This is a genomic window from Roseibium sp. (genome assembly GCF_965233565.1).
GTDB lineage: Bacteria > Pseudomonadota > Alphaproteobacteria > Rhizobiales > Stappiaceae > Roseibium.
Map to the genome: position 1 here is coordinate 398538 of NZ_OZ247494.1, position 112811 is coordinate 511348.

The following is a 112811-nucleotide window of genomic DNA, read 5'->3' on the forward strand; positions in this document are numbered from 1 at the left end:
GTGCACTGACCGCTGTCATGACCGGCGTTGCCTACGCCACCTCCGCCGAAATGGCCGGTGAACTCGGCTCTTTCCCGGGCTACAAGAAAAACGCCAAGCACATGCTGCGCGTCATGCGCAACCACCGCCGCGCCGCCCATGGCGAGACGGAGGGCTATGAGGGCCTCAACACCAACCCGGTGGCGCTCGACCACGCCTCCTGCCCGGATCCGATCATCGTGGAACGGGCGAAGAAGGCCTGGGACCGTGCCCTGGAGCTCGGTGAAAAGAACGGCTACCGCAACGCCCAGTCCACCGTGATCGCGCCGACAGGCACGATCGGTCTGGTGATGGACTGCGACACGACCGGCATCGAGCCGGACTTCGCCCTGGTGAAGTTCAAGAAGCTGGCCGGCGGCGGTTACTTCAAGATCATCAACCGCGCCGTTCCCGAAGCCCTGCGTGTGCTTGGCTATGCGGAAAGCGAGATCGGCGAGATCGAGGCTTATGCGGTCGGCCACGGCTCGATCGACCAGGCACCGGGCATCAACCCGTCTGCCCTGAAAGCCAAGGGCTTCACCGACGAGAGCCTTACCAAGCTCAAGGACGGCATGAAGTCGGCCTTCGACATCAAGTTCGTCTTCAATCGCTGGACCCTCGGCGACGAGCAGATGAAGGCACTTGGCGTCTCCGACGAACAGCTGGAAGACACGGAATTCGACCTCCTGACCTTCCTGGGCTATTCCAAGGCCGAGATCGAAGCCGCCAACACCCATGTCTGTGGTGCCATGACCCTGGAAGGCGCGCCCTTCCTGAAGGAAGAACACTACCCGGTCTTCGACTGCGCCAACCCGTGTGGCCGTATCGGCAAGCGCTTCCTTTCTGTGGAAAGCCACATCCGCATGATGGCCGCGGCCCAGCCGTTCATCTCCGGCGCGATCTCCAAGACGATCAACATGCCGAACGATGCGACCGTCGAGGACTGTAAGGAAGCCTACATGCTGTCCTGGAAGCTGGCGCTCAAGGCCAATGCGCTTTATCGCGACGGCTCCAAGCTCAGCCAGCCGCTCAACGCCCAGCTCTTGGCAGATGAGGACGAAGACGAGGATGATCTCGTCGAAGACATCGCCGCCAAGCCGCAGGCCGCCAAGGCCGAGGTTGTCGCCGAACGCATCGTCGAGCGCATTGTTGAACGTGTCGTTCGCGAACAGGAGAAACTTCCCGGTCGCCGCAAGGGTTACACCCAGAAGGCCAAGATCGGCGGTCACACCGTGTTCCTCAGAACAGGCGAATATGACGACGGCCGCCTCGGCGAGATCTTCCTGGACATGAACAAGGAAGGCTCCGCCCTGCGTGCCTTCATCAACAACTTCGCCATCTCCGTCTCGCTCGGCCTGCAATATGGCGTGCCGCTGGAGGAATATGTCGACGCCTTCACCTTCACCAAGTTCGAGCCGGCCGGCATGGTCCAGGGCAACGATGCGATCAAGAACGCGACGTCGATCCTCGACTATGTCTTCCGCGAGCTGGCGGTGTCCTATCTCGGCCGCCACGACCTTGCCCACGTACCGCCGGAAGCCTTCAACGGCCCGGTCGACGCCGGCGCGGTCAAGCACATGGAAAAGGGTGCCTCCGGCGGTGTCGTCTCGCATGGTCTCGTGCGCGGCCAGACCGAGCGCTTCCGTCTCGTCTCCGGCACCGAACCGGCGGGCGAAATCACCGAAGCGGTAACCATGGAACTGGCAGGATCGGTGTCGGCGCAGACATCCGCTGTCGCCACGGCTTTTGCCCGCGGCGGCGAAGCAGCCGCCGCGGCGGTCGAAGTCACCACGGCTCCGGCCCCCGCCAAGACAGCTGCCCAGCAGATCGCCCAGGCCCGCATGAAGGGTTATGAAGGCGAAAGCTGCGCGGAATGCGGCAACTTCACCATGGTCCGCAACGGCACCTGCCTGAAATGCGACACCTGCGGCTCCACGAGCGGCTGCAGCTAAGGCTTAGTCGGGAGTTCGCCAAGGCGGGTCCCCACCCGCCACAGCGCGGCTCCCGGCGCCCAGACATGAAGAAACCCGCCCATCGGAGACGATCAGGCGGGTTCTTTTTTGAGGCCCCACCGGTATGAGCCTACGCCCTTCTCCCAAGTTGAGGGAAGAAAATCAGAACCTTACACTTGGCCAGAACGGAATGCCTGGAGGGCGAAAAATGATCACCAAGTCAATCGGAGATATCCTGGCGGGACGTCGTCTGTTCAGCATTTCCAAGGACACCTCGATCCGCGAAGCCGCCCGTGTGATGTTGGAAAACGGTGTCGGTGCCGTGGCTGTGATCGATGAAGGCAGGCTTGCCGGGATCCTGACAGAGCGGGACATCGTGTTCCGAGGCGTCGCGAAGCACCTCTCGATGGATGACGGGACTGCCGGCGACATCATGACCCCGGACCCGCTGACCGTTGACAGCGCAGACGCGGTTTCAGACGCGCCGGCTGCCAAACTGGGCGACCGTTTCCGGCATTTGCCGGTGATCGAAAGTGACAAGGTCGTCGGCATCATCTCCTTCAGGGACATCCCGGCGGAATATGTCATGATGTTTGAACGGTTTCGCGAAATGTCGGCGGCGCACTAGACCCGGAATTCTGCCTCAGGACGTCAGCACGGTATCACCAGACAAAGACCAATATGCATCGGCCTCCGCAAGGTTGGCCGGCATCCAAGCTCTGCTACCGACGGCGATCCTGTCTGCAAGCTGCCCGGGACGGCCCTTAGTCTTACGATCAGCTCAAGTCTCCTTGCGTTGACACTCAGTCGTCGGCAAGGTTTCTGACAGGGCTTTTCACGCGCCTGAAATGCGGATCAAAACACTTCCAACAATTTCAATCGATTAGTCTTCAAACTGCTTATGGACATTGCGTTTGCACAGGAGCTAAAAGCCCTGCGCGGGCCCGAAAACCTGCCGATCGCTGCGCTGGAAAGACCATAAGGGAGTTGTTGAATATGGCGGCACTGGATAATCACTTCGAAAACTGGAAGGAACAGCAATCCGCCGCCGAGCAGATGATCCCGCTGGTCGGTCACCTTTACAGGGACTACGGTATCAACATCCGGATCTTTGGCCGGCGCCTGTTGAACAACTCCGCCATCGAGATCATCAAGGCCCACCGCTACGCCCTGCAGATCACCGGCCAGGAGCTGGACGTCTCCAAGAGCCTCGACATCGTCAAGGCGATGCTTCAGATGGATCTGGCCGCGTCCCGCGTGGATCTCGGCAAGCTGTGCCACCGCTACATGGAACAGGGCGGTGACGTGTCGAGCTTCCTGGAAGAGCAGCTGGCCAGCATCAACACCGGCAAGACCTCCATTCTGCAGGAACCGCAGGACGTCGTTCTCTACGGCTTCGGCCGCATCGGCCGTCTGCTCGCCCGCATGCTGATCGAACGTGTCGGTGCCGGCAACAAAATGCGCCTGCGCGCCATTGTCGTGCGTGGTGGCAAGGATGGCGACCTCAAGAAGCGCTCCAGCCTGCTGCGGCGGGATTCCGTCCACGGCGCGTTCAGAGGCTCAATCACGGTTGACGAAGAAAAGAACGCCATCATTGCCAACGGCAACTACATCCAGGTGATCTACGCCAACTCGCCCGCCGAGGTGGATTACACCCAATACGGCATCCAGAATGCGCTGGTGGTCGACAACACGGGCATCTGGCGCGATGAAGCCGGACTTGGCCAGCACCTGAAATGCCCGGGCGCATCGAAGGTCATCCTGACCGCGCCGGGCAAGGGCGACATCAAGAACGTCGTTTATGGCGTCAATCATGGTGACATCACCGAGAGTGACGACCTCCTGAGTGCGGCCTCCTGCACCACCAACGCCATCACGCCCGTCTTGAAGGTGATCAACGACGAGTTCGGGATCGAAAACGGTCATGTGGAAACCATCCACGCCTTCACCAATGACCAGAACCTGATCGACAACTACCACAAGGGTGATCGCCGGGGCCGGTCGGCACCGTTGAACATGGTGTTGACGAGCACGGGGGCTGCCAGTGCCGTTGCCAAATGCCTGCCGGAAATGAAGGGCAAACTGACCGGCAACGCCGTGCGGGTGCCGATCCCCAATGTCTCCATGGCGATCCTGAACCTGAACCTGAAGCGCGAAACGACCGCCGAGGAAATGAACGACTACCTGCGGGGTGTGTCCGTCCGGTCCCCGATGCAGGACCAGATCGACTACACGGCCTCGACCGAGCTGGTCTCCTCCGACCTGGTCGGTTCCACCCATGCCGGTGTAGTCGACAGCCAGGCCACGATCGTCGATGGCGACCGGCTGGTTCTCTACGTCTGGTATGACAACGAGGCGGGCTACAGCACCCAGGTGATCCGCCTGATGCAGGAAGTCGCCGGCATGAAGTATCCCTCCGTTCCGGAGTGATTTTGGATCTCGGGCCGGACACACTTCTATAAAATGTGCGGCCACGTGAAGCTGTCCATGCTTCCGGTGTTCCCCAATGCAAACCCGTCCACCGGTAACGGTTGGGCGGGTTTTCTTTTGCTGCCCCTTTTCTTTCTCAAAGGCCAAGGACAAACAGCTTGCCTCCCCTAGATGTTTGGCCATATTTCCCGGATACGAAAAAACTGGTGCATCGTTTCGATTCGCGCCCCACTGACCTAGACGAACTGGAAACCCATTGAGCCGAACGTGGTTCAAAAAACGGTTGTTTTCGCAAAGGCTGCTTGCAGCGCTCCTTTGCTGTTGCCTGTTCGTCTGGACAACAGTGCCGGCGGCTTCACACACTCCCAGGTTTCTGGATACCGTTCAGGATCATCTTCAGATGATCGAAGACCACGGCCATTCGCATGGTGTTGAAATCGATCTGCTTTGGGCAATGCACGGGCACCAACATGACCTTGCGGACCACGATCACAACGCCGCCGTTCTGGTGAAGCCCGGTCCAAAACCCCTTCCTGATTTCGACAGATCTACGTGGCGGGTTCCGGTTAACAACGCCTCCTCCATTATCGCCAACCCACCGGAACGACCTCCAAGGACATGACAGAAGCCCGTTTGGGCTAAAGCAAATCTGTCAATCACTTGGAAGGATCAAATGAAACCTTTGTTCTTCGACGGGCGCAGCCGGGCGTTTGGAGCCCTGACTGTCGTGGCGTCGCTATGCCTGCTCGCATTGTCCGGCGGGCTGCAATCTGCCCTGGCTCACAATGTCACAGCGGGCGATGCAGGATACATTCAGGAAATCTGGGGGGTGCACATCATCCCGTTCATGTATCTCGGAGCCAAACACATGGTGACCGGTTACGACCACATCCTGTTTTTGCTGGGCGTTGTGTTTTTCCTCTACCGGATGAAACACGTCGCCATCTATGTGAGCATCTTTGCTGTTGGCCATTCGGTCACCATGCTGGCGGGCGTCTATTTCGGATGGAACGTCAATCCCTACATCATCGATGCCCTGATCGGGTTGTCCGTGGTTTACAAGGCCCTCGACAATCTGGGCGCCTATCAGCGCTGGTTCGGTGTCCAGCCCGACACCAAGGCTGCAACGCTTATATTCGGCCTCATCCACGGCATCGGGCTGGCCACCAAGATCCAGGACTACGAGATCGCACGTGACGGTCTCATCCCCAATCTCCTCGCCTTCAACATCGGCGTTGAAATCGGTCAGCTGCTCGCTTTGGCAGTCATACTGATCGTCATGGGGTACTGGCGCAAAACTCACAGCTTCTGGAAACACGCCTACACCGCGAATGTGGTGATGATGTCGATGGGCTTTGTGCTCATGGGTTACCAAATCACCGGATACTTCGTAACAACCTGAATTTGAAAGACAATTATCATGTACAATGCGAACAAGCCCGATCCGGACCAATTGCCGAGCTCCGCGCAACTGCTCCGTTCAACTATCCTTGCCCTTATCGCGGCAATCGTCATCCTCGTGACGGTCGTTCTCCCGGCTGAATACAATATCGATCCAACTGGGATCGGTAAGGCTATCGGCCTTGCCGAAATGGGCGAAATCAAGCAGGAACTTGCAAGAGAAGCGGAGGAAGACCGGAAAAAACATGGAGACAAGTCGAGTCTACTAAACGGGCTTCTCGGTTTCTTTGTCGGTACAGCGCACGCCCAGGAGGCCTGGCGGGACGAAATCACCTTCACGCTTGCACCGGGCGAGTACACGGAAATCAAACTCGTGATGGTGGAAGGCAACAGCGCCGAGTACGAATGGTCTACCGATGGCGGCAGGATCAACTACGACCTTCATGCGCATGGTGGCGGAAAGTCCGTTGACTACAAGAAGGGCCGCGGTGAGACTTCGGGTGAAGGCAACTTCGAAGCGCCATTTGCCGGTGACCATGGCTGGTTCTGGCGCAATCGCGACAAGGTGGATGTCACAGTGACCTTGAAGACACGCGGTGATTACAGCGAACTGAAACAAGGTCAGTAAGATCGAAGCCGGGGCCATGGCAATTTCGCCTGCGGCCCCGGCGACTCAAGGGAATTTGACGTTCGTACTCAGGCAGATTGTTAAGAAAAAAGAGACGTGTATTTTTATCCGCTTCAGCTTAGGGAAGCGAACACCCGATATCGGGCCCGATGAGGTCAGGGTTTTATCATTATCCGCCGATCTTCTGCACTTCCACGGTCGTATGTGAAACGTGATCGATCTGGTCAAGCTTCGCCTTGTATTCGGCTGCCTCCTTGGGTGCCTTTGAAGCGATCGACACGATGACGGCGTAGTGCCCGGGCCCGATCTGCCAGATGTGCAAATCGGTGATTTTTTCCGAACCGGTTTCGATCGCTTGACGCACATGTGTCTCTACATGGCCATCCTCTGGAACCCGGTCCAGCAGGACGCCGCCCGTGTCCCGGATGAGTCCCCACGACCAGCGCGAGATCACGATTGCACCAACAATCCCCATGACCGGGTCCGCCCAATACCATCCATAGGTGCGGCCTAAAAGCAAAGCGGCAATCGCAAGAACGGACGTAAGTGCATCCGCCAGGACATGCAGGTAGGCGGCCCGCAAATTGTTGTCTTGCCCATGCCCATGTCCATGATCATGGTGGTGATGGTGATGGTGATGGTGATGGTGATCGTCCCGCAGCAGCCACGCGCTCGCCAGGTTGACGATCAGGCCGACGACGGCAACCATGATGGCTTGATTGAAACTGATCGGCACCGGCTCCACGAGCCGCAACAGACTTTCCCAGCCAATCAGAAGCGCTATGAGCACCAGTACGACCGCGCTCGCAAACCCGGCGAGATCGCCAACCTTGCCCGTTCCGAAGCTGTATTGCCGGTTCTGCGCATTCTTACTTGCATAGCGATACGCCAGCACGGCAATCAACATGGCTGCTGCGTGCGTGGACATGTGCCACCCGTCCGCGATCAGCGCCATGGAGCCGAACCAGTGGCCTGCCGTGATTTCCACGACCATCATGGTCGCGGTCGGGGCAATGACAAGCCAGACCTTTCGTTCATTCCGTGCCTGGTTCGCTCCCAGGAAGACGTGATCATGCCCCAGATCTGTTGCAACACCCTCGCCCATTGCTAACTCTTTCTGCATTGTCTCGCCGGTCACTTGAGGTAAGACTTCAGGATCTGGATCATTTCTTCCGCACCCTTTTCACGAGCCGCATCATCGGCAGCGTCAACAACATGGACGCGCAGGTGTTCCTCCAGGACTTCGTTGGTGAGGCCTGTCACGGCTCCGCGAATGGACGCGATCTGCCTGAGCACTTCGGCGCATTCCACCTCCGCCTCCAGCGCTCGTTCAACGCCTTCGACCTGGCCCTTGATCCGCCTGAGACGGGCAAGCAACTTCGTTCTGTTGCGATTAATATGAGACATAAGGCACTCCGTATATAGTATAGGGGACTATACTATTTGCGATCATGTTGGCAACTATGTTGGTGTAGAAACACGCACTGTACGACATGGGGCAGTCGCGCCTCAGACCTATTCGGCATGCAGCCAAGACATGCTTAAAAACGCCGAGGAATTCGGGGCTTAGTTTTTCAAAGCCCAGAGGCCACGATGCAACTATCGAAAGAGAATATTGGACTCGTTGGCAACGGCCCTCGGCATGCGGGCGCGCGTCAGGATTTGAGAAGACCGCGTGCTCAGGTCTTCGCCTTGCGCCCCAGATAGACCGATTGCACAAACTCCCGTCCGTCCTGCAACGGGTTGGCAAAGACAACCGGTTCGGCCCAGGCGTCGGCAAAGGCGGTCTTGAGCAGGTCGGTAATCGCGGCCTCAGGCGCCTCGTCCGACCAGAGGCCGACAACACCGCCCGGTTTCAGGAAACGCTGGATCTTCGTCAGGCCACTTGTGGTGTAGAACCCGGCCGAGCCACCATGCAACAACCGGTCCGGCGTGTGGTCGATGTCGATCAGAATGGCATCGAACTGGCGTTCTGGTTCCTGCGCATCGAAACCTTCCGTCGAACCGGCCAGCGCAAAAAAATCTCCCTGAACCAGCTGGCATCTCGGGTCGTCGGCGAGCGCGGTCTTCATCGGCACGAGACCTTCCCTGTGCCAGCGGATCACCGGTTCCAGAAGATCGACCACGGTCAGCGTTGCGACCGTCTGGTGGGCCAACACAGCCTCTGCCGTGTAACCAAGGCCCAATCCCCCGACCAGGATATCCAGTTTCCCGCCGTCAAGAGCGGCCAGTCCAAGATCGGCCAGTGCCACTTCCGAGGCGGTGAACAGGCTCGACATGAGATGTTCTTCGCCCAGCAGGATTTCATAGACATCGGTCCCGAGCGACAGAATATGCCGCCGGCGCAGAGACACCGCGCCAATCGGGGTCGGGGCGTAATCGAGTTCTTCAAACATTGCACTCATAAGCGCACCATGAGGGGTTTGGAGCATTTTGCCAACTAAATGGTCCAGCGCTCCACCGAAACGACTGGCCATGGCAGGCATGTGTCGCTCAGAATATGTCTCAACCTCGACAGACAGCTTCCGAACCTTCCTGCACTGCGCAAAACTATGCCGCCTCTCACACCAAACGACTTAAGCGCTCGACACGGCAAACGCCCGTAAACCGGATCCAAATCTTCCGCCGAAAGTCTCATATGGCTCAGGCGTTTATTTGTCGCTGCCAATTGCCTCCGGGCACAAGGCAGCGATACCCTGTCTGCAGACCCGATTGCAGATGAAACGGATCGAACCGGACCGAGATGACCCCAGACAGTCTTTATGTGTTTGCCCTTATCGGCGTCGCCGGTGTGCTGATGGCCAGCAACCGGGTCCGTTACGATCTGGTGGCCCTCATGGTTGTCGTGGCCCTGGTGCTTGGTAATATCCTGACGGTCGGCGAAGCGCTCTCCGGCTTCGGCAGTTCCGTCGTCATCCTGGTTGCCTGCCTTCTGGTCGTTGGCGAAATGCTGGAGCGCACCGGTGTTGCCCGTTTTGTCGGCGACCTGATCCTGAAAAAGGGCGGCAGCAACGAAACCCGCCTGTTGGTGCTGCTGATGGTCAGCTCCGGCATTCTCGGCAGTGTCATGAGTTCAACGGCGGTGGTCGCCATCTTCATTCCGATCGTTCTGAAGATTGCGGCCGATACAGGCCTCAACAAGTCGCGCCTGTTGCTGCCGATGTCCTACGCCGCCCTGATCAGCGGCATGCTGACCCTGATTGCAACAACGCCAAACCTCGTGGTCAGCGACGAGCTGGTGGCCCAGGGCTATCAGGCGCTCGGCTTTTTCTCCTTCTTCCCGATCGGGCTTCTGATCCTGGCCGTCACGATCGTCTACATGCTGTTCTGGGGTCAGGCCCTGCTCGGATCCCGTGCACCGCAAGCCCCAACGAAAAAACGTCGCCCTGCCCGCACGGCCGCCGACATGTGGCAGGCGTTCCAGCTGCAGGGTGAGGTCAACGACTTCTGGATCGGTGGCCCGGTATCCCTGGAAGAAATCCGCGACTTGAAAGCCAGAGGTGTGAAGTTCGTGGCGCGGCGCCGCCGCGACCGTAACCGCCAACGGGAGACGGTTCTGTTCAAGGATGGCATGGAGCTTCAGCGCGACGATCTTATCCTGGTCAATGGACCGCTCGAAATTCTTGACGACATGGCCTCCCGTCCCGATTTCACCCGCCGGTCGGCCACCGGCGTCCGCGCCGAAGACTGGCGCGATGCCCTCGGGCTTGCCGATGTCATGGTCCACCCGGAAGCCTCGGTGATCGGTAATGCGGGCAGCGACGCGCTCGGCCCGGACTATCAGGAACTGCAGACACTCGCCATTTTGCGCAGTGGTGCCCCCGTGGAAGACCTTGCGGATGTGCGCCTGCAGGCGAGCGACCGGCTGCTGGTGCTCGGGCCCTGGGACGAACTCGACGACCTCATCAGCCAGCAGGACGATTTTGTGCTCCTTTCCTATCCCAAGGAACGCGAGGACACGGTGCCGATGCTGTCGAAATTCTCCGTCGCCATTGCCATTCTTGTCGGCATGGTGGTGCTCAGCGCATTCAACATCGTTCCGGTGACCATTGCGGTGCTGTTGGCAGCCCTTGCCGCCGTCCTGTTCCGGACCATGCCCACGGAAACGGCTTACCGGTCCATCAGCCTGTCGACCCTGGTTCTGATTGCCGGCATGCTGCCTCTGGCCAATGCCCTGGAACAGACCGGCGGTTCGGCGCTGATCGTCGAGCAATTGCTCCATCTGGTCGGCGGAGCCAATCCGCGTGTCATGATGGGAGCCCTATTCCTCTTGACCGCCGCGCTCGGCCTGGTTCTGTCCAACACGGCCTCGGCCGTTCTCGTGGCGCCGATTGCCATCACGGCGGCCGAAGCCCTCGGTGTCTCGCCCTACCCGCTGGCCATCACCGTCCTGATCGCCGCTTCTGCAGCTTTTTCAACGCCGGTCTCAACGCCCGTTGTCACACTGGTGGTGACACCGGGCAATTATGTCTTCTCCGACTTCCTGAAACTAGGTGTCCCGCTGACGCTGCTGGTGGGGCTGACGACGGTTCTGGTGACGCCGCTGCTGTTTCCGTTTTGACGGGCTGCAGCACTGCGAGGAACGGCAGTTCGATGCTAAAGCGCGATCCGACCCCTGACTGAGAACACCCCAAGCACATCGCTGGTCGGGTCCGCCGCCGGATCAAGGATCACTTGCACATCCGGCGACAGGGCGAATTGCGGCGTCAGCTGCATCCGGTAGAAGGCTTCAAAGGCGTATTGATTGTCGAGCGCGGAATTCCACGGATCCCCCCAGCTCAAGCTGGCGCCGATGACATCGTCGTCATATCCAAAGACACCTTCGAACCCGGCCCCGATGCTGGCGAATTGTTTCAGCGTGGTGGCGCCGCCATTGGAATAGCCATAGCGGGCAAAGGGCACGATGGTGCCGAACCCTTTCTGGGCGGAGGCGGTAAAGCCCCAGCCTTCCGGACGGCCGATCTTCGCGCGGGCGTCGGAATGCCAGAGCGTTAGGTGATAATCATCATTGCCGGGACGAAAGTCCTTTCCCGGCTCCAGGCCCAAGACGAAGTCAGGCGCCCAGCCGACCTCGCCGATGGAAAAAAGCTCACCATCCTCGAACAGCGTGTCGAAGCCGGGCCGGATCGGCGATCCGTTGGCATCGAACACACCGGCTGCCAGATAACCGCCATTGGTCAGGCGGGCGCCGCCGCCCAGCCCGAGGGCGGATGGAGGGAACGGGATCGTGGGATTGAAGTTTTGCGGCTGACCAAGGAAGGCCACGCGCGGGCTTTTGTATTTGTAATAGTCGAACACGGTGAAGGGCGCGATCTTGCCGAACCGCAGCAGCACCCGGTCTCTTATCAGATGCTGCTCGTACCAGAGCTGCGACAGGGATGGATCCTGCTCACCATAGCCGATCGCACCCGACCAGATCGATCCGGCGACCGGAGCCGTCGATTGCGGCACTCTGGAGTTCAACACCTTGAACCGGCTTTCGAACTTGCCGCCGATCAGGCCTTTTGGGCCGGTGCCGTTTCGTCCGAACAGTTCCCAGGTAAAATCGAATTCCGCTTGAGCGCCCGAGCCGGTTTTCCACTGGTTGGCGCTCGAGGCGGCCTGGAGAACCTGCGTGTAAGCAATGGAAAACTTGAACCCGGCGGCATCTTCGAGGCTCTTCTTGAAAGCCCCCCACCGCTCCATGAAGGATTGTGAGACCGGCGGATCAAGCCGGCTTTCCTTAGGTGCGTTGGCGCGTTCAATGATGTTCGGGATGTCGTCGGCACTGCGAAAGCCGTTTTCGTCAAGACTGGCGTCACCGGCAAAAACGGTCCCGTTGCCAATCCTTGCAAGACTTCCGAACAGCAGAAGCAACACCGCAAGTGCGCACATGCGGCAATGACGACCTGAAACATGGCCAGGCGTCCTCATAGGCTCAATTGGCCGCAAAGACGCCGGCAAGCGTGACCTCTTCGCCACCATCGGCACTCCAGGCCAGGTCCTGTTCCAGCATCTCGCTGTAGCTCAACCCATCGCGCCAGACGCTTTTCAGAGCGTTGATGCTGGTGATGAGATCATAGCGCTCAATCGCGCGCAGGCCGGCCGCCGGAACGAATTCGACACCCGCTTCATGGGAAAAACGAAGAGCGGCGACTTCATCGGCAAGCAGGATTGTCAGGTCCTCCCCCGGGGCAAGCATGCCAGTGACCGTGGTCTGCATTTCCGCGCCAAGATCCAGGAGCCAGGCCCTGGACCATTGATGATAGGGCTGACCGGGTTTTGCATCATAGACCCTGGCCGTGATCAGGCCGTCTGCGCGGGCAGCCAGCTCTGCCTCGAATACCATCTTGGCTTCCGGCACTTTCTTGAACAGCATGGCCCAGAGCAAAGGATTACCGCAGGCCTGGGCAGGTAATGATCCGATCAGCAGAAAGAGTGACACGAACAGAATGCGCATGCTTATCCTCCCTTCCCAAAGTGAGCCTTCTCAGCGACTGACCGATCCGGCTCCTGTTGCCTATTCTTCGGTGCTGTCATGGGTGACCTCACCGCCCATCAGGGTATAGATCACGTCAACCTCGTGGATCCTGCTCGGAGCGATGTCGTAAAGGTTCTCAGACAACACGACGAGATCGGCCTTTTTGCCGACTTCCAGGCTGCCAACTTCGTGATCGCGTCCCATGCCGTAAGCGGCATTGATCGTGTTGGCCCGGATCGCTGTGTCAACGGAGACGCGCGCCTCTTCACCACCTAAAGGCGGGACATCATCGCGACCCGGCAATTGCCGCATGACGGCCGTCCGGATCGAGACCAGCGGACGCATTTCTGAAATGTAGCCAGCAGCGGGCCAATCACTGCCAAGAGAAACATTACCGCCCGCATCAGCGATCGCTTTCATGGGATACATGCTGTGCGCGCGGTCCTCGCCGAGGCGTGTAACACTGACGTTTTGCAGAACTGGATCAAAGCTCATCCATGCGCCGCTCGAATCCCAGGTTACCCCCAATTCCCCAAATCGAGAATGGTCATCCGGGTGCACTAGCGTGGCATGGCTGATCACATTGCGTCGCTCTCGCGGAGGATTTTCTGCGATTGCGAGCTCAACAGCATCAAGCACGCGGCGCACTGCCATATCCCCGAAACAGTGGCAAATGACATTGAACCCGGCAGCATCCGCCCGTTTGACCGCGTCGTTTAATATGTCGAACGGTATGATCGGGTCGGGATCGGCGTCAGGGTTGTCAGCGTAAGGAGAGGTATAAAGAGCACTGTAACCGTCGTCGTCACCATCCATATTGATCTTTAAACTCCGGGCCGTCACCAATTCGGTGTCGAATTGATCGTTGAGCGCCTGAAGCGCTGCAACTGGGTCGACGTCCGGATCGTTCCAGTAAAATGCCCCTTGCAACCGCAACGGCATTTTCCCGGCCTTTTCGAGATCAACAAATATCTTAAAGCCTTCTTCAGCCCCGAGTCCCTGGACACCATAGTCATGGACCGTCGTAATACCGGCCTCAGAGAATTTGGGCAGCCACTCGGCAACCCCCTCTGCTGCATAGTCGTAGTTCAGATCAATGAGCTTGGACAGGACCTGCAACTGCGCTGGCACTTCAACGATCCAGCCTTTCGGATTGCCATCTTCATCGCGATCGAAATACGAAAAACCAGGTACTGTTTCGGGTGTGTCCGCATCGATCCCTGCAACTTCCAATGCCATTGTATTGGCCCAGGCGGCGTGGCCGGTCACGGCCCACAGGTAGATTGGCCTGTCGGCATCGATTGCGTCGAGCATTGCTGCTGTTGGAAAGTCATCTCCCCAAATGTGGGTGCGAACTCCGTAGCCATGAATCAGGGGCAAGTCGGGATTGGCCTCTACATGGGCTCGAAGACGCTCCAGGAGCTCGTTCGGATCATCCGTCTGAAGATCGATGCCGCGCATGATCAGGGCACCAGCAGTCGGATGAATATGCCCCTCGACGAAGCCAGGCAAAACCATTTTGCCCTCAAGATCAATCACCTCCGTGCCCAGACCGATCACGTCACCAAGTCCGGCCGCATCACCGACATAGACGATCTCGTCGCCTTCAATTGCAATGGCCTCGGCGACCGTTCCGTTTTCATCCATCGTGTGGATCTGGCCGTTGATCAGGGCCAGGTCGGTCGAAGGATTGGCACGGGGGTTTTGAGCAAAGGCTGCTGTCGACACTCCCAACAACAGTACACTTGTGAGCGCAACCAATTTTCCAACACGCATGCCCTGCCCTCCCAGACCGACTTCGAACCGCGCAACGTTACTAAATAACGTTGCGTCCATAGACACTTAAGGACTGAGAAGGTTCCACATAAACGTGTCGCTGTCAGCGCGTAAATTTAACTAAGTCAATCGTCGCTCTTTCCAGAACGCAGGCCAGGACCGGTTACTGCGCGGCTTTTTTCTGCGTGTCGTAGGCGTGGATCCGCGAAAAGACGACGTAGTAGATATAGATGTTCTTGACGTATTTGACCGGCTCGGCCCCCGCCGCCTTCAGCACCTGCCACTCGACTTCCCCGAACCAGCTGTTCGGGTCCTTTGCCAGCTTGCGCACACGGGCGACCCGGTTCGGACCAGCGTTGTAGGAGGCCAGCACGAACAGAATACGATTGAGTTCGGAAATCGCGGGATCGTCGAAATAGGTGTCCGCGACATAGCGGTTGTATTTGGCCCCTGCCTCGATGTTGCCCTCCAGCTGCCGGTAATTCCTGATGCCGACACTTTTGTCGGTTGCCGTTGACGGCAGGAGCTGCATGATGCCGACCGCGCCAACGCGGCTCTTGGCGTTGTTGTCGAATCGCGATTCCTGAAACGCCTGCGCCGCCAGCAGCATCGGGTCGATTTCGTATTTGGTGCCGATCTTTTCGAACAGCGTGACCAGCTCGTCCAGCCTGGCCTGGTAGGCGTCCGCCTTGGCGTTGACGATCCTGGTAGCGTCCCTGGAATAGCGATTGGCCAGAATATTGCCGAGCGTGGTGCCGATGCGTGTCTCGGCCACAAAGGCATTGAGTGTTTTGGCAAGCTCAGGGCTGTCCTTCCGGAACGCCCAGGCAAGCTGCCCGTCTTCCCGCAAGGCAACGTCGCGCTGAATGTTCAGATCCTTGAAAACCGGCAGCCAGAGATCTGCCTTGTATTCATCAACGACTGTTGCCGGAATGACCCCGGCGGCAACCATTTCCAGCAGGTCCTCGTCTTCGAATATCTCGTTGGCAGGCAGAATGCTGACCGGCGTCAGCCCTTGTTCTTCAAGGCGCGCATTCAGCGCTGTCAAACTCTCGAAATAGCTGGACGACGCCCGCGCCTGGATCTCAAGTCCTGCAAGGTCCTTCTCTGTGGCGAGACTGTCGGTTTGCGGGCCGGTCACAACGACTTCGCGAACGTTGCCGCGTATGGGCATGCTGAAGTCGACCAGGCTTGCGCGCTGTTCGGTTATCGTGAGGTCAGCCGCCGCAATGTCTCCAATTCCCTCAATCAGTCCGCTCAGCAAGGCATCGCGCCGCGTCGGCAGCAACACCACGCGAACCTTGTCCGCTTCCTTGGTGACACCCTTGTTGAGATGGTTTTCGAACAGCCGCAGATACTCTGCAGCCAGCCCTTTCTCCTGCCCCTTTTCAAGATAGTAGTCCGTGACCGAATACGGGATCAGAACGCGCACGATCTTATCGCGCTTCATCTCATCGTAATCGCCCAAAAAGGGTTCGATGACGGCGCGCTCCAAAGAGCTCGCGTTTTCCTGCGCAGCAAGGGGCAGACAGGACGTTAAAACGGCACACAGGACAATCAGGAACCGCTTCATCTTCAGGTGTTCTCCCTTTCCCTCGTGACGGCGAAACCGGCGGTCCGATCCTCGATCATTTTGGTTTTGTATTCTTGGGCAAGCGGCAGGGTTTTGCGTCCTCATCGATGGCGCGCGAGCCTGTGAAGATGTGACCGATCAGGTTGAGCGGTGTTGCCAGCACTTCTCCGACAGCACGGCCAGGCCCTGCGTCATGGACAGTCAGTTTCGGAGCCTTCAATGTTCCACCAAGGTCAAAGGGCGATACGATTTCGACAAGCTGCTTGCGCTTGGCGCGGGGCACGAAGGAAAGGTTGAGCGCCCCCGACCTGAAATTGACACTGCCTGCCCCGACCACCTGCACATTCGGCGTTTCCACGATCAGGGACTTGCCGGAGGCGGACCCGTTCCTGAAGTGTAGCGGCAGCACTGCGCAGACAAGTTTTGTGGTTCCATCCGCATTTCCGGTGACCAGCCAGGTGAAGACGCTGAGACCTGCAAGATCGAGCATTCTGTTGGGCAAGGTTCCGCCCCAGAGCGATGCCGTCAGGTTGCCGGAGAGCGACTTCAAGAACGCCGTCTCCGACGACGCTGTGCCGGTGACATCGAAACTTGCGTAGACCGTGCTGGAAATCGGTGATGACAGACCGAGTTCGGCCATCAGGCTCTTCAGCGGAAACTTTTCCATGCGGCCATGGGCCGTGGCAATCTCCGGCGAACTGCCCAGATCAACGCCAAAGTCACCCCGAACAGTCCCGCCCAGGAAGGTCATCCTGAGCTTGTTTACCTTCAGATTGTCCTGCTCATAAGTCACATGGCCGGTGAGGTTTCCGGCCTTCTTGCGCCCCGCAACGATTTCCTTGACCGCAACCTCAAGGTCCGCCGTCAGTACCGATTGCAGCTCGTCTCGCAGCTCTAATGTGGTGTCGTCCGGTCCTAGGACCTCTCGCGTGAACTCGACAACCTTTGCAACATCGGTCAGGTCCATTTTGGCAGACGAAATGCCGCCGCCAAGCGCCAGCGAACGGGTGCCCGGCGGCGCCGAAAGGGTCAACGCGGCCTCGATCTCCGTCGCGCCGGATGTCAAGGCACCGTCAAGTCTGGCTCCCTCGGCCGTAACGGCAACACTTCCGAGGAAGGCCATGGTTGGGAACGAGCCATGCGGGGCACCAAGAGCCTCAAGGACATCCGCCGGATTTGGCATGGTCAGGTCCGTTGAAAACCGAAGTTCGTCGATGACGCGAAATTCCGGAATGGCAAGCTGAAAGCCGAGCGTCAGAAGATCGCTCGCCTCGACGGCCCCCGTCAGCTCCTCCAGGCCGAAGGTCCCGGAGGCGTTGTTGAGCGCAACATTGCCGGCGACAAAGCCCAGTTCAGGCACTGAGGCAGCCGGGCGCCCGAGAAGCAGTGCGGTTGGAAACCGGTAGCTGCCTTTCAGGTCGAGGCCAGAAAAGGCAATCAGGTCGCTCATCTGACCGCGCAGCGTCATATAGGGTGCGTCCAGCGGACCGTCCCGGATCACGAGGTCTTCCAGGCCCACGGTATTGTCCGGGTGTTTCACGACACGGCCGACCGAAATCGGCCCGATCTCGTCAAAATCAAGCAGGACCGCATCCGTCCGGATCAGCACATCATCCACCGTCAACGCGTTCAACGGCCCACTGACGCTGCCCTCAAGGGCCTCGATATTGACGGCAAAACGATTGTCCGATGTCACGACGGGGGGAGACAGGGCGGAATTGAAATGCAAATCGACTTCAGGGGTCGTCAGACTTCGGCTGACCGCCCCGGTGATCTTCACCCGGTCCCTGATTTCGTTTTCAAAATCCATCTCGATCCCGGAAAGGCTGAGCTGATCAAGGGGACCAGCAAAATCAGCAGTCAAGGTGCCATGACCGGCAAGGTCGCTTTCAAGGCCAAGTGAAGCCAGGAGGGTCTTGATCGATGCGGAACTGGACGCAAGTTCTCCGTCCAAACCTGCTATTTCCGATGACGTGTCCACAGCCCCCGAGATCCTGCTTTCCAGGCCTGGTATCGTCAGGGTCAGGTCGAAAGGGCCGCGATAGGCCTCTTGTGCGATTTTTGAACTGGGAAAACTGCCTGACACCTGAAAGGGCGTTCCGTTGTAACTGGCATCCAGAACCAGATCGACCTGTTTGCTTTCAGGATCTCCGACTGACCGGAGCGTGTTGATCACCAGGGTCTCGTTCCATCCATCTTCATCATCCACAAGGCTGACGGTGACATCACTCAGGTCAAAATTGTCCAGGACGGCGCTGTTGATGATCTGGGAGGGCAACCTGGCATAGGAAGGTGTCCCGGCAGAATCCGCGCGCATTGCCCCTGCCCGAATGACAAGATCCGCGCCACTCATTTCGTAGTTGGATATGCTGGAGAAGTTTCCGGTCAAAAGGCGGTAGCCCGCATCGAAACGGACCTTTTCGAACACCCGGGCCTTGCCGCCCTCTGATCCGGACGATCGCTCCACATAGGCGTCTTCGATCTGAACCTTGATCTGGTGTCCAAGTGTTATTTCGACCGGACCACGAACCTCGACCTGCCGTGACAGGACCGTTCCGACGGCCTGTGCCGCAAGAGATTGTCTGAGCGACAGAAAAGCACCTGAATAAAGGACAGCATAAAGAAACGAACCACCTGTCAGGCCAGCGACCGCACACACCAGCAGTGCAATCCGGAGCCTGTTCCAGATACGGCGCGGTTTCTGCGCTGGTGATCGGGGCATGGATCGATCCCTTTGCCTGTGGGAGCTGACAGGATCATAACCTCAGGCCGGCACGATCCACCAAGGCAAAGTCTCAGACAATATGCCGAACGAGTTGAATAGCGGCAGTCAGCTACAGTCGATAGACGTCTATTTCCTGGCTTCGACCGCGCAGCTTGATCTGACCGACATGTCCCAGGACAGACAACACGTCCTTGTTTTCCCGTTCGTTTTCGGCTGCCGCTGCCGCAATCAGCGCCGAGCTTGCAAGCAGGCGGCATCCCACCTTCCGCGTCGCACCTTCCAGTCGGCTTGCCACGTTCACCGTATCGCCCAGAACCGAGAATTCCAGCCGGGTCTTGCTGCCGACATTGCCGACGACAACCGGTCCATAATGCGCACCGATTGCAAGATCCAGATCTCTGGCCTGCTCCGGGGCGTCACTCTCTTTCCAGCGCTCGAAAGCTTTTACCATCTCGGTGATCGCAGCCAGCGCGTTGGAGGCATCCCGGCCGGACGGCTCCGGTGTACCGAAGGTCGCCATGAGGCCATCGCCGATAAACTTGTCCAGTGTGCCATTGTGACGGAAGACGATATCGGCCAGAAGCCCGTGAACGTCGCGCAGCAGCTCGATGGTCTCCCCTGGAGAGTGCTTCTCCGACCAGGTCGTGAAAGCTACCAGATCGGCAAAGACAACTGCGGCGTTCTGTTCGCTCGGCCGGGAGAACGGATCGGTCCTTTCTGCCAGCATCTGTGCCGTTTTTCTCGGGAAATATCGCGCAAGATTTTCTCGTTCGCGCGCCAGTGTTGCCTGGCGCTGTGCGATCCTTCTCGATCGCCGCACAGCCAGCGCCAGAAGACAGGCGACAATCAGGAGAACGGCAATTTCCTGGGCCCGTTCGCCCAGATCGATGAAGGTCGGCTCGGACACCAATGCCATGGCGGTGTCGAATGTATATTCGCCGCTGTGCTGATAGATCGTGTCCGGCAGGTTGAACAGCCAGCCGACGCCAACAGCCCAGCAGATCGCGCCGGAGAGACCGCCCCACAGGACAAGTTTGGGCTGGTAGACATAGGCAAGCCCAGCCAGCAACACGAAGAAATAGATGAAGGAGCCGTAGCGCAACGAGAACTGCGGAGCATAGTCGAATGGCACAAGCGGGTTCGGATAGACCAGGGTGAAGCTGAGCAATGCAAAATCGGCAAAGACAAACAGGTACTGATGCCAGGGACGGCCCCACTCGGATCTGGCCACATGCCAGGCCGTCCAGCCCAGTCCCACGAAAGTCAGCAGAAGCAGATAGGTGAAAAGAGGTGCCGGCCAGGGCGAAAGAACCGTCACGAGCAAGGCAATGAAGGCCAGCGCGATCGTGCGTCCGATCATGGCGGTTTTCTGAGCCGCGAGTTCTTCCGACCTCAGCGAATGCAGGTTGTCCACCAGATCGGTTTCTGCTTTGTCGCCCGCCACTTGCGCATCCCGCCTCTGCCCCGTTGGCGCGCACTATAGGCCAAACGATGTGGGATTGTCGTGCCACCTTGGTATGACGATCCCCGCAAAGGCTTTGACCCGCGGCTGAACGGGGCTTAAACGGTCAGACGTTTCCTGTTCGGCCTTGCCCGATTGGCCTTCCTTCTGGAGAGAGCGACACATTCATGATTTTTGCTCTCACCATCGCCCTCAGCTATGTGCTTACAAATATCGACGGCCTGTTTGCCTTTTTTGCCATCGCGGTCTCGGGCAGACACCGGCAGGCAATTGCCGGTTTTCTGGCCGCACAGGCCATCGTCACCGGGGGGGCCTATGCAACAGGCGCCGGGGTCACCTTCTTCAGCCCCCACCTCATCGGTTATCTCGGCGTGGTGCCGCTCGGCCTCGGCCTTTGGGAGTTGCGAAAAAACTATCGCGCTCAGGAAGCCAATGTCGTTTTAACCGGCGAAGGTCACTCGGTCTTGAGCAGCATGACGCTGTTTCTGGCGCTGAGCACCGACACATTTGTGCTGATGGCGGCGTTTATTGCAGATTCCAGTCCCGGCTATGACCGGTTCATTCTTGTCGGGGCATCGCTCGCGGTCGCCAGCCTGTTGCTGGCAGGCACTCTGTTGGCGGCAAGTCTCAAGGATAACAGGACCGTTCAGCGCTTCTTCGAGAGACTGTCCCCTTTCGTGATGATCGCGGCCGGCATCTACATTCTGCTGGACACGGCAACGGATCAGCTCTGAGCAGTCACTAAACCCGCTGATCAAGCAAAGTTCGGAGATCCGGCTTGGACCGGTGGCGGCGGTCCATCGGGATCTCGTCCACGACACTGATCTCGAAACGGCCGATCGATCCGGCGCGACTTTGCCAGTCGGGCAAATGGCTTGCATCTCCGCAGAGGAACAGGACCGGCTCACCGGCATCATCGACCGCAAAGGCGGCCCCGGTGACGCCGGGCCAAAGCCGCGCGGCGGTTTCAACGGAAAAGGCAAAAAGACCGTCCTTTGCGGCGCCGTGCCGGCCAAGCAGCCAGAGACGGCCGTCTTCATCCAGCCGGCCGGCATCGCCGGTTCGGTGCCAGATGGTGTCGCCGTCGGCAACCTTGGTGTCCCGTTCCTGTGAAGGGTCGAGATAGCCGCGGTTGACATGCGGCCCGGCCACCTGGATCTCGTCGTCGACAAAGCGCAGCCGCACCTCGGGCACCGGCGCGCCGACCGGCAGTCCCTTGCCGGCAGCTGCAGCGTCCCAGTCGGCGTCCGTCAGCTCCTCCAGATGGGCATGAGAAATCGGTTCTGCCTCCGTGGAGCCATAGACATTGGTCAGGCCAATGCCCCTGTGGGCCGCCAGAAAGGCGCGTGCCACATCCGGATAGAGCGGCCCGCCACCGGTCATCACACGGCTTACGCTAGTTGGCAGGGTGCTGCCGACCAGCCGCGAGACGACCACTGGCGGAACGAGCAGACGCGTTGCCCCGGTTGTCTCGACGAGCTGCACCAGCGTCTCCGGCAGCATCCGGTCATGCCTGCGCAGGTTCCAGTTCGGCATGACCGCCGTTGATCCATGGCCGATGCAGGTCAGGACGAAGGCGGGAAAGGCAACAATATCGATTTCCGGCCCGTGATCCGAACCGATCAGCGAGGCCAATGCCAGATGCTGCGCACGCATCAGACCATGCGTACGTTCGATGGCTTTCGGTTTTCCGGTACTGCCGCTGGTGAAGGAGATCAGTGCCGGATCGTCGGGCTTGAGAGGAAGACACAGGCCCTCATCCCCGTGGCCGGTCGCGCCTGCCGAAAGGCGGGTCGAAATGGACCGGGTTTCGGGAAAGAGCCAGGCCAGACACCCGACCGGCCAGGACGCCAGCAGCGCCTTCGGCCGCGTGACCTTTGCCGCATGCCGAAATCCGGCGAGGCCCATGGCCGGTTCCGGAAAGACGGCAACGGCTCCAAGCCGCCAGAGCGCGGCAAGTCCCGCATAGAGCCCGATCCCGGGAAATGTTCCGATCAGCACCCGGTCGCCCTTGCCGATGCCCTTGGCGGCAAAGGCGTCCGCGAGATCCGCGGACCGTTTGGCCAGCTCCGCGTAGCTGATCGACCTGCCTTTCCTGTCGATGATCGCCGTCTGCTGCGGGCGGCGCTCTGCCTCTGACAGGAAATTCTCGATCAGGTTCAAAGCACGCGCCCCATCAGGGCATAACGCCGAAACACCTTGCCACCGAATTTCCGGCTCTGGGCTTCGGAGGCAATACCGGACCGCATTAGCGCATGCACCACTTCCCGGTAGCCGATTTCCCCTGCAAGGTCATGGACCCTGTCGGCCATCACCCGTCCGGCACCCGGCAGGGAGCCAACATATGTCTTCAGCACAATCGCCCCCTTGCGCATGGGATCCGGGAAGGCCAGGGTCAGGCCGCGCACCACGCCGCCCTCATCAAACGCCTGCAGGATAAAACGCGGGTCGGCATGCGCCAGCAGCGCTGCATAGCGCTCCACGAAGAGAGCTTCGGGCACGGGCGTGAAAAAGGGCGTCTTTTGAAACCCCTCCATGACCATCGCGTATGCTCTCCCGAGGAGTGCCTCTCCGTCCTGACCGTCCCAGCTGCTCACTGTCAGACCGGGAACCGCTCCTGCAAAGCCGCGCGATCCGGGGGCCGCGCTTGCCGAGACATGCAGTTCCGCAACATCGAACCCGGCCTGTTCATAGGCTGCCAGATCATGCGGGCCGGCATCCGGCTCCATCAGAAATCCGGGACTGTCATCGGACCAGACCTGCAGACGGTACTTGCCCCAGGTGGAGCCATCCATCGGTCCGACCACCGCCTCGTATCCATCGGCCTTCAAGGCGGCGCAGGTCTCGGCGAGAAAAGCGGCGCCGCTGGCCAAATCCTCAAAGGCGCCACATCCAATCGCAGCTGTCCGGCGCCCGTTCCAGGAAGGCACGTCGCGATACACAGTCGGCAGTTTCATTGCAGCACCTCGTATAGGTAGACAGGAACAAGCAGGACCAGGGCAGTAACGGCGAGCCGCAGGCCCGGATTGCGTGTGCTCCAGTGTTTTGGCCGCAGAACTTCTGTCAGCACTGTTACCGAGGTCACAAAAACCACGAAACCGATCAAGGGAGCTGCCGGCACCCAGCCCATATACTGGATCATGCCAGGAAGCAGCAGCCAGTAGACGAGACAGACAGCTGCTGCGGCAGCAATCCCGCCCACGATCCGGTAGTTCGTTTCACGCAGCGCGTAGCCTGTATAGCCCGCGCCGATGGCGGCAAAGGACGCGGCATAAAAGGCAATCGCGTTCACACCCAGGACATTGCCGGTAATCAGCCAGGCTACACCGGTGAGAACGAGTGTGGCCACGAAGTCCAGGATCATTTCGGTGTCGTCACCGGAGGGTCTCGCGAGCAGTGCCGCAAAAAATGCCAGAACGGGCATCACCGCGTTGATCGGCTGCACGACGATCACGGTCAGGAACAGGGCGACTGCGGCGGACCGGGCCGCATGCGGCGTCATGCCAAAGCGCGGTGCCGCGACTTCGGCGGCCAGCAAAAACAACAGCCAGCCGACGGTCACCGCCGCCAGGATCAACGGCGGCGAATTCGCCCAGGTGAACAACAGCACGTAGATGCCAACCGGCACAAACAGATTGTCGAGCCCCCGCCAGCTGGCCGCTTCCACATAGGTGGCAAAGGCGCCCACCAGCGTTGCCAGCAACAGCACATTCTGCCGGGGGATTTCCGTTTCCAGGAGGAGAATGATCACGCAGGTGATCCAGGTGACCACGAAGAAAGTCGCGCTGCCTTCCACGCTCTTGATCCGGTCGTCTCCACCGAAGCGAAGCTTGCCATATTCGGTTCCGATCAAGGCGGCTGCGGCGTCGGACAACGTCAGAACCGCGATGGGAAGCGTGTAGAGCGCCGGATTGCCGGGCGTCAGGACAAACAGCAGGGAAACTGCAAGCAGAAACAGGAAGTCCCCCCAGGAACGGCGCTGCACCGAATGAAGCGATGCCCCGATGCCGTCCGAGGCAATGCCGGGTATGCGCAACACCAGCAGAGCTGCCGCTGCCAGGACCGCAAATATCAGAAACCCGTCTCGGGTAAGCAGCAGCGGCAGCGTCATGGCATGTATACCGACGCCCACATGCACGGCCTTTCGCTGGCTCTCCGCACTTAGCAAGAACCGGTCAGCGATCCTGCGAATGGCCCACGCCAGGGCGAATAGCGCAATAACCGATGCAACGGCGATGACGGACTGGGCAATCAACCAGACGCCTCCTCAATCACCAGGTCGGCGTAGAAGAAGGCCTTGTCCAGCCGCTTCATGCGGTCCTCGAGCTCAGCCAAACGCTGCACGCGGCCTTTAAATTCCGCGGGCGCGGAACGCGGCACCATCATGTTCCAGTAAACCAGGCGGGCCCCCGGTGACGCACGGTCCAGCAAACGGCCATAGACCCTCGCCGTTTCGTCGAGGGACATATATTCGAAGATGTCAGAGAGGTTGAACCCGTCAAACCGCCCCTCGCCGGCCTGATCCACGGGCCCCTGAACCAGCGTCAGGCGGTCCAGCCGTTCGGCAATGACAGCGTGATTTTCCGCGCGCCAGGCCGTCGGCAGCGCCGTGTCATTGGAGCCGGTCAGGATCGAGCGCATGTAAGGGTTCTGGCTCGGGTCCTGGTCGACGGCCGCAAACCGCACCTTGCGCCGGACATGCGCCCCGGCACTGCCGTCAACATGATCGAAAAAGGCCGGATCCCGCCCGAGCCAGCCCATGACCGTCCTTGAAAAGAACAGGCTGGTCGCAAGCCGCCAGCGGCGGTTGTTCCAACGCTCCTCAAAGAAACGAACTCGGTCCTCATGGGCTCGTTTCCCGAACACGCTCTCGATTGTCGACCTGGAATGGATCAAGGGCAGAATGTATCGGCGGAACAGGCGGAAGTAGTTTTCGAACTTGCCGACATTGCCGGCTCCGAAGTCAACAACCGCCTGCCTCTGCGCCTGCCAGAAGGACACCGTCTCCGGATCACAGCCCTTCAGCACCTGGTCGAGCAATTCACCTCTGTTTTCCGCCGGCCGTGCACCAAAAAGATCCAGAAAGGCCTCATGCGACAGACATCGGTAAGCTGCGATCCTCAGATGCAGGCAGGCCAGTTGCGCAGGCGAAAGATCAGCCGCAACCACCTCGCTCGGGTCGAGCAGCAGAAGTGCGATTGCGTTGTCACCGGCGGCGCAGATCGACAGGAACCGCTGTCCGGGCTCGTTTCGGAAAGCGCCGATGAGCACATCGGCGTCCTCCCAGGCCCGGGCATATCGGATGGCCTCAAAACTGGCACGCTGATCGATCGGTTCGTTCATGAGATTTTCTTCACCCAGCCGTTGGACCCATCCACTTCAATCCTGTCTCCGGTCCGGATCCAGGCGCAGGCGTCATTGACGGCAACCACACAGGGGATGCCGAGTTCGCGGGAAACGATCGCCGAATGGGACAGCACACTGCCCCGCTCACCAACGACAGCCGCCGCATTGGCGAAGTGGGAAATCCAGCCCGGGTCCGTGTGCCGGGCGACCAGGATTTCACCAGCCTGGACCTGTTCTTCCGCCGGATCGTGGATGACACGGGCAATGCCGGTCACAACACCGCCGCCGCAGGCGGTTCCATTGCGCTGTGTTTCATCATCTCCCGCACCGGCAATACGAACGCTGGCCTGCCGACTTGCCCTGTCGGTGACCGAACCACGCACCAGGATCCGTTCGGGTGGATCTGGCAGTCGGGCGACGTCTTCCTGTTCCTTGCGTCGCAAAGCGATCAGGCCGCTGATGTCGCCGCCTGAGGCTGATCCTTCGGCAATGCCGAGTAGCTCTTCAAGGCTCAACAGAAAGACCTCATCCTGGGTTTCGAGCTGACCTGTTGCAGTCAGCGTGGCGCCCATGGCCCGGAAAACCCGGCGCGCGTAACCGAAAATGCGCGTTCGTTCAAACCTCAGGTTCTCACGGTCGCGCACTCTTGCCTTGGCATATCCAAGGGCAAGCCTTGCGGCGAACCTTTTGACAGGCTTGCCGCCGAACAACTTTTTGAGCCTGTCGTCAGGCGGTGTACGGACCGGTTCGGCAACGTCCCGGCGCGCTGCGGCGGCGACCGCCCGAAACAGCGCTTCCGGCGCTTCGTCCAGTGTCGGCTGTTCGAGTTTCAGTTCGCCGATCCGCCGGTCACCGAAGCGGTTCAGATAGTGCTGGAGAAGCGGGGCGAGCCCCGGTACCGCAAAAACCTCGCCTGTCTCTTCCCTCTGCAGAACCTCCACCGCACCGGGTGACTGGCGCACCAGTTCTCCCATTTCGCGGATAAGGCGTGCGGGTTCGGCCGAGATAATGTCGCCCTGGCCGATCATGACATCATTGTGCAGCGCCAGCCCTGCCTGGCCTGCCCAGGTCTCCAGCAGCTTGCGCGAGCCGCCAAAGGCCATCATGCAGAGAAAATCGTTGACGATGGGCGCATCCCAGTCATCCAGCAGGGCCAGTTCAACCCGGCGGTATTCGGTGGCCAGTTCGGAAAGGGATTTAGCGGAGAGCCGGTGCCAGTCTTCTCTTGGCGGAATGGTCTCCTCGACACGCTCCATGAAACCCGCATGGGTTTTCTTCAGGCGCACTGCCGCCCAGGCGAGACGCGCAACCATGACAAACCCGGAGAGAAAGCTCTTGGTCGGTTCCGCACCGGCCATGGCTTCATCGGGCAAGGGCTCCGAAACCCCCATCATGGTTTCCATGTGCTGGCGGTTGCTGGAAAAAAACGGCAGCAAGGAAAGCAGCCGGTACCAGTTGCCCAGATTGTAGTATAGGCGCCCGTCGATCCGGGCGAGCATATTGGCAAGATCGGACGAATGCGCCCGGTTGACGTCCGGCGGTGTGCCGATCAGGTTCAGGAATGTGCGATAGACCCTGGCATAGGCGGTGACCGCGAAGCTGTAGGTCAACGGCGAGACGATACCCGGATAGCTTTCAACGATGTTGGAATTGTCAAACACCAGCAGCCTGGTTTCAGCCGGAGCCGCCGGCAGCAGCTGCGTCGTGATCGGCCGTGCCTGAAGCAGATACGGAGCACCGTCCTCTTGCCCCAGCGCCCACTCGATGTCCTGAGGGGCGCCCTTCTTGCCGGTGACCTCCACACAGAGGCGGGCCACGGCTCGTGCCTCGTCCAGGTTCAGCGCCGCCTCACCGGCCGGTGTTTCGAGCAGTTCCAGCTTTGGCAGTGAAAACCGCCAGGTTTCGCCGTCAACTTCACCTGAGACCAGCGCATCTCCCAAGCCGGCCGTCGCCGACACAAGCACCTGGTCACGCCGGCCGGAAACCGGGTCAGCGGCAAAGGCAACGCCGGCGGCCCTTGCGTTGACCATCGCCTGCACGATTACCGAAGGCATGTCCACCTCGGTCAGTCCCCGGGCGGACCGGTAAGCATCTACGCTCGAACTGAGACCGGATGCAAAGACCTTTTCGGCGGCCGCGCCAACATCCTGCGATGCGACCTCCAGAAGGCTCAGAAATTGTCCGGCATGTGAATCGGCAGCGCCATCTTCCGCACGGCCCGAAGACCGGACGGCATAGAGATCGCCAGGCAGCTCGCCACACGCCGCTTCGATGCGTTCTCGCGCGGTTTCCGTCAACCCACCGTTTTCAAACGCCTCGGGCGACAGCACAAAGAACGGCGGGACCTTGAAGCCCTGCACTGCAAGTTCCGCCAGAACGAAGGCCTTGCCGCCGACAGTCTGCTGGGAGGCGTCTTGCGCCTGTTGCCATGTGACGAGAGCTGTCAAACCGATACTCCAAGGGTCGGCGTGAAGGCCGCTGCGAGATAGCAGGCAAGCACCCAGACGCCGGACAGTGTTTCCAGCCGCTTCTGGCGCTTTCGATCCGGATGACGGGCAAAGGCGATGATGACGTAGATGGTCGGCAGCAGCACGGCCAGTCCGCACAGCGCGGTCTCCACCGGACGCGCCAGATAGATCCCGCAAATCACAAGGGCTGCAAAGGCTGCCAGAACGGCCAAGCCGAGTGCCAGAAGAGACGATTTGATACCCCAGGACGAACTGTAGGTCTCCACGCCTTCACGTTCCTGCTCCGGTGCCCAGATCTTGCGGCCGAATTCGACAACGCAGCCATTGGCAAAGCTCATCAGAAGGAAGGTCCAGAGCCCTGGCGGCATGGTTCCGTAAGGCACCCATTCGGCACCGGTCAGAACCAGGTCGATCAACGGCATGATCGCCATATGCGACACGAGATAAAGCGCCGGAGACGCATGCAGGACCTTCGGTGCAAAAAACTCAAAACTCATCAGGGCCAGCCAGCCCCAGGCCAGGATCACCAGCAGCAGCAACAGGGGTGACACCCAATAGGCACCGAGCACTGCCGGCAGAACCGCAACACCGGCAATCCAGAGGATCAGTCCGAGCGACACCAGCCCGCGCGGGATCGGCCGCTCGGGGCGATAACGCCGGTCGGTTTCCGCGTCCTTGACCTCATCCAGGGCCCGCATCTGGAAGAAGAACACCATCACGATCAGGAAGGCGATGAGGTAAGCACTCAGGTGCGGCAGGGATCGGTCCGCGAGCCGCGCCGACGCCGTCACCGATGCAGCGGAAAAGGCGGCCAGCAGTGGAACTGTCTGGATCAGCGGGAACCGCTCGGCCTGGTACGTCCATAACCGGGCGAGGACCGGCGCATCGGCTTCGGTTTTGGCGCTCATGCCTTTGTTTCCCGCGCAAGGCGCTTGTGGGCACTGCCGAATTGCCCGCCGGCAACCGCCGCAGTCAGGGACAGTTCACCGCATAGACAAAGGGCAGCGGCAACTTCTGCAAGCGCGGGTGCCTTGCCGGAGCCCTTCAGTCCAAGCACATCAAGCCCGGCAGATTGAGACGGCAGACTGGTGCCACCGCCCACGGTGCCGAGGATCAGGTTCGGCAGGGTCACGGTGACCAGCAGCCCCGTCTCGCTCTGTTCCATGCGGGTGAAGCCAACAGCGGATTCGGCAACACAGGCCACATCCTGCCCGGTCGCCAGGTAGAGCGCGGCAAGTCCGTTGGCGAAATGGGCCTGCGCACCGACCTGCCCGGTCATCAACGCGCCTAGATTGGCAATCCGGCCATATTCGAGAATGTCTTCGACCGATGCTCCAAGGACGCTTTCGACGACATCGTCCGGCATATCGACCTGCGCGGTGATCCGCCGCCCGCGCCCAAGCATCGTGCCGAGAAAACTGGCCTTCTTGTCGCCGGAGAAATTGGCTTCCAAAAACCAGGACCTGGGCTGAACGGGCGAGGCCTTGAGCGCATGGGCGCAAAGCGCCTCCGTAGCGAAGGTCACCATGTTCTGACCGGCCGCATCTCCGGTTTCATACCGGCACATCAAAAATACGATCTCGCCATCGATAACCGGATCAATTCCCAGAAGGCGGCCATGACGCGTCGTGGCCTCGGCTGCGGCAATCAGATCGGCAGATGCTGTCACCACCCAATCGACAAACAGCCCCGCTTCGGCAATGGAGGCAAACCGGAATGCCGGTGTGCGGAGCACGCCCTCCCCGAGCGTTGCCACGCTGACCCCACCGGACTTGCCGACGGCCCTGGCGCCGCGTGCATAGGAAGCAACAAGGGCGGCTTCGGTGGTGGCAAGCGGCACGAAAAAGTCACCATGGGCAAACACCCCATTGATCCGCAACGGTCCGACGACCCCGACCGGCACCTTCACGGTGCCGATCATGTTTTCAATGTTTCCGGTATAGGTCTCCGCTTCTGCGACGGTCCGGTCATCGGCCAGCTGGCCCTGCGCCGTTTGTGGAACACCGGCCTTGAGCATGCGTTTCCAGACCCTGGCGATCGCGGCAGCAGACGGTTTCGGCAGGGTCATCAGGGATGCTGGCGCCCCTTCGCGCGGTGACAGGCGCGCCGCGATTTCCGCCGGATCGGCAGAGGCCTTGAGTTTCTTGAGATAACGGAGGGTCTTGGGGGGAATGGGCATGATCTGGAACTTGTTAAACGAAAGACTGTTGTGAACGCCTGACGGGCATTTGAGAATAATCTCACATCAGCCTACAGCGCCTTTGTAAAATTTCCCCAAAGTGAAAATACCAATCTCTGCCAGCCGAACACCACCGTTCAAACCGGGTTTCCTGAAAAGCCGGACCACGAAACTGCCAATTGCTGACGTCAATAGGCCGACAAGCGTCCACCGCGCAGGGTCATCAACAAGGCCCGTTCCGGCCAGGTCTCCCGCCCTCCGCGTGCCCGGATCTGCCAGAGTTGTCTTCGCGCGGCTTCCACGTCGCCCTTTTCAGCCAGCCCCATGCCAAGATAGGACCGGGCCAGCAAATCGTTCGGCTCCTCCTGAAGTGCCCTTGCATAAAATTGTTCGGCCAATGCCCAATCTCCCGATTTGCGCGCCAGAAAGCCGCGATAGGTCAGCACCCTCGACGAGGACTGGTCGGTCATGGCATCGAGAGCCAGTCCTGCCGCTTTCAGGCGGCCTGCGTAAGCCAGTTCACGCGCGGCCCGGTAGCGCTCATCATCATTGAAACTATTGGCTTTCACATCTGTGCAGCGCTCTACTTCCTTGTCCCATGCCTGTCCGTCCGGACATTCGGTCGAAGTTTCGGTCGGTTCGGGCGGCCGTTCCCAGTCTTCCGGTGACACAGCCTGTGCTGAGGTGACGCCGAACCCCAGAAGGAGTGCGGCAAGAACGGTTTTCATCGGCCAGGTCTTCCTGCTCTTTTTCCACTCTGGGAGCCCCCAAACCAAGCATTCAGCAATCATGCCGGTCAAGCGCCTGGTCTGATCCGCTCCCGGGTCTTTCCAGGAAGCCGTTTCCCTCTGGTTTTGTCCATCGAGGCAACTACATCTTGCATCAAAGATATGTTAGTGCGAGCCCATGACAGCAAATCCGCCGCTTTTCCAGTTTGACAATTCTTATGCCCGTGACCTGCCAGGCTTCTATGTCGCCTGGGAAGGCGCAAAGGTACCCGCGCCGCAGATGATCCTGTTCAATCAGGCGCTGGCCGAAAGCCTTGGCCTTGAGGCCGATGCGCTCAACTCAGGTCAAGGCGCAGACGTCTTTGCGGGCGTCAGCGCGCCGGACGGGGCGTCCCCGCTGGCCCAGGTCTATGCCGGGCACCAGTTTGGTGGCTTCTCGCCGCAACTTGGCGACGGGCGTGCGCTCTTGCTGGGAGAAATCCTGGATGCGTCCGGAACGCGCAAGGACATTCAACTGAAGGGCTCCGGACCAACCCCCTTTTCGCGCGGCGGCGACGGCAAGGCCGTGGTTGGCCCCGTTCTGCGGGAATACGTCATGGGCGAAGCGATGCATGCCCTTGGCATTCCGACGACGCGGGCCCTGGCCGCCGTCGCAACAGGCGAAACGATCTACCGCGAAAGCCCGAAACCCGGCGCCGTGCTGACACGTGTCGCTGCAAGTCATTTGCGCGTGGGCACGTTTCAGTTCTTCGCGGCCCGGGGCGAGACCGAGAAGGTGCGCCAACTGGCGGATTACGCGATAGCCAGGCACGATCCGGATCTGGCAGAGACACCAGACCGGTATCTCAACATGTTCCGGCGCGTGGTCGAACGGCAGGCAGCGCTGGTCGCAAGGTGGGTTCTGGTCGGGTTCGTCCACGGCGTCATGAACACGGACAACACCACGATCTCGGGAGAAACCATCGACTATGGTCCCTGCGCCTTCATCGATGCCTATGATCCGGCGGCCGTCTTCAGCTCCATCGATCATGGTGGGCGTTACGCCTTTGGCCGCCAGCCGGCGATCCTGCAATGGAACCTGGCGCGCCTTGCTGAAGCGATGCTTGCGCTGTTCAACCCGGCCGATCTCGACAACGCCGTGGACCTGGCAAGCGCGGAGCTTGGCAGGTTCCCGGACCTCTACAAGGCGGCCTGGCTGGCCGGCATGCGTGAAAAGCTTGGTCTTGCGACAGTGGCTGAGGAGGACGAGGCCCTGTTTGAAGGCCTGCTTGCCCTCATGCAGGCCCAGGGTGCCGATTACACCTTGAGCTTCCGGCACCTCGGAGCCGCTGCCACAGGTTCACCGTCTGCATTCCGGGACCTCTTTGTCGATCCAACGGCCGTTGATCCCTGGCTCGACCAGTGGCGGGAAAGACGTGCGCGCGAAGCGGAGACGGATGACCAGGTCAAAACCCGCATGGACAGCGTCAATCCGCTCTACATTCCCCGGAACCACAAGGTGGAAGAGGCTCTTCAGGCTGCCGAAGACGGTGATTACGCCCCCGTCAAGACCCTGCTTGATGTCCTGTCCCGCCCCTTCGACGAGCGGCCCGGACTGGAACGCTTTTCAGAGCCGGCGCCTTCTTCCTTCGGGCCTTATCAGACCTTCTGCGGCACCTGATACAGCCCGCTCTGTCCGGGGGATGGCTTGCCCTATCCCGCCAGTCGCTCAACCAGAAAATCCATCTCTCGCGCCAGCCGGTCACCAGTCAGACTGATGAACCTGGTTTCCAGGCTGATGGTGACAAGTCCATGCACGGCTGAGAAACAGGTGCGCGTCCTGTCTTCCAGCTGTTCGCCTTCTAGGCGGGGGTTCAACACCTTCAACGGGCCGGCGATGAAGGCCAGAAGGGTTATGTTCTCCTGAATATGCCATTCCGGCACCGCTTTGCCGTCGGGCAAGTGGTGACTGAAAAGCGTCGTCCAGAGATTTTCGTTCTTCTGGGCAAACGCCAGATAGGCATGGGCCAGCGCCTTGAGCTGCGCCATCGGGTCTTCAGTACCGTCAACCGCTGACGCCATGACGTCCTTGATCCGTCCGAGCGTGACGGAATTGACCGCGATCAGCAATGCATCCTGGTCTTCGAAATGCTTGTAGACCGAGCCGACGGAATAACCGGCCTCACCCGCAATCTTTCGGATGTTTGCGGCTTCCATGCCCCCCTGCTCCACTGCGGCGATCGCCGCCTCCAGCACCTTGCGGCGCGTTTCTTCGCTCTTGGCTTTCTGCACACCCGCCATTGCGGCCTACCTTTACAAAAGTGAACCTAGTTCATTTTTTTCTTGACTTAGCCCGACTCGTGTGGCTTTGTCAAATAGTGAACGTCGTTCACTTTTGTGGAGGTATCATGTTTGAACCATTTGTAGCCCAGTTGAAAGACCTGCTGTCAGGCGGCCTGCCTGATGGCGACAGCCGTCAGTCACGTGCTGTCCTTTCCGCCAATATACGGGAAGCGGCCACGGCCGTCCGGACTGCTCAGGTGGCCCTGGCCCGCGCCCGCGCCGAACAGCAGCTTGACCGGAAACGGCTTCAGCACATCAAGGCCTCGGTCGAGGATCTGGAAAATCGCGCGCGAAACGCGCTTATGAAAGGCAACGCCCCTCTCGCCCGCGAAGCTGCTGAGGCCATTGCCCTGCTTGAAGACGAAAAGTCCGCCCTGGAAAGCGCCATTGCCAGCTTTGAGCGGGATCTTGCAGGTCTGACGGAAAGCCTGCACCAGGCACAGGGCCGCCTGCGGGCGCTGAAGCGCGGCGAACGCGGCGTCGACGTTCAGGCCCACATTCAAAAGGCCCAGTCGATCGGCGCCGGCAACGGGCACTCCGCGCTCGCAGAAGCGGAGCATCGCCTTGAAGACATCCGGCGCCAGCAGGAGCGCGACCAGATCGCGGACCAGGAATTCCTGGCGCTTTCGGTGGCAGAGCAGCCCGGCGCCCTGATCGAGAAACTCGGCGACGCCGGGTGCGGCGCCCCAGTGAAAACCCGTGCCGACGATGTCCTGGCACGGCTGAAATCCGACCTCCCTCCCCTTCTTGAAAAGTCTGAGTAAAAAGGAACATCCCATGCAGGAACCTGTGATCAAGCATTCCAACAACTGGATGGTCTTCACCGCCGCCAGTTTCCTTGTTGCCGCCGTCATGATGGCGCTCGGCATCTACAATCTGGAAGCCAGCTTCTCCGCCAAGGGCTTTTACACCATGTCGGCAATCATGCTGGTGCATACGGCGGTTACCCTGACAAAGACGCTTCGCGACCGCGACGAAGCCGAGAAGTTCCACAATCGGCTCGAAGACGCCAAGACCGAGAAATTGCTGATGGATGTCAGCAAATCGGACGCGGCCTGACCTGATCCCGTTCCATCTCGAACCCCGGTGACACACCGGGGTTCAGCCAGAAGATTTCAACGGCGCCTGCCATTCGGTGGCACCGAAGGAGACCCTCATGCGCGCATCCCTGATGACAACTCGGCGCTTTGCCCCGCTGCTCTGGACGCAGTTCCTGTCCGCTTTCAACGACAATTTCCTCAAAAACACGCTGGTGTTCCTGGTGCTGTTTCAGGTGACGTCGTCGGATGCGGCAGGCAATACCGGCGCCCTGATCGCACTGGCCAGCGCCGTTTTCATTGCACCTTTCCTGGTCTTGTCCGCGCTCGGGGGCGAACTCGCCGACCGATATGAAAAGGCCCGTCTTGCCCGGATCACCAAGGGCACCGAGATCGGCGGTGCAGCGCTGGCAGTCCTTGGAATGGCGCTCGGGTCGCTGCCGGTTCTGTTTGTGTCCCTGTTCGTGTTCGGCGCCATGTCCGCATTGTTCAGCCCGGTCAAATACGGCCTGTTGCCGGAACTGCTGGCACCTGTTGAATTGCCGCGCGCAAACGCCTGGGTCGAAGCCGGCACGTTTCTCGCCATCCTGGGCGGGACCATTTCTGCGGGCCTGTTGTTTGCAACCGGCACACCGGCGCTCCTGTTTGCCCCGTTCATGATCGCGCTGGCGCTCGGCTGTTTTGGTCTCAGCCGCAACATTCCCTCAACGCCAGCCGCGGCTCCAGACCTCAGGATCGACTGGAACATCGCGACCTCGACCTGGCGCGTTCTGGCTGACCTTGTCAAAGACCGCCGCCTGATCCGCGTTGCGCTGATGAATGCCTGGTTCTGGCTTGTCGGTGCCCTGGTCTTGTCCGTCCTGCCCTTGCTGGTCAAAACCCACCTGGGCGGCAGCGAGATCGCGGTGACCTATTTCCTGACCATCTTTGCCGTTTCGATCGGCGTCGGTTCGGCACTGGCCGCCTGGCTTGCCGCCGGACGCATCGTGCTGTTGCCGGCCCCGGTCGGCACCGTGATCATGGCCCTGTTCTGTCTCGACGCGGCTGCCGTTGTCGCCGGCATGGACCATGCCGCGACCGCGATCACACTGTCCCAGTTCCTGGCCCAGCAAGGGGTTCTGCGCCTGAGCATCGATATGGCCGGGCTTGCTATTGCAGGTGGCCTGCTCGCCGTTCCGACCTTTACGGCCCTGCAGAGCTGGGCGGCCCCTGCCGTCCGCGCCCGGCGCCTGGCCGCGACCAATGCCCTTGGTGCAGCACTGATGACCATCGGCGGCCTTGTCCTGGCTGCGGCCCAGAAACTAGGTGTCTCGCTGCCTGTCATCCTGACGGCGCTCGCGGCAGCCAACGCCGTCGCTGCACTGTTGATGTTCCGGTTTTTGCCGACCAATCCGTTGCGCGACCTTGTGTCGATGATCTACCGCGCAGCCTTCCGCCTGGAAGTCGAAGGGCTTGAGAACCTGAAGAAGGCCGGCGAGGCACCGATCCTGGCCCTGAACCACGTGAGCTATCTCGACGCCGGGCTCGCCCTGACGCTGACGGATCGGGCGCCGACTTTCGCAATCGACTACGATGTGGCGAAACGCTGGTGGGTGAAGCCGTTCCTGCGTCTTGCCAACGCATTGCCCATCAACCCGGCCAAGCCGCTGGCGACTCGCGCCCTGATCAAGGTGGTGCGTTCGGGCGAGCCGATGGTGATCTTCCCCGAGGGCCGTCTGACGGTGACCGGCAGCCTCATGAAGATCTATGACGGCGCCGCCATGGTCGCCGACAAGACCGGCGCGATGATTGTGCCGATCCGCATCGACGGTCTGGAGCGCACGCCCTTCTCCTATCTGAATCCGACCCAGATCCGAAAAAGCCTGTTTCCGAAAGTAAAGGTGACTATCATGGAGCCCAAACGCCTGAGCCTGGATGACACCCTGAAAGGCCGCAAACGCCGCGCTGCGGCCGGAGCGGAACTGTATGGCATCATGTCCGACCTGATGTTTGAGACCAGCCTTGCCAGCGACCGGACCATCCTTGAAACGGTAATCGAGACTGCACGTGACCGTGGCTTTGGAAGCACAGCGCTGGAAGACCCCGTGACGGGCAAGCTGAGCTACGGCAAGCTGCTGGCAGGCGCCGCGGTGCTGGGCCGCAAGATCCGCAAGCTGACACCGGAAGAAAACACGATCGGCCTGCTTTTGCCGAACGCCAACGGCGCTGCAGTGACCTTCCTGGCAGCCCTGTCGGCCGGCAAAGTGCCCGCCATGCTGAACTTCACGGCAGGTGCAAAGAACATCCTGTCGGCCTGCCGCGCCGCTGAGGTGAAAACGGTGTTTTCATCAAAGGCCTTTGTCACCCAGGCCCGGTTGGAGCCTCTGATTGAGGAGCTGTCGGGCGAGGTCCGCTTCGTCTGGCTGGACGAACTGCGCAAGGAAATCAGCCTTCTGGACAAGCTGCGCGGACTTGCGACCCGTAAGCGCCCGCTTGCCCGGCGCCGTGCCGACGATACCGCAGTGATCCTGTTCACCTCCGGTTCGGAAGGCAAACCCAAGGGCGTGGTCCTGACCCATCGCAACATCCTGGCCAATGCTGCGCAGGCGGCGGCCCGCATTGACTTTTCAACTAAAGACAAGGTCTTCAATGTGTTGCCGATGTTCCACTCCTTCGGCCTGACGGCGGGCACCATTCTGCCGCTGGTCTCCGGCGTACCGGTCTATCTCTACCCCTCTCCCCTGCACTACCGCATCGTGCCGGAGCTGATCTATGCCTCCAACGCCACGATCCTGTTCGGCACGGACACATTCCTGAACGGCTATGCCCGCACGGCCCATGCCTACGACTTCCGGTCCCTGCGCTACTGTTTTGCCGGCGCGGAGCCGGTCAAGGCCTCGACGCGCGCGACTTACATGGAGCGATTCGGGCTGCGGGTTCTGGAAGGCTATGGCGTCACTGAAACGGCCCCGGTCATCGCGCTCAACACGCCGATGTTCAACAAGCCGGGAACCGTCGGCAAGCTGATGCCGGGCATGACGGCACGCCTGGAACCGGTTCCGGGTGTCGACGCCGGCGGCCGCCTTCACGTGGCTGGCCCGAATGTGATGGTTGGATACCTGCGTGAAGAGAACCCCGGCATCGTCGATCCGCTGGTCGACGGCTGGCACGACACCGGCGACATCGTCGACATTGACGCCGACGGCTACATCACCATCAAGGGCCGGGCCAAGCGCTTTGCCAAGATCGGCGGCGAGATGGTCTCGCTGGCAGCTGTCGAAGCCCTCGCCGGACAGATCTGGCCTCAGCACCTTTCCGCCGTGGCCGCCGTCAAGGATCCGCGCAAGGGTGAGAAACTCATCCTGGTAACGGAAAACCCGGACGCGGACCGTTCCACCTTCGTCGCAGGCGCAAAGGAACGCGGCGCCCAGGACCTGATGATCCCGGCGGAAGTCCGCATCGTGGACCAGGTTCCGGTTCTGGGATCGGGAAAACTGGACTTCGCAGGTGTCGCAAAGCTTGTGAACCAGACCGACACTAAGCAAAAGGCGGCCTGAACCGGCCTTTGGCCCGCGCTCTCCTTCAGACGGCGCGGGCCGTCACTGTCCCCGAAAAGCTGAAAACCCCGGACCGGGTCACAGAATGTCGAGAGACACCTTGACCCGGTCCATGACGATCGAGGTGGTGAAGCGACTGACATTGCTCTCGCCGAAGAAATACTCCTGCGTGAATTCCTCATATTCCTTGATGTCCTTGACCACCAGAATGAGCACGAAGTCGGCTTCACCCGTTGCATAATAGCATTGCTGGACCTCAGGGGCGCGACGCATCAGTCGCTTGAAATCATCAAGTTTCTGCCGGCTTTCCCGCTCCAGCATCACTTGCACGATCACGGTCATCTCCCGTCCCAGCTTGGACGGCGACAACACGGCGATTTCCTTTTCGATCGCGCCTGTGTCCCTGAGTTTCTTGAGCCGCTTTTGAATGGCCGGTGACGACAGGCCAATGTCTTCTGCAAGGGCATCGGCGGTCAGGCGCGCATTCGACTGAAAGCGCCGCAGTATTTCAAGATCAATATTATCCATGATCCGTTTATCGTAACCTTTCGGCATAAACGCAATCAATTTCCTCAAAATCAAGCAGGACTTGATGAAGATAGTCAAATCTTCTCACTAGCATGATTTTCGCCAACGCTGGACAGCGGCCGGAATAACCCATGGTTTGGCGCCCCGGTCAAAGGCGATCCAGGAGCAGCAGGAGGAGCTCCGGGACAGCCTGTCTCACGGCGTATGGAGCAAATTCGCACATTGGTGCGCTGCATGTGAGGAGGAAGACATGACAGGAAAATTGGTCAAGAGCATTGTCATCGCCGGCCTGGCTCTGACAACGAGCCTTATGCCTGCGACGGCAGGACCGATCATGGACAGGATCAAGGCAGGAGAACCCATTCGGATCGGTTTTTCCAACGTTCCGATTTGGGGCTTCCCGGATGAAAACGGAGATGCAAAGGGCTTTGTGAACGAGATCGCACTCGGCATCCTGGAAGAAATGGGCCATTCCGACGTCAGCATCGCCGTGACTGATTGGGCCGGTCTGATCCCGGGCCTGAAAGCCGGACGTTACGACATGATCACAGGTGGTCTCTACATCCTGAACAGTCGCTGCAAGAATATTGCGTTTTCCGAACCGATCGCAACGACCGGTGATGCATTCCTTGTGCCCACCGGCAATCCGAAGAATATCACGACCTACAAAGACATCGCAGAGCAAGAGGCCGTGCTGGCGGCTGTTGCCGGCTACAACACCGTTGAGGCAGCCAAGAAAGAAGGTGTTGCCGACAGTCAGATCATGCAGGTTCCAAGCCCGACGGAACTTCTTTATGCGATCAAGTCGGGCCGTGTTGACGTTGCCGGATTGACCTATTTCGAAGCGAACTTTCTCGCCGAGACTTCCGAAGGCACCATCGAAGTGACGGACCCAGCGGCCCTGCCCGACTGGACCCAGAACTGGGTCGGTATCGGTTTCCGCTTTGAGGATGCCGACTTCATGGAACAATTCAATGCGGCGCTCAAACGCCATGTCGGGACAGCAGAGATGCTGGCAAGCGTTTCAGAATACGGCTTCACCGAGCAACACCTCCCCGGCGAGACCGCGGCCGACTGGGTTTGCGAAAATCGCTGACCCCACCTGAACGGCGGGCCCAACGGCCCGCCGCTTTTCAGCACACATGCATTCGAGCCGAGACAGTCAATGAACTACACCGAATTTATCGTCCAGTATTGGCCGAGATTTCTGATCGGAACCGGCATTACACTGGCGCAATTTGCACTCGCTGCCAGCCTGGGAATTGTCATTTCAATCAGCATGGGTTTGCTGAAACTCAGTCAAAATCGGTTCTTGAAAACCGCTGCTGTCACCTACATCGAAATATTCCGTGGAACGTCCTTGTTGGTCCAACTCTACTGGATTTTCTTCGTACTGCCCTTGTTCGGGCTCACGATCGACAAGTTCTCGGCGGGCTATCTTGCGGTCGGCATGAACATTGGTGCTTATGGAGCCGAGCTGGTCAGAGGTGGTATTCTCTCGGTGCCGAAAGGTCAGTGGGAAGCAGCGCTCGCGATTAACATGACGCCGTACCAGCGCATGAAACGCATTATCCTGCCGCAGGCTTTGGTCAACATCCTTCCGCCCTGGGGAAACCTTATGATCGAGCTGCTGAAAGGCACGGCACTCGTATCGCTGATTTCCGTCACTGACCTCATGTTCGAGGCCAAGCAGATCAATGGAACGACGTTCCTCTCTGCCCAGGTTTTCGGCACGGCATTGATTATCTATTATGTGCTTGCCCGGTTCCTCGTGACCCCTGCCATGCAGCGGCTGGAGACAGTTGCAGCCCGCAAGATGGGGAGGACTTGAACCATGTTCGACTGGAACTGGGAGTTCACCTGGCAGATCCTTCCCAAACTTCTGTCCGCAACCGGCAACACCTTGCTGGCCGCCGGAATAGGATATGCAATCGCTGTCGTTCTCGGTCTGGCCTTCGCAATCAGCCTGAGAACCGCGCCCAATCCCGTCAGGTTCGTATTGCGAGAAGCGATCGAGTTCATTCGCTCCACGCCATTGCTGCTGCAGATCTTCTTTGTGTTTTATGTCGGTCCGCAATTCGGTCTCAGACTGTGCCCGTGGTCTTCAGGCATGCTGGCTATCGGTCTGCACTATGCGTGTTACCTGTCGGAAGTGTTCCGGGGCGGAATCGAGAGCGTTGCCAGAGGGCAGTGGGAAGCCGCCACGGCGCTGAATATGAGTACTCTCCAGACCTATCGCCGCGTTATCGTACCTCAAGCAATACCGCCCTCATTGGCAGGCATGGGCAACTACCTCATCGGGATCTTCAAGGACACGCCGATGCTGTCTGTCATCGGCGTTGCCGAACTCATTCACACCGCCAATGCCATCGGAGCGGAAAACTATCGCTTCCTCGAGCCCTACACGATGGTGGGCCTGATTTTCCTGGCGATCTCGCTACCTGCAGCCGGCGTGATCCGCGGCGTCGAGGGCACTGTCCGCAAAAAACTGGGAATGTGAAGATGGAAAACATGTCCGAATACCCCCTGGAACTGCACGGTGAAACGCCGCCGATGGTGAAGTTCAAGAAGGTTCGCAAGAGCTACGGTGCTTTAACGGTGCTTGACGATCTGGACCTCGAGATAGCGGAAGGTGAGATGGTGTCGATCATCGGCCCATCCGGCTCCGGTAAAACCACGGTTCTGCGCATGCTGATGACACTGGAGACCATCAATGGCGGCTGTATCTATGTTGACGGCAAGCCGCTGACGCACATGGCTCGCAACGGCGCTCTTGTCCCGGCCAGTCAACGACATCTGCGCGAACGCCGCGCCGATATCGGCATGTGCTTTCAGCACTTCAATCTGTTTCCGCACATGACCGCGCTCGAAAACTGCATGGAAGGCCCCGTTCAGGTGCTGGGGTTGTCAGAAAACGAAGCGCGGGAGCGGTCCGAGGAACTCTTGGAAATGGTTGGCATGATTGCAAAGAAGGACCAGCACCCGTCAAGGCTGTCTGGAGGCCAGCAGCAACGTGTCGCCATTGCGCGTGCACTCGCAATGCGCCCGAAAGTGCTGCTGTTTGATGAAGTCACCTCAGCGCTTGATCCCGAAGTGATTGGCGAGGTCACGACCGTGATCAGGAAGCTGGTCTCCGCGCACAAACTGACGATGCTGATGGTCACACACCAGATGGGCTTCGCGCGCGACATTTCGGACCGCATCTGCTTTTTTTATGGTGGCCGAATTGAAGAACAGGGCCCACCAGCTGACCTGTTCGGAGCTCCTCGGAGGGCCAGAACCCAACAGTTCCTTAGCGCGGTAAAAGAAGCGGTCTAGGGATGTCGCGATCGGCAATGGCGACGCGCTGAGCGTTTCCCTCTCCTCGGCACTCAGAATGACCTGTCACAGAACAGAAAAATGAAAAAACTCTCACCAGAGCTTTCCTCCCGGTCTTGGATCCCGGAAATGGACATGGGTCGTCACCACCGGGCACGGATTGGCTTCATCTTGATGTCGACCGACCTGGCGGCCGAAGCCGACTATTTCAAAATGGCGCCGGAAGGAGTCGGCGTTCACATTACGCGGCTGAAGACAGAGGACACCACGACCAAAAAAACGCTCCGGCAGCATCTCAAACACATGGAAGAGGCAGCCAGCCGATTACAGCCAGATGCAAGACCAAACGTCGTCAGCTACTGCTGCACGAGCGGTTCAATCGTCAATGGTGAAGAACAAGTGTTCGAAGCCATTCAGCGCGGGGCGCCCTGGGCGACACCAACAAGCATCGTGACGGGTGTCGTGGATGCCCTTCATGCATTGAACGTTCAAAAACTCGTTGTCGGAACGCCCTATCTTGACGAGATAAATCAGGCCGAAGCTGAATTTCTGCACTTGAAGGGTTTTGAGGTGCTTAACATTCAGGGGCTTAACCTGAGGACCGGCGTAGAATTTGGTCGCGTGACACCCGCTTACTGGCAGAAGTTTGCCCTGGCCTTGGACCAAACCGATGCTGACGCCATTTTCCTGAGCTGCAGCGGGGTTCGGACCCTGGAGGTGGTCGAAAACCTCGAACATCTGACAGGCAAACCGGTTATCACCAGTAATCAGGCGCTGTTTTGGAGCTGTTTGCGTCTTGCAGGTGTTCCGGACAGGCTTGCCGGTTTCGGCAGACTGTTCGACATTGGCAACTTGCCGTCTCGAACAGATTGAAGGGCAGTCCATGCTGCCACGGCTGAGAAAATCCGATGTAGCCGCGACAGCAAACATAAGAGCTGACAGCACGATAATGCGAGCTGCGAGTTTAGGGCGCTTCAGATGACAGGCAACTGCGCCGGAGCCCGGCGCGTCAGCAATTCAGCGCCGCCAGGCCGAATGACGATGTCTTCCTCATGCACCATCATGACGCCGTTCCCGTAACTCAGGGACGGTTCAAGGGTGAGCACCATGTTTTCCTCGATCACAGTCTCATCGAAAGCTGCATGGGACGGCCACTCCGTCAGCTGCATGCCAAGACCGTGCCCGAGCCGGCCGACATCGCCTCCGGAAGCATCCATCTCGGCAATCACCTTGCCCATTGCCAGAAACAGGTCCCGGCAGGTTGCTCCCGGCCTTGCCGCTTCCAGACCTGCCTCCGTTGCACGCCAGAGCACATCATACGCCCGGCAAGCCTCATCGTCTGCCCGTCCGATAGCCCAATTGCGGTCGAAATCGCAGAAATAACCATCCCAGACCGCACCCGTATCCAGCATGAGAATATCACCGATCTTGAGCGGATCGCGCGACGGCGGCGAGATCACGTCGGCATATCCGCCCTGCTCTGCGGCTCCGACCAGATAAGGCACATCATCCGCACCGTTCTGCAGGGCTGCACGCCGAAACGACCGGAACACGTCTTCCAGCGGATCGCCCTCTGCCACCAGCGCCGGCACCTGTTCGAATGTGGCAGAACCGATGGCGCAAATGTGAGCCAGTTTCTCGATTTCCGCCGGCGATTTTACCATGCGCAGGGATCTGACCAGCGAGGTCGCATCCGTGATTTCAAGACCAGGCAGCTTTGAAAGAAGCCGTTCCCAGTCCCCAAGGGGCATCCGCAGAGAAGTCTCGTGTCCTTTCAGAACTCCCACGCGTTCCTTCCCGGCGGCTAAAGGCAACAGTAGATCACTCAGGAGGCTGATCCCGTCATCATCTGGTGAAGGTGCACTCCAGGTGCGGATGTCTTCCAGCCAGGTCTGGCGCATCAGGGCAGCACCTATCTCGGGGATGACCGCAACCGGCTTGCCGCTTGCAGGAACGAACAGGAACCAGGGCCGGGTCGGACTTTGCCAGAAAAGTGTCTGGAACCCGCTGAAATAACGAACCTCCGCTTCACTCATGAAAAGCAGGCCGGCAAGCCCCCCCTTCGCCATCAGTGCCTGGGCTTTTTGCGTTCGTGTTTCAAACTCGGATGCGGGAAACCCGCGCCCCGGCGCTTCAGGCCGCATCGCGCTCCTCCATGATCGCGTCGAATATGGCCCGATCCGTCACGCCTTCGGAACCGATCAAAAGAACCCTGGACCTTTCATCCAGTCCAAGTGCTTTTGAAAGCGCTTCATTCTGCCTGGCTGCTATCAAGGCCGAAAGCCCCGCGACTGCGCTCTCGCCCGCCTCGATGACGGGGTCATTGCCAAGCGGACGTGCCAGCAGACGCACTGTCGGCGCAATGATCGCATCCGGCAGGGTCAGAAAATCCGAGGCCTCTTCGACCAGGATCTCCCAGGCAAGCTCAGATGGCTCGCCGCAGGAAAGGCCAGCCATGATCGTTTCTTCTTCAATGGCGACGGTCGTGGCCTCGCCCTTTCTGGCGCTCTCAAAGAGACAGGCTGCGCGGTCCGGTTCAACGATCACCACACGCGGCGCCTTTCCCCCCCAGTGTTGACGCAAGCCGGCCGCAACACCTGCGGCGAGCCCGCCGACGCCGCCTTGCAAAAAAACGTGACTGGGCGGCGTATCAAGATCGTCACAAATCTCACGGGTCATGACACCATAGCCGGACATGACGTCCAGCGGGGGAGCCGAATATCCCGGCCAGGACGTGTCGGACACAACGAACCAGCCGTTTTCCTCCGCCTCCTGTTTGGCAAGCGCCACGGAAGCGTCATAGTCGCCTTCGATCCGGATGACCTCGGCGCCCAGCGCGCGCATTGCCTCTGCGCGCCCTTCGCTCACCTCGGCATGAATGTAGATCCGGCAAGGCGCACCGAACCGCTTGCAGCCCCAGGCCAGCGAACGGCCATGGTTTCCATCGGTTGCCGACACCAGGGTGATCTCGGCGCACTCCCGGGCAAACCGGCCGGCTCGTATCTCTGACAAGGACACCTTCCAGCCCATCTGCCGGGAGACTTCCCGCTGCAGCACGCGCTGCGCGGCAAACGCCCCGCCAAGAGCCTTGAAACTGCCGAGACCGAACCGTGCCCCTTCGTGCTTGTAAAAAACGGTATCGACGCCAATCGCCGTTGCCAGAGCGTCGAGCGCGTGAAGCGGTGTCTTTTCGTATCCGGGCCATGCCGTGATTTCCGCACAGGCACGATCAAAAGCGTCCTTGCTCAACACGCGCTCGGCGGCATTTCCAGGCCGGCGTTCTGCATGAATGTGCCCAAGTGAGGTTTCCGGAATTTGGTCAAACATGGGTTTCTCCTCCCTTGAGGGGCAGACGGTCGCGCACAAGCTCCGCCCAGAAGGCGGCACCAAGCGGCAACAATGCATCATTGAAGTCGTAATCGGATGCGTGCAGCGGCTGACTGTGTGCGCCTGTCTCACCATTGCCGAGCAGCAGGAAACAGCCGGGCACGACGTCAGCGAACTGACCGAAATCCTCGGAAAAGCTCATCGGGTCGCGATCGCCGACGGCCGTCAGCCCCGCCGCCCCGGCGGCCCTTAGAACTGCTGCAACAGGTTCAGGAGAGTTTATCGTCTCCCGAAACTCCGTTCGGAAGGTCATCGTCGCCTCAATGCCGTGGGCCTGAGCCACGCCCGTCACGATCCGGCGCATGAAAACTTCAACGGCCGCCCGGTCTTCGGGATCCCGCACGCGTACATCCCCTTTCAGCGTTGCGTGCCCGGGCAATACATTGCGCTGTCCGTCGGCCAGGAACTCCGTGACTGAGACAACCGCGCCCGACCCCGGTGCAAGCTTGCGTGACACGATGGTTTGCAGCGCAAGCACCAACTCTGATCCGACCGTAATCACATCAACACCCGTCTGCGGCATGGAGGCATGTCCTCCCTTGCCGGTGACCTCGATCTCAAAGAGGCTCTCGCTTGCGCAGATCTGCCCGACACGGGTCGACACCTGGCCCACCGGCGCTCCCGGCAGATTGTGGATGGCGTAGACCTCCTCAACTGGAAACCGGTCGAGAACACCCTCGTCAATCATGGCCCTGGCGCCCTGCCCCTGTTCCTCGTCCGGCTGGAACAGGAAAACCACCGTGCCATCAAATCCGGGGTCTCGAGCCAGTTGCTCGGCCGCGCCAAGCAGCATGGCCGTATGCCCATCGTGGCCACAGGCATGCATTTTTCCCGGTGTTTGCGAAACATAGTCATGCGCATTGCGCTCATGGATCGGCAGCGCATCCATATCGGCGCGCAGACCAATGGCCCGGTTGCCGCCACCAGCCCGAAGCACGCCAACAACGCCGACCCCGACATGCACCTCGAGACCGAGGGTGCGCAGCACATCGGCCACCGTCGTCCTTGTGCGGTCAAGCTGAAACCCCAGTTCCGGATGGCGGTGAAGATCCCGGCGCAGGCCGACAAGGTCCAGTTTTGTCCTGTCCATACCAATTTCCCTTTGCTTCGGCCAAGCTAGGGAAATTCAATCAGCTGATTGCATCAATGTCATCGTCCGGACATACGAAAATCATCCCGAAACCGGCAACCCGTTCCGTTTCTCGTAATTCGTTCTGTTCAGGAGCACCATGAAGGTCCGAACGCCGTCAGACGCCCAGGTCCCGCTTGGCCTGCGCAATGGCTGCTATGAGACGAGACACATCGACATCCGTCGTCGACCAGTTCGATACACTGATCCGGAACCCATTTTTGCCCTGCCAGGTCGCCTGACCGAACCAGGCTTCCCCGGATTGCTGAACGTGATCGGCGATTTTAGCACAGGCCGCGTCAGCTGACGGCAGTGTTGCGAACACCTGATTGAAATGGACCTGATGTGGCACCTCGAACCCAAGCGCCCGCAACTCGCTTGCGATCCGCGTGGCATGCCCGTGAAACCGATCGACCATCTCTGCCACGCCATTGCGCCCAAGGGACAAAAGCGCTGCCCAGGTTTCCGCTCCGCGTGCAGACCGGCTGAACTCCGGAGCCCGATTGGCAGGATTGCTCTCGGCGGCCGGCAAATAACCGGCCCCGATTGCCATAGAGGCTTCCATCTCCTTCGGATGACGGCACAGCGCCAGTCCGGCATCATAGGGTGTATTGAGTGTCTTATGGCTGTCGACAACCCAGCTGTCTGCCTTTTCCAGACCTGCCAACCTGTTCTCCAGGTTCCGCGATACCCGTGCCCAGAGACCGAAGGCGCCATCGACGTGAAGCCAGGCGCCCGCCGCGCTGCAAAGATCGCCGAGGGCTCCGAAAGGATCGAACGCACCGCTGCAGACATTTCCCGCCTGTGCCAGCACGAGCGTGCGGTCATCAAGCACCGGAAGCGCGTCAATATCCATGCGCCCCTCACCGTCTACCGGCACCCATTCAATATCATTGCTGGAAAGGCCCGCCATACGCACGGACTTCAGAACGGTCGCATGGATCTCTGCGCTTGCCACGATCCGTATTTTTGGAGCACCGAGAAGGCCGGCGCCACGCTCATGCCCCTGCCGGGCAAGCAATGCATCGCGCGCCGTCACGAGGAGTGTCATGTTTGCCATGGTTGCACCGGTTGTGAAGGCACCGCAGGTGTTCTCCGGCAAACCCAGCAAATCGACCGCCCAGCGGATCGCAGCCTCCTCCATGCGCACAACAGATGGTCCCGTCAGCGCATCGGCGACCTGGTCCCAGACCGACAACAGGGCGCGCGCCGCGGACGCCGCAGGCAATGCCCCGCCGATAACATAGCCGAAGTAGCGCCCACTTGCCGACGCCACGGTGCCCTCGCCGCCGACTTTTTCCATCAGATCAAGAATGGCTTCGACTGTCATGCCGTCAGTCGGCAGCCCGGGATCAAGCCGTGCAAATGCTCCGGTTTCGGCCTTCACCTGCCGTGAAGAAATGCCCTCCAGATACCGTGCCCCTCGAGAAGCACCGTCGGTATAGGCCTGCGCCTGTACATTCTGAAAAGATTTCTTCATAGTCGCCTCACCTAGCCATATCGAAGAGTTTCTATATAGATGAATATCAATATAGATGTGAAGTCAAGCGCCGCGGCCTTGTCCGCGCTTTCAAGCCCGGTCCGGTTTCAGATCCTCTTGTGGCTGTTGGACCCCCGCCCGCATTTTCCGCGCCAGAAGGATGGTGATCTGGTAGAGGACGGTGTCTGTGTCGGCTTTATCACCGACAAGGTCGGCCTCACGCAGCCAACGGTCAGCTCGCATATGAAAAAACTGTCCGAAGCGGGATTGGTGACGGGAAAACGGATCGGCAACTGGATGTTTTACAAGCCCGACCGAGACCGCCTGGCCGCACTTGGAATGTCCCTGACCAGCGCTTCCACAATTGCTGCGGAGTAGAATACAGAAAGTCAAAGCGGGACGCGCTAAACCTTCACAAGGGCATTTTGGGGATTCCAGAACGGCCAGTTAGCCCATTCGGAATTGCAACTTCTTCCAATCGTGTCACAAACCCATTGCGACCTGTGATTTAGCTGTTCCATAGTAGGATTGTTTTTGGGCCGATTTATTTTCCGGAATTTTGAATGCGCTTGCTCTTTTGTTGTTTGGTCATTTTCTTTGTCGCCCTCGGCAGCGCATTTTCGATGGACTTCAGTGATCCGGATGCGCCTTTCAGTCCGTCAACGCTGACACGCAAGGAAATCAGGTTTCTCCAGGCCGGCTTGACCATCAAGCGGCACTATTTCGATGATCTCGATGGTTTGTGGGGGCGCAAAAGCCAAGAGGCCCTGGAAAAATTCATCAGGATCGATCTGAACGAAGATCATGCTCCAACCAATCTGGATGTGATGCAGCTGGCCGTTACGACGGTCGTGGAGTTCAGGCTGCTGGGCTGGAGCCAAACCACGTTTCCAGGCGTTGAGCTAACCCTTTTGACACCCCAGCTGCAGGCGGATGAAAGCAACGGGTCGGACGAAGGTGAAAGTTATTTCATGGGCGACATGGCTCTTCGGAGACTTGTCCTGTCCAGATCGGAAATGCGCGCGACGCACAAAAAAAGCGATCCCAGCGCGGAACTCATTTATAGCATCAGGCAAAAGCGGATCTGGGCCAGTTTCGTCGACTACACTGATGGCGTGGTTTTTGTTTATTCCCGGAACAATCGCGGAAACTGGAATACCATCTTGGTCGCAGCAGAACGAGAAGACGTTGGCAGGCTGCTCCTCGTAATTGCTCCTCTGTTTCGCGGTAATTCCGTAGACATTGAACCTTCGAATCGTTTCAACAGGCTGACAGATCGCTTCCTGGAAGAGTTCGACCAGGCACAGGCGACCGAAGAAGAAAAGAAGCCCCCACGTCAAAACGGGTCGGGAAACGGCAAAACCAGGAAAGAGGACGACCCACGCGGCACGGGAACCGGTTTTGCGGTCAATGCCGAAGGGTACCTGTTGACCAATGCACACGTCGTGAAGGAATGCCGGGCCCTCAAGGTCCGTGGAAAACCTGCCTTCATCGTGGACAAGGACGAAAACTTTGATCTCGCACTGGTTCATGTCCCAGATCTTGAACCGGCCGGCATTGCCATCTTCGCGGACACGCCGGCAGCGCTCAATTCGGACATCACGACAGCGGGATTCCCGCTCAGCGGACTGCTTGGCGGATTGAATATCACGCGTGGCACCGTCGCTGCCCGCAAGGGGCTCGGCGGCAGCGGTGTCAACATGCAGATTACAGCACCGCTTCAGCCGGGAAATTCCGGCGGCCCTGCGGTCAATGCCTCGGGCCAGGTCGTTGGAGTTGTTGTTGCCAAATTGAATGCAACAGCAATCGCGGAGGCCATCGGCGACATTCCTCAAAACGTCAATTTTGCCATCCGCGGCACGATCGCCCAGCTGTTCCTGCATCAAAACGGCATTACGCCCCAGAAAGCCGTCAGCGGGGAGCCGCTCGCACCGGAAGAAATCGCGTCCCGGCTCAGCGCCTACACGTTTCTGATCAACTGCTTCTAGATTTTCCGGACAGGATTCAACAGTGCCGATTGCGAACCGATTTGCCCGATTTTTCCACCAGTTCCTTTGCTGCGCCTGTCTTTGTCTCGTGTGCGCCGGCACAGCTGCCGCAGCTGACAAACTTCTGGACCTGGGAGCTCCCTTTCAGCCCGGAGAGCTGACCAGCAACGAGCGAACATTCCTGCAAGCCGGCCTCATCCTTTACGCCGATTATGACGGCCCGCTGAACGGCGACTGGAACAGTGAGACCCAAGCTGCGATGGAGCGTTTTTTCGCAACGTCCAATCTGCCAGGTCCGGTACCGAATTGGGCTGCACTTCTGATGGCCTTTGATACAGATTCCGTGTTTCAGGTCCGTCGCTGGAAAAGCCACCATCTGGACCACATGGGAATTTCCCTTCTGATCCCATTCGCCAACCTTGAAGTGGCGGAAAACAATGTTTCCTTCAAGGATCTGGACAGCTCGCTCGAATACGAGATCTTCAGAAACAGCAAGGCCCGGATGGACAAGTACCATTCACGCGATCCGGCCGATGTGGCCAGCATCGAGAAGCAAAGAGACGAGGCTGTCTGGACGACTACGGCTTCTTACGAAGATCGGCTTGTTTATATCTATTCGCAACGTCTGGATGACGGTCGCTGGGCGACTGTCGGCATTTATGCCAGCCGGGACGACGCACGTGACTTTGCCCTTGTGAAGGCCAGTATCATGCGCGGCTACCGCGAACCGGTCACCGCTTCAGACAGACTAAACAAGGGTATCGACCATGTTGTGCTGAAACTGGACCGGCTGGCCCGGGCGCAGGAAGCCGCCGCGGAAGAGGGAATACCCGCCGAACCAAATGCTGATGAGGCGGCCAGAAACGCTGTAGCAACAGGGTTCGCCGTATCCTCGCAAGGACATGTCCTGACCAGTTTGCACGTGCTGGAAAGCTGCGCCGGCCTGAAGGTTTCCGGACACCCGGCCTCATTGATAGCCAGGGATCCGGAATTCGATCTTGCTCTTCTGGAAGTGCCTGGCCTGACAGTGGAAAACCCTGCCGCCTTCGCCCGCGCTCCGGCGGCACTCAACATGGATGTGACGGTTGCCGGTTATCCCCTGTCAGGGATTCTCGGCGGCTTCAACGTGACCCGCGGAGCAGTCACCTCTCTCAAGGGACTGGCCGGAACGGGGGTAACGGTACAGATTTCTGCACCGGTTCAGCAGGGCATGACAGGTGGCCCGGTAGTCAATCGCCAGGGTGAAATCATTGGCGTCGTTGCCGCCAAACTGGATGCCAAGAAAGTGGCCGAGATTATCGGCGACGTGCCGCAGAACGTGAACTTCGCCGTCAGCGGCGAAATTGCGCAGCTGTTCTTGTTTCAGAACGGCATAACGCCAAGTCGCGCACCAGAACAGTCAGCCATGGTTCCGGAACGCATGGCCGACCACTTGTCAGGCTTCACACTCGCCATCGCTTGCAAGGACGCGGGAAACTGATACCACCATCAGGTCAAGATATTCGCCGGCCGGACGGCGTCCAGGTCATCAGCTGCAACGCCAGGCGACCGGACCGGACCAGCACCCGCTACACGAGGAAGAACCAACCATGTCCACTCCTGCCTATGACGACCAGAATGTCTTTGCCAAGATCCTGCGTGGTGAGTTGCCGAGCCACAAGGTCTATGAAGACGACATGACACTGGTGATCATGGACATCATGCCGCGCGGCGACGGTCATATCCTGGTGATTCCAAAGGCACCGTCCCGCAACATCTTCGACATTGCGTCTGAGGACCTCAACGCGGTCATGGCGACGGTCCAGAAGATGGCCCAAACCGTGGTAAAGGCCTTCGGCGCGGACGGCACCACCATTCAGCAGTTCTCCGAACCGGCCGGTGGCCAGGTGGTGTTCCACACCCATGTTCACGTGATCCCGCGTTTCGATGGCGTGCCGCTCAAGCCGCACACGGGCGAGATGGCAGATAATGACCTCCTGGCGGACCACGCGGACAAGATCCGGGCCGCCCTCGCCTGATCGCTCGATCCATTGGCAAAGCCCTTGGAGCGTGTGCGCCTGTTTACATTTCAGCGCGCGCTGATCCTGAATCTGTTTGATCCGGTCGGCCTCTATACCCCGACCTGGAACGGCATAGGCGCGACCGGCAATCTCCGGACCGCCTACGCTTATGCCGCTTCTCAGCTGGAACGCCTCAACCTGTCAGACGGCGCCTCGCCACCGGTCTGGGCTTACGAAACCCGGCCGGAGGACCTTGCAGATCTTGCCCATATGCTGTTGTCGGAGGTCGAACTGCGGTCGAATGAGTACGTGACCCTGGAACTGAGCGTTCCCGAACCTCAGGTACTGCGTTCGTCATACGGTCTTTGGTGCGATCTCTTCTTTGAGTGCCTGGAAAACGGTGAAATTGTCGATGACGGCGCCTGGCTCGACTGGCAGAAGGTCGATCAGGATGACAGCGATGCGGTTCAGGCCATCCTTGCACATCTGAGACGCGACTGGGTAGTCTCCGTTTCTCCCCTGCCAGACCAGGCCTGACCTTATCGCCAGGATGGGTCAGGCCGCTATTGTTCAGGCAACTCCGGCATGAATGGCGGCGTCTTCCTGTTCCTTGACCATGTTCTGGTCCTCCTGCAGCACCTTGACGGGCGCCGGCCGTGAAAAATACCGTTCCGTATAGGCCGTGAACTCGTCGAATTCGGGGACGAGACCAAAGGCCATGCCCCACCGGAGCCCCATCGCCCAGAGCACGTCGACGGCTGTCATCTCGTCGCCCAGCACATAAGGCCCCTTTGCAAGCTGCGCGCGCATGTTCTCCATGACGGTCTCAAAACTGCCATAGGGCGACATGGTTTGCGGCGGTTCCTCCCGCTTCAGCGCCCGGTCGACGAGCGCAGGCTCGAAACACGACGCCATATGAACGAACCAGCGCAAATAGGGGCCGCGGCGCGCATCCTCCAGGGACGGTGTCAGCCCCTTTTCGGGAAAAAGATCGGCCAGATAGAGATAGATGGCGACCTGCTCTGTGATGACTGCATTACCACAGCGCAGCGCCGGCACCTTGCCCGCCGGATTGATGGCGAGGTAATCGGAGCGCCGGTTTTCACCGAGCTTGAAATTCAGGACGTTCAGCTTGTATGGGGCATCGAGTTCTTCCAGAAGAACCCGCACCCCTGTCGCGCGGGTTTGAGGGGCATAAAACAGTTCTACCTGATCGGCCATTGTTCTCTCCTCACTCGGAAGTCCGGTTCACGTCCCCTTCAGGCTACCGCATCGACCCGCCGGCAGCCACAGATTGAACACTTCTTTTTTGCAAGCCGTGATGCATCGCGCTCAAGATGACTTCACGTCCAATCCGGCAATTTTCACGACAGATAACGCCTGCGTTATGCGTGACAGCGATCACGGGCAACGACACGGCTGACCGGTAGATACGGAGGCACAGCAGAAGGAGTTGAAATCATGTTTCACAGAACATCCTGGCGATTTGACGGCCTGTCCCACGCGGATGTCGAAGTGGATGCCGGCTTTGGCCTGGAATCATCCGCCGGAGCTGGTGCCATCAATCTCTATATCAAGGAAGAAGGCACGGGCCAGCGCGCAAGGTTTCTCCTTGGAGGCTTCAATGCAGGCATTTCCCTGGACCTCTATCCGCTTCCCGTGAGCGGTTCCTTCTCGACGGAAACCATGCAGTCCTGGGGCACCCATGTCTACAAGGGCCCCGCCGGCGCCTTTGTGTCGGCCGAGACCTTCGCAGGCCCTGTCGCCGTTTACAACGCCGCGGCCGGCGTTGGCGCTGATGCCGACGTGATGATCTTCGTGTTTCTGGCCATGAACAGCTTCGCCTCTGTCAGCCGTTTTATGGCTGTCTCGGCCTGTGGTCCGACCGGCCCGGCCCTGGGAACCGTCAGCAATATCGAGGCTGCGATGGTCGCAGGTGGTGCTGGGTGCCAGTTTATCGCGGGCGCGGAGCTGCAAGCAGGCCTTTATTATGCGTCATTCCGTGGCATCAGCTATCCGCCAGGCGGTGCGCGTCGGCGTGCGTTCAACGGATTGAGCCAGGAACAGCGGAATCTCGTTTTCATGGACGACTGGCAGATCTGGCGGCAATACGGACGCGGGTCCAGCGACAGGGTCCTGGCCTATCGCGATCATCTGCGCGAACAGTTTCCGAATTACGAGCAATATGGCCGTTAGGCGGCCCCCTCGACAGCTTCAAGCAGAAACCAGCCGGCCAGAAGAAATGCTTCAGCCGCAAGGACGCCAACGATCACCCGCTGCCGGCTGAGCAGAAAGGCGGCAAAGCCGAAACCGGCGGCCGCCAGCCTCAAGGCGAGCGGCGTTTCGGCGAGAATGCCCTGCGGAAACAGGATGAGCTTGGAAATAACGCCGGCGACCAGCGCGGTCGCGACACAGCGGACCCAGATCAGCAATTCGCCGTCTTCGCGCAGGCGGCCACCGGCAAACACCCCAAGCCAGCGCCAGACATCTGTCGCCAGCCAGCCGGCCACCAGGATCATGACAAAGGGCCACCACCAGGTGTCGCCAAGCCCCGCATCGGTCATCAGGCCGTCCATCAGAAAAGCCCCCGCCGCATCACCCGCGTCACCAGATAGGCGAGTGTGCCGCCAACCAGACCGGTCCAGAGCAGGTCAAGGCCTTCCAGGTAGAGGAAAAACACCGGCCCCAGGGCCAATCCGGCCACCATGGCCGCCTTGTCCGCATTGACCCGTGCAGCGCCCCACAGGGAACACAGGAAATAGACCGGCGTCAGCAGCACCAGCGCGCCGGCGACCATGTCAGGCAGACGCTCAACCAGGAGATAGGCAAGACCTGTCATGCAGAAGACAAAGCAGGTCACGGAGCCGCCGAAGCCGATGAAAAACGGCAAGCGCCCTTCCCGCGTCATCTCCGGCAGGTTCTTCATCGCAAAGACCCAGGCGGTCACGGCAACGAAATGCGACGCAATCAGCAACTGCCAGGTCCGGGTCTTGCCCGGCACTTTGATAATCGGCATCAGTGCCATGGTCATGGGCATCAGACGGACGGAGGCCAGCGCAACGGCGATCCCGGCCGGGATCAGGCCCATGCCGGAAGACAGTGCGCCGGTCAAAACGACGATGGACGGCAAAGCCCAGATGAACCCGGTCATGGCCAGCGTTTCGGCAAGTGTCAGGCCGGTCTCACGTGCAAGCCCCGCATAACCGACAAAGGCCGCGGTCAGGATAAAGGCCGGGATCGACACCGCCGCGCGCGCACCACGGGCCATCCAGACCCTTGCCGGTTCCGGATCAGGAGCTGTCATCTGGTCGGAGGTCTCGTCTCCCATCGGCGCCATGATCTCATTTGAAACTAAATCGTAAGGCAACCTTATAATTCGGCGCCCTGCCCGCTTGTCAATCAACGCACCTTCCAAAAACAATCCCACATTGACATGGCAGACCTGCACAAGTTGCATGACAGGTGGGGCGATGCAAAGCGTTACGGAGACAAGGCATGGCAGATCTCGGCAAGGACCAATGGCTCAACCGTTATCTCAAGGGTCTGCGTCTGGCCGATCACGTTTATTCCGACCTGAGCGTGCGCTGGGGAGAGTTTATCGAACCAAGCACAGATCCAAGGCCCGTTCCGGCCGACGGCACCTTGCGACTGGCGGTCATCGCGAGCCTGCCGGTCGGTTTTCTCATGCTCAAGACGCTGCTCGCGGTGTCCAGGCGGTCTCCGGAAGCTTTCCATATCGTCTGTGTTCTGACCGACGATCCGCTTAATCCGGACGCGAAGGTCAGTGCCAAGAAACGGATCTGGCATCATTTCGAAGATGACGAACGCCGTCAGATCGAAGCCGAAACCGTGAAACTGGCGCTGTCAGCCGGCATCCCCGTCTTTACCGGCGACATCAAGGATGACTGGTTCCGCTCCACGCTCGCCGAGCTCAAACCGGACGCAGTTCTGTGCTGTGGTTTCGGACAACTGATCGACAAGCCTTTTCTGCAACTTGCCAATCTGGGCGTGATCAACATGCACCCGTCGGATCTCGCCCACGGTTTCGGCGCCGGACCAGCGCCGTTCGAGGACAGCAGGACGCGGGACGCACAATCAACCTGCTGGACGGTGCATTTCATGAATGAGGCAATCGACGACGGCCAGATCCTCGGGTCTTCGCCGCCGATCAATATCCGCCAGGCGGATGGCAGTTTCCCGCAAGACCCGATCGCCTATTACAGCAAGGTCACCGACGGGCTTGACCACCTTGCCTTTCACACCGTCCATTCGCTGGTTGACTGGCACGAATGCGGCCAGACGGAACCCATGAAATCCATCGATTTCGACAGGCTTTTTTCAAGAACCATCAAACAGCGCATGCTGGAACCGATCCGGGACTTTCCGGTTTATCTTTTTCCGGACCCGGATCTTTTTGCCGCCAGGAGCCCCTAGACCGACCGCGTCAGCCCGCCATCGATCCGGATGTTTTGGCCCGTGACATAGGCCGCCGCGTCGCTGGCGAGGTAGGAAATCAGGCTGGAAATCTCGTCTGAACGGCCGTAACGGCCCATGGGGATGCGCGCACGGCGGTCCTCCTTTTCCGGCAGGCTGTCGATGAAGCCTGGCAGAACGTTGTTCATGCGCACGTTGTCGGCGGCGAACTTGTCGGAGAAGAGCTTGGTGAAGCTGGCAAGACCCGCCCGGAAAACGCCTGAAGTCGGAAACATCGGGTCCGGCTCGAACGTGGCGAACGTGGAAATATTGATGACCGTTCCGCCCCCTTGCGCGGCCATGATCGGCGCGACCAGACGGCTCGGGCGGATGACGTTCATCAGGTAATAATCCATGCCGAGATGCCAATCCTCGTCGGAGATTTCCAGAATATCCCCCTTTGGACCGTGACCTGAGGAGTTGACCAGAACATCAACTCGACCAAACTGTTCCATAGATTTTTTAACAAAGGACTCCAGGTCTTCATTGACCAGATTGGAGCCTGTAAACCCAAAACCGCCAAGCTCGGCCGCCAAGGCCTCGCCTTTGCCGGAAGAGGACAGGATTCCCACCTTGAAGCCATCGGCGGCCAGCCTGCGTGCGGCGTCCGCGCCCATGCCGGAACCGCCGGCCGTGATCAGGGCTACCTTGCTGTCGGTCATCACGTTTCTCCAGTTGAATGCGTTCCGGAAAACCTAGGAAGCCAGGCCGCATTCAGCAAATGATATTGCTGAATGGATTGGATCAATGCTGTGAATGCGTCTTTCGGAACCTGGTGATGCTGCACAGCACAACATTCAATTTCAACGGTCGCAAACTGTGATACCCTAAACTCCTAATTGTTGTTTCAGGGATTTACAAAATGCCGATTGGACTGGTTCTGGGGGGCGGCGCACCACATCTGCCGCTTATGAGCGGCGCGTTACTGGCCCTTGAGGAAGCCGGGCTTGAATTCAAGGTGATGTCGACGACCGGCGCCGGCATGTTGGCGGGCCTGCTCTATGTGTCGCCAAGTCGCCTGATTCCCGACGAAAGCCTTGGTGAGGCACGCCGGCGCGCCTTCAGGGCGACCAGCACCATGGGCGTCGAGGACCTGATCTATCAGTTTCTGCCCATCAATTACAAAGTCTTCCAGAAGCCGGGCCCGGTCGCCGAAGCACTAGCCCCAGCCTTCAACCTGTTTTTCCAGGTGCCACGTGACACGCCGGAACAACGTCTTGTCGCCGACTGGATGGCGCTGATGTCGGCCACCTTCATGCCCTCCAGTCTCACGCCCTGGAGCAAGGGCCTGTGTCAGCCGCCGTCCTGGATCGAAGGCCTCGTCGATTTCGACGCCTTTCTGGACAATCTCGGCGAGGCAAGTTTCCGCCTGGGAGCCTATTGCATCGAGGACCGGGCAGACGTTTCCTTTGACCGGGAAGATCTCAGCCTGGACCACTGCAAGGCGGCGCTCGCGATGCCCTTCATCTACGAGCCCTACAAGCTGTCTGACGGTGCCGGGGTGGAAAGGACCTATCTGGAAGGGTCGGCTTTCGATCCGCTGAAGCTGAACCCGGACAATGTCATGGTCGACGGCGACGTCGATACCATCATCTTCTTCGATATTCTGGGCCATCGCAAACTGGTGGATGAACCGCGTGACCTCACCGACGCCTGGGTCCAGTCGATCATTGCCCCTCTCACCCGGCTGGCGGAAAACAGTCTCGAACAATTCAAGGACAGGCGCGCACGGCACGCACAGAACCGGTTTCTGACTGCACTCGACCAGGCCTCCGACCTGGTGGAGACCGACAGCGGCGCCTTCAAGGACAAGCGCGATCTTATCCGAACCGAACGTGAGCTATACGCGCTGACCGACCTGCTTGGCAGCGCCGATGTCGATCTGAAGGCGTTTCAGACTACCATGTCCTCCAATTTGAAAGTCCAGTCCGACAAACGGCTGCAGCAACTGGCAGATCTTGCCGGCGCGGATTACGCAGCTTTTGTGCGCGAGCGTGAAATCTACCTGAAGGAGCGAGAACTGGCCGCGGGTGTGCCCTCTACCTGCACCGCCACCCATAGCCGCCGCTCCGAATTGCTACGCATGCCCTTCCGCAGGCATATTCCGGAGGACCACTGGCCGAAGATCCTCGACTGGAGCCACTCGAACCTGTCGTTCCTGTTCGAGGTCGGCTACGAGACCGGCCGCACCTTTCTGGAGAACCACAGACAGAGACTGGAAAGTAGCCTGGGCCGACCGCTTAAGGAAACTGGAGCAACTGCTGCTGAAGCGGCTGAGTAGCTGGAGAAGACCTTCGAACGTCATCTTCCTCCAATTTGTCATCCCGGGCGCAGAGGAGCGAAGACCGGGAGGAAAGACACTCGGCCAAGGAAAAAGCCCCGGATCTCTCCGGGGCTTTTGCGGGTTCAGATTCAGACCTAGTCGGCCAACGGCACCTTCGGCACCAGGCTTTTCTTGGCGCTGCCACCCTTGCCGGAAGACGACTTGCTGTCCTTTGCAGCTGTCGCCTTGGCCGCCGGCTTGCGTTTCCGCTTCGGCTTGGGCTTGGCCTCCGTCTTGGCCTTCGGCTTCGGCGGCGTGGCACGTTCCTCGATGCTCTCCAGCAACAGGCCCTTGCCGTCTTCGGACACCGACACCTTGACCATGCCGCCCTTCTTGAGCTTGCCGAACAGCACCTCGTCGGCCAATGGCCGCTTGATGTGTTCCTGGATGATCCGGCCGAGTGGCCGGGCTCCCATCTGGCTGTCGTAGCCCTTGTCTGCCAGCCACTTGGTGGCATCCTCGGTCAGCTCGAAGGTCACGCCACGATCCGCCAGCTGGACTTCCAGCTGCATAACGAACTTGTCGACGACCTTGTAGACGACTTCCATCGGCAGGTTGCCGAACGGAATGATCGCGTCGAGGCGGTTGCGGAATTCCGGGGTGAACAGCTTGTTGATCGCTTCCGCGTCATCACCTTCCCGCTTCACCCGGTTGAAGCCGACCGGCATTTTCGCCATGTCCGCTGCGCCCGCATTGGTGGTCATGATCAAAATGACATTGCGGAAATCGACCTGCTTGCCGTTGTGATCGGTCAGCTTGCCGTGATCCATCACCTGCAGAAGGATATTGAAAAGATCCGGATGGGCCTTTTCGATTTCATCAAGCAGCAGCACGCAATGCGGATGCTGATCGACGCCATCGGTCAAGAGACCACCCTGGTCAAAGCCGACATAGCCAGGAGGCGCGCCGATCAGACGGGACACCGTGTGCCGTTCCATATATTCCGACATGTCGAAGCGGATCAGCTCGACCCCAAGCGACGACGCCAGCTGACGCGCCACTTCGGTCTTGCCGACACCGGTCGGGCCGGAGAACAGATAGCTGCCGATCGGCTTGTCCGGTTCGCGCAGACCAGCACGGGCCAGCTTGATCGCCGATGCCAGGGTTTCGATGGCCTTGTCCTGACCGTAGACAACCCGTTTCAGTTCCTTGCCGAGATTTTCCAGAACCTCTGCATCGTCCTTGGAAACGGATTTCGGTGGGATCCTTGCCATTGTGGCAATGGTGTTCTCGATTTCCTTGACGCCGATGGTCTTGCGGCGACGGGCTTCCGGCACCAGCATCTGGGACGCGCCGGTCTCGTCAAGAACATCGATCGCCTTGTCCGGCAGCTTCCGGTCGGAAATGTATTTTGCCGACAGTTCCACGGCCGTCTTGATGGCATCCTGGGTGTAGCGGACCTTGTGGAAGTCCTCGAAATAGGGCTTCAGGCCCTTCAGAATATCGATTGCGTCCGGGATGGACGGTTCGTTGACATCGATCTTCTGGAACCGGCGCACCAGCGCCCGGTCCTTTTCGAAGAACTGGCGATACTCCTTATAGGTCGTCGAGCCGATGCAGCGGATCGCACCGGACGCGAGAGCCGGCTTCAACAGGTTCGAGGCATCCATGGCGCCACCAGACGTGGCTCCGGCGCCGATCACCGTGTGGATCTCGTCGATGAACATCACGGCACCGGGATAGTCCTCGACTTCCTTGACCACCTGTTTCAACCGCTCTTCGAAGTCTCCGCGATACCGCGTTCCGGCGAGCAGCGAGCCCATGTCGAGCGAAAAGATCGTGGCGTCTTTCAGAACATCCGGCACATCGCCATTGACGATCCGATGCGCCAGACCTTCGGCGATCGCGGTCTTGCCAACGCCGGGATCACCGACGAAGAGCGGGTTGTTCTTGGACCGCCGGCACAGGATCTGGATCGTGCGCTGGATCTCGCTGTCGCGGCCGATCAACGGATCGATCTTGCCCTTCTCGGCCTTGTCGTTGAGATTGACGCAATAGGCTTCAAGCGCGTCCGTCTTCTGGTTGGACTTCTTGTCGGTTTCCGCTCCCGGAAGCACGTCCTCTTCGTCCGCGCCCTCCACAGGACGGGCCTCGGACATGCCCGGACGCTTGGCAATTCCATGCGAGATATAGTTGACCGCGTCATAGCGGGTCATGTCCTGATCCTGCAGGAAATAGGCTGCATGGCTTTCGCGCTCGGCGAAGATCGCGACCAACACGTTGGCCCCGGTTACTTCTTCCCGGCCGGAAGACTGAACGTGGATCACCGCGCGCTGAATGACACGCTGGAACCCTGCTGTCGGTTTGGAATCCTCGTCACTGTCGGTAACCAGATTGTCCAGTTCCGTCTCGATATATTCAATCAGGTTGCGGCGGATCGTATCCAGATCCACATTGCACGCCCGCATGACGGCAGCCGCATCCTGATCGTCCAGCAAGGCCAGCAGGAGATGCTCCAGTGTTGCATATTCCTGTTGCCGCTCGTTGGCGAAGGCCAGAGCCTGATGGAGGGCTTTTTCAAGACTGCGTGAGAAGGAAGGCACGTGATTTGGTCCTCACTTTTTTTCCATGACGCATTGCAGCGGGTGCTGATGCTTGCGCGCAAAATCCATCACCTGGGTGACTTTCGTCTCCGCGACCTCGTAGGAGAAGATCCCGCACTCCCCGACGCCATGATGGTGAACATGCAGCATAATCCGTGTGGCCTCTTCCCGGTTTTTCTGGAAGAAGTTCTCCACAACGTGAATGACGAATTCCATCGGTGTGTAGTCATCATTCAAGAGCAGCACACGATAGAGATTGGGCCGCTTGGTAACTGTTTTGGTTCGGGTGACAACAACCGTTCCGGCGTCACCACCGTCATTGTCATAATCAGGGCCCGCCGCCATCGCCGTTTCTTTTGCCTCAATCACTCCGGCCATCACCAGTTTCGCATTCCGGTCAACAGATCACACGCAGCATGCCCGGAGCTTTCCCGAGACACAGCCCGCGCCGCAGACCGATGTTCTTCTCTGGTAATCCTGCCGCGCAAGCCGCGCTCGCGCAATGGTCGATTTCATCAACATTAAGGTGAACGGTGCATTTGCCTACAAAGCACCATCGTCAAGGCTGAATGTAGGTTTCTTGAAAGCGATTAAAAGATGGGGCGCTATCGCAATTCCGCGCACCCCCGCCGCGCGCCTCAGCGCTCCGATAACAGGCATGGTAAATCTGTGCATATAACAAAACCCGGCTCCAGGGAGCCGGGTTCTAAACCTCTCAGCGCCTTTCGGCTGCTCGAAAAGGTGCTTACTTGGCCAATTTGCCGAGAACGCCTTCATACGGCTTGTAGGCGTCTTTGGACATGTCGGTGACCATCTCACCGAGCTTGGTCATTTCGCCGACGAAACCTTCGTAAGCGGACTTGGCGTAATCGGCCTGAGCTTCGAATGCCTTGTCGAGAGACTTGGAAGCAACCAGCTTCTCAACGGCGGCGGTGCCTTCTTCGAAGGACTTCTTCTGGTAATCGGCCATTTCGGCTGCGATCGCCTGAAAACCCTTGCTGACGGAACCGAAGGACTCCATGGCCATATCCATGTTGTCTTTGCTCATCTTCTGGATTTCATCAAAGTTGTTGATCATTTTCACTGCCCTCATCCCGCGGATTGGCCGTCTAAGCGCTTGAGAGAACCGCTTTTGCCAACCTGCGTGCTTGTCGCGTTACCTAACGAGATTTCTACGTAATGCACTGCACAAAAAGTGTCAAGGTGATTTTGCAGTGCAAAAACAACCATTACGGGAATTTCATATTTCCTACCGCAACGTAAGATTTATTCGCACTGACACGGGACCTGATGCCCAAAACCCGCCGCCCAGCTCAAGAGCCAGGAAGAGTAAATCACTTTCTCAAACATTATTGAGCCTACATCTAAAGACAGAGCAACAACCAATCGCAAAGAAATGAAAAATTAACATTGAATACAAGTTTAGATGAAGCAATCAAAAGATAGTTGAGGATTCTATTTTTACAACACCCTCTTAACTATGCATTAACTCTAATAAAAATCTATTTTTTTAAGTGATTTTTATGTCGATCATTTACACATTCGTAACCGTAATTCCATCAAATGACCTCAAGAGCGATGGGGCGGCGGTTTGAATCGCATGGGGGTTAGATCCACACCGCGCAGCTCCGAACACGAACCGCGTAACCCGGAATGGGATAGTTATAGTGTTTGGGATGCGTTTTTTTCGCAATGCACGGACCATAGTCCGCACAGCCAAGATCCTGACCCTCGGCGCACTCTTGCTCAGCGTCCCGACGACAGCGATGGCAAACCCGAAATATGCGGGTATTGTCGTCGACGCCAAGACCGGCAAGACCCTCTATGCGTCTTCGGCCGATGCCTACAGATACCCGGCTTCGCTCACAAAGATCATGACGCTCTATGTCGTCTTTGAAGAGCTTGAGGCCGGACGCCTGTCTCTGAATTCACGGCTGACCGTTTCCAAATATGCCGCAGGCCGGCCGCCGTCCAAACTTGGCCTGAGGGCCGGAAAGACCATCAAGGTCAAGGACGCGATCCTGGCACTGGTCACCAAATCCGCCAACGACGTTGCGACCGTGGTCGCTGAAAACATCGGTGGATCTGAAAAGAAATTCGCCGAACGAATGACGCGGACCGCGCGCCAACTTGGCATGAACAAGACCACATTCCGCAATCCGCACGGGTTGCCCAATTCGGGTCAGCGCACGACCGCGCGGGACATGGCCCGCCTCGGCATCGCCATCCAGGAACGGTTTCCGCAGTATTACGGCTACTTCAAGACCCGTTCTTACAAATACGGCAAGCGGACTTACGGCAACCACAACAAGCTGCTCGGCCGGGTCAAGGGTGTCGACGGCATCAAGACCGGCTATATCCGTGCGTCTGGCTTCAACCTTGTAACCTCCGTCAATAGAGACGGCCGCCAGATCGTTGCCGTCGTCATGGGTGGCAGGACCGGTGCGTCCCGCAATGCCCAGATGACCAAGCTGATCGGCCGGTATCTGAAGAAGGCAAGCCGGGGTAAGAAGAGTGCGCCCCTGATCGCCAAGAACAGGGCCGTTCAGCCGACTTTTGTTGCCGCTTCGCTCAAGAACCCACCGCTTCCGACAGCAAAACCCGGCAGCGAACCCGCGCCGGCAACCGGGGCACCGATGGTTCTGGCCTTCACGTCTTCCAACGGCAAGCAGGCGGTTCCGACGCCTGCCCCTGCCCCGGTCATGCCGCAGTCGCAGCCTGCGCTGGCAACGGCCGCAGTTGTCACGGCTGCCCCGGCTCCGGTGCCAGGCTTTGGCGACAATGTTCCGCTGCCGCCAAAGGCCATCAAGCGCCGGTTTGACAGCACCTTTGCCGTCGCCACCGCGCTGCCGCCCATTCCGCGGGAAAGCCCGGACGGCAGTCTGACCACGAATTCCATTTCCAAGACGGCTCTGTTGCAGGCCGCCCAATCCAGGCGCGCCGACGATCAGGCGGCTCAGCCGCTGCCCGAGGGACCGGTCCCCACCCGAAGTGTTCAGGTGGAAACCATCTCGGTCGCAGCGACACCTGTTGAGACGATTCCAGCCGTCTCAGTCGACAGGACCGAGACCAGGGACGACACCGTAACCGTTGCGACAACCGAGACAACGGAAGCGGAACCCGGCTGGCAGGTTCAGATCGCGGCCACCGAAACCGAAGGCCAGGCAATCACCATGCTGAAGAATGCCAAGGCCAGGACCGGCTCCGCTTTGCGCGGTCGTGTTCCCTATACCGAACCCGTTGAATCCGGCGGACAGACGCTTTACCGGGCGCGCTTCGTCGGCTTCGACACCAAATCTGCAGCCTGGAAAGCCTGCAAATCACTTAAAAGGGCGAAATACGCCTGCTTCGCCATCTACCAGTAACTGCGTAAGAGATGCCGTCAATGTCTTCTGAGAAGCGTGTCTTTAGCCTCGTTGATTTTCGCCGCGAGGAAACCGGAGCCTCCCTGGTCGGGATGAACCCGCATCATAAGCCTGCGGTGCGCGGCTCGAATTTCCGCGTCCCCGGCATTGGGCGCAAGCCCCAGGATCTGGTAGGCCTCCTCATCTGTCATGGGGCCCGTGCCAGACGTGCTTCCCTGCCGATCTGTTCCATCCGACTGGAAGTGTTCACGCCAGCCGGCAAGCCGGCGGTCGAGATAAGCTTCGACTAACTGCCGGCTCTGTTCATCCTGAGCCGCTTCCTTCCAGAAAGCTTCCAGCTCGGCGTCATCCAGATCATCCAGCCCGCGGCCCTGAAAGCCGCCGGCTAAAACGGTTCCCGACATGACGCCAGTGTCGTGATCCAGTTCCATTTCCACCATCGCCGTGCGCACCCGCGACCGTTGCCCGGCCGTCTTGTTCGGCTTGTAGCTGCCCGTCAATCCTCGAAGTCCCGGCACGCCAAGTAACGACAGGCCGAGGCCGGCCAGAGGAATGGCCAGCAGAAATCGGCCCGTCAGTGCAAACGCGGCTGCAATCGCCAGCAAAACACCACCTGCGATCGTTCGCAGCGTGCTTGCCAGGGCCGCAGGGCTTGCGGTGACGAAGCTATTGCCCAGCAGCACAAGAGCCGCCAGCATGATGACGCCGATAAGAAGGTAGATCATGAGCCTGGCTTGAGTTGTTCCAGCAGCAGGCGCGCACCCTGTCCGCCCTGTTTTTCAAGGGCCCGCAACGCGTCCCGGCCACCTGACGCGTAAACCGCGACGGCCTTCAGGAGCTCCGCCAGCTGACGCGCCGCGCCCGCTTCGAACCGGCAATAGGCACCGTTGGTCAACCTTGCCATTTCCCGAAAGGCTCGCTCTGCGACACCATCCTGCCCTTCCTGGAACAGGAACATCGGCACACCCAGCATGCCGAGTTGGCCAGCCTTGTCGCACAGCATGTCGACATCTTCTTCCATACAGTCGCCGACATAGACCAGCGCCGCGATCTTCTCCTGGCCCGCGGCCTTCAGAGCCGCCGTCAGCACCTTGCCGATCTGCGTGCGCCCGCCCTGACAGGAAATCCGCCCCATGACACTGGCCAGTTCGCTACCACTGTCGAACCAGCGGGAGGCCCGGCACTCCCCGAAGCCGCGAAAATAGACCAGCTTGATCTGGAGGCCGGAAATCTTGCCGGCTTCCTGAAACATTTCCGCCTGGATGTGACAGGCCTGGTCCCAGGTCGGCTGACGGCTCATGGTCGCGTCCAGCGCAAACACCAGCCGTCCCACTTGCCCCTTGGGCGGCTTCATGTCCTTGGCCTTTTGCAGAAACGCGGATATCTCGGCATCCGCAGAAGCCGGCGCCACATTCTGTTCCTGGCGCACAAGCGGATCGACGCTGTTTTTGCCGGTTCTTGCCACCACGGCCGGGCCCTCCTGACAGTCTCTGCCTTTCAAATTGGGACCCGGAACGCGATTTGGCAAGCGTGGACGAACGCCTCTGCTTCTGTCAGGTCAGGAGAGCTGTGCGCCTGCCTGCGAAAGTGCCCCCTTCCGCTGACGCTCTGTCCACAGGTAGATCTCCATGACCAATGCGTTCGGAACCCAGGCCAGCCAGGCAACGAGCTGATAGGCGGTTTCGAACTCGACACCGAGACCGGTCAAGATGCCGAGATAGACCCGCAGGGTGACGGCGGCGAAGGTCAGGGCAGCCGAGCGAAGCATCCAGACACGGTGCCGGGCAAACTGGCGTCTCAGCGCAAACATCAGGGCCGCTCCTGTTGTGCCCAGCCAGATCACCGCCAAGAGCGCAAAGCCCGCTCCTGCAAAACTGCCGGCCGTCGTGTAAAACGCCAGCTGCAGGCCGGACAGGCCGGACACCAGGATCGCCGCGACATAGAGGCGGCCGAGCCAGTGATGCACCACAGGCCGGCGCGCGCGAAGACCGGTAAGAAACTGAAACGGCATCACTGCCAGCGCGATCGGCGCCACGCCGATATGGCCGTAAAGCGCCAATGCATTGCCATCCAGATGATGCGCCATGAAGTCCATGGCTTCTTCCACGCCGAGCGGCAGGAACCTGTAGGACACCAGCGCGACCAGTACCGACGACACCGCAGCAAGACCATAGGCTGTACAGCCGGCAGCTTTTCCGATCCTCAACATTCCACCTCTCCCCGTTACTTGACACTGTCAAGATAGGTATCAACTTGACAGTGTCAAGCAAATCGGGAATGAAGCTTTCATGACGAACTCCCCCTCGCCCCGCCGCAAGCGCGACGGCACCCTCCGAAACGCACTGGTGGACGCCGGCGTCGAGATGCTGCGCGAACGTGGCCCGGACGGGCTGTCATTGCGCGAATGTGCCGCCAAGGCCGGTGTTTCGCACGCAGCGCCCGCCTATCATTTCAAGAATATTGCAGGCCTTGCGACCGCCATTGCGGGGCGTGGTTACCAGCTTTTTTCAAAGGCCATGACCGACCGGCTCGAGGCGGCCTCTTCAAATCCCCTGGACCGCCTCAACGCGATCTGTCACGGCTATATGGATTTTGCGACCGAGCACCCCGAACTGTTCCTGTTCATTTTTTCAAGCCGTCGGTTTTCCGAAGACGATCAGGACTTCAAGCGGCATGCATCCGGTGCCTATGACATTCTGCGTTCGACATGCGCGCCGTTTGTACCGGATGGCACTGCGCCCGATGAAATCGAGATCCTCGTATGGTCTCTTGTCCACGGCTATGCCCATCTGGCGATGACACGGAAAAAGGACAATCCGGACCTGGGCCGAGGTTGGCCACCTCTTGATGCCTTGCTGAAGCACCTCAACAAGGCGCTGGAAGCTGACAGCTGACACCCCCGGGCGGTTTCCTCAAAGCAGACAGAGCTCTGTCAGGTCGCGGCGCATCTCGTCCGGCATCGCCTGAGCATTGCCACCGAGCTTGAGATCCGCCGGAGCATCTTCGGCTTTGAGATAGCGCCAGCCCTGAAAGGGGCGTTTCGGCTGATAGTGCGTCAGGATCAGCCGCGGTTCCATGACCAGGTCGCAGCGCTTGACGCCAGCCTCATCAGTGAAGGGCCGAATATCGATCAGATGCTGGCGCACCTGGATCTTGCCCTTGATCACCCAATAGAGCGAGCCGCCGTCCAGGATCTCCACGCGGCGGGTCGGCACCATGCGCGCTGTATGGATGGATTCTGCAGGAAGCCCCGCTTTCCGCGCGGTTTCCTGCCGGAAATCCATCCAGGCCTGAAGCGATTCCACGCTGTCGGCCCCGACACACAGTTTCACGAGATGCAACGTCATAATCCTGACCTAACAGCCTTGCAGAAGAGGTCAAGGTCCAGCCGCGAAACGGCAGTGGATTTTGGCGTGCCCCCATGAGCTAACGCTTGCATGGTTTCCCGGAAAAAGGTTCTCTCTGACTATGGATGTGTTTGTAACAGGCGGCACTGGCGGCATTGGTTCCGCGGTGGTTAAAAAGCTGGTCTCGGGCGGCGCGACGGTCATCGGTCTGGCACGTTCCGAAGGGTCGGCTGCCAGGCTGCGCCAGTTGGGGGCCAATGCCTATCCCGGCGACCTGCGCAACCCGGACAGCTGGGTCTCGCGCGCCGCCGCCTGCGACGCCGTGATCCACACCGGTGCAACCTTTTCGGAAGACATGGGACGTGTCGACCGGCAGAGCATGCTCGCCCTGAAGCAGGCCGCACGCCATCGGCAACAGCCTTTGAAAGTTGTCTATACGGGTGGCATCTGGCTGTTCCCGGCCACGGGAAACACAACGAAAATCACCGAAAAAACACCCTTCTCGCCGCTTCCGGCGTTCCGGTTCATGACGGAAACGATCCGCACCCTGTCGCACGGCACGGATCTCAACCTGGCCGTCGTTCATCCAGCGCTCGCCTGCAGCCGGGACTCAGGCCCCATTGCAGACATGACCCGGGCTCTGAAAGCCGGTCAGCCCTTCGAAACCCGGGCAACAGCCGAGACCCTTTGGCCGCTGGTGGAAATCGAGGACCTGGCTGCGCTCTATGCTCTTGCGCTCAAGCACGCCCGGTTCCGACTGTCGCTCATCGCCAGCTCCATATCCGGAATTTCTGTTGGTCACCTTGCAGCCCATATCTCAGCGCGCCACGGCCAACCGCTCGATGTTGTCACGATTGAAGCACCGGAGGCAGCCGATCCGGACACGGACTGGAGCGCAGGGTATGCCTTGTCACAGAGTGTGGACACGGCTCACGCCCAACGCGTCACGGGGTGGCAGCCCGAACAGTCGACAGTCGAAGACTTGATTGTCTCCTTGTCCAGGTAGACTGGTCTCCTGTCGAAGAAGCCCCCCTGACTGTTTGGTCTGGCAAAGACTTTTTCAATCTCTGCGAAGCTAGAATTGGACAAAAGCTCTGGTAGGATCGGCTCTTGTCAAAACTGCTCGCAATGATCTTCATGGTTTTGTGCCTTGCGGCCCCTGTCCGGGCAGAAGACATCGTGCCTGTAGGGACCTACCGGGTCGTGAATACTGAGGGCTTTTCGCAGAAGGACGGCGTCCGCACCGCCCTGGAAAGAGACCATACGGTCGGCACAGCCGTGATTGCTCCTCAAAGTGACAACAGTCTCCTGCTTGAGATCAACGGGTCCGGCCTCCGATTGTTTCCGCTGGAAAAAGGTCTTGCCGATCTGGAGTGGAATGCAGAGGACACCGCGCTCCTGCATGGCAAGGACATTCAGGCTCTCCTGGACAAGGCCAGCCGAGAAGAGGTTCCTGCCTGGGGCGCCGATATCGTCTGGCCGCGACACGGACAGGTGCAGCTGGTGCTCCTGCCACTGGGCGAGCATGCCCTGACCGGCTTCCTGATCAGCCGGCCCGGTTCCAAGACGGTCGTCCGGCAGATGGAATTCCGACAGGTGTTCGGTCCCTCAAACCGGCCCGAACCCGTGCTCGGGAACACGGAAAGCGGCAGCTGAACGAAAAAAGGCGCAGCCAGTTGCTGCGCCTTTGTTGTTTCGCGTCCCGTGGCCTTATTGGGCGACGGCGACGGCCTGTTGTGCACTCTCAACATCGTTGAACAGAAGAACCATCGTCAAAGCGAGGCCCACTGCAGCGACAGTCCAAAGAGTGACGCTCCAACAAGATTTCTGCACGTTTTCGTCCATAAAAACCCTACACATGTTATGCGGCGCCCGTCCCCTGCGAACCCAAATATGGCGCCATTGAGGCGAGGAGGTAAACGATCCCTTACCATTTCGCAAGCGCAAAAATGGAGCAGCTGCTGAGCCATTTTTGCAGAGCTCGGATCTGCGCGGAATTTCAGCAACTTACGTTTACGGAACCGTCCTTATGAAGAGTGAAAAACTCTGATAAGACTCTCACAGGGCCCGGATTCGCCCGCAGCTAGCAGAAGGGATCGCGATGCAGGTGCTGTCGCAATTGGACTTGGCCGCCGCCGCCTGGTTTCTCGTCGCCTGGTTCGGGTTCAATTTTCTCGTCGATATCAGCCCCTTGCGCAAGAAGACCCTGTCGAGCGCGATGGACGACTACCGGCGGGGCTGGATGCTGTCCATGTGTTCGCGCGACGTGCGTATCATGGACACCTCGATCATGGGCGGCCTGCAGCAAGGCACCGCCTTTTTCGCCTCCACCTCGCTTCTGGCCATTGGCGGCGGCTTTGCCCTGCTGGATGCCACGGACCGCATACTTCAGGTCGCGGGCGACCTGTCGATCCCGGTCGCGGACAGCCGGGCGCTCTGGGAAATCAAGGTCCTGGGCCTGATGCTGATTTTCGCCTATGGATTTTTCAAGTTCGGCTGGGCGTACCGGCTGTTCAACTATGCCAGTATCATCATGGGGGCGGTGCCGGAAAAGAGCAGAGCCTCCAGGGAGACCATCGAGAAGATGGCGTCACAGGCGGCCGAACTCAACGTGCTCGCCGGCCGACATTTCAATCGCGGCCAGCGTGCGTTCTTTTTTTCAATCGGATTTTTGGGCTGGTTTGCCGGACCATATGTCTTTGCAGCAACCACGCTTGCCGTGCTTCTGGTCCTGATCCGGCGTCAGTTCGCTTCCAGGGCCCGTGCCGCGGTGTTTTCAGGGCAATACCCGACGGCTGCGTCGGCAGACATATCCGGCGAATACACGGACACAGGATCGTCGAACCCTTTCACCTGATACTGGCCAAACAGTCCGGACCGGCATCCCATGATGTCGGCAATGGCATCGGATACGAGCACCTGGCGTTCGAGATCCTTGGCAAGTTCGGCGATTCTGGCCGCGAGATTGACCGCAGGCCCGACCACGGTGAAGTCCAGCCGCGTTTCGCTGCCGACATTGCCGTAAAAGACATCACCGGCATGCAGCGCGATACCCACGCTCATGTCAGGCGTTTGAACGCAGGATTTCTCGGCATTGATCTCGGCGATCCGCGAAAGCGTGTCCCGGGCCGCCAAAAGTGCGCGCATAGCGGCATCCCGGGCTTCTTCCTCCGTTTCATAGGGGAAGATCGCCATAACCTCATCACCGATGAATTTCAGCACCTCTCCGCCATGCGCTTCCACGGCCGCGGTCATCGCTCCGAAATACTTGTTCAGGAACAGGACGATCTTGTCAGCCGGCAGGGTGTTCGACAGGCGTGTGAACCCGCGAATATCAGCAAAACTGACGATTGCCTTGATCCACTCGCCTTCTCCGCGCCGTGTCGTTCCATCCAGAACCCTGCTGCCAGCTCGGGGCCCGACATAGGTGTCCAGAACCGTTTCGGCGGTGCGCCGCAACGTCTTGAGTTCGCACACAAGGGCAAGCGGCCGGATGAGCGATTCAAACACGCTGATATGGGAGCCAGAGAACCCGCCCGGAGCCTTTGTCGAAAAGCTCGCCACTTTGACAGATCCATCGGAAAACGGCATCGGCAGGGCAATATAGTCCGTGTACCCTTCTTCGCGCAGGTCCTCGGAAATCGGATACTGACCGGCCGCAACCGGATCACGTTCGATTTCGACCCGAACCGGCTTCTGCGTTTCATGCACCCGCTTGATCGGGCTCTTCTGATAATCGTCGGATGTCTTGGAATCGGCCGTGTAAAGAATGAGTTCCGGCGCCTTGCTGCTGGTCCAGATGGATCCTTCAGCACGCACATTGGGATGCACCACCCAAATGCCGGTGGTCACCCTGTCGACAGGTACGCTACCTGCGCGCAAACGCTCTCCCAGCTCGCTGACGATTTCTAGCGTGCCTTTGAGGTGCGGCGCATCGCTGTAAAGCCATTGCACAACGTCTGCCGCAACGAGCGGCGCTTCGAGGACCATCTGCCCACGTCCTTTCAAACCCTGGATACCGATCAGTATATGGGATCGACCGTTTGCCGGTAAAAGAGGTTGGGTTTCAAATGCACAGCAAAGTTGAAAGGGAATTCCGACTTTATGGTCCGGGAAAGAACGCCGTGCTCCGGCCCATCAACCAGTAGACAGCAAGCCCGGCCCATTCGCGGAACGCGACGTCAAATCGTCTGAGGCCCTTGGATGCCCCGCTGAAACCCAGCGTCCGATCTTCCTCGCCGCGGGTCCGGTAATCGACCGGATAGGCGGTAACACCGGTCCAGCCGGCGGCTTCAAAAACGCCCATCGCCCGCGGCATGTGATAGGCCGAGGTCACCAGAAGCCATTTTTGACCGGGGTCGGGTTTGACGAGGTCCTTCGCCAGAACAGCGTTCTGCCAGGTGTTTTTGGAAACGTCCTCCAGGACGACCCGGTCTGCGGGAATGCCGAAGTCGGCGAACAGTCGCGCGGCGCCTTCCGCTTCCGTCGCCTGCGACGACACGATGATCCCCTGCCCGCCCGTGTGAACAACAATCGCGTCAGGCAATTGCTTCGCAAGGCGTGCGGTAATGGTGATGCGCTCTGCAGACATGGTCAAAGCGGTGTCGCCGCGCCCACCTGTCACAATCGTATCGACCGCGCCGCCCAGCACGATGATTCCGTCAAAACCGTCAAGCTCGGCAGGCCTGGCATATCGGTCCTCAAGCGGCTGGATCAGCCAGTTGGCGGCAGGCGAGAATCCGCAGATCGCAAGACCAAGCGCTCCCAGCCAGATCATCCGTCGGCCTGTTTTGCGCCAGGAGCTGCGCACGCCGATCAACAGTCCGATCAGCACGAGGGCAAGCAGGAAATTGGACGGCTGCAGAAAAAATCCACCGACCTTGGCAACATAAAAAAACATCTGACAATCCGAATTGAACGCGAATCTGGCCGCCTAAAGGATGCTGCGAAACAGGCATTTCTGAGGCTCGTTCGATCTGTCGAACACCTGCCAGGCAGATCAGCGGTATCGCATTGCCGCTCTCCCTGCACATGCGCAACCGCGAGTCGCCACCACAATCGCCTCCCAACTCTCCCGAGAACCACAAATTGCCGTGCACATGATTGGCAACGGGTGAGGCACTCTGGCAGTAACCTGAATGTGAACAACAAATCATGTTCACTTTTCATATTTAAAAACAGAAACTTAGAACCAAAACACTCGCAACTCTCGCCGGGCACGGGACTTGTCTCCCTGGATTACAAATTTGTAATGTTGCCGCCACAATTTGCCGACATCTTGCCCTCGCGCCGCCGTGGTCTTTCTGCTGTCGGCGTCCGCCGAGCCTGTGCCCTGCAACAAGAATCATTGTTGTTTTTGCAAAGGACCGGACCGTGATCGAAGTCACAGGAGACCGGCTTCGCTTGCGGCATGGTGTCGGCATCATTTCGAAGGCAGTATCAAGGATGGCCAGATGACACTTTACATGAAACTCGGCGGTCGCAAGGCGATCATGCGGGCCATGCCACGTCTTCTGACGCGGCTGGAGCAGGACCCGTGTTTCAACCTTGGCAACTTTCGCAGGGAATTCGAACGCTCGGACGATCTGAGCGAATTCCTGATCTTTCTTTCCGGCGGCGCGCCCTTTTACGACGGCAAGCCGATCTGTGAGCTTCTGTCGCCGATCTGCACCTGCGCCGACGTCTATGAGCGCTTCGTGGATCATCTGATTTCGGTGCTGCTGGTCGGACGCCAGGCTGCCACGGCCGATGAGGCCGATTTGCGCGAGCTCATGAACCGGTTGCGGCCGCATGTCCTTGACCCGAAGCCCGTGCGGCCGGAACTGGTCTATTCGGTCGGGCCGGACCTTCTGAGCGCCTGACACAAAAACGCCGGCCAAGTGGCCGGCGTTTTCAATTCAAATCCGTCTGACACTCAGCCGAGTTCATCGACGCTGGTGACGACCTTGCCGACGAGACCGTACTCGATCCCTTCTTCAGGGCTCATCCAGTAGTCACGATCCGTGTCCTTCTCGATCCGCTCGATCGGCTGCCCGGTGGCATCCGCGAAGATCTTGTTGAGACGGTCGCGCATCTTGATGATTTCCTTGGCCTGGATCTCGATATCCGTCGCCATGCCGCCGGCACCACCGGACGGTTGGTGCAACAGGAAGCGCGTGTTCGGGGTGCAGAAACGCTTGTCCTTGGGCACAGACACGTAGATCAGGGCGCCGGCGCTGGCGACCCAGCCCATGCCCAAGATCCGGACTTCCGGAGAAATGAACTTGATGGTGTCATGGATCATGTCACCTGATTCCACATGCCCGCCAGGGGAGGACACGATGACGGTGATCGGATCGTTGGACACCTGCGCAAGCGCCAGCAGACGTGCGCACACGTCGCGGGCCATGTCCTGGGTCACGGGGCCTGTGATCAGCACCGTGCGCGCTTCAAAAAGGTGTTTGTCAACCTGGATCGACGGCTGGCTCTTGGACTTCTCGTCCTCGTCGTCGTCGAGGTGTGCAGGCACAGGGGTCGAATAGTTTTTCATGCGCAGGATTAAGCTCCCTTGGCTGTTGGACCGGCCGAGCCGGCAGTTTTCACGGCCTGCGAACCACGTTCACAAAGCCGGTTTTGAATCATGTGTAAGCGATGTGGCGGGCACTCGCAAATCATGAGGTCCTCCATAGCGCGAAAAGAGTTATCAGATTGGCAACGAACCATGGTGCCGTCAGTCACCTTGCCCGGAGGATTTGGCCAGGGACTTCCCCCTGCGGCCGACAACGAAGTGCCAGACGATCATCATGGCAAACGGCAGGGACGGCCAGACAAACCAGAGCGTCGACAGGCCTGATGTCAGCAAGTTGAGGACGAAGAAGAAACCGATCATGAAGACCGAACTGCGGATCCGGCGCGGCTGTGCACGCAGCCAGCGGCGTGCCTGCTCAAACCCGTTGGCCACGGCCTGCGTATCCTTGTCCCAATCCGGATGGGTCTTCTGCCCCTTGCTGCTGTTCTGCTTCTCCGGATCAGGTTTGGTGAATTGCGGTTCATTCCGGCCACCAAGCCGCACGGCATAGGTCTCCACAGGGTCGGAAACATTCTTGACATGTTGCGGTCCGAGCGGATCGAACCCCAGCGCCATCTTCGCCTTGACCTGATCATAGACCGATTGCGACAGCATGATGCCGCCCCGCGGCGCAATCTCCTGCAGACGGGCAGCAACATTGACCCCGTCGCCGTAGATGTCCTCTCCCTCGACCATGATGTCGCCGAGGTTGATGCCGATCCGGAACTCCATCCGGTTCGCGTCCGGCAGTTCCGCGTTTTTCAGTGACAGTTCGTTCTGGATGTCGACCGCGCATTGCACGGCCTCGGTCACGGAGGTGAACTCGATGATCACCGCATCGCCCCATGTGTTGACGATCCGGCCGTTGTGACGTGCTGTCAAAGACGACATAACCGACCGGTAGGCCTTCAACCGGTCGAGCGTGCCATCCTCATCCTGCTCCATGAGCTTGGAATATTGTGCAACATCCGCGCACATGATCGCGGCCAGACGCCGCTTCACCCGTTGCATGCTCTTACCCCTGATTGCTCATTGTAGGAATGGGAAGGCAAGCCGCAAATTGCAAGGACAAATCCGTCTTTTTGCCAAGTTCGGCCGGTCCGGAGCCACAAAGCTGATCTTGGCCTTAACGGATTTCCGAAAGCGCCCGCAATGCGCTCAACGCGGCTTCCGCGTGTTCCTCCGGCACAAAGACATGATCGTGGAAATAGGCGGCCACCACATTTGCGGAGATTCCCTTTTCCGTCAAAGCTGCGGAAATGGCGGCCGTCAGGCCGACTGCCTCCAGCGAGGAATGCACGGTGAGCGTGATCCGGCGAAACCATTCGGCCTCGGCAAGGCCCAGTTCGCGGGCCCGTTCCAGCGGCAGGATCGCCGTGACGCCTTCGGTCTCCGCGAACAGCCCGATTGGGTCATATTCGGCGAGGTCGACCAGCGTCTTCGTTGCAAAGGTACAAAAGACATAGGGCACCGGATCCAGCATCGGCCGCATCTGGGCAATCAATGTGTTCAGGTCTGTTTCGCCGGTCATGTTCGTCCCGCTGTCATAGTGTTTTGCGCATAAGGGGCCGCCTGGGGCTGCGCCGGGCAACCTCTTCAAAGCCGCTTCGCCGGAACACGGATGCAATCCCGACGAAGCCTTCACCCCACTGCAGGGGTTTATCCGATTCGATCGGACAGGCATCGAGGTACGCCGCACCAGCCCGGCGCGCATAATCGCTGCCGGCATCCAGCAGCTGACCCATCAGACCGTTTTTGCGCAAGCCCTTGCGGATGAAAAAACACGGCACAACAAAGGTCTTCTGGATCTGCGCATCCGTGTCCCCGTCAAGCGGCCTTGAGGTCTTGGCCAATTGAAAGCGCACATAGGTTGCCCGTGGCCCTAGGGCGATCCATCCAACGGCCAGGTCGTCCTGATAGGCCAACAGGCCGGGCGCAGGCCCCTGTTCCACTTTGCCCTTCAGCGCATCGCGCCGCGCCTCACGCGGCATTGCCTGCCAATCCTTGCCCCTCAGAAACGGCCACATGCACCAGCAACCGGAGCTGGCGCCCCGCTCCGGACCGAAGAGATCGACCAGATCAGGCCAGCGATCGGGCGTAAGCGGTTGAAACAAGATCTTGTCTGTGGACACGACACGCTCCTCTATTTGAAAAAAGTGTTTCGCGACCACCACCAGGTAATGACAAGGTTGATCAGCCAGACAATGAGAAGGCTGACCACAACAGAAAACAAACTGGCATAAACGTTGAAGTCCCGAGCTTCCGGTGTCATCCAAAGGTTGATCTCGAGAACAATCGTCACAAAAACAGCGGTACAGGCCAGCTTGAAAAAGGACATTTTTGAAGCAGGGTCTAGGTTCCGAACGAGTGCAACCATTACAAAAGCAACTATCCACCTCAGAGGATCGAAAAACATTGCCGCGATGACCAATATCAAAATTGTTTGCAACACCGCTTCGGCTCCTTAGGAGTCACTGCCGGTTTTCACGAGTTCCCAACCTTTGCCCCAGCGCGTGACAGTCTTCCCGGACCGGCTTTTTTCTTCCGGCCAGAACTTGCGCATGTATTGGCGTCCCTCAAAGGAGACGACTTCCTTGCTCCGAGCATTGGGAAAAACCGCGTCAATCCGGGCCTCCAGCTTTTCATGCTCAGTCCGCTCCAAAACCCCAGATGCCTTCAAGCTGGCGGTGATGCGGTCAACTTTTTCCCGAGCGTTTTTGATGTCCGTTTGGTACTTGCCGGGGTTGTTTCCATCATATCGCTCGAATGCCCCCCGCCACTTTTCCAACTCGGCCCGTGCTTCGGCCAAATCATCCAAAGAATAAATCGACAACGCCACTGGCTCCCTATCAGTCACTTGCGGTTTTCGAACCACGATTTTCATCTAAACGCTTCCGTCGTGCAAAACGTCGGAAAACCGGAATTGCGATTCCAGCGATCATCGCACCCCAAATCCAGAAAGCCAGACGATTGTAAAAGTTAGGATCACCGTGGAACTCAATCACGAACGCCCCGCATAGAATGATCAGTGCAAGGACATTGATGTAGCGGCTCAAAGTGCCGAAGGTCCGCTCAATCACGAATTGGCTCCTGACGTCGGGGTCTGATCTTGTGCGCAGCTCAGCGCCATGTTGCACAGTATCTCGAACATGATCGAAACACCCAGGAAGGCCGTGCCGCCGCTGGCATCGAACGGCGGCGACACCTCGACCAGATCCGCCCCGACGATGGTCAAGCCTTTGAGAAGACGGGCGACTTCAAGCGCCTGAAAGGAGGTCGGCCCACCCACTTCCGGTGTCCCGGTCCCCGGTGCGAATGCCGGATCGACAAAGTCGATGTCATAGGAAACGTAGGTGTCTCCGGACCCTGCAATCTCCCTGGCCTCGACCATCACGTCTTCGACACCGCGCTTGTGGAACTCCTCGATCGGAATGACGCGAATGCCGACACCGTCGGCGAAATCCCGGTCCTCATTGTCATAGGCGGTGCCGCGAATACCGATCTGGACAACCCGCTTCGGATCCAGCAGCCCCTCCTCCACCGCCCGGCGGAACGGCGTTCCATGCGTGTAGAGCATGCCGCCGAAATAGCTTTTATAGAGGTCGGTATGGCTGTCGAAATGGATCATGCCGAGCGGTCGTTCTTTTGCCAGGGACCGCAGGATCGGCAGGGTACACAGATGATCCCCGCCGGCCGAGAGCGGGCGAATGCCGGCCGCAACCACCCTGTCATAGAAGGCCGTCATGCGAACCAGGCTGTCGTCGACACTGGCCGGATTGGGTCCGACATCCCCGAGATCGGCGCAATTGACCAGTTCAAACGGCCTGACGCCTGTCGCCCCGTTCTGAGCCCGGATCATGGTCGACATATCGCGGAGCTGCCGCGGACCATGTCTTGGCCCCGGCCGATTGGTCGTGCCGCCGTCCCAGGGTGTTCCGATCAACCCGATCCGGACGTCCTTCAGCCTGGGATCATCAAGCGCGACATGCGGCAGGCGCATGAAGGTCGGCACGCCGGCGAAACGCGGCAGTTCGAAACCGGAGACCGGATGAAAGAACGGGTCTGACATGCAAAGATCCTTGCTGCGGGCAGATCGAGAAGGCTGGAGCCCCATTCAAGCCGCCCGACAGAAAGAATTCAATCTGTCTTGCATCACCAGGGAACGGCTTTGCCGTGATGATCGAAAAAACCACCGGACTGTTCGCTCGTCAGACCATCGCAAACGGCAAGCAGTCTCCGGGCCGCCACCTCCGGTTCCTGCACCTCGAGACCTGTCTTGGCAAAACCTTCCGTCAGAGGTGTGCGCACCGTTCCAGGATGAAGTGCGACACAGATGGCACCCGGTTTTCTGCGCGCCAGTTCGACGGCCGCGGTATGAACAAGCTGGTTCAACGCGGCCTTTGACGCGCGATAGGCGTACCATCCGCCCAGTCGATTGTCGCCGATGGAACCGACCCGGGCCGAGAGCGTCGCAAAAACGCTGCGTCCGCTTCTCGGCAGCAGCGGCAGGAAATGCTTCATCAGCAGCGCAGGGCCGATTGCATTGACGGCGAAGCTATTGGCCAGAGCCTCCGGATCAAGATCCCGCAGGCTCTTTTCGGGACGATGGCCATCGAGAACAAGGGCACCGGTTGCGTCAAAAACAATTCGAATGTCTGCGGCCAGTTCCGAAATGTCGCTTGCGCATTGCGCGATGCTGGCTTCATCCAGAAGGTCGAGCTTTGGCTCGGACGACCGGCTCACACCGAGCACCCGTTCAAATTGGCCAGAGCTTTCGAGTTCCCGTTGGATCGCAGCGCCAATACCGCCGCCTGACCCGATCACGACCGCAAGTCCTGTCATGTGCATCCTCTTTCATTTGAAAAAGGATACGCACACACACGGTCACGAGATCTGGCTGCGATCTAAATTGTCGGCGCCCAGGGGCCGTCGACATAGTCTGCCTCGTCATCTCCCGGCCAGGGGGGCATCGAGATGCAGATGAACTTGAGTGGCACGGTGCCCGTGGCCCGGTACTGAAAGGCGGTGCCCACGGGAATATCGATGGAGACACCTGAGACAAGTTTGACAACCGACTGGTCGGTACCGTCGGACCGCCAGATCTCGCCCTCGCCGTCCAGCACGTGCCAGAATTCGGAAACGGTCTTGTGCCGTGTCGCCCGGTTGATCTGGCCGGGCGGCACGGTCGAATGGATCATGTTGCCGGTCGGGCCATCCATGATGAAGCGGATCGCTGCTCCTGCCGGCGACCTGGCATCAGGCTCTTCCGGCAGCATTGTCTGTTTCATGGTGCCCTTCCAATCCGCCCTCAGGCGGTCTTGTTGAAGATTTCCCGGCCGATCAGCATCCGCCGGATCTCAGACGTGCCGGCACCGATCTCGTACAGCTTGGCATCGCGCAGCAGGCGGCCGGTCGGATACTCGTTGATATAGCCGTTGCCGCCAAGCAGCTGGATCGCATCAAGCGCCATCTTGGTTGCATTCTCAGCGGCATAAAGGATGGCGCCGGCCGCGTCCTCGCGGGTGGTTTCACCGCGGTCACAGGCCTTTGCGACGGCATAGACATAGGCCTTGGAGGCATTCATGGAGACATACATGTCTGCCACCTTGCCCTGGACCAGCTGGAAGGTCCCGATCGGCTTGCCGAACTGCTCGCGCTCGTGAACATACGGGATCACCACATCCATGGCTGCCTGCATGATGCCAATGGCACCGGCCGCCAGCACCGCCCGTTCATAGTCGAGGCCGGACATCAGCACGTTGACGCCCTTGCCAACCTCGCCCAGCACGTTTTCTTCCGGCACTTCGCAGTCCTGGAACACGAGTTCACCTGTCTCGGAGCCGCGCATACCGAGCTTGTCGAGCTTCTGGGCGACGGAAAAGCCCGGAAAATCCTTTTCCACCAGGAAGGCCGTGATGCCCTTCGGGCCGGCATTCGCGTCGGTCTTGGCATAGATGATCATGGTCTCGGCGGAAGGACCGTTGGTGATCCACATTTTCGAGCCGTTGAGGATGTAGCGGTCGCCCTTCTTGTCGGCACGAAGCTTCATGGAAACAACATCGGATCCGGCGCCCGGCTCGGACATGGCCAGCGCACCGAGATGTTCGCCCGTCACCAGTTTTTCCAGATACCGTTTCTTCTGGTCGTCATTGCCCCAGCGGCGCAACTGGTTGACGCACAGGTTGGAATGGGCGCCATAGCTGAGGCCGATGGAGGCCGAAGCCCGGCTGACCTCTTCCATGGCAATGCAATGCTCCAGATACCCGAGCCCGGAACCGCCCCACTCTTCTTCGACCGTGATGCCGTGCAGGCCGAGTTCACCCATTTCGGGCCAGATCTCGCGCGGGAACCAGTCTTCACGGTCAATCTTCTCTGCAAGCGGTGCGATCCGGTCCTGACTGTAGGAGCGGACCGTGTCGCGCAACATGTCTGCCGTTTCGCCAAGGTCGAAGTTGAAGGATGGAAAATCATTGCGGATCATTTTGTGAACCTCCCTGGCCCCTGTCTTTATCTGGGGCGCTCATATCGAACAAAATCGCTCAGAACGCCGATCCGGTCGTAAAGCTGCCGGGCGCGCGTGTTGTGATCATGGGTGTGCCAATAGACGTTGCCGCTGGCCGCAGGCTCTGCATCGGCGGCGGCATAGACAGCTTCGATCAGCTTGCGGCCGGCGCCGCCACCGCGCAGCTCCGGGCTGACAAAAAGGTCTTCCAGGTAGCAGGTGGCATCGATCGACCAGGTGCTGTCGTGAAAGAGATAATGCACGAAGCCGACCAGTTCATCGTCCCTGACCGCGACCTGCGCCCTGTGCCCGTTGGCGGACAGCAGCCGGTCAAACAGCCTCTCGGTGACCTCGGCGGCAAGGTCCTGTTCGTAGAACGCAAGGTAATCCTGCCAAAGACCTAGCCAGGCGGATTTGTCCTGCTGCTGCAGTGGTCTGATGATGATGCTCATGCCCTTTAGTCCTTCACGCCGGAGACGCTCATGAGCGTGAACAGCCCGGTGGCGACATGCACCTGGCTGCCGTCATCGAGCCCGTAAACATCGGACCGGGCAATGGTCAGCGTCCGCCCCGGCTTGATCACCCTGCCCCGTGCGAGCAGCACCGTCTGGCTCGCCGGATTGAGCAGGTTGATCTTGTATTCTGTGGTCAGCACGCCCGCGCCTGCCTCGAACAGGGACAAGGCGGCGTACCCGGCTGCGCTGTCGGCGATGGCCGACGTGGCACCGGCATGAAAAAAGCCGTGCTGCTGGGTCAGTTCGGGTGCCATCTTCAGTTCAAGATCGACGGCGCCCGGTGACAGATGCGCGATCTGCGCTCCCAGATGCGCCATGAATTTTTGCGATGCGAAGCTGGATTTGACCCGGTCGCTCCAGTCCGGATCTCTTGGCGACAGGTCCATCAGGCGTCCTCCGGTTTCGTGGCAGACAATTCGGCAATACGCTGATGCGCGCCAGCTTCCACTTCATCGAGTTCGAGCAAGGTCAATTCGATGTCACGCTGCTTTTCCAGAAGTTCCCCCCGACGCGCGGCGATCTTGTCGAGCAGCAGGCGCAACTGGCCCGTCTCGCCCGGCGCGCTGCCATACATCTCGATCATTTCCTTGATTTCATTCAAGGAAAACCCAAGCCGCTTGCCCCGCAGGATCAGTTTGATGCGGGTCCTGTCACCGGGCGTATAGAGCCGCTGACGGCCCCGCCGCGTCGGCGACACCAGCCCTTGCGCTTCGTAAAAGCGAAGCGTTCGGGTGGTGATGTCGAATTCCTGGGTCAGCTGGGTGATTGTGAAATAGCGCTGCATGCCCGCTCCTTGTTGGAGCGCACAGTTCAGCCTTTTTACGTTAAAGTCAATACATCTGTTTTTACAACGAAAAAACAGTGTGTTAATTGATCAAATCTTCAAGTCAGGAAGCGACTTTTCCGAATTCAAAACGTTCAGGTCAACATCGGCTTCAATGCCAGTGACCCGCCCTCTGTCATGGTACTGCCAAAGCACCCAGTCCGAAGGATAGTCCGGCGAATGCCAGATGGACCGGGCCCAGAGGCGCCGGTTCAGCCCACTGCCCTTCAAATAGGCCTCATAGAACTCGGCCGGGGCGTAAAAGATCACCTGTTTTCCACGCGCAGCCTCCACCAGCGTGGTGAAGGCACTGATTTCGCGCAGCACTTCGGCCGCGGGTGGGCGGCGGGCACAGTTCTGGGCAAGTTCCAGGTCCAGAACCGGTGCCAGCATGTCGTTATCCTGCGGCAACACGCTCAGGAAGTTTTCCGCCTGCTTCTGCCCCGGTTCGCACAGGCTGAAAAAATGATAGGCACCCCGGGCAAGACCCGCACTGCCAGCCCCTGCCCAATTGCGTTCAAAGGCGCTGTCTCTGAAATCACCACCCTCGCTGGCCTTCATATAGACGAAGGCGACATCATCGGACGCGACCTTGGCCCAGTCGATCTCACCGAGGTGATGCGAGACATCGATCCCGCGCACGGGAAAATCGTCCCGGTCCGGTTCCCAGTTCATGAAGAAAAACGCAGCTCCGACAATCGAGATGACCCCGCCGACCACCACATAGAACATGGTTCGCAGGATTGCTTGCAAGAGATTCATTCCGCCACCCCAAAATCCCCATCTGAGGGGAGACTGCCCCAAATCAGTTAAAAATCACGCCAAGAAATTCGGCCAGAGCGGTGCCGCCGCCAATTCCAGCACGTTGCCGTCCGGATCGTTGAAATAGAGGCTGGTACCACCAGCGGGCCAGGTGACCTCGCTGATGATCGCTATGCCCTGTTCTCCCAGGTACTCCCGCCAGGACTGCAATTGATCGGACGAGATGCGAAAGGCAAAATGGCTGTGGCCACTGGTGTCATGTCCAGGCACGATGCCCCCGGATGTCGGCACGTCGTCACCGGTATGGCCTCTGTGAAAGACAAGCAGCGCCTGCGCCGGCCCCGCGTCATAGGCAAAGAGCCGATCTCCGGCCACCATGCGCTTCAGGCCAAGGGTTTCGGAATAGAATGCATGAGCGGCCTCCATGTCATCGACATAGACGGCCGTTTCCAGGATACCGTCGAGTTTGGGTCGCATGACCACTCCCGCTTGCTGCTCAAAAAATGTCGGCTCAAACATACCCGCGGCGGCGCGCCTGTCGAGGTCGCACACCCAGAAAAATCCAGCTTGAGGTTGCACAGTTCACCAGTTTGCAGAGCCAGCTAATCGCAGGGAAACCCGGAGATCAGTGCAGCCTCGACAACAAATACTGCCTCTGTGTCCCAGTGTTCAGGATGTTGGCTCAAATAGTCGATGACCGAACTCACCAATTGCGACCAGCTCACATCTTCGCTCACACAGAAACTGCGCCTGACAGTCGTCTCCGTGATGCGGCTATCCAAGGACTTCGCACCTTCCATAAATCCAAGGTGCAATCCTTCGGCGACCCCAAGTATGTAATAGATACAGGCCGCTTTCGCTCCCGGAGACTCTTGGGCAGAACAATACTTGTGCAATTCTTTTCCATCCAGTGACGTTGCCCATGACGGGCTGCAGCCGAGGACAGCGAGAAATGAAAATACGAAAAGGCACGCTGGAATCCGCATTGCTCCGGCTCCCTGTGAAGCACAGATTATCAAGCGCCCCCATTTGGGTCGCAAGAAGACCGGCTGTCAGCATAGCCTCGACGTCAAAAAACACCAGATTGTAAATGGTCAGCGTCAGGCCGGTACCCTGTCAGCAAGTGTCATGTCCCGAGCACTCCGCGTTGCAGTAAGGAATGCGCATAACATAAGATTGACCGATACCTCGCTTCGTTCTGAATGGCCGGTTCAATCCATGAAATTTAGTTCACATGTCGGCGCAGCTGCAATTTTGGTTTTGCTTGGCCTGCTTTTCTCCGGACAGGCGCAGGCCGAAACAGTCTCTGAACAGCTTCGAAACTTGATGGGTGCCGCCCCGGACCATCTGTCAGCGTCCCTTGAGACCATGTGCAGGCCGCAAGGTATTCGGCGGAGCCCAGCGGGCACCTATCCGATTGCCGGGTTCAAATCTGAAATTGTCAGCTGCCAGCCGAGCGAAGAAGACAGTCTTGAAACGCTTGCGGTGCTGGTCAGCGATGACCAGGTCGTGGCGATCGAATTGACGACCCGCACAGAAACCGATTTCCAGACGTTTCTGTCACCAACGGCGGGCATGGCATATGCAGGTTTCCGGATTGTCCCGGAGATCGCCTTGATTGGCGACACGGCGCAAAACCGGATTTTCATAACGGCGCCGGAAACACTTCATTCCCATGTGTTCCTGAACAGCCTTTCAGACTGGCAGCCCGGTTCGGTTCCTGACCTTGCCACCCAGTTTCGGCCGTTTCAGCTCGGAGCCGGCGAGACCGGGTTCCGCCAGAGTGTCAAAACCCTCTGCGATTATCAGGACTGGAAACCACAGGACCCGAAGCGTTGGGGCTGGTCTCACGAAAGGATTGTTCAACTTGACTGTTTCGGACCGAAGATCGCCGGTGCAAAACGCAAAGTCGAACTCATTTTTGCCGACGGTGAGCTGAAGCACGCGTGGGTCCTGCTTGCGCCACAAGAACTTCGTCGGGTCTCAGATCTGCTGGAAGGCAAATTTGGACCGCCAGTCGCCATTTCCCCTTCGATGGATCGCTACGGCAGCAGCAAGGTCTTTCTGCGCAGCGACAAACCGGAAATCCTCATCGCCGATTTCGCGACAGCTAAAGTCCTGGCCGGAGAGTGACTTTCTACTCCGCTGGGTCTCCGGGAAATCCCGGAACGCTCATCACCGGGCTGAACTCCGTGATTGCATAGGATGCCAAGGCTTCCGCCTTGAAAGGATCAAGCTCAACCAGTTGCTCGATCTCTGTGCGCGAGGAGCCCTTCGCCAGGATCACGCCTCCGATGCGGGGATTTTTGGGGCCTGACGCCAAAAAGTGGCCGGCCGCATATTGGTCTTTCAGAAAGCTCCGGTGCGCTTCCAGGTGCCGATCGACGTCGGCAAGGTCTGCTGTGTAGGTCAGGTCAATGACAAAAAGGCTCATGGGATCGGTGTACCGCTTGGAGGAGTGGCGCCGGCCCGGCCGGTGCTGCCGGGCCGGCTCGCGTTCAGACGACGGTCAGCTTGACGTCGATATTGTTGCGCGTCGCGTTGGAATACGGGCAGACCTGATGTGCCTTGGTGACCAGGTCTTCGGCGACAGCCGTTTCGAGACCCGGCAGCGAGACGTCGAGCGCCACCGTCAGACCGAAACCGCCTTCCGATCGCGGACCGATCCCGACCGTTGAGGTAATGGATGTGTCTGCCGGAACGGCTATTTTCTCCTGACCACCTACAAATTTCATCGCTCCGATGAAACAGGCGGCATAGCCGGCTGCGAACAGTTCTTCCGGGTTGTTGCCCGGACCGCCGGCACCGCCGAGTTCCTTCGGCGTTGAAAGGGCAACCTTGAAAGACCCGCTCAGCGTCTCCGCAGCGCCATCCCGGCCACCGGTTGCCTTCGCCTTCGTTTCGTAAAGCACATCTACAGCCATCTCGCTCTCCTTCAGTTCAATTTCATTAAAATCGCACAAGATTATATCGCGTACGATATACATTACCCACATATAGAAGCTGCACAGAACCGTCAACAGGTTGCGACCATATCGCGCGCGATTTATAACGGGCTCATGAACGAGACGACCAATCAGATGTCGCTTCTGGACGCGATCGGTTTGCCCGCGGCCGAAGAGACCAAGACACAGAAAAAAGACAAGCCGGCGAAAGCCGAAAAGTCTGAGAAAGAACCGCGCAAGAAGAAAGCCGCGGCACCCGGAGAGGCGTCTGCGAAAACCGCAGATCCTGCACCGGTCGCGGCGGTGGCCCCGCAGGAGGATCCACCTGCTGCCGTCACCGTTTCTGCCGCCGATAACCGGGCGGAGGACACATCGCCTTCAGTGCCGGAAACACCGGCTGATCCAGGCGATGCGGCCAATCCGGTCTCCCTCGACCAGTATCTCTGTTTTGCGCTCTATTCGGCCAACCACGCGATGCACGGGGTCTACAAGGCCCTACTGAAGGAAGCCGGCCTCACCTATCCGCAATTCCTGGCCATGACCGTCTTGTGGGAAAACAACAACGTGCCGGTCGGCACCATCACGGCAAAGCTGCAGCTCGACACCAACACGCTGACCCCGCTTCTGAAACGGCTCGAAGCCATGGGGCTCGTGACCCGGACGCGCAATCCCAAGGACGAGCGTCAGGTCATCCTGAAACTCACCCGCAAGGGCCGCGCGCTGCAGAAGAGGACCGAGCATTTCAGCACCTGCATCCTGTCCTCGACCGGGTTGAAACTCGAGGAAGTCATGACGCTGCAATCCAAGATCATGCAGCTGCGCGACAATCTGCGCGATGCAGGCCTCGACGCCTGAAGCAATGCGTCAGGACGAAGACCTGTCCTGACGCAACACCGCCTGGCAGATCGTGCGTTTCAGAACCTCCCGCGCCATCTCTTCCGGCCAGCTGCAGTCCCGGGTCAACAGGCCCCAGGTCTGCACGCTGAAGGAGGCCCACAGGTAATCCGCGGCCTGCTTCGCCGTCCAGTCCGGCGCCAGGGCCCCCTCCTTTTCCAGTCCCTGCGTCAGGGTCAAAAGCCAGTCCCGCAATTCGCTCATCCGGTCTTCCCAGGCGGCAGAGGCGTCCGCATCCGTACTCCTGAGCCGGATCAGATCCGAAGCCACCGGGTATATTTCCTTCACGAACCGGATCCACACCTCGACCGTCGAAACGAGGCGCGCCTGAGGGTCTGTTTCCTCGAAAGCCGCAAACAGCCTGGCCCTGATATCCAGCCGTTCGTCCGTGCGTCGTACCAGCGCCAGGATCATGCCCCCGCGCGAGCCGAAATGATCATAGACCGATTGCCGGCTGATCCCGGCCGCCTTTGCGATCTGGGCCAGGGATACATCCGCACCGTGGTCGCAAATCAGGCTCCAGGCCCTGTCCAGGATCTCTGCTCTGGTTTTTTGCAGTCGCCGCTCACTTGACACGTGTAAAGTCATCTCCATATTTGACATGTGTAAAGTTATGGAGATCGACTATGACCGTCAACCAGCAAACCCTGCAATTCGCCGATTGGTATGGACCGGGCCTCGACGGCACCAGCCCGACAGAGACACAGTGGGCAGACCTTCTTGGCCGGGCACCCGACAAACCCGTCACCTTGATCAACTTCTTCAAACTCAGGGAAAAAGCGCTCTATCAGGACGACACCGAGACCGTGTCAGGCCAGGAAGCCTTTTCAAACTATGCCTCTGTCAGCGTACCGGCCATGGAACGCGCCGGTGGCAGCTTTCTCTATGTCGGTCCGTTTCAGGGCATGTTTCTGGGTGAGACCGAGGACTGGGACCTGATCGCCATCGGCGCCTATCCGGACCTGAAGGCCTTCATGGCCCTTTATTCCGATGAAACCTATCGCGATGCGTTTCACCACCGAACAGCCGCCTGTGAACGCCAGAAAGTGCTCGTCTGCGGCGATTAAGCCATTGAGCTTGATAGAGATTTAAAGCGGCAGTCCGAACCAGAGTGCGGCAATGCCGAGAAAGGCGAAGAAGCCGACCACATCGGTCACCGTCGTTACAAAAACGCTGGACGCAATGGCCGGGTCGACATTCATCCGGTCGAGCGCAATCGGGATCAGTAGGCCGGAGAGACCGGCAAACAGCATGTTGATCACGATCGCCCCGGCGATCACCACGCCAAGGCCCGGACTTGCAAACCAGAGCCAGGCCGTGATCCCGATCAGCACCGCCAGCGCAACTCCGTTGAGCACGCTCACCAGCACCTCACGATTGAGCACGCGGAGCATGTTGCGGGCGCCCAGTTCCTGGGTGGCGATACCGCGCACGGCGACCGTCATGGTCTGCGTGCCCGCATTGCCACCCATGGAGGCCACGATCGGCATCAGCACGGCGAGCGCGACCATGGCCTCGATCGTGTCTTCAAAAAGAGCTATCACCACGGAAGCCAGAATGGCTGTTCCCAGATTGACAACCAGCCAGGTAAACCGCGAGCGCGCGATGGTGATGACATCGTCGGAGATTTCCTCGTCGCCAACACCGGCCAGCGCGCGAATGTCTTCTTCCGCTTCTTCCTGGATGACATCGACGATGTCATCGACGGTCAGGACACCGACCAGGCGCTCATTTTCGTCAACGACGGCGGCGGAGACCAGATTATAGCGTTCAAACCGGCGGGCGGTCTCTTCCTGGTCTTCCGTTGCCAGGACGGCCTGACGCGTCTCTTCCATGATGGAAGTGACCTTTTCGTCGCGCCTGGTGCGCAGGATCTTGTCCAGATGCACCGCCCCCAGGAGCTTGAACTTGGGATCCACGACGTAGATTTCGTAGAAACTGTCCGGAAGATCCCGTGCCTCGCGCATGTAGTCGATGGTTTGTCCGACGGTCCAGAAGGGCGCAACGGCGATGAATTCGCTCTGCATGCGCCGGCCGGCGCTGTCTTCCGGATAGTCCAGTGCCTTTTGCAGCTGCGCCCGGTCGGCATAGGGCAGCTCTTCCAGGATCTCGGCCTGGTCGTCTTCGTCCAGGTCCTCCAGGATGTAGACGGCGTCATCGGAATCAAGGTCTTCCAGGCCTTCGGCGATGACCTCGTTGGGCAGCTCCTCCAGCAGTTCAAGACGAACCGCCTCGTCGATCTCCGTCAGGGCGGTGTAGTCGAATTCGTCGCCCAGCAACCGGACAAAGGCGGCACGATCATCCGCATCGAGTGTTTCAAGCAGATCGCCGGTATCGGCCTCATGCAGGTCGCCGGCCAGTTCGCGAAGCGCAACCGTGTCATTTGCCTGGATTGCTGCTTCGACGGCAGCAATGAAATCAGGATTGAGACGCTCTTCTTCGTCACGCACCGGGATCAGTGGTTCGGACGGCGCGGCGACATCAAGCTCAGCTGCTTCGCTCATCCGGCACCCTCCTCACCTGCGTGTTGACCCGATCCGGTGAGCCTGCACCGGTATGCGTCCAGAACTAGCGTTTGCAGGGAAAAAGCGCCACAGGAAAAACGAAACCGGTCCACAGACTTACGCAGATGAAAGCAATTCGAAACCGTGTGCTCCGCGCCGGTTAACTCGGCCGGTCATGAGCTGTCAAAACCCCTGGCAACCCTTTTTCCGCGCGGCCACTCGCAGCTGCTCCAGATAGGCTTCCACCTTTGCCGGCAAAATGGTCTCGTCATCGGATATACAGCGCGGCGCCCGCCGAAACGCCCGCCGGGCCCGCTCGCTCTTCAGACACACACGCCCCTCCGCCAGCACTTCCTGTTCGGTATACCAGAGCTGTTGGCAGGTCATGGCCCCGAAGCGGCCGGGATTGACCGTGAGGTTCTGGGCCCACGCGATATCTGCGAACGACAACAAGAAAGCCAAAGCGATTATCGGTTTGAGCCTGCTGCTGCGATGGCCTCTGTTCCAGGACCGGAAAACGTCACGCACGGTTTTCAACCTCCACAGTACTGCTTGTCGCCGCCGCCAATCTGGCCAGCAAAAGGAGAAGGACCAACGTCAGGCCCATGCGCAGAAGGGCATAGCCATACCCCAGGAGCACCGCGGACTGAAGCTGATCCGGTATGTCCGGTCGCAGGACCGCAAAAGACAGAAAAGCCGAGATCAGTTCCAGGACAACCAGCGCCAGATAAGCCCTCCAGGCCTTGCGCGGTCTTAGAACCACCTGCGTCAGGACCAGGACAATCACCAGGCATTCAAGTGTTGAAATCAGGATCGACCAGACGCCAGGCGACATCAGCTGAGGCAGAAGCACGTGACGCCACACGGCTGCATTCTGGACAGCAACCAGCCAGAAGTCCTTGATCGAAAAAGCGGTCGTGAGCAGCTGAACAAACAGAAGTGCAACAACGGCAATTGCGACACCAAGGCAGGCGGCCCGTTTCAAATTGGTCTTGTCGGTTGAGGTCACACATCACCCAGGTTGGTTTTCAAGGACATAGCAGCGGTACAAATGCGGCATCAATGAGAGAGCCGGCGCTGCCTCCTGACACCCGCCGACACGATCACCTGCATCTATAGCCAACGTCCGAGACGCTCGGCCTGAGGACAGAAATCGGCGGAACTTGTCTCCATCCTTGCCCCTAACAAGAGCCTGCGCCCTTCCCTGGATCTCACCGAGACAAGCTCGACATCCGAAACAAACCGCTGCCAACAGCGCGCCAGCGTTTCCGCCTGGATTTTCCGGGCGCCAAGGGCATCCGGGACTGGATGGTAATCGGTACGCGTTTGCCCAAAACTGCACACCTGCCGCAACAGGATGTATCTTGGGTTCTCCACCGGGCTCAAAAGCTGCTCCAGGCATTTCAGGAAAAGCGCCTGTTCCTTGGGGTCTGCGCCATCCAGGCTGCAGAAATGCTCGCCGTGCAGAACATGAACAGCAGGCTTCAACTGATGGAGCGGTGTCTTTAGCTGCCCGGTTTCGGACAGCGCCTCAAGCACAGCCTTCCCGATCTGCGACAGGTTCTGTTCCACCGACCGGTTGCGTAGCGCCCGCGGAACCGTCCTGTGGAGGTTTTCCTTCTTTGCAAGGAATAACGTGAGCAACAGAACAACGACCGCCCCCAAGGCAGTCATCGTTTTTTGAGCCCAGAGGGAATAAGCCAACGCCGCAACGGCCAGAACCAGCAAGGGCAGGATCACCCCGCCCATACGCCTGGCCCTGCGATAGACCCAGCTCTGGGGGGCTCTGCGCACGGCGGCCATCGGGCGCAATCTTGCACCTGCCGAGCTCTTGAAAAGGGCCAGCTTCCAGCGCTCAGTAAGCCCTGCCCGATCGGCACTTCTGGCAAAGGTTGCCCCATTGACCTGATCAAGCGCTTCTTCCGACCAATCGGTTTCGGCGAACCCCAGCCGTCCCAACCCTGTTTCGATATAGGGCGGATCACTCATGCTGAGCCCTTCAAAGGCCTTGAAGCGGCGCACCAGCAGTACGGCATCCTGTCCGAGATCCTCGCGCAGGGGCTTCTGCGATCTGAAGTGTCTTCCCACCTGCCGGCCAGTCTCCAGAACCTTGCCGACGACGCTGCTGGTATCAGGCAGTTTGACACATGCCAGATGCCAGACATTTGCCGTTTTCCGGCTGTCCTCCGGGTCCTTCCGGATGGCGCGGCCCCGCATCTGGTTGGACAGCATGAATGATCCGACCGTACTCGCCAGCACAAGGGAATTGATACAGGGCGCGTCCCAGCCCTCTCCCAGAAGCGCCTGCGTCCCTACAAGCACTGTCACGCCCCCCTTCCGGAACACTTCGGTCATCAGGGGGACCGTCAGATGACGAACGGAAGCCGTCAGTTCCACCTCAACATAAGCGGGATCGTGGGCCAGCGGTCGCAAACGCAGGTCGTCCCGGCTGAGCCCGGCATTCCCGCAGGCGGTTTGCAACAGCTCCAGTGCCTTGGCTGGCAAGACCACATAGGAACCCGTCAACAGCCCGACTTCGTAGGCATAGTCACCCCGATTGCGCAGGACCTCGAACACCGGCACTGCGCCGATCTTCACCGGCTCATAGACCGCCTGATGATCACTGGGCTGAAGATCGCGGTGAATGTGGTCGGTCAGGATGACCATGCGCAGACGATTGCCCAAACTGGAGCACTCCGCCGCCACAATGGACCGGATGCTCTGGATCTTGCCCAGGCTGTTGCGCAGCATGCGATCGATCCGGTCCATGTTGGCAAGCGCGGCTCTTTTGCCGCGCATTCCGCCGAAGGCCTTGAGCTTCCTGGAAATATCCTTTCGCAGGCCCGGTTCGAACCGGTCGGCCATCTCGCCGTTCAGGACACCGTTCAACAGGTGTTCCAGAAACTCCCGATCCAGCCCGGGCAGTTCCCGGTTGTCCAGACTGAAGAGTTCCAGCAAAACCGGGGAAACCGAACGTCCGGCGGCAGTCAGAAACACCAGCGCGGCGAGACAGACGTCTGCCTGACGGAAAAGCTCCTCTTCCCAATCGGCCGGAGAGCGAAACCAGGGCAGATTTTCCAGGCGGTCAAGAAATTTCGCATTCGTCAGCAGGTCTTGCGCAAATCCATTGAGATTGTTGGCAAACGCATTGATGAAGCTGGTTTCGTCTGCTGTCGGCGCAGAAAAGCAGACCAGGTCCTGGTGCGGGCACAGGTCCCCGGTCTTGACCAGCTCCGGCACGGAAATCTCGCAGTCAATCGGACCGCACAGGGCTTCATAATTGTCCCATTCCGCCGCGTCGGTGTCATAAGGCGGCGTCGCGGTCAAAGAAACGGTCGTGGTCTCATCGGCAAGCGCCTGGCGCAGTCGCATGAGCGACTGGTGCCACTCCTTTCGCAAGTGATGCGCTTCATCGAAAACCAGCGTGCCGACACCAAGGTCTCGAAACTGCTGAACAAGTTTCTCGGCAACTGACCAGCCGTTTCCGTCTTCAGCCTCCGGCGGCGTGCCCGTCATTGCGGCGTGAAAGCCCTGGTAGGTCACGATCGTGACCGGTTTCACTTCCCGGATGTTCAGCGATATCCAGCTGTCGTCAGTCCCATCCGGCAGAAACAGCTCTGTCAGACGTGACTTCCATTGCTGCCGGATCGTCAGTGTCGGCGCAAAAACGATGGCCGGTTTTCCAAGGCGGCGCAGCACCTCCAGGCCGAGCACCGTTTTGCCAGACCCAGGTGCTGCAACGACATGCAGCTGAGAATCGTCCAGATGACGATCCAGTTCGTCCAGAACCCGTTGCTGATAGTCTCTCCAGGGAAACTTGAAGCGCATGCTTTGCAGGATCTGGTCAAACCGGTGATGGCTGTCGGAGGTGCCCGTCATGCCGGACCGTTGGACTTGCGCGCAACGGAGACCGGCCGATAGGCGAGACCCTGCAAGACTCTCAGTCCCTTGCACATTCCGGCGGCCTGGTCTCCATCGTCCAGTCAGCAACCTTCATTGCCGGAAGTTTCGTCTTGAATTGATTGTTGTTGTGCACGCCCTTTCCGGTCAGCAGATTGACGTCACACTGGCCGGCGGCATCCGGATCGAGCGTATCGTAGTAGCTGTAGGTGTAGCCCGCCACGACAAAGGCACCACCACGATAGGCAATGGTCAGGATCTGTTCCCAGCGGTCCCGTCCGATGGACGAGTTCTCAGAATAAACTTTCAGCGACCCGTGTTCGGTTTCTTCCATCCACGGTTCCTGGCCATACATGCCGCCCCGCCAGACAATATTTTTGGCATGGGCGGCCTGAACCCAGCCCTCACCTGCATCGGTGTAGATAAAAAGATCGCCGCCGTCATCCGTTTCGGCGAGCACGGCCCGGAAGCGATAGATATCGCCGTCAACGGGCACGGTCGCGGAGCCGACCACCGATTGCGGCGAGATCATTGGCTCCTGGGCGAAACCGCTGCCGGTGATCGGCAGCATGGCCACCGCGGCCAACGCCGGCAATGTAAGATTTGTTTTGAAAGTCAACATCTTCAGCCCCTGACACGCGTCTCCCGGACAGAAGCTGTTCTGGCAAGACACTGTGAATCGAACGCCGGGACAGGAAAGCATATTCGGCGCGGCACCGACAAGCGCATCCATCTGTGCCAGCCAAGCGGCCCAAGAACCAAAAAGGCCGCCCCGAGGGGCAGCCTTTTGGTGAAGCACTGGTAGCATGCTTCGAATATGGTGCGGTCGAGAAGACTCGAACTTCCACGGGTTTTACCCCACAGCGACCTCAACGCTGCGCGTCTACCAATTCCGCCACGACCGCATATTCGATTGTTCCCGGCGCCTGTCAGCGTCGAGGCGCTCCATGTAGCAAAAGGAATTTGGGGGCGCAAGAGCCCTTTTTGCAATAATTCACAGGCTCACGAGTTTTCTTCAAAACAGCTGTGCATTCAGGCTAGAGCGGCCCATCGGTGCGCATCGGCCGGATCTCGGGCGGCCGCATCAGGACTTCGGTGATGGAGATGCCGATCCGCTCACCAAGCAGCACCACCTGGCCCTTTGCGACCAGGGTGTTGTTGGCGTAGATCCTGACGTCATCGTCCTCGTTGACATCGAGATCGATCACGGCACCACGGCCCATGCGAAGGAGCTGGTGAACGGGCATCTCGTTCTCCCCCAGCACAACGGATATGTCGACTTTGATCTCGTCAAAGGTGGTCATTGGACGCATTGATCCTTAAAAGGGGCATTGCCCGCCAGCGCTCCATCATATCACGGCACGGCCTGCCAGCTCAAAAAACAATGAAGTGTCATCCACATGTCACCAGCCGATAGAGACGACCTTTCTTACAGTTTTCTGCCAAAACCGGGCTCTGCACCGGTGGAATGGCGTATTTCGGACGACCTTGTCGATTATGAGCAGGCGATCGCGGAAATGGACGAGCATGTTGCGAGAATCATTGCCGGCGAAGCGGGCGAGCGTGTCTGGCTGCTGGAGCACCCTCCCCTTTATACCGCAGGCAAGCGCGCCGACGATGCCGATCTGGTCGCGCCGGACCGGTTCCCGGTCTATCGCACCGGGCGCGGCGGCCAGCATACCTATCACGGTCCCGGCCAGCGGGTTGCCTACGTGATGCTGGATCTGAAGCGACGCCATCAGGACGTACGCGCCTTTGTCTCCGCGCTCGAAGCCTGGCTGATCAACACGCTCTGGCACTATCATATCCGCGGGGAACGGCGCGAGGACCGGGTCGGCGTCTGGGTACGCCGGCCGGGTCGCGGCGCGACCGTGGAGGACAAGATCGCCGCAATCGGCATTCGCCTGCGCAAGTGGGTGGCCTTTCACGGCATCAGCTTCAATGTCGAACCGGAGCTGGAACATTTTTCGGGCATCGTACCTTGCGGCGTCACCGAACATGGTGTCACCAGCCTGGTCGACCTCGGCATTCCCGTGACAATGGCGGAAAATGACAGCGTTCTTCGGGTAGAATTTGAGAAAATCTTCGGCCCGACTGAACTGCGCTGACGGGATCCCCGGCGATCACAGCCCCGACAAATGATTCGCTCCTCCAAGCCGTTTGCTGCCACCGAAAGACCCTATCCGAAATAATCATTGTCATTATTGCGGGTGTTTTTTCTAAATACTGATCTCCTTCATGTATTAACCGGCAACACCCCGCCAGATTTAGTTTTCCTTCACTCGTTTGCGCCAAGAAAGACACAAACTTTCTCAACGATCGGGACCCGAGTTTGTGACCCAGTCTCCTGCGCAACGCTCATCCAAGAGCGTCATCACCAAGATCCTGCTGGCGGCAGCCGCCGTCATTGTGGCGATTTTCGCCGGCTTCGGCCTCTTCAACGACACCCTGCAGCGCAACGCCAAATCCGACGAAGTGCGCGACTACATGACCGGTGTCGGACAGTCCGAAGTCAATATTGTCCGCAACTGGTTCGAGGCACGTCTGCTGCTTGTGGAAACCACGGCCGAACGGATCGCCAAGGCAGACGACGTCACGCCCGAGTTCTTCAACCTGAAGAGCCTGACCGACAATTTCAGCGCCACCTATTACGGTGTTGCCGAAGACGGTGCCTTCAACATGTGGCCGGAGGCCGATCTGCCAGAAGGGTATGACCCGCGTAAACGGCCCTGGTACCAAGACGCCGCAGCCAAGGGCAACTCCACGATTACGGCGCCCTACCAGGATGCCTCTTCAGGCAATCTGATCGTGACGGCCGCCACCCCGGTCAAGGCTGGCGGAACTCTTGCAGGTGTTGTCGGCGGCGACTTTGATATTACCACCCTGGCAGACATGCTGGCCGCATCCGATATGGGTGGCATGGGATATGTCTTCGTGACGGATTCCAGCGGCACCATCCTCATTCACCCCGACAGCGACCTGATCTCCAAACCCTTGAGCGACCTGTTTCCGGGAAGCTCGGTCAAGGTTTCCGCCGAGCCGCAATATGCCTCCAATGCCAATGGCGACCGGATCGTGCAGTTTGTTGCCGTGACCGGCCTACCCGTTGACTGGCAAATCGGTCTGTCTGTCGACGAGGCCGCTGCCTATGCCAGCCTGACCAGTTTCCGCTACTCGGCCATCATTGCCACGGTGATCGCCACCGTGCTGATGCTGATCATCCTGGGAACCTTGTTCCAGACCCTGCTTGCCCGCCCGCTGGCATCCGTGACCCGCTCCATGGCCGAGATCGCCGAAGGTGACCTCGATGCACCGGTCCAGGGTCTTGAGCGCAACGACGAGATCGGATCGATTGCCAACGCGGTTGAAGTCTTCAAGACCAACGGCAAGGCGCAGCGTGAGCTGGAGGCGGAACGCGAAGCCGAACAGGAAGCAAAGCAACGCCGTGCCGCCGCCGTCGATGATCTGCTCGGCGGTTTCAACCAGGAAATCCACGACGTTCTGGAAACCGTCTCCAACGCCACCAACGAGCTGGAACGCACGGCGCGTGAGCTGGCAGAAACGTCCGACAAGAGCTCGACCGACGCGGAAGCAGCCGCCCGCACCACCGGTGACACGGCCGCAAATGTACGCTCGGTCGCAGCCGCCTCCGAAGAGCTGACCTCCTCCATCGCCGAAATCGCGCGGCGCGTGGAAGACCAGGCTGGCATCTCCGACAAGGCCTCCAGTGCAGCCTCCCAGACAGATCAGACCGTCCAGAGCCTGGTGGCGACCACGGACCGGATCAGCCAGATCGTCAGTCTGATCAACGACATCGCTGCCCAGACCAACCTTCTGGCGCTGAATGCCACCATCGAGGCAGCCCGAGCCGGGGAAGCCGGCAAGGGCTTTGCGGTCGTGGCTTCGGAAGTGAAATCCCTGGCAACACAGACCGCTCAGGCAACGGAAGAAATCGCCACCCAGATCCAGGCGATGCAGACCGTTTCCAACCAGGCGGCCGATGCCATCAAGGACATTGCCAACGTGATCGCCGAGATGTCGGAGATCTCCAAGGACATCTCGGTCTCGGTCGAACAGCAGAGCCTGGCAACCAACGAAATCTCGAAAAACGTCAACGAGGTCTCCACCGGCACGGATTCGATCTCCGAAACCATCATCCAGGTTTCCAGCGGCGCCCAGTCCACGGGCCGGAATGCGACCGATGTCCTGTCGACCGCCGAGTCGCTTTCCAGCGAGGCCTCGGACCTGCGCTCCAAGGTCGAACGTTTCTTCGACGGCATCCGCGCAGCCTGATTGAAACGGAAGAACAGACGAAAGGGGCGGACCTGCTGGTCCGCCCTTCATTTTTTGCCTCCCGCCTGCCTCGAGCTATCGTGCGGCAGTCGCGTGTATATCGATCAAACCCGGCAGGAAAGACCTTACCATTTGGGCGTCTCGTGCCCCAGAGGCGCCGGGGTAAAAGATCAGGTCGATGATCCCTGTCCGGCTATTTCACGACGTCCCGCAAGAACGCCTGCAAACCGTGTTTGCCGCCCGGTGTCCATCCAAGCGCGCGCAGCTTGTCCGTAGCCATGACACCCGGCACCGTGTTGGCCTCATCCGGCAACTTGCCGGACACTTTGGAGGCTTCAGCATAAAGCCCGAGCAGCTCCCGCCGGTCGAGCAACAGATCCGATACGTTGAAGACATCGAAGGGCGACTGGCCGTTTCGTCCCAGCAGCAGGGACACGGCGGCTGCCAGGTCCGCGCCATGAACTTCCGTTGCCCGGCGCGGCGCAATCTCTTCACCATGCGCAAAGGCCTCGAACATGGAAGACCATTTGTGTGAACTGAGCCCGGGTGGCAGTCCGTAGATGCCGGTCGCTCTCAGAACGCTGCCACCGAAATGCGCGTCACTCCGCGTTTCAAGTGCCTGTTCACCGGCCAGCTTGACCTCACCATAAAGCGAATCCGGGCGCGGCTGATCGGTTTCTGAAAGCAGGTCGCCGCGCCGGTGATCACCATAGACCGCCCGGCTTGAGAGAAACACGGCATGCCGGCAGCCGGCGCGTATTGCCGCGTCAAACAGGGCTTCCGTGCCTCCGACATTCACCCGGGTGAATGCCTCTGGATCGTCCCCCTCACCGCCCCGAAACCGCCCGGGTTCATGCAGCAAGGCGCAATGGACCAATGCGTCGGCTTGCGGCAGCTCCGGCTGAGGATCTGCAAGATCGTACCGGCAAAATCCGGCCGAAAATCCGTCAATCGGCTGACGTCCAAGACATGTGACGCTGTGGCCATCCCCGATCAGCCGATCAAGAATGAACCGCCCGACCGTTCCGCTCGCCCCCGTCAGCAGGACATGCATGTCAGGATGCTTTCCGCGCCGGTCCGTCCAGCGGTCCGGGCAGATCCGAAATCACGTCCGGAATGCCGTCACCGGTCGCATAGGCCTGCCAGAGATCGATCAGGGGCCGCAGGCGTTCGGCCTTGTCGTGACTGGTCTGCCAGGGTTTTTCATACTGGTAGTGCAGAATGTGAACCTGCCGCCAGTCCCAGAGGTCCGGAAGGTTGAACCAGACATATTGCAGCATGTTGTAAAAGACCGGCAGCCCGTGCCAGTCGGGGAAAAAATGCTCCAGAAACGTCTGGTCGGTGCGCCGCCAGAACGCTTCCGGCCGATCGAGTCGTTCCAGCATGGTGGCAAAGGTGTCTTCATCCGGCTTCGCCGTGAAAACACCACTGTTCAGGCGGTGAAAATCCGTCAGGCTTTCATAGACATTGGGTGCGGCGCAGAATTCCGGATAGCCGAACAGCTTGTCGCAGTTCCGGAGCACCAATGCGTCGGCGTCGATGAAAACAACACGCTCGTAGTCCTTCAGCTGCCAGAGGCGCAGCTTCACGAAGTTGTCGAGCGGTGTATGAAACACCGGCTTGCCACCTTTCGTGAACGGGGCCGCCTTGTGCAGCCGGCCGCGCTCGTGACGCTCGTTGAAAGCTTCTGAAGTCGGCAGGCGTTCGCAACGGCCGAGCCGCGGGGCAAAGGCTGTCAGAACCGACAGGTCGTCTTCTGCGACCGCCGGCGTGAACAGCACCACAAGATCTGCCTCCGTGTCGGTCCGCCGCAGCGAACGCAATAGCGCGGACGCCCCGAGCACATAGTCCCGGTTGGTCACCAGTGTCACATAGGCGGTCCGGCTGGCCGGTCCTCTATCGAATTCCGGAGCATCCTGCATCGCCAGACCTCAGGAGACCGATTTCAGACGCGGATGTTCCGGATCGTGCTCGATCTCTTCTGCAATGTCTTTGGTCCAGGCCGAAACCGCCGGAACGCGGCTGCGATCGACGCGGTAGGAGAAGTTCTTCGCCACGTCGACAACTTCCGTCAGAAGTCCGTCTTCCAGCGTGATCGGGTTGAGACCGAGTTCCAGGAACTGCTTGTTTTCAACGACCAGATCGTTTTCGGCCGCTTCCTTGCGCGGGTTCGGCAGGTAGGCAACCTTGGCGCCGGTCAACCTGGAAATCAGCTCCGCCAGATCGCGCACCCGGTGGGTTTCCGTCATCTGGTTGAAGACCTTGACCCGGTCGCCTTTCTGCGGCGGGTTTTTGAGGGCCAGCTCGACGCAGCGCACCGAATCCTGAATGTGAATGAAGGCCCGTGTCTGGCCACCCGTTCCGTGCACCGTCAGCGGGTAACCGATGGCCGCCTGGATCAGGAAGCGATTCAGAACGGTGCCATAATCGCCGTCATAGTCGAACCGATTGATCAGCTGCTTGTGGCGCAGGGTCTGCTCGGTATGAGTGCCCCAGACGATTCCCTGGTGCAGATCGGTGATCCTGAGACCGTCATTCTTGGCATAGAACTGGAACAGAAGCTGATCCAGGCACTTGGTCATGTGGTAGATCGAGCCGGGATTGGCCGGATAGAGGATCTCCTGGGCCGCCTTGTCACCATCCAGCGTTTCGACATCCACGCTGAGATAGCCTTCCGGAATGGCAGCACCGACACTGGAGTAGCCGTAGACGCCCATCGTGCCGAGGTGAACCAGATGCGAATCCAGATCGAGTTCGACCATGGCGTTCAGCAGGTGATGCGTGGCGTTGACGTTGTTGTTGACCGTGTAGTTCTTGTGCTGATCCGATTTCATCGAATAGGGCGCGGCGCGCTGTTCGGCGAAATGGATGATTGCGTCCGGCCGGTTGTCGGCAAGCCAGGCCTTGAACACCTGATAGTCGGCGGCGATGTCAATCAGGTGGAAATGGATCGTGTTGCCGGTTTCCTGTTTCCAGATCCGCGTGCGTTCCTGAATCGAATCCATCGGCGTGAGAGACTGCACGCCAAGTTCGGCGTCGATCCAGCGACGGCTGAGATTGTCGATGATATGAACCTCGTGCCCCTGGTCCGACAGATGCAGGGATGTGGGCCAGCCGACAAAACCATCACCGCCAAGTATCGCAATCTTCACTGAAATTCTCCCTGGATTGTCACAACAGCTTGAAGTGAGCCAACCGGACACACCGATTGTTTCACCTGAAAGACCAGATCATTGCTATATTTCCGTGACAACTCAACCTGCTTTGATGAAATTGATATACGCTACACACACCATTCCCTCAATTGTCATGCGACCGTCCTGCATCCTTTCTGACGCCAATCGTAGTCAGCAAGGCGGCAGAGCGCTTTGCCGGAGAACCACGACTGGTGCTTCAGGCTCAGAGATGCGGATTGGGTGTGGCTAATATCGCAAACTGACCGAGGATCTCTTTCAGGCGACCTTGCCGCCTGAGACCATCCAGAAGTTCATTCATTTCTGCAATGAACTTTGCCCCGACCTCATTCGCATGACACAAGAAGATCGCCGTTTCCGGGGCCTTGCCGTAGAGCAGAGGCTTCACGTTTACAAGATGAGCAGCGTCGAGCTTTTCGATTGCAATCTGCGTATCAGGATAATGGCCCACAAAGCCATCAAGCCTTCCGAGTTTGATCATGGCGACAAGTTGGCTTTCGCTTTCCACCGGCGTCCACCCCGCCGCGACGTCTCCCAACGTTCTTATGGCACCAGAACCGGCAATGTATCCGATATTACGGTTCCGGAGGCTTTCCAGAAAATAGAATTCTTCGGTACTTTGCCTCGGAGCGTAAAGCCTGAGTGAAAAGTAATCGACAGCTTTTGACCCGACATAGTGGTGAGCGGTCTCTGGATTGTCCAGCCGGCTCGAGCCTGTCGGAAACAGGCAAGATTTCTTCCGAGCCTTGAACAGGGTTCCCGCACGTGAAAGCGGCGCAACCACACGCGAGACTCTAAAGCTGCTTTTTGCGAAAAGTTCATCCATCAACAGGTCATACTGACGGCCGCTCTCACCGGTTGCCCGAAAAGGCAAATGATTCACAAATACATAGATCTCGTCGGTCTTGTTCACCAAGTCGACTTCATATGTCTTTGCATCCGCCAACGCCATAATGGGCCACAGCAAAAAACCTACGATTAGGAGTGCGTATTTGGTCCACATGAACGTGTGCCCCTGTGCGTTGTCCTGTCCAAACACACTCACGAGCCGGGTATAATTACGCAAGGGAACAAAGGTTGTCCGGAGACAGAAAGCCACTTTAAACTGCGACAAAGAAATCGAAGCGCGGTTGACAGCCTCACCGCACCTCAAAGCTTTCCGGGACGGCCTCCACCGCCTCCAAGTTGGAGACAGTTTTGACACGCGCAAACGGCGGACCTTGCCAAAGAGCATCCAGCATATCGACGACGACGTCCGAAGGCCCTGAAAAGACGGCTTCCACCGTCCCGTTTGGCAGGTTGCGTACCCATCCCGACAAAGACCGCGCTTCGGCCTCTCCGGCACACCAGGCCCGATAGCCGACGCCCTGCACCCGGCCTTCGATCAGAACATGCATTGTCAATGGATCTGCCGTCATGAAGCGCTCCTCCGCGTCGACTGGGGTTAACCCTAGAGCGCTTCGCCACTGCTTGCTAGGGGCTGCGAGCTTTGCGATTTTCAATCACGCCTCGACAAATCGCAAACTTGCCACAGCCTCTCAGATACCGGCTACGCCTTCGCGAGCGTATTGTCCCGGGCCGATCGCTTTTGCTCGTCCAGCATCACGACGAGAGATGCTCCGACAATCACGAGGGCGCCCGGCCAGAAGGCCCCGGAAGGGGCAAACCCGAAGGCAAAAAAGCCGACCGCGATGTTGAGCGGCAGTTTCAGATGATCGAATGGCTGGACGAAGGTTGCATCGGCCTTCTGATAGGCCAGCGTCAGCAGATAATTGGCAAGAACCGTAAGCACGCCTGCGCCGACGAGCAGCCACATCGCCTGACCGGACGGAACAATTCCACCATCGCCCAGCGCCAGCAGCGCGTTCACCGGCGTCAGCAGAAGCAGAAGATAGATGGTGATGGAATCGGCCCGTTCGGTTGCAGTCAGTTTCTTTGTCACCAGAGAGGTACCGGCCCAGAAGGCCGCCGCGCCGACCGGGAGCAGAGCCGCCCAGCTGAATGCCTCTGTCCACGGTTCGAGAATCACCATGCCACCACCAAAACCGGCAATGGTGGCCAGCCAGCGCACCAGCCCGACCCGTTCACTGAAAAACAGTTTGGCTCCGACAATCACGAAAAACGGCGAGGTCATCACAAGGGCGATCGCCTGCCAGATTTCCACCCGCGCCAGACCGGCCACCCAGAGCTGAATGCCGATGACGGCCAGGGCACCGCGGGACAGATGCCAGCCAAGCTGTTTTGTCCGGAGTGCCGACAGGCCGCGCCGCAAGACAAAGGGCAATCCCACCAGCAATCCCAGCGCATATTGCCAGAAGGCTGCCGAGGTCGACGGCACGCCGAGCTGCATGGTCGAGGCCTGCAGGGCGCCATTGACCAGCGCAAAGGAGGCCCCTGCCCCGATCATGGCAAGCGCAGCAAAAAGTGATGTCCGGGATCCGTCTTTCATGACGGTGTCCTTTCTGGTCCGTTCGGTTGTCGTCCTGAACAGCCTCAAAAAGACACGTGACCGGGCCCCGAAACGGGACCACGACCAAGTTCTCTCTCATCCGGACTTTCAGACATCGCCGCAAAACGTTGCCATAACCGTCGGCTCCGGCTTCTCACCGGATCTGCTGACCCTTGCTGAAACAATCAGCAAGGCGCTCGCGGGCTCCAGGTCTCCCTGATACCGCCGGTGGGGACTCTCACCCCGCCCCGAGAACTGTTCTCAAGGCGATCCTTACGCCTGAAAGAGACACCATGCAATGGACACGGCCAAAAAAATTCAGTGATACTGAAACAGGTCCCGGATCAGGCAATTGCTTGTCCCCGGATCGTGGCAGAGCCGGACAGTGCCCGGCTCTGCGTTCTTGTTAAAGTGTACACCCTTCCACGACATGGGTGACCTTGTGTGCCTCCCAGCGACCCGGTGGTTCGAGCTTCCGCACCAGATCATCGATGACTGCCTCCGGCACGACTGCGTCCCTGCTCCTGTTCTGGGCATGCAAGGCAGCTTGTGACGGCTCCAGATAGACGATTTCGACCCGGGCGCCATAGTCACGCAGCAATCTCAGCGGCCTGCCCCGGAGCTGGGCGGATATGTTGGTCGCGTTCCAGACAAAGTCCTGCCCCTTGCGCAGGTGTTGACGTGCCGCCTCATAGGCAGCCTGGATCACCCTGCCCTGGTTCCCCGTTGCCGGCTCTCCAAGTTCTTCGCGCACCGCATCGAGACTGACGACAGGCAGTTCCGGGCGGTTCCGCGCAATCCAGGTGTCCTTGCCCGCCCCCGGAAGACCTGACATCACGGTCACACGGCAACGAAAGTCTTCAAACGCCACGTAACGCGGATCCCGGTCCGGCCGTTCGAAAAAGGCAACCCTGCTCTCGTCATTGGCAAAGGCGAATGGCTCTGTCCCGCAACCGGCGTCTTCAAAGACCTGCCGTGCCAGTCCGACATTCACCAGAATGCCGTCCTGGTCGGCACAGATCCGCCCCATCGCGTCAGCTTCGGCATGAAGACACAGGAGATCCGGCCGGCACTTCCAGGAGGTCTCGATGGCAAGACGCTCCGGGTTGCCCCGCTCAATCAGCCAGAAGGGAAGCTGATGCGTGACAATCAGGCCGCAAAGCTGTTCTCGCCAGACAAAGGGCGCACCCGCATGCCACAGAAGTCGCCTCGCGATGCTTGCACCAACCCTGGAATGCCCACGGGAGGTGATGCGCCCGTCATCCTCCGCCCGCGTTGTCGCCGGCTTGCCGACATCATGCAAGACCGCTGCCCAGAACAGACAGGATCTGTTCCCCGGGTCCAGCTGTCGCCAGTCCGGCAGCGACACAAGCGCGTCCACCACCATGCGGGTGTGCCGGCCGACATCGCCTTCCGCATGGTGGACCGGATCCTGCTGGCAGTTGTCGAGGAGTGACAGTTCCGGCCAGAGCGGCCAGATACGGTCCCAGGCGACTCTCCAATCTGGCGCAACCGGGACCAGCTGCTCCAGCGCTTCAAAGGTCACCTGATCAGATGGCATCCGGATCATCATAGGCTCCTTTCACGGCAAGCTCGGGCGCGAAGATATCGATCCCCTCCGCCAGACGGTTGGGCAGGATTGGACGCGACTGCCAGTGCCCGTCAGCTTCCGTGATCGCCTGGATGAAACCAGCGCGCACGAATTTGAACCGCCCGGTTACCGTCTCACCCTCCTCCTGTTTGACATAAAGTCCCTCCGCCAGATCGGAATCCTCCGTCTGCCGGTCGACCATTTCAAGGCGATTGCCGGAGGCCAGCGCGGCGTCCCGGAGTGCCTCTCGCCAGTCCGGCGACTTGTAGAGGGAGGGTTTCACGAGGCCCTCGACCTGTTCGACCGAACCAACTTCCCCCTCAAAAACTACGGGAACGGGCATGACCGGCAGACCGAACAGGATGTCCCGACGGGCAGCCGTGCTCAGAAAACGACCCGTCTCCCGGTCGAGAAGGTCGAATTCGAGGAAGAAATGCGGCAGCCGGTCGTAAAACACCGTGTGTTTGGCATAAAGCCATTCGCCATACATGACATAGCGCATGCCAAGCGCCTCCCGAAACCTGTGAGCATGCGCAGACGCCCAGGTTTTCAGCAGGTCGAAATGGCGCTCCCGGTGCCCGCCCACAAGAAAGTGGCCACGGCTTTGCAGTTGCAGTTGCCCCTCCTCGCCGAAAGACACGGCACAGTTGGCCCCATCGATTTTCTCTTCAATGACAAGGTTCCTTCCGGCCAGACCGGATATCGGCTGATCGTCGGACAGGTCCCCTTGTTGCAAGCGCGATCCTTCCAGATGGCGCGTGCGCGGATATTTTATCAGTTCCATGGTGTTGCTCGAATTGGCCCGTGCCCCGGACGGACGCAGCACTGCTTTCACGGTCTTTCAAACCGCATACAGTCGGCAATCGGAAATGGGGTCACGGAAATGCACATCGAAAAGCCCCGGAAAACGGGGCCGATTGAACAAGGACAATGTGCAAATACGGATTACATAGAACCGGCCATCGGGCGTTCGAGTGACAATGGCGGAACTATACGCCAATCGGCGACAAGGGCAACGCCGCTTGCCTCAGCCTAAAGACATTGGCAGACGCTGTTGCCGGCAGACAACACGCCCCCTGTCTTTGAGCCCTTTTGATGGCACCCAGGATCTGACGGGTCCAGGGATTGTCCGCCGCTTGTCAGGCCTCGAGCAAAGACCCCAATTCGGCGGGTTTTTCGGCAATTAACACCGGCTTCTCGGCGGCCAGCTCTTCCCGGCTGCCATAACCCCACAGCACACCGACACCCTTCACGCCATTGGCATTGGCCCCGATGAGGTCGTGCTTGCGGTCGCCGATCATCACGGTTTCCTCCGCCGCAAGCCCTTCCTCGGAAAGGACATGCGCAATCAGGTCTGTCTTGGCGGAGCGGGTCCCGTCCAGCTCGGACCCATAAACCTTGCCGAAATGCGGCATCAGGCCGAAATGCTCGACAATCTTGCCGGCATAGGCGTGGGGCTTGGAAGTGCAGACATGAAGCTTGATGCCAGCCGAAGACAGTTCGGCAAGCACGTCCGGAATGCCTTCGATCAGGGAATTCTCATAGAGACCGGTGACGGTGTAGCGCTCCCGGTAGTGCGCAACAGCTTCATCCAGCCGGGCCTTGTCATCGGTCTCTAGCAGCACCCGGAAACTGTCCCAGAGCGGCGGCCCGATGCACCAGCGCAGATCGGCCGCGGCGACCGCCTTGGCCGACATTTTCTCCAGGGCATGCTGGATTGAGCGCGTAATGCCGTCGAACGGGTCTGTCAGGGTTCCGTCGAGATCAAACAAAACCGCAGAAACCGTCATGCGCGCGCCCTAACCTGCAAAAGAAAACGGCCTGCAATCAACTGCAGGCCGCTGCACTATCGCCGGATTCGACTTGCTGTCAATCAGCGCCCTCAGGCAAATTCCATAATCACGGCATCCACTGCCAGGCTGTCGCCGGGCTCTGCCTTGATTGCAGAAACGGTGCAATCGCGCTCAGCCCGCAAGACGTTCTCCATCTTCATGGCCTCGACAACGGCAAGCTGTTCGCCCGCCTTGACTTCCTGCCCTTCGGCGACCGCGATCGACACCACCAGTCCCGGCATCGGGCAAAGCAGCATCTTGGACGTGTCCGGCGGCAGTTTCTCCGGCATCAGCTGGTCGAGTTCGGCAACCCGCGGTGTCAGCACGCTGGCCACAACGGAATAGCCCTGCCAGTCGAGACGATACCCGCCCCTGACCGGACGGACCTGAACCGTGACATCACGGCCACCGACCTGACCGGACCACATCGGATCACCCGGGGACCAGTCGGATTCCACGTTCATCACCGGGCCATCGCCAATCGCGACGTCGATTTCCACGGGCGTGCCCGGATAACCGGCCGCCTGTCGGATCGGCACGTAGGTCTTGTCGAGCTTGACCACCCAGTCTTCCCGGATTGCGCCGGAATGCGGCCGCAGGCGTCCTGGAAGATGGTCGAGCCGTTCCCGTTGCAACGCGCCCATGGACAGGGAGACAGCAGCCAGCACCGCATGAGCCTCCGCGTCCGGAACCGCCGGGGCAAAACCGTCCGGATATTCATCGGCAATGAAACTGGTTGCGAGTTCCCCGGAGCGCCAGCGCGGATGGTTCATCAGGGCCGTCAGGAACGGTACATTGTGCTGAATGCCATCGACGTAAAACGCGTCCAGCGCCTGGCTCATCGCATCAATGGCTTCCTCACGGCTGGGCGCATGCGTGATCAGCTTGGCGATCATGGGATCGTAGAACATGGAGATCTCCGACCCTTCGACCACGCCCGTGTCATTGCGGACCGTGATGCCGTCGGAGGTCATCTCCTCCGGCGGCTGATAGCGCACGAGCCGTCCGATCGACGGCAGGAAGTTCCGGTAAGGGTCCTCCGCATAGATGCGGCTTTCCACAGACCAGCCATTCAGCTTGACGTCCTCCTGCTTCAGCTCAAGGGCTTCCCCGGCGGCCACACGTATCATTTGTTCGACCAGATCGACACCCGTGATCAGCTCCGTCACCGGATGCTCCACCTGCAGGCGGGTGTTCATCTCCAGGAAGAAGAAGCTCTTGTCCTGTCCGGCAACGAATTCCACGGTGCCGGCGCTGTCGTAATCAACGGCCTTGGCCAGCGCGACGGCCTGTTCGCCCATCAGGCGGCGCGTTTCCTCGTCCAGAAGCGGCGACGGCGCTTCCTCGATGACCTTCTGGTTGCGCCGCTGGATCGAACATTCGCGTTCCCCCAGATAGATGGCATTGCCGTGTTTGTCGCCGAGCACCTGGATTTCGATATGGCGCGGGTTCTCGATGAATTTCTCGATAAACACACGGTCATCGCCGAAGGAAGACGCGGCTTCCGATTTGGAGCGCGTATATCCGTCGCGCACTTCATCGGCGTTCCAGGCGATGCGCATGCCCTTGCCGCCACCGCCGGCCGAAGCCTTGATCATTACCGGATAACCGATGTCCTCGGCGATCTCCACGGCCTGATCCGGGCTTTCGATTACCCCGAGATAACCAGGAACGGTGCTGACCTTTGCCTCATTGGCAAATTTCTTGGATTCGATCTTGTCGCCCATGGCCTCGATGGCACGCGGGTTCGGACCGATCCAGACAATGCCTTCCTTCTTCAGCGCTTCGGGAAAGCTGGCCCGCTCCGACAAGAAGCCATATCCCGGATGCACAGCCTCTGCGCCAGTTTGCTTGCAGGCGGCAATGATCTTGTCCGCGATCAGATAGGATTCTGCGGCGGCTGCCGGTCCGATGTGAACTGCCTCGTCCGCCATCTCCACATGAAGGGCATCCCGGTCAGCATCGGAATAGACCGCAACGGTCTTGATGCCCATGCGGCGGGCGGTCTTTATTACCCGGCAAGCAATTTCACCCCGGTTGGCGACAAGTATTTTCGAGAACATGGATTTCCACCCGACTGGATCGTTTTGCTTTTTGTAAGGCCCGCCAAAGAGGCACGCAACTTATCCAAAGGGCGAGGCGTGTTTTTGCGGAGCAGGTTCGAGTTTGCCGAAATTTATCTGCTCCTGACGCAAAGGTGACCAGAAGACTTCATCAATTCGACCAACGGCAAATCCCGTTTATCTGAATATTAACACTCCTATTGCAGAAATTACGGAGGAAAAGAGGAAGCACTGAATGATGAAACGCCTTCAAGGCGCCATTCTCGTTGGACTGTTGTTGTCAGGTACTGCGTCCGCCGCCAGCATTGGCAAGTGGAACAGTGGCGAAATCAATGGCTTTACGCGGTATTGGACCACCAATAATGTCGGCGACAATTTCGTGGTCTGGTGTCATCCGGAACGCAAGGTCAACGGCACGTTGCTTCATATCGAAGTCGACGGTCAAACGCCGACGCCCAACACGCGGATCAAGCTGATCATGGACCAGGAGATCCTCGAATTGCCTGTCAACAATCAGGGCTATATTGAAAGTGGTTGTGCCACATGTTCCGACAGTTTCGGCTATGTCTGGCACAGGTTGAGAGCTGCTCACACGATGGCTGTCAAGTTTCATGACAATCGCTATGCGGGCTTCTCGCTGAAGGGCGCGAAAGAGATCCTTCCCGGCCCCGTCTGTCCGACCGATTGGCAGAAGAAAAACCCGAATAGTTAAAGGCATGCCGGACGCCGGCTTTCGCGCTGGAGGCCGCAATTTTGCTTAAAATTTTACGAAAACTTTAGACACCATCAGCAATTGTGCCAAGGACGGTATTGGTAGGACAAATGCTGAAAACCTTTCTCTTCCTGATTGCATTTCTGATCACCGTGCCAGCTTCGCATGCCGCGGAGTTTGGCAGATGGCACAGTGACAGGGCCCATGGGTATGACCGCTATTGGACCGTCAACACGACCGGTGCACGTTTCACCATCTGGTGCCCACCCAACCATAATCCGCGCGGCGTCCTGATCAGCGTCGATATCAAGGGAAAGCCCCCTACTCCCGACACGCTTGTGAGGATCGAACTCGACCACAAGCTCGTCAAGTTCAGGGCCGGCTCCGACGGATATATCCGCAACGATTGCCCTGCCTGTGCAGACAATCTGACCTATTTCTGGCATCGCCTCAGAACCTCGTTCCGGTTCAAGGTGCAGCTGGAAGACAGGCGTTACGCTGGCTTTTCCTTGCGAGGAGTTCGCGAGGCCATGCCGCATTCGGTGTGCGCCAGCCAGGTCGCGCGAAACAGTCAATAAAAGCAGATCCTCCTGCCTGACCGGCATTTTGGTGTTGCCGGTCACACTTCCACCAGCCTGACCGCGGCATACTGGCGCTCTAGTGCTTGCGCGGGGTATGATCATTCCGGCGAATGCGGGCATGATCATTGCCTGAGCACTTTGAATGCAACGCCCCCCTGTCAGGAGGTAGACATGCGGAAATTTTTGACGTGTTCGGCGGCCGTACTGTTCGCGGGCCTTGCCATCACATCCGCTGCCGAAGCGCGGCCGGACTTGCGGCAGATGACCTGCGCACAGGCTCAGCAGATGGTTCTTCAGCACGGCGCTGTTGTGTTCACCACAGGTCAGCACACCTATTCGATGTTCGTCTCCAACCTGAGCTATTGCGACCGGAACCAGGTTCTCTTCACGCAGTATGGCCAGACCCGGGATGCCCGCAAATGCCCGGTTGCCTATGAATGCAAGGAGCCCCTGTTCCCGCGCGGCGGCTTCAATCGCTGGAACTGACGAGAACGGGCCGGAAAACCGGCCCGCGCTCTTTTTAAAACATCAAACCGCTGCTCAAAGCGGAATGTTGTCGTGCTTTTTCCAGGGCGTTTCCGCCTGTTTCGAGCGCAGCAGTGCCAGTGCCTTGGCGACCCGCCTGCGGGTCGAATGTGGCCGGATGACATCGTCGATGTAACCACGCTCGGCGGCGACAAAGGGATTGGCGAACCGGTCTTCGTAATCCTTGGTGCGCTGAGCGATCTTGTCCGGATCGCCCAGTTCCGACCGATACAGGATTTCTACGGCGCCCTTCGCGCCCATGACGGCAATCTCCGCACTCGGCCAGGCGTAGTTGATGTCGCCGCGGATATGCTTGGAGCTCATCACGTCATAGGCGCCGCCATAGGCCTTGCGGGTGATCACGGTGATTTTCGGAACGGTTGCCTCCGCATAGGCAAAGAGCAGCTTGGCACCATGTTTGATCAGGCCGCCATATTCCTGCGCCGTCCCGGGTAGAAATCCGGGAACATCGACAAAGGTCACGATCGGAATTCCGAAACAGTCACAGAAGCGAACGAACCGCGCCGCCTTGCGGCTGGCGTCTGAATCCAGAACCCCTGCGAGCACCATCGGCTGGTTGGCGACAATGCCGACCGTACGCCCCTCGATACGGCCAAAACCGGTCAGGATATTGCCGGCAAAGCTGCCCTGGATCTCGTAGAAATCACCTTCGTCGACGGTCTTCAGAACAAGTTCCTTCATGTCGTAGGGCTTGTTCGGATTGTCCGGGATAAGCGTGTCCAGGCTGGTGTCGATCCGGTCGGGATCGTCATAGTTCGTCAGCTCAGGCAGATCGGCCTGATTGTTCATCGGCAGGAAGTCGATCAGCCGGCGCATTTCCTGGAGCGCCTCGACATCATTGTCAAAGGCGCCATCGGCGATGGACGATTTGGTGGTGTGAATGGAGGCACCACCCAGTTCTTCCGCCGTGACGGTTTCGTTGGTGACCGTCTTCACGACATCCGGGCCCGTCACGAACATGTAGGACGTGTCGCGCACCATGAAGATGAAATCGGTCATGGCGGGCGAATAGACGTCGCCGCCGGCACAGGGTCCCATGATCAGCGAGATCTGCGGAATGACACCGGAGGCCAGCACATTGCGCTGAAACACCTCACCATAACCGCCGAGTGCCGCAACCCCTTCCTGGATGCGGGCACCGCCGGCATCGAACAGGCCAATGATCGGCGCGCGGTTCTGCAACGCCATGTCCTGTAGCTTGGTGATCTTTTCCGCATGCGTTTCCGACAAAGAACCGCCAAAGACAGTGAAGTCCTTTGAGAAGACATAGATGGTGCGGCCATTGACCGTACCCCAGCCGGTGACAACACCATCGCCCGGAATGTGCTGATCTTCCATGCCAAAATCGGTGCAGCGATGCTGCTTGAACATGTCGAACTCTTCGAAAGAGCCCTCATCCAGCAACACTTCGATCCGCTCGCGCGCCGTCAGCTTGCCCTTGCCATGCTGCGCATCGATACGGCGCTGCCCACCGCCCAGCCGGGCCGTTTCCCGGCGCTGTTCCAATTCGGCCAGAACTTCTTTCATCGGGACCTCCCAAATCTCACTTGGTGACGGCGTATCATGATCCGACCCCGGAAGCCTAGTCAGCACATGGGCTTATGGGAAAACCTCCAGCCCCCGCGGACGATCCCGCGTACCCTCCTCTGGAACCCGGTCTGAAGACGCTGCCAGTGGTCTTTATCACACTCCTGACGAATTCCTCCGGATGTGGGCCAGATAGGCTTTGCCTCACCCGCTTACTAACGTAGCGTTACGGCGTTACGATACCTATCGATTTCTGCGCGGTAACCGGTGCGTTTCGGACGTTCTGACCCGGACTTTCGAACACGCCGCGCCAAGCCCGGATACCGTTTTTTTCAATCGGAGTAAATCATGTCCGAAAAGTTCGTTGTTGAACACAGTGAAGGCCCCGTCACACTCGCCCGTCTCCAGTTTTTCGACATCAGCCAGTCAAACCTCAAGGAAGAGCACAAGGCCTGGCTCCGGCGGCACGTCGTTCCGCTCCTGCGCGGCAATGGCAGTATCAGCGTGGTCGGCCTGTCCAGCAGAAGCGGCAAGGCCGCCTTCAACAAGGCATTGTCCAAGAAACGGGCCGTCGCGGTCCAGCTCTTCCTTGAAGAGGCCTTGCAGAAAAGTTTTCCGTTTGAGCTGGTCGACGGTCTCGGAGAATCGCTGGCAGAAGAAATGGGTCAGGAGGACGGTGTCGAGGACGGCCAGTTTCGGGCGGTCATGA

112 protein-coding genes, 1 tRNA gene and 1 riboswitch (2 of these 114 cut by a window edge) are annotated in these 112811 nt (G+C 59.2%); of the genes, 39 read left to right on the plus strand and 74 right to left on the minus strand.

Features of this window, described 5'->3' with window-relative positions:
* From ACO6TG_RS01785 to ACO6TG_RS01805, 5 genes are all read left to right on the plus strand, one after another.
* Window positions 1–1970, plus strand: the 3' portion of a protein-coding gene (locus ACO6TG_RS01785; RefSeq protein WP_422376600.1) for a vitamin B12-dependent ribonucleotide reductase. The gene continues 1714 nt to the left of window position 1, outside the view; only the last 1970 of its 3684 coding nucleotides appear in the window; its start codon lies off the left edge, out of view; its stop codon occupies window positions 1968–1970.
* A 208-nt stretch (window positions 1971–2178) separates the two neighbouring features.
* Window positions 2179–2598 carry a cyclic nucleotide-binding/CBS domain-containing protein gene (locus ACO6TG_RS01790; RefSeq protein WP_422376601.1) on the plus strand — a complete coding sequence of 140 codons (420 nt, stop codon included), beginning with the start codon at window positions 2179–2181 and terminating at the stop codon, window positions 2596–2598.
* 368 nt (window positions 2599–2966) lie between these two features.
* Complete coding sequence (locus ACO6TG_RS01795; RefSeq protein ID WP_422376602.1) at window positions 2967–4400, plus strand: glyceraldehyde-3-phosphate dehydrogenase; 1434 nt, start codon at window positions 2967–2969, stop codon at window positions 4398–4400.
* 673 nt (window positions 4401–5073) lie between these two features.
* The gene (locus tag ACO6TG_RS01800) at window positions 5074–5802 is read left to right on the plus strand and encodes a HupE/UreJ family protein (protein WP_422376603.1); all 729 of its coding nucleotides are present in this window, start codon (window positions 5074–5076) and stop codon (window positions 5800–5802) included.
* 18 nt (window positions 5803–5820) lie between these two features.
* Window positions 5821–6429, plus strand: coding sequence for a transmembrane anchor protein (locus ACO6TG_RS01805; protein ID WP_422376604.1), 609 nt, complete (start codon window positions 5821–5823; stop codon window positions 6427–6429).
* Window positions 6430–6598: 169 nt separating this feature from the next.
* On the opposite strand, the gene dmeF is transcribed toward ACO6TG_RS01805, so the two are convergent.
* The 3 genes from dmeF to ACO6TG_RS01820 all read right to left on the minus strand — a co-directional run bounded on the left by dmeF (window position 6599) and on the right by ACO6TG_RS01820 (window position 8834).
* Window positions 6599–7534, minus strand: a complete 936-nt coding sequence (gene dmeF, locus ACO6TG_RS01810) for a CDF family Co(II)/Ni(II) efflux transporter DmeF (RefSeq protein WP_422376605.1) — start codon at window positions 7532–7534, stop codon at window positions 6599–6601.
* 29 nt (window positions 7535–7563) lie between these two features.
* A complete protein-coding gene (locus tag ACO6TG_RS01815) occupies window positions 7564–7836 on the minus strand; it encodes a metal/formaldehyde-sensitive transcriptional repressor (RefSeq protein WP_422376606.1) in 273 nt (90 codons plus the stop codon).
* A 272-nt stretch (window positions 7837–8108) separates the two neighbouring features.
* Window positions 8109–8834, minus strand: a complete 726-nt coding sequence (locus ACO6TG_RS01820) for a spermidine synthase (protein ID WP_422376607.1) — start codon at window positions 8832–8834, stop codon at window positions 8109–8111.
* 338 nt (window positions 8835–9172) lie between these two features.
* On the opposite strand from ACO6TG_RS01820, the gene ACO6TG_RS01825 reads away from it, so the two are divergent.
* Window positions 9173–10990: an SLC13 family permease gene (locus tag ACO6TG_RS01825; RefSeq protein WP_422376608.1), complete on the plus strand. Its 1818-nt coding sequence runs from the start codon at window positions 9173–9175 to the stop codon at window positions 10988–10990.
* A gap of 35 nt (window positions 10991–11025) precedes the next feature.
* On the opposite strand, the gene ACO6TG_RS01830 is transcribed toward ACO6TG_RS01825, so the two are convergent.
* The 6 genes from ACO6TG_RS01830 to ACO6TG_RS01855 all read right to left on the minus strand — a co-directional run bounded on the left by ACO6TG_RS01830 (window position 11026) and on the right by ACO6TG_RS01855 (window position 20407).
* Window positions 11026–12303, minus strand: coding sequence for a carbohydrate porin (locus ACO6TG_RS01830; RefSeq protein ID WP_422376609.1), 1278 nt, complete (start codon window positions 12301–12303; stop codon window positions 11026–11028).
* Between the two features lie 43 nt (window positions 12304–12346).
* Window positions 12347–12868 (minus strand): hypothetical protein, encoded by a 522-nt coding sequence (locus ACO6TG_RS01835; protein WP_422376610.1) that lies wholly within the window; start codon window positions 12866–12868, stop codon window positions 12347–12349.
* A gap of 60 nt (window positions 12869–12928) precedes the next feature.
* A complete protein-coding gene (locus ACO6TG_RS01840) occupies window positions 12929–14665 on the minus strand; it encodes an amidohydrolase (protein ID WP_422376611.1) in 1737 nt (578 codons plus the stop codon).
* Window positions 14666–14828: 163 nt separating this feature from the next.
* On the minus strand, window positions 14829–16238 hold the full coding sequence (locus ACO6TG_RS01845; RefSeq protein WP_422376612.1) for a transglycosylase SLT domain-containing protein: 1410 nt from the start codon (window positions 16236–16238) through the stop codon (window positions 14829–14831).
* Between the two features lie 55 nt (window positions 16239–16293).
* Window positions 16294–18960: an AsmA-like C-terminal region-containing protein gene (locus ACO6TG_RS01850; protein WP_422376613.1), complete on the minus strand. Its 2667-nt coding sequence runs from the start codon at window positions 18958–18960 to the stop codon at window positions 16294–16296.
* A gap of 112 nt (window positions 18961–19072) precedes the next feature.
* Window positions 19073–20407: an adenylate/guanylate cyclase domain-containing protein gene (locus ACO6TG_RS01855; protein WP_422376614.1), complete on the minus strand. Its 1335-nt coding sequence runs from the start codon at window positions 20405–20407 to the stop codon at window positions 19073–19075.
* A 185-nt stretch (window positions 20408–20592) separates the two neighbouring features.
* On the opposite strand from ACO6TG_RS01855, the gene ACO6TG_RS01860 reads away from it, so the two are divergent.
* A complete protein-coding gene (locus tag ACO6TG_RS01860; RefSeq protein WP_422376615.1) occupies window positions 20593–21159 on the plus strand; it encodes a hypothetical protein in 567 nt (188 codons plus the stop codon).
* A 7-nt stretch (window positions 21160–21166) separates the two neighbouring features.
* On the opposite strand, the gene ACO6TG_RS01865 is transcribed toward ACO6TG_RS01860, so the two are convergent.
* The 8 genes from ACO6TG_RS01865 to ACO6TG_RS01900 all read right to left on the minus strand — a co-directional run bounded on the left by ACO6TG_RS01865 (window position 21167) and on the right by ACO6TG_RS01900 (window position 31146).
* On the minus strand, window positions 21167–22588 hold the full coding sequence (locus ACO6TG_RS01865; protein ID WP_422376616.1) for an AMP-binding protein: 1422 nt from the start codon (window positions 22586–22588) through the stop codon (window positions 21167–21169).
* Window positions 22585–23382 (minus strand): hypothetical protein, encoded by a 798-nt coding sequence (locus ACO6TG_RS01870; RefSeq protein WP_422376617.1) that lies wholly within the window; start codon window positions 23380–23382, stop codon window positions 22585–22587. Before ACO6TG_RS01870 ends, ACO6TG_RS01865 begins: the two co-directional genes overlap by 4 nt.
* Window positions 23379–24680 carry a diacylglycerol/polyprenol kinase family protein gene (locus ACO6TG_RS01875; protein WP_422376618.1) on the minus strand — a complete coding sequence of 434 codons (1302 nt, stop codon included), beginning with the start codon at window positions 24678–24680 and terminating at the stop codon, window positions 23379–23381. The genes ACO6TG_RS01870 and ACO6TG_RS01875 overlap by 4 nt, the downstream gene beginning before the upstream one ends.
* Window positions 24677–25768: a DUF3419 family protein gene (locus ACO6TG_RS01880; RefSeq protein ID WP_422376619.1), complete on the minus strand. Its 1092-nt coding sequence runs from the start codon at window positions 25766–25768 to the stop codon at window positions 24677–24679. The genes ACO6TG_RS01875 and ACO6TG_RS01880 overlap by 4 nt, the downstream gene beginning before the upstream one ends.
* Window positions 25765–28218 carry a PEP/pyruvate-binding domain-containing protein gene (locus ACO6TG_RS01885; protein ID WP_422376620.1) on the minus strand — a complete coding sequence of 818 codons (2454 nt, stop codon included), beginning with the start codon at window positions 28216–28218 and terminating at the stop codon, window positions 25765–25767. Before ACO6TG_RS01885 ends, ACO6TG_RS01880 begins: the two co-directional genes overlap by 4 nt.
* Window positions 28215–29147, minus strand: a complete 933-nt coding sequence (locus ACO6TG_RS01890) for a UbiA family prenyltransferase (RefSeq protein ID WP_422376621.1) — start codon at window positions 29145–29147, stop codon at window positions 28215–28217. The genes ACO6TG_RS01885 and ACO6TG_RS01890 overlap by 4 nt, the downstream gene beginning before the upstream one ends.
* The gene (locus ACO6TG_RS01895) at window positions 29144–30418 is read right to left on the minus strand and encodes a 3-hydroxy-3-methylglutaryl-CoA reductase (protein ID WP_422376622.1); all 1275 of its coding nucleotides are present in this window, start codon (window positions 30416–30418) and stop codon (window positions 29144–29146) included. The genes ACO6TG_RS01890 and ACO6TG_RS01895 overlap by 4 nt, the downstream gene beginning before the upstream one ends.
* Before the next feature lie 188 nt (window positions 30419–30606).
* Window positions 30607–31146: a tetratricopeptide repeat protein gene (locus tag ACO6TG_RS01900; protein ID WP_422376623.1), complete on the minus strand. Its 540-nt coding sequence runs from the start codon at window positions 31144–31146 to the stop codon at window positions 30607–30609.
* A 178-nt stretch (window positions 31147–31324) separates the two neighbouring features.
* Here ACO6TG_RS01900 and ACO6TG_RS01905 point away from each other — a divergent pair, with 178 nt between their 5' ends.
* Window positions 31325–32806, plus strand: a complete 1482-nt coding sequence (locus ACO6TG_RS01905) for a protein adenylyltransferase SelO (RefSeq protein ID WP_422376624.1) — start codon at window positions 31325–31327, stop codon at window positions 32804–32806.
* Window positions 32807–32838: 32 nt separating this feature from the next.
* On the opposite strand, the gene ACO6TG_RS01910 is transcribed toward ACO6TG_RS01905, so the two are convergent.
* Complete coding sequence (locus tag ACO6TG_RS01910) at window positions 32839–33426, minus strand: TetR/AcrR family transcriptional regulator (protein ID WP_422376625.1); 588 nt, start codon at window positions 33424–33426, stop codon at window positions 32839–32841.
* Between the two features lie 107 nt (window positions 33427–33533).
* Here ACO6TG_RS01910 and ACO6TG_RS01915 point away from each other — a divergent pair, with 107 nt between their 5' ends.
* The 3 genes from ACO6TG_RS01915 to ACO6TG_RS01925 all read left to right on the plus strand — a co-directional run bounded on the left by ACO6TG_RS01915 (window position 33534) and on the right by ACO6TG_RS01925 (window position 38041).
* Window positions 33534–34232: a PspA/IM30 family protein gene (locus tag ACO6TG_RS01915; protein WP_422376626.1), complete on the plus strand. Its 699-nt coding sequence runs from the start codon at window positions 33534–33536 to the stop codon at window positions 34230–34232.
* Window positions 34233–34245: 13 nt separating this feature from the next.
* Window positions 34246–34527 (plus strand): YiaA/YiaB family inner membrane protein, encoded by a 282-nt coding sequence (locus ACO6TG_RS01920; protein ID WP_094070999.1) that lies wholly within the window; start codon window positions 34246–34248, stop codon window positions 34525–34527.
* Window positions 34528–34624: 97 nt separating this feature from the next.
* Window positions 34625–38041, plus strand: coding sequence for an acyl-[ACP]--phospholipid O-acyltransferase (locus ACO6TG_RS01925; protein WP_422376627.1), 3417 nt, complete (start codon window positions 34625–34627; stop codon window positions 38039–38041).
* A 78-nt stretch (window positions 38042–38119) separates the two neighbouring features.
* Here ACO6TG_RS01925 and ACO6TG_RS01930 read toward each other — a convergent pair whose 3' ends face one another.
* Entirely contained in the window at window positions 38120–38569 is a 450-nt protein-coding gene (locus ACO6TG_RS01930; protein WP_422376628.1) for an Lrp/AsnC family transcriptional regulator, read from the minus strand.
* 250 nt (window positions 38570–38819) lie between these two features.
* On the opposite strand from ACO6TG_RS01930, the gene ehuB reads away from it, so the two are divergent.
* From ehuB to ACO6TG_RS01955, 5 genes are all read left to right on the plus strand, one after another.
* A complete protein-coding gene (ehuB, locus tag ACO6TG_RS01935; protein ID WP_422376629.1) occupies window positions 38820–39665 on the plus strand; it encodes an ectoine/hydroxyectoine ABC transporter substrate-binding protein EhuB in 846 nt (281 codons plus the stop codon).
* A 69-nt stretch (window positions 39666–39734) separates the two neighbouring features.
* Complete coding sequence (gene ehuC / locus ACO6TG_RS01940) at window positions 39735–40400, plus strand: ectoine/hydroxyectoine ABC transporter permease subunit EhuC (RefSeq protein ID WP_422376630.1); 666 nt, start codon at window positions 39735–39737, stop codon at window positions 40398–40400.
* Between the two features lie 3 nt (window positions 40401–40403).
* Window positions 40404–41069, plus strand: coding sequence for an ectoine/hydroxyectoine ABC transporter permease subunit EhuD (gene ehuD / locus ACO6TG_RS01945; RefSeq protein WP_422376631.1), 666 nt, complete (start codon window positions 40404–40406; stop codon window positions 41067–41069).
* A gap of 2 nt (window positions 41070–41071) precedes the next feature.
* Window positions 41072–41887, plus strand: a complete 816-nt coding sequence (gene ehuA, locus ACO6TG_RS01950; RefSeq protein WP_422376632.1) for an ectoine/hydroxyectoine ABC transporter ATP-binding protein EhuA — start codon at window positions 41072–41074, stop codon at window positions 41885–41887.
* Between the two features lie 81 nt (window positions 41888–41968).
* Window positions 41969–42760 carry a maleate cis-trans isomerase family protein gene (locus tag ACO6TG_RS01955; protein ID WP_422376633.1) on the plus strand — a complete coding sequence of 264 codons (792 nt, stop codon included), beginning with the start codon at window positions 41969–41971 and terminating at the stop codon, window positions 42758–42760.
* 101 nt (window positions 42761–42861) lie between these two features.
* Here ACO6TG_RS01955 and ACO6TG_RS01960 read toward each other — a convergent pair whose 3' ends face one another.
* The 4 genes from ACO6TG_RS01960 to ACO6TG_RS01975 form a co-directional block, all read right to left on the minus strand.
* On the minus strand, window positions 42862–44031 hold the full coding sequence (locus ACO6TG_RS01960; RefSeq protein WP_422376634.1) for a M24 family metallopeptidase: 1170 nt from the start codon (window positions 44029–44031) through the stop codon (window positions 42862–42864).
* Window positions 44021–45214, minus strand: a complete 1194-nt coding sequence (locus tag ACO6TG_RS01965) for a diaminopropionate ammonia-lyase (RefSeq protein WP_422376635.1) — start codon at window positions 45212–45214, stop codon at window positions 44021–44023. The genes ACO6TG_RS01960 and ACO6TG_RS01965 overlap by 11 nt, the downstream gene beginning before the upstream one ends.
* Window positions 45207–46364 (minus strand): amidohydrolase, encoded by a 1158-nt coding sequence (locus tag ACO6TG_RS01970; RefSeq protein ID WP_422376636.1) that lies wholly within the window; start codon window positions 46362–46364, stop codon window positions 45207–45209. The genes ACO6TG_RS01965 and ACO6TG_RS01970 overlap by 8 nt, the downstream gene beginning before the upstream one ends.
* Window positions 46365–46521: 157 nt before the next feature.
* Window positions 46522–47883 carry a pyridoxal phosphate-dependent decarboxylase family protein gene (locus tag ACO6TG_RS01975; protein WP_422376637.1) on the minus strand — a complete coding sequence of 454 codons (1362 nt, stop codon included), beginning with the start codon at window positions 47881–47883 and terminating at the stop codon, window positions 46522–46524.
* A 39-nt stretch (window positions 47884–47922) separates the two neighbouring features.
* On the opposite strand from ACO6TG_RS01975, the gene ACO6TG_RS01980 reads away from it, so the two are divergent.
* From ACO6TG_RS01980 to ACO6TG_RS02000, 5 genes are all read left to right on the plus strand, one after another.
* A complete protein-coding gene (locus ACO6TG_RS01980; RefSeq protein WP_422376638.1) occupies window positions 47923–48261 on the plus strand; it encodes an ArsR/SmtB family transcription factor in 339 nt (112 codons plus the stop codon).
* 245 nt (window positions 48262–48506) lie between these two features.
* Window positions 48507–49871, plus strand: coding sequence for a S1 family peptidase (locus ACO6TG_RS01985; RefSeq protein ID WP_422376639.1), 1365 nt, complete (start codon window positions 48507–48509; stop codon window positions 49869–49871).
* Window positions 49872–49893: 22 nt separating this feature from the next.
* Window positions 49894–51351, plus strand: coding sequence for a S1 family peptidase (locus ACO6TG_RS01990; RefSeq protein ID WP_422376640.1), 1458 nt, complete (start codon window positions 49894–49896; stop codon window positions 51349–51351).
* 109 nt (window positions 51352–51460) lie between these two features.
* Entirely contained in the window at window positions 51461–51889 is a 429-nt protein-coding gene (locus ACO6TG_RS01995; protein ID WP_422376641.1) for an HIT family protein, read from the plus strand.
* 24 nt (window positions 51890–51913) lie between these two features.
* Window positions 51914–52408 carry a hypothetical protein gene (locus ACO6TG_RS02000; protein ID WP_422376642.1) on the plus strand — a complete coding sequence of 165 codons (495 nt, stop codon included), beginning with the start codon at window positions 51914–51916 and terminating at the stop codon, window positions 52406–52408.
* A gap of 33 nt (window positions 52409–52441) precedes the next feature.
* Here the strand turns inward: ACO6TG_RS02000 and ACO6TG_RS02005 are convergent, their stop codons facing one another.
* Window positions 52442–53092, minus strand: a complete 651-nt coding sequence (locus tag ACO6TG_RS02005) for a glutathione S-transferase family protein (RefSeq protein WP_422376643.1) — start codon at window positions 53090–53092, stop codon at window positions 52442–52444.
* 240 nt (window positions 53093–53332) lie between these two features.
* Between ACO6TG_RS02005 and ACO6TG_RS02010 the strand changes: the two genes are divergently transcribed.
* On the plus strand, window positions 53333–54067 hold the full coding sequence (locus tag ACO6TG_RS02010; protein WP_422376644.1) for a hypothetical protein: 735 nt from the start codon (window positions 53333–53335) through the stop codon (window positions 54065–54067).
* Here the strand turns inward: ACO6TG_RS02010 and ACO6TG_RS02015 are convergent.
* On the minus strand, window positions 54064–54447 hold the full coding sequence (locus tag ACO6TG_RS02015; RefSeq protein ID WP_247646203.1) for an AzlD domain-containing protein: 384 nt from the start codon (window positions 54445–54447) through the stop codon (window positions 54064–54066). The two genes, ACO6TG_RS02010 and ACO6TG_RS02015, sit on opposite strands and share 4 nt — an antisense overlap.
* Window positions 54447–55208, minus strand: coding sequence for an AzlC family ABC transporter permease (locus ACO6TG_RS02020; RefSeq protein ID WP_422376645.1), 762 nt, complete (start codon window positions 55206–55208; stop codon window positions 54447–54449). The genes ACO6TG_RS02015 and ACO6TG_RS02020 overlap by 1 nt, the downstream gene beginning before the upstream one ends.
* Window positions 55209–55366: 158 nt before the next feature.
* Here ACO6TG_RS02020 and ACO6TG_RS02025 point away from each other — a divergent pair, with 158 nt between their 5' ends.
* Window positions 55367–56305: a formyltransferase family protein gene (locus tag ACO6TG_RS02025; protein ID WP_422376646.1), complete on the plus strand. Its 939-nt coding sequence runs from the start codon at window positions 55367–55369 to the stop codon at window positions 56303–56305.
* Here ACO6TG_RS02025 and ACO6TG_RS02030 read toward each other — a convergent pair.
* Complete coding sequence (locus ACO6TG_RS02030; RefSeq protein ID WP_422376647.1) at window positions 56302–57006, minus strand: SDR family oxidoreductase; 705 nt, start codon at window positions 57004–57006, stop codon at window positions 56302–56304. The genes ACO6TG_RS02025 and ACO6TG_RS02030 overlap by 4 nt on opposite strands.
* A gap of 200 nt (window positions 57007–57206) precedes the next feature.
* On the opposite strand from ACO6TG_RS02030, the gene ACO6TG_RS02035 reads away from it, so the two are divergent.
* The gene (locus ACO6TG_RS02035; RefSeq protein WP_422376648.1) at window positions 57207–58625 is read left to right on the plus strand and encodes a patatin-like phospholipase family protein; all 1419 of its coding nucleotides are present in this window, start codon (window positions 57207–57209) and stop codon (window positions 58623–58625) included.
* 137 nt (window positions 58626–58762) lie between these two features.
* Here the strand turns inward: ACO6TG_RS02035 and clpA are convergent, their stop codons facing one another.
* From clpA to ACO6TG_RS02050, 3 genes are all read right to left on the minus strand, one after another.
* A complete protein-coding gene (gene clpA / locus ACO6TG_RS02040) occupies window positions 58763–61210 on the minus strand; it encodes an ATP-dependent Clp protease ATP-binding subunit ClpA (protein WP_422376649.1) in 2448 nt (815 codons plus the stop codon).
* 12 nt (window positions 61211–61222) lie between these two features.
* Window positions 61223–61555 (minus strand): ATP-dependent Clp protease adapter ClpS, encoded by a 333-nt coding sequence (gene clpS / locus ACO6TG_RS02045; protein WP_422378829.1) that lies wholly within the window; start codon window positions 61553–61555, stop codon window positions 61223–61225.
* A 400-nt stretch (window positions 61556–61955) separates the two neighbouring features.
* Complete coding sequence (locus ACO6TG_RS02050) at window positions 61956–62288, minus strand: phasin family protein (protein ID WP_422376650.1); 333 nt, start codon at window positions 62286–62288, stop codon at window positions 61956–61958.
* Window positions 62289–62886: 598 nt separating this feature from the next.
* Here ACO6TG_RS02050 and ACO6TG_RS02055 point away from each other — a divergent pair.
* Window positions 62887–64575, plus strand: coding sequence for a serine hydrolase (locus tag ACO6TG_RS02055; RefSeq protein WP_422376651.1), 1689 nt, complete (start codon window positions 62887–62889; stop codon window positions 64573–64575).
* A gap of 17 nt (window positions 64576–64592) precedes the next feature.
* On the opposite strand, the gene ACO6TG_RS02060 is transcribed toward ACO6TG_RS02055, so the two are convergent.
* The 3 genes from ACO6TG_RS02060 to ACO6TG_RS02070 form a co-directional block, all read right to left on the minus strand.
* On the minus strand, window positions 64593–65300 hold the full coding sequence (locus ACO6TG_RS02060) for a DnaJ domain-containing protein (protein WP_422376652.1): 708 nt from the start codon (window positions 65298–65300) through the stop codon (window positions 64593–64595).
* Window positions 65297–66043: a VWA domain-containing protein gene (locus tag ACO6TG_RS02065; RefSeq protein WP_422376653.1), complete on the minus strand. Its 747-nt coding sequence runs from the start codon at window positions 66041–66043 to the stop codon at window positions 65297–65299. The genes ACO6TG_RS02060 and ACO6TG_RS02065 overlap by 4 nt, the downstream gene beginning before the upstream one ends.
* Window positions 66044–66133: 90 nt before the next feature.
* The gene (locus ACO6TG_RS02070; RefSeq protein ID WP_422376654.1) at window positions 66134–66784 is read right to left on the minus strand and encodes a DUF2306 domain-containing protein; all 651 of its coding nucleotides are present in this window, start codon (window positions 66782–66784) and stop codon (window positions 66134–66136) included.
* Window positions 66785–66863: 79 nt separating this feature from the next.
* Between ACO6TG_RS02070 and ACO6TG_RS02075 the strand changes: the two genes are divergently transcribed.
* Entirely contained in the window at window positions 66864–67469 is a 606-nt protein-coding gene (locus ACO6TG_RS02075) for a TetR/AcrR family transcriptional regulator (protein WP_422376655.1), read from the plus strand.
* A gap of 18 nt (window positions 67470–67487) precedes the next feature.
* Here the strand turns inward: ACO6TG_RS02075 and ACO6TG_RS02080 are convergent, their stop codons facing one another.
* Window positions 67488–67922 carry a DUF1489 family protein gene (locus ACO6TG_RS02080; protein ID WP_422376656.1) on the minus strand — a complete coding sequence of 145 codons (435 nt, stop codon included), beginning with the start codon at window positions 67920–67922 and terminating at the stop codon, window positions 67488–67490.
* Window positions 67923–68043: 121 nt separating this feature from the next.
* On the opposite strand from ACO6TG_RS02080, the gene ACO6TG_RS02085 reads away from it, so the two are divergent.
* The 3 genes from ACO6TG_RS02085 to ACO6TG_RS02095 all read left to right on the plus strand — a co-directional run bounded on the left by ACO6TG_RS02085 (window position 68044) and on the right by ACO6TG_RS02095 (window position 70779).
* The gene (locus ACO6TG_RS02085) at window positions 68044–68928 is read left to right on the plus strand and encodes an SDR family NAD(P)-dependent oxidoreductase (protein ID WP_422376657.1); all 885 of its coding nucleotides are present in this window, start codon (window positions 68044–68046) and stop codon (window positions 68926–68928) included.
* Between the two features lie 104 nt (window positions 68929–69032).
* Window positions 69033–69578, plus strand: a complete 546-nt coding sequence (locus ACO6TG_RS02090; RefSeq protein ID WP_422376658.1) for a hypothetical protein — start codon at window positions 69033–69035, stop codon at window positions 69576–69578.
* A gap of 445 nt (window positions 69579–70023) precedes the next feature.
* On the plus strand, window positions 70024–70779 hold the full coding sequence (locus ACO6TG_RS02095; protein ID WP_422376659.1) for a DUF599 domain-containing protein: 756 nt from the start codon (window positions 70024–70026) through the stop codon (window positions 70777–70779).
* On the opposite strand, the gene ACO6TG_RS02100 is transcribed toward ACO6TG_RS02095, so the two are convergent.
* Both ACO6TG_RS02100 and ACO6TG_RS02105 read right to left on the minus strand, forming a co-directional pair.
* Entirely contained in the window at window positions 70665–71912 is a 1248-nt protein-coding gene (locus tag ACO6TG_RS02100) for an adenylate/guanylate cyclase domain-containing protein (RefSeq protein WP_422376660.1), read from the minus strand. The two genes, ACO6TG_RS02095 and ACO6TG_RS02100, sit on opposite strands and share 115 nt — an antisense overlap.
* A 112-nt stretch (window positions 71913–72024) precedes the next feature.
* Window positions 72025–72822, minus strand: coding sequence for a YdcF family protein (locus ACO6TG_RS02105; RefSeq protein ID WP_422376661.1), 798 nt, complete (start codon window positions 72820–72822; stop codon window positions 72025–72027).
* A gap of 553 nt (window positions 72823–73375) precedes the next feature.
* Here ACO6TG_RS02105 and ACO6TG_RS02110 point away from each other — a divergent pair.
* Entirely contained in the window at window positions 73376–73783 is a 408-nt protein-coding gene (locus tag ACO6TG_RS02110; protein WP_422376662.1) for a Clp protease ClpP, read from the plus strand.
* Window positions 73784–73836: 53 nt separating this feature from the next.
* Here the strand turns inward: ACO6TG_RS02110 and ACO6TG_RS02115 are convergent, their stop codons facing one another.
* The 17 genes from ACO6TG_RS02115 to ACO6TG_RS02195 form a co-directional block, all read right to left on the minus strand.
* A complete protein-coding gene (locus ACO6TG_RS02115; protein WP_094071027.1) occupies window positions 73837–74451 on the minus strand; it encodes an ATP-dependent Clp protease proteolytic subunit in 615 nt (204 codons plus the stop codon).
* A gap of 180 nt (window positions 74452–74631) precedes the next feature.
* Entirely contained in the window at window positions 74632–75480 is an 849-nt protein-coding gene (locus ACO6TG_RS02120) for an adenylate/guanylate cyclase domain-containing protein (RefSeq protein WP_422376663.1), read from the minus strand.
* Between the two features lie 115 nt (window positions 75481–75595).
* Window positions 75596–76000, minus strand: a complete 405-nt coding sequence (locus tag ACO6TG_RS02125) for an ACT domain-containing protein (RefSeq protein ID WP_422376664.1) — start codon at window positions 75998–76000, stop codon at window positions 75596–75598.
* A gap of 13 nt (window positions 76001–76013) precedes the next feature.
* Window positions 76014–76601, minus strand: a complete 588-nt coding sequence (locus ACO6TG_RS02130) for a GNAT family N-acetyltransferase (protein ID WP_422376665.1) — start codon at window positions 76599–76601, stop codon at window positions 76014–76016.
* A gap of 11 nt (window positions 76602–76612) precedes the next feature.
* The gene (locus ACO6TG_RS02135) at window positions 76613–76921 is read right to left on the minus strand and encodes a hypothetical protein (protein ID WP_422376666.1); all 309 of its coding nucleotides are present in this window, start codon (window positions 76919–76921) and stop codon (window positions 76613–76615) included.
* A gap of 12 nt (window positions 76922–76933) precedes the next feature.
* The gene (locus ACO6TG_RS02140; protein ID WP_422376667.1) at window positions 76934–77353 is read right to left on the minus strand and encodes a hypothetical protein; all 420 of its coding nucleotides are present in this window, start codon (window positions 77351–77353) and stop codon (window positions 76934–76936) included.
* Window positions 77319–77549, minus strand: a complete 231-nt coding sequence (locus ACO6TG_RS02145) for a hypothetical protein (protein WP_422376668.1) — start codon at window positions 77547–77549, stop codon at window positions 77319–77321. The genes ACO6TG_RS02140 and ACO6TG_RS02145 overlap by 35 nt, the downstream gene beginning before the upstream one ends.
* Window positions 77546–78538, minus strand: a complete 993-nt coding sequence (locus ACO6TG_RS02150) for an agmatinase (protein ID WP_422376669.1) — start codon at window positions 78536–78538, stop codon at window positions 77546–77548. Before ACO6TG_RS02150 ends, ACO6TG_RS02145 begins: the two co-directional genes overlap by 4 nt.
* Before the next feature lie 83 nt (window positions 78539–78621).
* Window positions 78622–79311 carry an SDR family NAD(P)-dependent oxidoreductase gene (locus ACO6TG_RS02155; RefSeq protein WP_422376670.1) on the minus strand — a complete coding sequence of 230 codons (690 nt, stop codon included), beginning with the start codon at window positions 79309–79311 and terminating at the stop codon, window positions 78622–78624.
* Between the two features lie 62 nt (window positions 79312–79373).
* On the minus strand, window positions 79374–79757 hold the full coding sequence (locus ACO6TG_RS02160; protein ID WP_422376671.1) for a cupin domain-containing protein: 384 nt from the start codon (window positions 79755–79757) through the stop codon (window positions 79374–79376).
* 20 nt (window positions 79758–79777) lie between these two features.
* On the minus strand, window positions 79778–80950 hold the full coding sequence (locus tag ACO6TG_RS02165; protein WP_422376672.1) for an isovaleryl-CoA dehydrogenase: 1173 nt from the start codon (window positions 80948–80950) through the stop codon (window positions 79778–79780).
* Window positions 80951–80976: 26 nt separating this feature from the next.
* On the minus strand, window positions 80977–81423 hold the full coding sequence (locus ACO6TG_RS02170; protein ID WP_422376673.1) for a GNAT family N-acetyltransferase: 447 nt from the start codon (window positions 81421–81423) through the stop codon (window positions 80977–80979).
* A 5-nt stretch (window positions 81424–81428) separates the two neighbouring features.
* Entirely contained in the window at window positions 81429–81872 is a 444-nt protein-coding gene (locus ACO6TG_RS02175) for a PaaI family thioesterase (protein WP_422376674.1), read from the minus strand.
* Complete coding sequence (locus tag ACO6TG_RS02180; protein ID WP_094071037.1) at window positions 81872–82270, minus strand: MerR family transcriptional regulator; 399 nt, start codon at window positions 82268–82270, stop codon at window positions 81872–81874. Before ACO6TG_RS02180 ends, ACO6TG_RS02175 begins: the two co-directional genes overlap by 1 nt.
* A 90-nt stretch (window positions 82271–82360) precedes the next feature.
* On the minus strand, window positions 82361–83071 hold the full coding sequence (locus ACO6TG_RS02185; RefSeq protein ID WP_422376675.1) for a GH25 family lysozyme: 711 nt from the start codon (window positions 83069–83071) through the stop codon (window positions 82361–82363).
* A gap of 54 nt (window positions 83072–83125) precedes the next feature.
* Entirely contained in the window at window positions 83126–83548 is a 423-nt protein-coding gene (locus ACO6TG_RS02190) for a VOC family protein (RefSeq protein ID WP_422376676.1), read from the minus strand.
* A gap of 125 nt (window positions 83549–83673) precedes the next feature.
* Window positions 83674–84057 (minus strand): Rap1a/Tai family immunity protein, encoded by a 384-nt coding sequence (locus ACO6TG_RS02195; protein ID WP_422376677.1) that lies wholly within the window; start codon window positions 84055–84057, stop codon window positions 83674–83676.
* On the opposite strand from ACO6TG_RS02195, the gene ACO6TG_RS02200 reads away from it, so the two are divergent.
* Complete coding sequence (locus tag ACO6TG_RS02200; protein ID WP_422378974.1) at window positions 83960–85204, plus strand: hypothetical protein; 1245 nt, start codon at window positions 83960–83962, stop codon at window positions 85202–85204. The two genes, ACO6TG_RS02195 and ACO6TG_RS02200, sit on opposite strands and share 98 nt — an antisense overlap.
* A gap of 4 nt (window positions 85205–85208) precedes the next feature.
* On the opposite strand, the gene ACO6TG_RS02205 is transcribed toward ACO6TG_RS02200, so the two are convergent.
* Both ACO6TG_RS02205 and ACO6TG_RS02210 read right to left on the minus strand, forming a co-directional pair.
* On the minus strand, window positions 85209–85505 hold the full coding sequence (locus ACO6TG_RS02205; protein ID WP_422376678.1) for a YciI family protein: 297 nt from the start codon (window positions 85503–85505) through the stop codon (window positions 85209–85211).
* 64 nt (window positions 85506–85569) lie between these two features.
* Entirely contained in the window at window positions 85570–85995 is a 426-nt protein-coding gene (locus ACO6TG_RS02210) for an organic hydroperoxide resistance protein (RefSeq protein ID WP_422376679.1), read from the minus strand.
* A gap of 135 nt (window positions 85996–86130) precedes the next feature.
* Between ACO6TG_RS02210 and ACO6TG_RS02215 the strand changes: the two genes are divergently transcribed.
* Window positions 86131–86871: a MarR family winged helix-turn-helix transcriptional regulator gene (locus tag ACO6TG_RS02215; RefSeq protein WP_422376680.1), complete on the plus strand. Its 741-nt coding sequence runs from the start codon at window positions 86131–86133 to the stop codon at window positions 86869–86871.
* A 9-nt stretch (window positions 86872–86880) separates the two neighbouring features.
* On the opposite strand, the gene ACO6TG_RS02220 is transcribed toward ACO6TG_RS02215, so the two are convergent.
* Window positions 86881–87486 (minus strand): TetR/AcrR family transcriptional regulator, encoded by a 606-nt coding sequence (locus tag ACO6TG_RS02220; protein WP_422376681.1) that lies wholly within the window; start codon window positions 87484–87486, stop codon window positions 86881–86883.
* Window positions 87487–87536: 50 nt separating this feature from the next.
* Here ACO6TG_RS02220 and ACO6TG_RS02225 point away from each other — a divergent pair, with 50 nt between their 5' ends.
* A complete protein-coding gene (locus ACO6TG_RS02225) occupies window positions 87537–87977 on the plus strand; it encodes a DUF1330 domain-containing protein (RefSeq protein WP_422376682.1) in 441 nt (146 codons plus the stop codon).
* Between the two features lie 21 nt (window positions 87978–87998).
* Here the strand turns inward: ACO6TG_RS02225 and mgtE are convergent, their stop codons facing one another.
* The 7 genes from mgtE to ACO6TG_RS02260 all read right to left on the minus strand — a co-directional run bounded on the left by mgtE (window position 87999) and on the right by ACO6TG_RS02260 (window position 94618).
* Window positions 87999–89414 (minus strand): magnesium transporter, encoded by a 1416-nt coding sequence (mgtE, locus tag ACO6TG_RS02230; RefSeq protein WP_422376683.1) that lies wholly within the window; start codon window positions 89412–89414, stop codon window positions 87999–88001.
* Between the two features lie 183 nt (window positions 89415–89597).
* Window positions 89598–89942 carry a hypothetical protein gene (locus tag ACO6TG_RS02235; protein ID WP_422376684.1) on the minus strand — a complete coding sequence of 115 codons (345 nt, stop codon included), beginning with the start codon at window positions 89940–89942 and terminating at the stop codon, window positions 89598–89600.
* On the minus strand, window positions 89935–90423 hold the full coding sequence (locus ACO6TG_RS02240) for a hypothetical protein (protein ID WP_422376685.1): 489 nt from the start codon (window positions 90421–90423) through the stop codon (window positions 89935–89937). Before ACO6TG_RS02240 ends, ACO6TG_RS02235 begins: the two co-directional genes overlap by 8 nt.
* 104 nt (window positions 90424–90527) lie before the next feature.
* Window positions 90528–93293 (minus strand): DEAD/DEAH box helicase family protein, encoded by a 2766-nt coding sequence (locus ACO6TG_RS02245; RefSeq protein WP_422376686.1) that lies wholly within the window; start codon window positions 93291–93293, stop codon window positions 90528–90530.
* A gap of 61 nt (window positions 93294–93354) precedes the next feature.
* Window positions 93355–93936, minus strand: coding sequence for a hypothetical protein (locus ACO6TG_RS02250; RefSeq protein WP_422376687.1), 582 nt, complete (start codon window positions 93934–93936; stop codon window positions 93355–93357).
* Window positions 93937–94132: 196 nt separating this feature from the next.
* Window positions 94133–94219 (minus strand) — tRNA-Leu (locus ACO6TG_RS02255).
* Between the two features lie 132 nt (window positions 94220–94351).
* Window positions 94352–94618, minus strand: coding sequence for a FliM/FliN family flagellar motor switch protein (locus ACO6TG_RS02260; protein ID WP_094071050.1), 267 nt, complete (start codon window positions 94616–94618; stop codon window positions 94352–94354).
* A gap of 96 nt (window positions 94619–94714) precedes the next feature.
* Here ACO6TG_RS02260 and lipB point away from each other — a divergent pair, with 96 nt between their 5' ends.
* Together lipB and ACO6TG_RS02270 are read left to right on the plus strand one after the other, a co-directional pair.
* Window positions 94715–95422 (plus strand): lipoyl(octanoyl) transferase LipB, encoded by a 708-nt coding sequence (lipB, locus tag ACO6TG_RS02265; protein ID WP_422376688.1) that lies wholly within the window; start codon window positions 94715–94717, stop codon window positions 95420–95422.
* A gap of 226 nt (window positions 95423–95648) precedes the next feature.
* Entirely contained in the window at window positions 95649–97607 is a 1959-nt protein-coding gene (locus tag ACO6TG_RS02270) for a methyl-accepting chemotaxis protein (protein WP_422376689.1), read from the plus strand.
* Between the two features lie 193 nt (window positions 97608–97800).
* Here ACO6TG_RS02270 and ACO6TG_RS02275 read toward each other — a convergent pair whose 3' ends face one another.
* The 10 genes from ACO6TG_RS02275 to ACO6TG_RS02320 form a co-directional block, all read right to left on the minus strand.
* Window positions 97801–98661 carry an NAD-dependent epimerase/dehydratase family protein gene (locus tag ACO6TG_RS02275; RefSeq protein WP_422376690.1) on the minus strand — a complete coding sequence of 287 codons (861 nt, stop codon included), beginning with the start codon at window positions 98659–98661 and terminating at the stop codon, window positions 97801–97803.
* A gap of 1 nt (window position 98662) precedes the next feature.
* Window positions 98663–99529, minus strand: coding sequence for a glycosyltransferase (locus ACO6TG_RS02280; RefSeq protein ID WP_422376691.1), 867 nt, complete (start codon window positions 99527–99529; stop codon window positions 98663–98665).
* A gap of 9 nt (window positions 99530–99538) precedes the next feature.
* On the minus strand, window positions 99539–100759 hold the full coding sequence (locus ACO6TG_RS02285) for an NAD-dependent epimerase/dehydratase family protein (protein ID WP_422376692.1): 1221 nt from the start codon (window positions 100757–100759) through the stop codon (window positions 99539–99541).
* A 247-nt stretch (window positions 100760–101006) separates the two neighbouring features.
* Window positions 101007–101804 (minus strand): hypothetical protein, encoded by a 798-nt coding sequence (locus tag ACO6TG_RS02290; protein ID WP_422376693.1) that lies wholly within the window; start codon window positions 101802–101804, stop codon window positions 101007–101009.
* A gap of 136 nt (window positions 101805–101940) precedes the next feature.
* A complete protein-coding gene (locus ACO6TG_RS02295; protein WP_422376694.1) occupies window positions 101941–102219 on the minus strand; it encodes an acylphosphatase in 279 nt (92 codons plus the stop codon).
* Between the two features lie 131 nt (window positions 102220–102350).
* Entirely contained in the window at window positions 102351–103250 is a 900-nt protein-coding gene (locus ACO6TG_RS02300; protein ID WP_422376695.1) for a DMT family transporter, read from the minus strand.
* 84 nt (window positions 103251–103334) lie between these two features.
* Window positions 103335–103510, minus strand: a riboswitch (FMN riboswitch).
* Between the two features lie 146 nt (window positions 103511–103656).
* Complete coding sequence (locus ACO6TG_RS02305; protein ID WP_422376696.1) at window positions 103657–104820, minus strand: AAA family ATPase; 1164 nt, start codon at window positions 104818–104820, stop codon at window positions 103657–103659.
* Window positions 104801–105625, minus strand: a complete 825-nt coding sequence (locus ACO6TG_RS02310) for an RNA ligase family protein (protein WP_422376697.1) — start codon at window positions 105623–105625, stop codon at window positions 104801–104803. The genes ACO6TG_RS02305 and ACO6TG_RS02310 overlap by 20 nt, the downstream gene beginning before the upstream one ends.
* 355 nt (window positions 105626–105980) lie before the next feature.
* Window positions 105981–106631, minus strand: coding sequence for an HAD family hydrolase (locus ACO6TG_RS02315; RefSeq protein ID WP_422376698.1), 651 nt, complete (start codon window positions 106629–106631; stop codon window positions 105981–105983).
* Between the two features lie 92 nt (window positions 106632–106723).
* Window positions 106724–108736, minus strand: a complete 2013-nt coding sequence (locus ACO6TG_RS02320; protein ID WP_422376699.1) for an acetyl-CoA carboxylase biotin carboxylase subunit — start codon at window positions 108734–108736, stop codon at window positions 106724–106726.
* A 235-nt stretch (window positions 108737–108971) separates the two neighbouring features.
* Here ACO6TG_RS02320 and ACO6TG_RS02325 point away from each other — a divergent pair, with 235 nt between their 5' ends.
* The 3 genes from ACO6TG_RS02325 to ACO6TG_RS02335 all read left to right on the plus strand — a co-directional run bounded on the left by ACO6TG_RS02325 (window position 108972) and on the right by ACO6TG_RS02335 (window position 110515).
* Window positions 108972–109448, plus strand: a complete 477-nt coding sequence (locus ACO6TG_RS02325) for a hypothetical protein (protein ID WP_422376700.1) — start codon at window positions 108972–108974, stop codon at window positions 109446–109448.
* Between the two features lie 110 nt (window positions 109449–109558).
* The gene (locus ACO6TG_RS02330; protein ID WP_422376701.1) at window positions 109559–110026 is read left to right on the plus strand and encodes a hypothetical protein; all 468 of its coding nucleotides are present in this window, start codon (window positions 109559–109561) and stop codon (window positions 110024–110026) included.
* Between the two features lie 174 nt (window positions 110027–110200).
* The gene (locus tag ACO6TG_RS02335) at window positions 110201–110515 is read left to right on the plus strand and encodes a hypothetical protein (protein ID WP_422376702.1); all 315 of its coding nucleotides are present in this window, start codon (window positions 110201–110203) and stop codon (window positions 110513–110515) included.
* A gap of 54 nt (window positions 110516–110569) precedes the next feature.
* On the opposite strand, the gene ACO6TG_RS02340 is transcribed toward ACO6TG_RS02335, so the two are convergent.
* Window positions 110570–112102 (minus strand): acyl-CoA carboxylase subunit beta, encoded by a 1533-nt coding sequence (locus tag ACO6TG_RS02340; RefSeq protein WP_422376703.1) that lies wholly within the window; start codon window positions 112100–112102, stop codon window positions 110570–110572.
* Between the two features lie 348 nt (window positions 112103–112450).
* On the opposite strand from ACO6TG_RS02340, the gene ACO6TG_RS02345 reads away from it, so the two are divergent.
* Window positions 112451–112811: the 5' end (the start) of a hypothetical protein gene (locus tag ACO6TG_RS02345; protein ID WP_422376704.1), read on the plus strand. The gene runs 590 nt beyond the window's last position; 361 of the gene's 951 nt are visible here — the first part of the coding sequence; it begins with the start codon at window positions 112451–112453; its stop codon lies beyond the right edge, outside the window.

Coding starts and splice junctions, on each gene's coding strand:
- ACO6TG_RS01790 (WP_422376601.1), top strand. CDS start 2,179: ATGATCACCAAGTCAATCGGAGATATCCTGGCGGGACGTCGTCTGTTC.
- ACO6TG_RS01795 (WP_422376602.1), top strand. CDS start 2,967: ATGGCGGCACTGGATAATCACTTCGAAAACTGGAAGGAACAGCAATCC.
- ACO6TG_RS01800 (WP_422376603.1), top strand. CDS start 5,074: ATGAAACCTTTGTTCTTCGACGGGCGCAGCCGGGCGTTTGGAGCCCTG.
- ACO6TG_RS01805 (WP_422376604.1), top strand. CDS start 5,821: ATGTACAATGCGAACAAGCCCGATCCGGACCAATTGCCGAGCTCCGCG.
- dmeF (WP_422376605.1), bottom strand. CDS start 7,534: ATGGGCGAGGGTGTTGCAACAGATCTGGGGCATGATCACGTCTTCCTG.
- ACO6TG_RS01815 (WP_422376606.1), bottom strand. CDS start 7,836: ATGTCTCATATTAATCGCAACAGAACGAAGTTGCTTGCCCGTCTCAGG.
- ACO6TG_RS01820 (WP_422376607.1), bottom strand. CDS start 8,834: ATGAGTGCAATGTTTGAAGAACTCGATTACGCCCCGACCCCGATTGGC.
- ACO6TG_RS01825 (WP_422376608.1), top strand. CDS start 9,173: ATGACCCCAGACAGTCTTTATGTGTTTGCCCTTATCGGCGTCGCCGGT.
- ACO6TG_RS01830 (WP_422376609.1), bottom strand. CDS start 12,303: ATGTGCGCACTTGCGGTGTTGCTTCTGCTGTTCGGAAGTCTTGCAAGG.
- ACO6TG_RS01835 (WP_422376610.1), bottom strand. CDS start 12,868: ATGCGCATTCTGTTCGTGTCACTCTTTCTGCTGATCGGATCATTACCT.
- ACO6TG_RS01840 (WP_422376611.1), bottom strand. CDS start 14,665: ATGCGTGTTGGAAAATTGGTTGCGCTCACAAGTGTACTGTTGTTGGGA.
- ACO6TG_RS01845 (WP_422376612.1), bottom strand. CDS start 16,238: ATGAAGCGGTTCCTGATTGTCCTGTGTGCCGTTTTAACGTCCTGTCTG.
- ACO6TG_RS01850 (WP_422376613.1), bottom strand. CDS start 18,960: ATGCCCCGATCACCAGCGCAGAAACCGCGCCGTATCTGGAACAGGCTC.
- ACO6TG_RS01860 (WP_422376615.1), top strand. CDS start 20,593: ATGATTTTTGCTCTCACCATCGCCCTCAGCTATGTGCTTACAAATATC.
- ACO6TG_RS01870 (WP_422376617.1), bottom strand. CDS start 23,382: ATGAAACTGCCGACTGTGTATCGCGACGTGCCTTCCTGGAACGGGCGC.
- ACO6TG_RS01880 (WP_422376619.1), bottom strand. CDS start 25,768: ATGAACGAACCGATCGATCAGCGTGCCAGTTTTGAGGCCATCCGATAT.
- ACO6TG_RS01890 (WP_422376621.1), bottom strand. CDS start 29,147: ATGAGCGCCAAAACCGAAGCCGATGCGCCGGTCCTCGCCCGGTTATGG.
- ACO6TG_RS01895 (WP_422376622.1), bottom strand. CDS start 30,418: ATGCCCATTCCCCCCAAGACCCTCCGTTATCTCAAGAAACTCAAGGCC.
- ACO6TG_RS01900 (WP_422376623.1), bottom strand. CDS start 31,146: ATGAAAACCGTTCTTGCCGCACTCCTTCTGGGGTTCGGCGTCACCTCA.
- ACO6TG_RS01905 (WP_422376624.1), top strand. CDS start 31,325: ATGACAGCAAATCCGCCGCTTTTCCAGTTTGACAATTCTTATGCCCGT.
- ACO6TG_RS01910 (WP_422376625.1), bottom strand. CDS start 33,426: ATGGCGGGTGTGCAGAAAGCCAAGAGCGAAGAAACGCGCCGCAAGGTG.
- ACO6TG_RS01915 (WP_422376626.1), top strand. CDS start 33,534: ATGTTTGAACCATTTGTAGCCCAGTTGAAAGACCTGCTGTCAGGCGGC.
- ACO6TG_RS01920 (WP_094070999.1), top strand. CDS start 34,246: ATGCAGGAACCTGTGATCAAGCATTCCAACAACTGGATGGTCTTCACC.
- ACO6TG_RS01925 (WP_422376627.1), top strand. CDS start 34,625: ATGCGCGCATCCCTGATGACAACTCGGCGCTTTGCCCCGCTGCTCTGG.
- ACO6TG_RS01930 (WP_422376628.1), bottom strand. CDS start 38,569: ATGGATAATATTGATCTTGAAATACTGCGGCGCTTTCAGTCGAATGCG.
- ehuB (WP_422376629.1), top strand. CDS start 38,820: ATGACAGGAAAATTGGTCAAGAGCATTGTCATCGCCGGCCTGGCTCTG.
- ehuC (WP_422376630.1), top strand. CDS start 39,735: ATGAACTACACCGAATTTATCGTCCAGTATTGGCCGAGATTTCTGATC.
- ehuD (WP_422376631.1), top strand. CDS start 40,404: ATGTTCGACTGGAACTGGGAGTTCACCTGGCAGATCCTTCCCAAACTT.
- ehuA (WP_422376632.1), top strand. CDS start 41,072: ATGGAAAACATGTCCGAATACCCCCTGGAACTGCACGGTGAAACGCCG.
- ACO6TG_RS01955 (WP_422376633.1), top strand. CDS start 41,969: ATGAAAAAACTCTCACCAGAGCTTTCCTCCCGGTCTTGGATCCCGGAA.
- ACO6TG_RS01960 (WP_422376634.1), bottom strand. CDS start 44,031: ATGCGGCCTGAAGCGCCGGGGCGCGGGTTTCCCGCATCCGAGTTTGAA.
- ACO6TG_RS01965 (WP_422376635.1), bottom strand. CDS start 45,214: ATGTTTGACCAAATTCCGGAAACCTCACTTGGGCACATTCATGCAGAA.
- ACO6TG_RS01970 (WP_422376636.1), bottom strand. CDS start 46,364: ATGGACAGGACAAAACTGGACCTTGTCGGCCTGCGCCGGGATCTTCAC.
- ACO6TG_RS01975 (WP_422376637.1), bottom strand. CDS start 47,883: ATGAAGAAATCTTTTCAGAATGTACAGGCGCAGGCCTATACCGACGGT.
- ACO6TG_RS01980 (WP_422376638.1), top strand. CDS start 47,923: ATGAATATCAATATAGATGTGAAGTCAAGCGCCGCGGCCTTGTCCGCG.
- ACO6TG_RS01985 (WP_422376639.1), top strand. CDS start 48,507: ATGGACTTCAGTGATCCGGATGCGCCTTTCAGTCCGTCAACGCTGACA.
- ACO6TG_RS01995 (WP_422376641.1), top strand. CDS start 51,461: ATGTCCACTCCTGCCTATGACGACCAGAATGTCTTTGCCAAGATCCTG.
- ACO6TG_RS02005 (WP_422376643.1), bottom strand. CDS start 53,092: ATGGCCGATCAGGTAGAACTGTTTTATGCCCCTCAAACCCGCGCGACA.
- ACO6TG_RS02010 (WP_422376644.1), top strand. CDS start 53,333: ATGTTTCACAGAACATCCTGGCGATTTGACGGCCTGTCCCACGCGGAT.
- ACO6TG_RS02015 (WP_247646203.1), bottom strand. CDS start 54,447: ATGGACGGCCTGATGACCGATGCGGGGCTTGGCGACACCTGGTGGTGG.
- ACO6TG_RS02020 (WP_422376645.1), bottom strand. CDS start 55,208: ATGGCGCCGATGGGAGACGAGACCTCCGACCAGATGACAGCTCCTGAT.
- ACO6TG_RS02025 (WP_422376646.1), top strand. CDS start 55,367: ATGGCAGATCTCGGCAAGGACCAATGGCTCAACCGTTATCTCAAGGGT.
- ACO6TG_RS02030 (WP_422376647.1), bottom strand. CDS start 57,006: ATGACCGACAGCAAGGTAGCCCTGATCACGGCCGGCGGTTCCGGCATG.
- ACO6TG_RS02035 (WP_422376648.1), top strand. CDS start 57,207: ATGCCGATTGGACTGGTTCTGGGGGGCGGCGCACCACATCTGCCGCTT.
- clpS (WP_422378829.1), bottom strand. CDS start 61,555: ATGGCGGCGGGCCCTGATTATGACAATGACGGTGGTGACGCCGGAACG.
- ACO6TG_RS02050 (WP_422376650.1), bottom strand. CDS start 62,288: ATGATCAACAACTTTGATGAAATCCAGAAGATGAGCAAAGACAACATG.
- ACO6TG_RS02055 (WP_422376651.1), top strand. CDS start 62,887: ATGCGTTTTTTTCGCAATGCACGGACCATAGTCCGCACAGCCAAGATC.
- ACO6TG_RS02060 (WP_422376652.1), bottom strand. CDS start 65,300: ATGATCTACCTTCTTATCGGCGTCATCATGCTGGCGGCTCTTGTGCTG.
- ACO6TG_RS02070 (WP_422376654.1), bottom strand. CDS start 66,784: ATGTTGAGGATCGGAAAAGCTGCCGGCTGTACAGCCTATGGTCTTGCT.
- ACO6TG_RS02075 (WP_422376655.1), top strand. CDS start 66,864: ATGACGAACTCCCCCTCGCCCCGCCGCAAGCGCGACGGCACCCTCCGA.
- ACO6TG_RS02080 (WP_422376656.1), bottom strand. CDS start 67,922: ATGACGTTGCATCTCGTGAAACTGTGTGTCGGGGCCGACAGCGTGGAA.
- ACO6TG_RS02085 (WP_422376657.1), top strand. CDS start 68,044: ATGGATGTGTTTGTAACAGGCGGCACTGGCGGCATTGGTTCCGCGGTG.
- ACO6TG_RS02095 (WP_422376659.1), top strand. CDS start 70,024: ATGCAGGTGCTGTCGCAATTGGACTTGGCCGCCGCCGCCTGGTTTCTC.
- ACO6TG_RS02100 (WP_422376660.1), bottom strand. CDS start 71,912: ATGGTCCTCGAAGCGCCGCTCGTTGCGGCAGACGTTGTGCAATGGCTT.
- ACO6TG_RS02105 (WP_422376661.1), bottom strand. CDS start 72,822: ATGTTTTTTTATGTTGCCAAGGTCGGTGGATTTTTTCTGCAGCCGTCC.
- ACO6TG_RS02110 (WP_422376662.1), top strand. CDS start 73,376: ATGACACTTTACATGAAACTCGGCGGTCGCAAGGCGATCATGCGGGCC.
- ACO6TG_RS02115 (WP_094071027.1), bottom strand. CDS start 74,451: ATGAAAAACTATTCGACCCCTGTGCCTGCACACCTCGACGACGACGAG.
- ACO6TG_RS02120 (WP_422376663.1), bottom strand. CDS start 75,480: ATGCAACGGGTGAAGCGGCGTCTGGCCGCGATCATGTGCGCGGATGTT.
- ACO6TG_RS02125 (WP_422376664.1), bottom strand. CDS start 76,000: ATGACCGGCGAAACAGACCTGAACACATTGATTGCCCAGATGCGGCCG.
- ACO6TG_RS02140 (WP_422376667.1), bottom strand. CDS start 77,353: ATGAAAATCGTGGTTCGAAAACCGCAAGTGACTGATAGGGAGCCAGTG.
- ACO6TG_RS02150 (WP_422376669.1), bottom strand. CDS start 78,538: ATGTCAGACCCGTTCTTTCATCCGGTCTCCGGTTTCGAACTGCCGCGT.
- ACO6TG_RS02155 (WP_422376670.1), bottom strand. CDS start 79,311: ATGACAGGACTTGCGGTCGTGATCGGGTCAGGCGGCGGTATTGGCGCT.
- ACO6TG_RS02160 (WP_422376671.1), bottom strand. CDS start 79,757: ATGAAACAGACAATGCTGCCGGAAGAGCCTGATGCCAGGTCGCCGGCA.
- ACO6TG_RS02165 (WP_422376672.1), bottom strand. CDS start 80,950: ATGATCCGCAATGATTTTCCATCCTTCAACTTCGACCTTGGCGAAACG.
- ACO6TG_RS02170 (WP_422376673.1), bottom strand. CDS start 81,423: ATGAGCATCATCATCAGACCACTGCAGCAGCAGGACAAATCCGCCTGG.
- ACO6TG_RS02175 (WP_422376674.1), bottom strand. CDS start 81,872: ATGGACCTGTCGCCAAGAGATCCGGACTGGAGCGACCGGGTCAAATCC.
- ACO6TG_RS02180 (WP_094071037.1), bottom strand. CDS start 82,270: ATGCAGCGCTATTTCACAATCACCCAGCTGACCCAGGAATTCGACATC.
- ACO6TG_RS02185 (WP_422376675.1), bottom strand. CDS start 83,071: ATGAATCTCTTGCAAGCAATCCTGCGAACCATGTTCTATGTGGTGGTC.
- ACO6TG_RS02190 (WP_422376676.1), bottom strand. CDS start 83,548: ATGCGACCCAAACTCGACGGTATCCTGGAAACGGCCGTCTATGTCGAT.
- ACO6TG_RS02195 (WP_422376677.1), bottom strand. CDS start 84,057: ATGCGGATTCCAGCGTGCCTTTTCGTATTTTCATTTCTCGCTGTCCTC.
- ACO6TG_RS02205 (WP_422376678.1), bottom strand. CDS start 85,505: ATGAGCCTTTTTGTCATTGACCTGACCTACACAGCAGACCTTGCCGAC.
- ACO6TG_RS02210 (WP_422376679.1), bottom strand. CDS start 85,995: ATGGCTGTAGATGTGCTTTACGAAACGAAGGCGAAGGCAACCGGTGGC.
- ACO6TG_RS02215 (WP_422376680.1), top strand. CDS start 86,131: ATGAACGAGACGACCAATCAGATGTCGCTTCTGGACGCGATCGGTTTG.
- ACO6TG_RS02225 (WP_422376682.1), top strand. CDS start 87,537: ATGACCGTCAACCAGCAAACCCTGCAATTCGCCGATTGGTATGGACCG.
- mgtE (WP_422376683.1), bottom strand. CDS start 89,414: ATGAGCGAAGCAGCTGAGCTTGATGTCGCCGCGCCGTCCGAACCACTG.
- ACO6TG_RS02245 (WP_422376686.1), bottom strand. CDS start 93,293: ATGACGGGCACCTCCGACAGCCATCACCGGTTTGACCAGATCCTGCAA.
- ACO6TG_RS02250 (WP_422376687.1), bottom strand. CDS start 93,936: ATGTTGACTTTCAAAACAAATCTTACATTGCCGGCGTTGGCCGCGGTG.
- ACO6TG_RS02260 (WP_094071050.1), bottom strand. CDS start 94,618: ATGACCACCTTTGACGAGATCAAAGTCGACATATCCGTTGTGCTGGGG.
- lipB (WP_422376688.1), top strand. CDS start 94,715: ATGTCACCAGCCGATAGAGACGACCTTTCTTACAGTTTTCTGCCAAAA.
- ACO6TG_RS02275 (WP_422376690.1), bottom strand. CDS start 98,661: ATGCATGTCCTGCTGACGGGGGCGAGCGGAACGGTCGGGCGGTTCATT.
- ACO6TG_RS02280 (WP_422376691.1), bottom strand. CDS start 99,529: ATGCAGGATGCTCCGGAATTCGATAGAGGACCGGCCAGCCGGACCGCC.
- ACO6TG_RS02290 (WP_422376693.1), bottom strand. CDS start 101,804: ATGTGGACCAAATACGCACTCCTAATCGTAGGTTTTTTGCTGTGGCCC.
- ACO6TG_RS02295 (WP_422376694.1), bottom strand. CDS start 102,219: ATGACGGCAGATCCATTGACAATGCATGTTCTGATCGAAGGCCGGGTG.
- ACO6TG_RS02300 (WP_422376695.1), bottom strand. CDS start 103,250: ATGAAAGACGGATCCCGGACATCACTTTTTGCTGCGCTTGCCATGATC.
- ACO6TG_RS02305 (WP_422376696.1), bottom strand. CDS start 104,820: ATGATCCGGATGCCATCTGATCAGGTGACCTTTGAAGCGCTGGAGCAG.
- ACO6TG_RS02310 (WP_422376697.1), bottom strand. CDS start 105,625: ATGGAACTGATAAAATATCCGCGCACGCGCCATCTGGAAGGATCGCGC.
- ACO6TG_RS02315 (WP_422376698.1), bottom strand. CDS start 106,631: ATGACGGTTTCTGCGGTTTTGTTTGATCTCGACGGAACCCTGACAGAC.
- ACO6TG_RS02320 (WP_422376699.1), bottom strand. CDS start 108,736: ATGTTCTCGAAAATACTTGTCGCCAACCGGGGTGAAATTGCTTGCCGG.
- ACO6TG_RS02325 (WP_422376700.1), top strand. CDS start 108,972: ATGATGAAACGCCTTCAAGGCGCCATTCTCGTTGGACTGTTGTTGTCA.
- ACO6TG_RS02330 (WP_422376701.1), top strand. CDS start 109,559: ATGCTGAAAACCTTTCTCTTCCTGATTGCATTTCTGATCACCGTGCCA.
- ACO6TG_RS02335 (WP_422376702.1), top strand. CDS start 110,201: ATGCGGAAATTTTTGACGTGTTCGGCGGCCGTACTGTTCGCGGGCCTT.
- ACO6TG_RS02340 (WP_422376703.1), bottom strand. CDS start 112,102: ATGAAAGAAGTTCTGGCCGAATTGGAACAGCGCCGGGAAACGGCCCGG.